This is a genomic window from Bacillus sp. IBL03825 (assembly GCF_024712505.1).
Lineage (GTDB): Bacteria > Bacillota > Bacilli > Bacillales > Bacillaceae_G > Bacillus_A > Bacillus_A wiedmannii.
On sequence record NZ_JAMXKE010000002.1, the window covers coordinates 230,686 to 346,028 of the forward strand.

Sequence of the window (115,343 nt, forward strand, 5' to 3'; positions counted from 1 at the left end):
GTACACTCTATTGATATATAATTGAACCAATTAACTGAATATTTACAGAAATGAGATGATACTGTATGAAAATGGCGAGAGGTAGAGAATTGCTTACACCGGAACAGCGACAAGTCTTTATGCAAATTCCTGAAGATGAGTGGGTGCTAGGAACCTACTACACTTTTTCCAAACGAGATTTAGAAATTATAAATAAGCGAAGGAGAGAAGAAAACCGTTTAGGATTCGCCGTTCAATTAGCCATTCTTCGGTATCCCGGTTGGCCGTACACTCATATCAAAAGCATCCCAGATTCAGTCATACATTATATATCGAAACAAATCGAAACAAATCGGTTCTACTCCATCTTCGCTTAGTCTTTATCCTCAAAGAGAAAATACACTTTGGGATCATTTGAAAGAAATTCGTAATGAATACGACTATGTAACTTTTACTCTAAAAGAATATCGAATGACATTTAAGCACCTTCATCAATTAGCTTTGGAAAATGGTGATGCCATTCATCTACTACATGAATGCATAGATTTTCTAAGAAAAAACAAAATCATAATGCCTGCTATCACTACACTTGAAAGAATGGTGTGGGAGGCAAGAGCAATGGCTGAAAAGAAGCTATTTAATACGGTTAGTCAATCTCTGTCAAATACGCAAAAAGAAAAACTTGAAGAGATCATTCATCCATCCGAATCTAATAAAACTATATTGGGGTGGTTAAAGGAACCACCGGGTCATCCTTCACCCGAAACATTTCTAAAATTAATAGAACGACTTGAATATATACGGGGAATGGAATTAGAAACGGTACAAATTAGTCATTTGCATCGCAATCGCTTGTTACAGCTATCTCGCTTAGGTTCAAGATATGAGCCTTATGCATTCCGTGACTTTCAAGAAAATAAACGTTATTCGATATTAACCATCTATTTATTACATCTTACTCAGGAGTTAACGGATAAAGCTTTTGAAATTCATGATAGACAAATACTCAGTCTCCTATCAAAAGGCCGCAAGGCTCAAGAGGAGATTCAAAAACAAAACGGTAAAAAGCTGAATGAGAAAGTTATACACTTTACGAACATCGGACAAGCTTTAATCAAAGCAAAGGAGGAAAAATTAGACGTTTTTGAGGTTTTAGAATCCGTTATTGAATGGAATTCTTTCGTCTCTTCGGTGGTAGAAGCTCAGGAGCTTGCACGTCCTGTCGACTATGATTATTTAGACTTACTACAAAAACGATTTTATACACTTAGAAAATATACGCCAACGCTATTAAGGGTATTGGAATTTCATTCTACAAAGGCAAATGAACCACTTTTACAAGCTGTGGAGATTATTCGAAGAATGAATGAATCTGGGAAGCGAAAAGTACCTGATGAATCACCTGTGGACTTTATCTCGAAGTGTTGGAAAAAACACTTATATGGGGATGACGGTACAATTAATCGTCATTATTATGAAATGGCTGTTTTAACAGAACTAAGGGAACATGTTCGTGCTGGTGATGTATCCATTGTGGGCAGTAGACAATATAGAGATTTTGAGGAATATTTGTTTTCGGAAGATACATGGAATCAAACGAAAGAGAATACGAGGTTATCAGTTAGTTTATCATACGAAGACTATTTGACAGAGAGAACCAGCAGCCTTAATGAAAGACTGAAGTGGTTGTCTGCCAATTTTAATAAATTAGATGGGGTTTCTCTTGAAAAAGGAAAACTGTCAATTTCACGCTTAGAAAAGGATGCTCCAGAAGAAGCAAAGAAATTTAGTGCAAGTCTTTATCAAATGCTACCAAGAATAAAATTAACCGATTTACTTATGGATGTTGCATATATAACAGGATTTCATGAGCAATTCACTCATGCTTCTAATAATCGAAAACCAGATAAAGAAGAAACAATTATTATCATGGCTACCCTTTTAGGAATGGGAATGAATATTGGATTGAGTAAGATGGCTGAAGCCACACCAGGGCTTACATATAAGCAACTAGCCAATGTGTCTCAATGGCGCATGTATGAAGACGCAATGAATAAAGCCCAAGCCGTATTAGTAAATTTTCATCACAAATTACAATTGTCTTCCTATTGGGGAGACGGTACAACTTCTTCGTCAGACGGAATGAGAATGCAGCTAGGTGTTTCATCTCTACATGCAGATGCAAACCCACATTACGGAACTGGAAAAGGAGCCACCATCTATCGATTTACGAGTGATCAATTCTCTTCTTACTACACAAAAATTATTCATACTAATTCAAGGGATGCAATTCATGTTTTGGATGGTTTATTACACCATGAGACGGATCTAAACATCGAAGAACATTATACAGACACAGCAGGTTACACAGACCAAATTTTCGGATTAACCCATTTATTAGGATTTAAATTTGCTCCAAGGATAAGAGATCTATCGGACTCAAAATTATTTACAATAGATAAAGCAAGTGAATATCCAAAACTAGAAGCTATTTTACGTGGACAAATAAATATAAAGGTCATTGAAGAAAATTATGAAGATGTTTTGCGATTAGCCCATTCAATAAGAGAAGGAACAGTCTCAGCATCCCTTATTATGGGGAAATTAGGTTCTTATTCAAGACAAAACAGCTTAGCTACAGCCTTACGTGAAATGGGGCGAATAGAAAAAACAATCTTTATTCTTAATTACATTTCGGATGAATCTCTAAGAAGAAAAATACAAAGAGGATTGAATAAAGGAGAAGCCATGAATGGACTGGCAAGAGCTATTTGCTTTGGAAAACAAGGAGAGCTTAGGGAACGAACCATACAGCATCAATTGCAAAGAGCCAGTGCTTTAAACATAATTATCAATGCCATCAGTATTTGGAATACCTTACATCTAACAAAAGCAGTTGAATATCAAAAACAGTCAGATAGTTTTAATGAAGAATTATTGCACCATATGTCACCTCTAGGTTGGGAACATATTAATTTACTTGGAGAATACCATTTTAATTCAGAAAAAATGGTCTCGTTAGATTCTTTAAGACCATTGAAACTTTCTTAACGTTGTTAAAAATGGGGGAATCGGCTTGAAAATGGGCTTAGCGTTGTAAATCCGCATTTTCCTGACGGGACCCCATACAGAGAATTTAAAGAAATAATTTGCAGATTAAATAACATACATAAAAACCTCGCCATTTTGATAAGGTGGTGAGGCTTTTTAATGCATAAAGAAAAGACACCCAAAGGTGCCTTTCTTATATATACATGTAATTGTTTAGATTGAAAAAGCAAAATGATAAACGCTTTGTAAATTATTTGACTTAATAGAGTTTGTTCTTCCTGGTTCATTGTAGTAGTAAAGATCTACAATGTCGTATCTGTGTGTAAATCTTCCTACACTAGCAATTTTATCTCCATATGCTGGTGGTAATGAAGCAGTACCTGTGAATTTACCGTTTTCTCCAACTACACATTTAATATCCATTTTCCCTGGTTTGATATGAGCATCAAAAAAGATATAGAAAGTAGTTCCAGCAGGAGCTTTATTACCTTGTGCATCATAAGCAGTACCTGTAAACGTTGTAAGACCGCCATTCCCTTGACTGTATACGCGATATCTATAACCATCACCGTAATTGATATACTCATTTTTACCTACGTTTGTTACTTCAACTTTTTCTACACGAGCATCATTTTCTTCTGTAGCAGCAGATGCATCTTTCGGCATTACAAAACCAGTTAAAACTAAAGAAAATAGCATGATTGACATTAATAACTTTTTCATAATTCACCCTTCTTTTTCTATTATTTGTAAAAAGATTTCATGTACAATAATATAACTTAATATCTAGTTTATCAAATGTTTTTTGGGAATAATTATCCAATATGCATAATTGCATTAAAGGTGTTTTAAGTACTTTATCTTGTTTACAAAAAAAGACACCCAAAGGTGCCTTCCTCCGACTTGAACCACTTTAATTTTAATAATATAGTTCTAAGTTTAAAACTATAGGGATTTGTAAGTAGTTTTTACGAAATTATGAGTGTTTTTTATTTTGTATTTCAATAAGTTCATCTGGTATCATTTTTGTATAATATTCTTTTTCGGTTAGTTCGAATATAAATAATGCCTTTTTCCAGTTATAAACAACATCTTCTACATTGTGTTGTTTAATCTTTAATAAACACTGACCTTTTAAATAGAATAGTTCACCTAATAGGTATAAAGTATTTAGATTAATTGCTAATTTGATGCCCTTATCAATGTATTTTATTGCCTCTTCATGTTGATATGTGGAGGTCAAAGTTTTTGCTAAATTGAAAATGATTTTTAATTTAATTTCTTTATCTCTAGGAAAATCTAACTTATTAAAATTAGTTAAACATCTTTTTGATATAGTAATACTTTTTTCATATTCTTTATTTTCCCCATGAAATATAGCCATTGTCTGCATAATATCTATTTCTCTTTCTGATAAAAAATCAACATTGGTTAAAGTTAGTTTTAATGCATTATTTAAAAGATTTAAAGCAGTTTTTATGGATCTGTTCACCTCAAATACAGCAATTGCTTCATGCCATAGGAGAAATTGTTTATCTTCTTTTGCCTGGGAATTTTTTTCATCTTTCTCTTTTTTCACAATTTCATAAAGTTCTTTATATTGTTTTTGCTTTAAGCAATCTTTTATTACGTATTTTACATTTTCTATATATTTTAATTTTTTGTTTTTAGTTAATGCAAATATATTATTTGGATCAACACCAAGTCTTTCTGATAATTGATATAGCAATATGCTAGATGGATAGATTACACCTTTTTCGATTTTGCTAATTTGACTTTGTGAACATATTCCATGACATAATTTGGATTGAGATATATTTTTTTTAATTCTAAGTTCTTTAATGGTAATACCCAAATCATTAAATTCCATTTTCGACACCTACTATTTAGCACTTTATTAGTATAATAATATTCCCTAACCTTAATGTGAAGTAAAATTAATATAGTTTCAAGTATTGTTTGTTGAAAGGTCTTACCGTGTTATAAGATAGCAAGGCTTTTTTAGTATGTACAAAAAGAAAAGACATAATTAATTTTATGTTCTTTTCTTGAGTTAGGATCATTAAGGTCCTCCTATATGTATGAGATTTGTTGTGCCTATCAATATATATGCTGTAGATAATTATAACATCAAAATTAATTGTAATAGAATACTGCATCGAAAAGAACACGTATTAAATTAAACAAAAGCGTTATTTTATAGCAATGTGAAAAGAGCATACAGCAAATGTGTACTCATAACAATCTAGATTATTTTAAGGACCATGATATATCATCAAGGGCTTTATAAATATAACTATACATGCGGTAAAAGAGATACCTTGGATTGTATTTTTGTTTCCATTTCATAAAACTCACCTCTCATACAAATAGTTTAATTATATTATACAGTCATTAATTTTAATATTAAGAAAACTAGGTATGAATTAAGGTAAATTTAAACAAAATAGTTATTTGAAAAAAAGACCTCTTATGGAAAGATAAGAGGTCATCAAAAAGATGTTGTATTTGAAACACGTGATGTTTCACAAAGGAATTATAACATACATCCATATATTACGTATATATAATATTTAAGGCGAAATGAATAAAAGTATACAAAATCCTTATTTAAAAACAAAAAGCCCTAGAGTTAGGGCTCTAGGGCTTTTTGTTTTGGTATTCTCACATGGTTCTTCAAAAAGAATAGAACATACTGAAGATAACATGTGAATGTTTCATAAATGTATCGAAAAAGTGAACAAAATTGCTATTGCAGAAGATGCAGAAATGAAGTTTCTAATACGTAAGTACGTGAAAGGTATTATTTCCAATGGATAAAATGCGCATGGGACACCTAATCATTATTTTATAGGAGGAAAAGAATATGTTATGAACTCGGTTGAATGAAAAAATGACAATTTTACTTTTAGAGTCATTTTGAACAAAAACGCTATTTTAATCGAAAGGGGAATGGACATGAACAACGACTACTACATTACTCCAGAAGATTTCAAACGAGCAGAAGTGAACGGCATCAGTAATGACACTTTGCGTCAGCGCGTATATTCATACGGCTGGCCAAAGGAAATAGCGATTACTAAGGCAGTTTCAAAAGGGACGGGTTGGAAAGAATACAAGGACATAGCCGAGGAACACGGGATTTGCTATAGAACATTTGCAGATCGTAGGAAAAGAGGCTGGGATCCGCACGAGGCAGCAACAAAATCGGTAATAGGTAATAAAGAAGCGATTAAGATTGCTAGAGCAAGCAAAGCAGATACGGTATTCACTGATGAACAGGTACAGCGAGCAAAGCGTAATGGTATTTCACGAGAATTGCTATGGTGCAGAGTAAGGCGCTGGAAATGGGATGTAGAAACAGCTATCAATACACCAACACTAACACCATCGGAAGCGGAGTCACGGGGATATCAAGCGAGTTCTTTCAATTATAGAGGAACAAGCGCATTTTGGAATAAGAAACGAGCATAAAGGGAAATGGGGAAATGATTGAACAAGTGGATATTGCAGAGAGGCAGTTATCAATATTTGAAATGGATGAAACAAAAATTAAGCTGTATGAAGTCTTGGAAGCTAATGGCTACCATCACGAGATTAGGAGTTATTACCTACACAATGATTACATGGGCGAGGTTAAATACTTCTTCATTAGAACAACTGACGACATGATTATCGACATGTGCTTGAGTCAGTTTCCAGAAGTATTTACGGTGTACGAGGGATTCAGTGAAGTGGAGATCCAGAAGATATACAAAGGGAGATTACAATAAAAATTTCATTTTGTAGAGAAATTAGGTGAAAAACAATCATGTTAACTTGGATAACAATTGGTGTACTTATTTATTTGGTAATTGGAATAGGGTTATTAGTTTGGTCAGTAACTACTTCTTCTTGGGGAGGATTAATACTACATTTCGCAATCCCGATTATACTATTTTGGCCTTACTTTATTATTAGAAGTTTATTCGATAGATAAAAGAGCAGCTAGCAAAAGCTAACTACTCACCCAAGAAAAACAGAGGAAAGATAACCATGTGCCTACAGTATTGATGGAATATTTAGTTTTATTCAGGGGGGTAGAAGGAAATGAAGAAATTCGGGATGACGTTTTTCATAGTAAATGCTCTCATAGCGTATTTGTTCGCTGTGTTGGTTTATATAGAGGTTCTTCCTGTTACAAGAGAAATAGTAACCATGTTATTAGTTGTTGTTGGATCATGCTTCCTTAGCTTTAGTGCGAATATAGGTGAAGATAAATGAAAATGGTTCGTAGGCGTGCGGTTATTCGATTAGAAAAGCAAAGGAAAAGTGAAGATAGATTTAGTGCGGTTAAATGGGAAGTACACATAAATTTAGGTAAACGCAACTATACGACTAGGGTGATGTTGGGTGCATATCAAGACATGCAATCTATAAAAAATAAAGTAAATGAGATTACAACAAAATAATCCTTTTAATAGAAAGTGAGGTTAAAAGAGTGGAAGGCAATGTAAATCTATTGGGCGCAGACGGAATGTGTGGAATGGAGTTCACAGGAAATAAGGTTAAGGTTTATAACGGTGAAGGGCATGTAATAGAGAGTATGACTACAAGGGAGCATGTTCAGGAAGTTATTGATTTTCTTGAAGAGTGTAAGAAAGAAATGGAGGAATAAAAATGGGACTAGGAAACCACGGAATGGCATTTGAAAAACTTATTAATCTAGCGAATGAAATGTATCAAAGAGTTGGAGTGGCGCTTATAAACAAGCGTCCGACTCCTGTGAGGGTATTAAAAAGTAAAGGTGGCCGTGTGCTAAGTGGATTCTATGAAGCTAAGAGTACAGTAGACTATGACGGTGTGTATAAGGGCCGAGCTATCGCATTTGAAGCGAAATCTACAGAGAATTCTGGGCGATTTGATTTAAAGAACATCGCGCAGCACCAATTAGATTACCTGGAGAAAGCAGAGAAGATGGGAGCAATTTGCTTCTTCCTTATTGAATTTAGCAAGGACAAGTCAGTGTTCATAGTACCACTAGTAGTGATTCAATCTTACGTGAGGATGTCACAACAGCCAAAAGGTAAGAAGTCGATACCAAGAGCAGACTTTGATATTTACGGGTACTTAGTAGAACAGACAGAACGAGCGCCAGTTGATTACCTGCAATATGTAGATGAAGCAGTAGCGCCAGCTATGTTTGATGGAATGATTCAATTTGATCAGGACCATCAAAAGGTATCGAATAACATTGAAGCAGCAAAAGAGAAGATGATCAGTAAGACACGCAAGTTATTAAAGGCTTAATGGATAACGGAACCATGCAGGGTGGATGGTGGGGGCTACTCGCTATGCATGTTTCCCTTATTCAACAAAGAGATATTAAAATTTCACGTACCTGATGTGAATGTAAAAACCAAAATTCGAAATAGGGGGATTACAGATGGAGCAATTAGCATTCTTACCAGTAATGGACAAAGAAATGGAGAAGAAGATGCAAAAGGAAGTTGTCAGCATTCTAAAAGAGTATCGCGCCTTAAAAGCACGTTTTGAGAATGAAGTGGAGCAGCAGGAGGGAATTAGTCTATTTCCTGAGATAAGGAATACAAGACATGTTAGTAATATCAAATTCAAACAGATTGATAAGGCTTTACAATACGTTTTAGATTATGACGAGGCGGAGATTATCAAGATGAAGTATTTGAATGGTGAGAAGTTAAAGGATAGTTTTATCTACACTGAGTTATCAATGAAGAAAGATCATTTCTATTATAAGAAGAAAAATGCTATTCGATTAATCGCAACTTCATTGGGTATGATTTGAAGATATAGAAAAATAGTGCATTATGTAATATTTGTATGTTAATATATTATAGTTATTTATTTCTAATATATTAATAGGGAGATTAAAGTATGTTTAAGAAAATGAATCTATTATCAGTTTTATTTGTAAGTATATTGATTTTACTTACAGGGTGTGGGGGCTCTTCGGTAGCTTTTAAAAAGGGAGACAAGTACAAGGAAAGTGATGGACGTAGATTTATAGAAGTAGTAGAAGATAATGAATGGAAAATGCACGAAAAGAAAAATCGTACTAATGAATATGCTTTATATAAAGTTGAGGAAACTGAATATAAGGCTGGGGAGTATGCTGTTGTATCATTATCTTTGAAAAAGCAATTTGGTAAAAGTGATCCTTTGCGTCTGTCATCTGGCCCTGAGAAATATTTAGTAGCACTTACTGATAACGGAATGTCTATTGGAAGGGTAGATTTTGATATGAATAATCATTGGGGAAAATTCCAAAAGAATTTTAAAGAAGCTGAAGATAAGGAAGCTTTTTTAAAGGAAGTTGCTGAAAAGCTTAATTATAAATATGAGAAAACAAACTAAATAGTACATATAGAGTAGAGTCATTATATTGATTCTGCTCTTTTTATATTTAAAAACGTCGACAAAACGCCGATAAAAAAGGGGGAATTTTAGAAATGAAAATAACGTTAAATTATATGTACAAGCCCTTTGACAACAGCATAACGAAGAGGATTAGTACACCTATAAGTGAAATGTTCTTATGCGAGAATGTCACGGTAACGTATACCGCATAGTAGGGCGGGCAAGGTGGTAAGAACCCGCGTTAAGACGAAAAGACCAATGAATGTATTACGATGACATATTCCAGTGTGGCGGGTGTGAAATAACTCGCATTCGTCATGCTGTTTCTAATTTATGTTTATCAATCAGCTCGGAACGCGTCCTCTGGGTTGATAATAAATATAAGTCTATTACTCTCTAATATGTCGGTTCTTGAAAATGGAATGGGGGTGGTTGCTCATGATTGAGTGACACTTGCATTCTAAAAATCTAAAAAGTATACGTGATCTCGTACATTAGTAATTACTCACGATTCTTATTAATGACCAAAACGAGGGCAAAGAGTTCCACTCTTTGTTTGAGCCAATACAGCGGAAACATTCCCCTTCCGTCCCTCTAGTGTATTGGTTCAAACAAGGCGTCGGAAGAAACACATACGTCTTGATATAAATCCTTTATAATTCGATCTCGGCTTGCAAAGGCAGTAGCAGAAGTATAAGCCAACAAATAACAGAAGGTAGGCACCGGGTTCACGATACACGAACATAAAAGACAGGGTTCGACTCCCTAATGCTGTTATTGCTCTACGGAGTACAAACGAGAAGAGAAAGAAACATATGAGTGCTGAAAGAGATACAGGAAGCTCTTGCTCTTCTCCCAGTCACCGAACGTAAAGCGCGTAGCTAAAAGAGCTAGAAAATTACATGATGCGGTGGCTTGGAGAAGGTTGAGAGTACTCAGCCTTAATCTAAGAGAAACTTTGCCATTTGTTTTCTCTCTTCCATCCCCTTGAAAGAAAGCTGTCACTTCGGTGGTGGTTTTTTTGTTTATTCGAATGAAAGGATTATGATGATTCTTGTCGAATAATAGGTATAGAAAAGAAAGGGGAGAGGAATAATGCAACTAACAAAAAAAGAAAGATTAGCATTAGTGAATCAATATTTAATTTTGGAGAAACTTTATCCGAATGAAGAAGAGTATTATAAAACAATGCGAATAGCTTTAGAAAAAGGATATACTAAACATTACTCAGAAAACATTAGATTTATTGAAGATGAATTATCAGAGCATCAGTGTGAAGAAGTTATCGAAGTGCTCAAGATGCACAGGGCACTTAACTGGTCCTATGATAATTTAGAGGATAAAGAAGATGTGGAAAAAGATGACCTTAAATTCGACGGATTCGATTTGAATGATGAACACGAGGCTAAATATGCTGATTATGCAAAATACTATATGCACGATTTGAATTTTTACGTTGATGTAAGAGCAGAAAACGATTATGAAACGTATAATAGTCATCGTTCTATGCTTAGTAAGTACAGAAGAATGTTATCAGTTTGGAGAGGGATTGAAAACCCAAACGAACTAACAATACAAGAAATTAAAGATATATTAAATGCGTAATTAAGGAAAGCATCCATAACGGGTGCTTTTTTCTTTGTTGTATAGAAATTACACATTAAACCAGTGAAATTTTGAATGAGACAAGCATATACTAATAACTGAACACGACATATTCATTCTTTATAATCGTATCGGACGAGCACCTTATAGGGCTTTTTTTTTATTGCACATAAGGAATTCCCAAACATACAATATCGAGTCAATGCCAACCAACTTATTCCTTTTCCGAGAGTTATATATATTCCGCTATAAAGCTCTTTTATGTTGCGCCATTAGAACGGGCAGGGCATTGTCGTATATTTAATACTCAGAGGCTTAGGGCACTTTATAGTGTTCTTTTTTTATTGAACAAAATGGACATTTGGATTAAAGGATATCTATATAAATAGGTAGAATCTAATTAGTTGGTTCACATTTTAATCCAAGGGGTACAAATTCGATGCGGCGTGAAAAGGATTTGTTGAAACAATGGAAGGCGGATCTGCAAGCTATTCAAGAAGAGAAAAGGCTGAAGAAGAAGGCTAAGAAAAAGAATAAGAAATATAGCGTTCCTGGTAATACAGCTGACTTCATGGATGGTAAAAATACTTATCGTAAAGAGAATGGGGTATGGAAGCAAAGAAATAAATAATATGAGGATAAATAAGTTGATAGCAATTATTGTGGGCGCTACCGTGATCTAGGTGGCGTCTTGTTTGTTGTTAAAGAAAGATAAGGGAGGAGGAACTTCTTCCATTTGTTTTTATTTCTCCCTATTAGATAAGTTAACTATGGATAAATTTATAAAACATATTTTTTGAATTATTTAATACAAATATATATAATTATACCGATGTTAATATATTAACTAGTTAAAAATGGGGAAAGAAAAATGAAAATTAAATTTGATGTGGTTAAAGATGAAAATTTTGATTTTACTTTATTAGAAACAAAATTGCTGAAAACTTTTAAAGAAGTGGATAATGTAGCAATAGTTGAAAAGATTGAAGATAAAATTTTTGAAAAAGATGATGTTCCAACCCATTTGGCGGAGATTACTATTAATGTTACAGGAAAGAATATCGGATATAGATCAGTTTCAGCTAGTATATTTATTGTTCTAGAAAGTCTATCAATGAAGCTATTCAATATTAATATTAGTATACATTAAGCATCCGACAAGGGTGCTTTTTTCTTTGCTATATAGAAATTACACATTAAACGTGAATTTATACGAAATGATTGTTGTTAAGGAAAGATAAGGGGGAAATAAAAAAAGAGAGCTAATGCCCTCTTTTTTAGCGGTACGGTAATTAATCGCAGATTGGTATTCCGAGCAATCTTAGAGCTAATGCTACTTGAAGAGAAATCTCTAATCTAGCAATTTCAATACCAGCTACTGAGAGAACTAAAAAAGGTTGTCCGTTTACAAACACAACGCAACTATCCATGGTTACGCCTCCTTTCTAGTAATCTACTATAGTATATGTATAAATCATTAATGTGTAATAGTTTGATTAATTGATTTAATGTAATTGATAGATTAGCCCATTTAAAAAAAACAAATGGACATAACGGTTGAAAATTGAGAGATGAGATAGACTTGCAAATTGAAATATAATTACTCTAAAACATAGACTAGTAAACAAGCTGTTTTCACCTTTTATTCATAGAATATGATGAATTCTATTTTTAGAGGAGGGAATCATATCTATGGGATGGAATAATAATTTTGGACATTCTCGAGATTGTAATAGATTTTGGGATGATTTAGTATTTTGCGGATGCGGTCGTAGACGCAGAAGAAACGATTTTAACGACTGTCATTGTAGACGCGATTGCGATTGTGATGAGTGTCGTCGTAGACGTGATCATGAACGCGATCGTGATCATGATCATGGTGAACATCGAGATTGGTAAAATCTTTTGAAAGAGTGCATATCTTAATCGCACTCTTTTTTATTATGTTTTTATTAGTACTTATTAACTCGAAGGATACCGTTTCAATTTGATTGAACATCTAACAAAACAAACGAACACAAGGAATAAAATAACGTCCTAATTAGGTCTACTCTTTTAGGATTTGTTTTGTTTACATTTTAGACATAATTTAAATTCTTGTTTTATAAGTTCTTCAATGTCCTGTTTACATGTACGGAAAAGTAATGGTATTATTGGCTTATAGTTAATTTCCGGACACTTATACGGACAAAGGGGAGACATTAGATGATTCTTGGGTATGCTCGTGTATCTACACAGGAACAAAACTTAGCAAGACAACTCAAACAGTTAAATGATTATGGATGTGATTATGTATTTGAGGAGAAAACAAGTGGGGCAACAACTGATAGGCCAGAATTATTACGCATGTTGGACAATTTACGTGAGAGTGATGTAGTTGTTGTTACTGATCTAACTCGAATTAGTAGGAGTACTCAAGATTTATTCAAGCTTATAGAAACAATTAAAGGAAAAGGTGCATCGATTAAATCGATAAAAGATACTTGGTTAGATACAACAAGTGAAAATCCATACAGCACTTTCCTACTTACCGTCATGGCTGGTGTTAATCAGTTAGAGCGTGACCTAATTCGAATGCGACAAAGAGAGGGTATTGAACTAGCCAAAGAACGTGGTGTTTATAAGGGGCGCCCCAAGAAATATGACGATGATAATCCTAATATGGAACATGCTTTAGATTTACTTGCGAACCGAGAGACGAATAAGTTTACAGTAAAAAAGATATGTGAAGTTACTGGTGTAAGTCGCACGGTTCTTTATGAAAGAGCGAAAGAAAAGGGAGTTATGTAGATTTTAAAGTAGCCAATCCGCTTCTTTTTTATTTTTCATTTAAAAAGGAACCATAATAGGCTCCTTAATTCGATTCAGAAGTTGTGTAGTTTTTCTTAATGATATCTTTTATGTTGATAATTAAGGATATAAGGAATCCAGCAGCTAGGATACCGTTTACCCAGTAATATGTATTCCCTGATGAAAATTTGTTATAAAAGGAATCAACATTATAATATACTAATCCTGCTGAAATGACGGTTGAGATTACTAACGTACTAAAACTTTTCATATTTTCCACTCCATTTCTGAAAAACAAGATTCTTACAAAAATTATACAGCGAAATTTATAGATTTAAAATGAAATATAAAGGAATTACCGTGAATTGGGGGAATATGCCAGGCAGCGAATTCGCTGCTTTTTAATTTGCATATAAAAAAGGAAACCACAAAGGCTCCCTTTTATATTACGCTGTCTTATAATTTTTATTTTTAATCCTATTTTTAGTATCCATAAATGCGGCGAATGTAGCTATAGCACCACCTAAATAATAGACTTGGAATTTGTGGTCAAAAGCTAATCCTGTAATGAAATTGTAGCCGTATATAAAACATGTAATACCGAATAACCATAACATGAATTTCAAATCTTTTAAGCTCAATCTATAATTCTTAATTTTTTTCCACATATGTATCAACTCCTATTGTTATGAGGTTCTGTAGTTTTTCTTTTTGAAATCTCGCATGTTGAGGATAAAGAATAGAAGGAAGATAACAGCTCCGATGCCATAAATCCAGTAGTATGTGCGCCCTGTTGTGAATCCGTTATAGAAGGAATAGGCATTCCAAATTACAAGAAGTACTGAACAGACAGTAGAGACCATTAATGAGCCAAAACTTCTCATGATTTTCACCTCGATTCAAAATGTTAGAACTTATTTATAATTTTACATTTAAATAAATAGATTTACAAGAAGAGGAATAAAAGAAAGATACCGTTGGAGTTCGGGTCCTTTTCAAAAGTGATGATGTCTTCTCGGATTAGGAAAGAGAAAAACACAAAAATATAATACAATGAGTTTCAGAGAATTTCAATACTAAATTAGGGATTACCGCGAGGTGGTGAATATGGCTAGGCAACGAAGCCCAGATCGTGACAAAGCATTTAAAATATATAAAGCAAGTAAAGGTGAGAAGCCACTTATTGATATTGCAGCTGAGTTAAACCTCAAGCCTTCGCAAATCAGGAAGTGGAAATCACAAGATAAATGGGATGAGCAAATGAATGGTAACGTTACTATTGCGAAAAGGAGCGTTACTAATGTTAAAAATCCCAAAACGAAGGAAAAACTAAAAGAGATTTTAGAAGATGAAGAGCTGACCGAAAAGGAACGGCTCTTTTGTTTGTATTACGTGAAATACTTCAATGGTACGCAAGCTGCATTAAAGGCTGGTTATTCCAAAGATGGCGCTCACGTACAGGCTAGTCGATTGTTAAGGCGTGAACGAGTTTCTTCCTATATAAAAGAGCTTAAAGGTGAGTTGATTGAAAATGTATTTGTTGAAGCAATAGATGTCCTGAAAGAGTACATTAAGATCGCTTTTGCTGACATTACTAACTATGTGACTTTTGGGCAAAGAGAAGTTGAGTTTCAAGATGACGAGGGAAATCCATTCACTAGAATGATGAACTTCGTTGATTTACAAGAGGCTGACATGGTTGATGGTTCTATAATTACTGAGGTAAAGCTAGGAAAAGATGGTGTGTCAGTTAAGCTTGCTGACAAGATGAAAGCCCTAGATAAATTGGCACAGTACTTTGATTTAGTTCCTGACAACTTTAAACGCCAAATTGAAGAGGAACTAAAGCTCATCCAGTTTTACCAGAATGATTTAAACTCTGCCAAACTATTAATCAATGTTACTCACGACAAAGTAGTAACAGATTTTTCATCAGCGACAAGTGTACAAATTGCATTTTTAAAGCCTGATTGTAAGCGAGTATTCCAAGATGTACAGAATGTAAATCAAATGCAGGGTAAGTACTATGTTGTTTTAAGTACACAAACTCTGATTGCCTATGGTAATGTCATTGCACAATTGAGATTTACTTTCCCGAATAACAAAGTAATTGAAACTTGTAAATTCGCATTTACAGTAGATGAATCAATAATGTCTGATGATGCGATGAAATCTACAAATGAATTTCCAGTAATCCAAAAAGCTATTGAAGCAGGTAAGAAGCTTGAAGGTGTAGATATTGATGGCATTATTGCAGCTGGCGAATTAGCAAAGGGAGCAGTTAAAAAATCAGGCGACACTATGACAGGTCCCCTTAAGATGACTGTACCCGCCGCGGGATCTGTAGGTTACGGGTTCCAAGACACCGCAGGAAATGAAACTTCAAGGGTTGTCTCAGTAGCAAACGGAAATGTTGTGTGGCAGGACAGAAAAAACTTGATAGATGTGCTTACGTATAACCCTACAAATAAGACGCTTACTATGCAAGCCAACACCAACCTCATGAAGAAAACAGGGGACACTATGAGCGGTGACTTCACTATCGATCGTCCTAATGATACTACTCATAGAAATATCCGATTCCATACGAATAATGTTGTTGATGTCTAAACACATCAGGAAAATTTCTAGCATACGACCAAGTAGGAGGAAACGGTATATGGGAATACGATAAGAATACTAAAGCGTTCAACGTAACAGCTCCGAACACTAATCTCCTAAAGAAAACAGGAGATACTATGAATGGAAACATAGGTATCGAAAGAGGTGAAGGAGAAAGGTCTATCATATGGTACAAAAATGGTGTAGAAAGAACTAAACTAGCTGACAATAATACTAGGACGATGTTATTTAATAGTGAAAACAACGAAATAGTTTGGACGTACGAGAAAGCCTCTAAAACTTTTGAGGTTAGGGCTACTAATACTAACTTGGTAACTAAGGTTAAAGACGGACGAGCTGTTTTAACCTTGACAGCTGATGGTATCGCTTGGGATGGAGCTACACCTAATGTAGCCGACAGACGAGGAAATACTGTAACTCTAAGGTTAGCTATCAACAGAAAAGTGGGCTCGACAGGAGATATCACATCAGTATTACCTGCTGATATGAGACCGACATTAAATGTTATACAGTCTTTTATTGCTAATGACGGAACCGCTGTAAGGGTAACGATAGAGAATAGCACAGGCAATGTGAGAATCGGAACAGAAGGTAAAAACATGTACGCTACATTAACCTACGTAGTCGACCAAGGGGGAATCTATATGGCAAAATACTACGGTTATTGTTACAACAATGAAGGGAAATACACTGAAATGATTCCCTTGGAAGAGAAACCAATCTATGAAAAGCAAACATTCTACCGAGAAGAAACCAAAGAGGTTACCACAGAAGAGAAACTTTGTGAGCTTCATCAATCAATTCAAGACGGTACTTACGTGCCAGATCAAGAGAATGAAGAAGTGCCAATTAGTAAATACGATTGTTCTGATTGTGTAATGGAACATGTAGAGTATGAAACTATTAAAGTACCATACGAGGAAGATGTTGTTATAGGCTATGAGCCTGACATTCCTGCAAATTGCTCTTTAGAGATTTGTCCAGATTTAATTTATGCTCCAGTATTTAAAGATGGTAAGTGGGTTAAAACGATTGAACCGAAACCTGAGGAACCAAAGCCTCAAGAACCTTCAGAACTAGAAAAAATAAAACAACAATTAACTGATATTCAGAAAGAACTCGAAGATATCAAAAATCAGAAACCGCCAACTCTTGATGAACCAGAAACGCCAATAGCATTTGCAGCACCTATACAAGATACACCAGATTATGAACACGAAATTAATAAAATAAAGCAAGTCATTCCGAATTTAGGAGAGCAAATTGTTGATTTGCATAGTAGAATAGCGGATTTAGAGAACAAAGAGCAGGTGTAATTAACTGGTCTTTTTTATTTTTAAAAAAGGAGCTGAACTAATGCAAGAAATTCAAGATTTAAAGCAAGAAATCCAACAAATTAAGTCAGATCAAAAGGATATGCAGCGTGATATTCGCAATCTAGAAACACGTACTACTGTCAACGAAAAGGACATTGTAAATATTAATAAGCTTCTCGATAAGATTAGCGCCAATACTACATGGATTCTCCGGATTATTATAGGAGCAATTGTAACAGCATTAATCGGATTGCTATTGAAGGGAGGTATATAAGATTTGCCGCTTACAAAAGAAAATATTTTAAAACGATTGCGCAACTGGAAAACATGGGTTGCGCTTTTTTCATGCCTTGGATTAATCTTGTCAGTCTTTGGAGTAACCGGATTCGAGGGGAACTTGGATAAGGTCGAAGAAGCTGTGTACTTATTTGGGATTGCTATGGGGGTTTGGACTGATCACGAAGAAAAAGGAGAAGATGCTTAATGAAAAAAACTTTTAAAATGGCTTCCTCTGCATTTATGACTTTATTACTTCTATTAAGCTTTACAACAGGGGCTTTTGCTGATAGAACGCTTATTATTGATGATTTACCTAAGATGCCATATCGTTATGGCGTAGGAGCATATGAGGGCGTTGTGGCACATAGTGTGGTTTATCTGTAGAAAAAGGATTGTGGACGCATAGCGATGTAACGCATCATCTTGGCGGTACAGATCATGAAGACCCAATTGATTACTTAAAATCTCATGGTGTATCAGAAGCTCAGTTTAGAGCAGATGTAAAACGAGCATACAATAATTCTAGTGTGGATGTTTCTGTACCTGAGAATCCATCTAAACCAGCGGAGGTTCCAACAGCTGTAACAGATAGAATCGCGTATATTGAAGGTTATAACGTGAACTTACGTAAAGGACCTGGTACAAGCTATTCTAAGGTTCGTCAGTTAAACAAACCAGAAGCTTATGTTGTATGGGAAGAAAAGGATGGTTGGTTAAATATTGGCGGTAAGCAATGGATTAAGAACGATCCATCTTATGTGAAATTTAGCAATAAAAGTACATTAGATTCTTCTATTGTAGGTAAGCGCGTTGTTTCCAAAGTTAATAACCTACGATTCTATAATACCCCATCTTGGCATGATAAATATGTTGCTGGTTCTGTAGATGCAGGATTAGGATTTATAATTGATGCGAAGATAAGTGTAAATGATTCGTATCAATATAAAGTGCATAATAGTCATGGGAAAGTTTTCTATATTACGGCTAGTGATACGTATGTGAATGTGCGTTAATTTAACAAAAAAGGCCACCTACCACAGGCGGCCTTTTTCGTGCTGTATGTAACATTATTTACTTGTTATTTTTTTCGTTTTTCAATTTTGTATGTTCATTTAACCAAATATCTATTAGATTTCTTAATGTAATAGTTTCTATTTCAAGAGGGATTTCGATTTCATCTTCATCATACTTATTAAATATAACAGTTTTATCTCTTCGAACATCTGCCCCAAAAATATTTGCACTTATTTTTTCATAATCACTTTTTTCATTTAAAACTTTATCTACAGTTTCTGCTATCCAATCACCGAATTCAGATACCTCTACATTTAAAAAAGCTTCTAAAATATCGAATTCCTTTGGTAGTCTAATAACTAAACTACCTGTACTAAGTAACTCAAATTTGTAATCCATATTATTTTCTCCCTTAAAAATTAAATTATCGACCTTGTCTTGGAAATGCAGAAATAATTTTACCATTACCATCTAAAAACAAACGAATAGGTAGGCCGTCTATCCCTACTCCATCATAGATATTAGTATTACCACCCATGTGAATTTTATTGCTGTATGCCTCGTTTATATTATCTACGATTTGTTGTGGATGCCAATCTTTAGGAAAAAAGGTAGAATAACCACCATTCGCCGCCTTAGGAATCCCATCCACTTCCACTTGGGCTTTGTATGCCCCATAATCATTAATTCTACGATCTGTTCCAGGGATTATTTTTCCGTGAGTATTCTCTAAAAACTCTGAGTGGTATCCAGTTGCTTCGCCTCTCCGGTTTATCTCCCCTTCAAGGATATGTTTAAGTGAGTTTGACCGGAAATTCTCAGTTTCTTGTAAACTAGATATGATTTCGCTAGTAGTGAGTGATGAAGTATGACTTTCATTAACAGGATTACTTCCGCTAGAACCAGCCTCGTCTTTAGCAAACTGATGAGTCGATAGTTTTTCTTCAGCTTTTCTAAAATCAGGTGTATCAAATACAGAGCGTATATTATTTCCACCAGCTAAAGCAAACTCATTGTGATTGCGATTGAATAAGGATGCAGCGTCTTGCAAGCTTTGATTAGCAGTTCGTGAAATCTCAGCTAATTTTGTGCCAGGGTTCAACATTGCAATTTTATCCACGCCTTTTGTTCCTAAGAATAGTTGTCCAACAGCCAATATAGTATGACCAGCCGCGCTTCCATACCATGCTGCACCACTATACGAGTCACCATTGGTAACGTCACGATTCCAAGAATCAGAAATTGTTTGTTTTATCGCATTAAACGTCTCGATTGGGTGAGAAACGGCTTCAATCGTGTTATTAAATGTGTCAATTGGATGGATAACTGCATCTGCAATCACCTATAGCGTCGCCCACGCCCTTTTTAAAGTGATAGGGGACACCTAATCCAGCTTTTTCAAAAGCAGATTCGATTTCATCATCTATAGTGTCTTTTATTTTATTCACATCTTTATAAGCTGCATCGATACCATGTTTAAATTTATCATATAAAGACTCATCGGAATTTTTTACTTTACTAAGATCCTCATAAGTTTCTTTGAGATCATGCCAAACTTTATCACGTAAAGATCCATCATTTTTCTCACTATTTAACGGACCACACATTGCTCCTTCTTCAAGATTTTTGTCATATGAAGCATCTGCGGTACGGAATTTTTCGGCAATTCGTTTCAAATCCTCTTCCACTTTTATAATAGAATTGATAGATGTAAAAGCTTTTGGTCTCGCATCGTTGAACATTCGAACGAATTGTTGATTAGAGGCACCAATCCATTGAAAACATAAACGATCTATTTCATTACATAGATTATTATGTATAGATTCTAATGCGATTCTGGTATTATTTGCATGATTAGCGACGTCTTCTAGCATTTCAGGTGTTACTTTGATTTGAACCATTTTTTTCCTCCCTTTCCCCAATTAAAATTATGAGATAAAAAGAAAAAAATGTAAATATAGAAACTTTAGATTAGTATAATAATAATTATGCGAAATAAAGAAAATCCGCCCTATTAGATGATTTTTTTGTTTTACACTAATAATATCGATAAATTTCAACGTCATATTATTATAAAATGCATCCGTTGTAGCGTTATGCGGTGGCTTGTTTATTATGGTTGGTAGCCAAGAACGAGGATTCTCGCTAATTAGTCGTGCGGGAATCGGTTATATAGTTGTTCAAATGGTTCCGTTGTTTATGAGATTGCTTGTCGAAATAGCAAAAGCTATTTAATTCTATTAACGGGTTTATTATTGGAATAAAAATCAAAAAAATTCCTTCTTTTACTAATTTGAAAATAGTTATATAATGATTGTTGGAATTGTATTATTGACGTTTAAAATAAAGGGGAGAGAATAGTAATGAAAAAATTAATAATTTCAGGTGTATGTGCAGCAGTATTCGGTACAACTTTTTTTGCGAATAATTCTATGGCTGAGACATCGGGTAATATCACAAATCAGGGAATACAAGCAGCGAGCACTCAAACTAGTAAGTTTATAGATGTACCCGAATGGCATTGGGCATTTAATGAAATTAACTACATGGTTGACCACAATATAATGTTGGGATACCACAATGGTTATTTTGGAGCTGTAGAAAAAATAACGCGTGAAGAATTAGCGGCATTCTTATATAGAACGGTGGAAATTCCTGATTATGATATGTCACAGCCGCTTCCTTTCAATGATATAAATGATTCAATGTTTAAAAAGGAAATTGCAGCAGGATATAAAAGTGGAATTTTCTCTTACGAATTTAATGGTCATTTTAACCCAAAAAGAATCGTAACCCGAGCAGAACTTGCTCAAACTTTCGTAAACGCTTTTTGGTTAAACAAGCAGTTTAATCATCAATTTAATGATATGCAAGGACACTGGGCTAATGAAGCCGTAGAAATTTTATATAGTAATGGTATTACTGGTGGTGTAGGTAATAATAACTTTAATCCAGACGGTACAATTACGCGTGAACAATTAGCAGTATTTCTATATAGAACTATTCCAATGTCTATCAAAGATCTACGAGATAATGCTAAGTAAAAAATAATTAAAAGACTGACTCTTATGAGTCGGTTTTTTATTTGCCGGAATTTCTTAACTGCTGATTCTATCATATCCGTTGTAGCGCTATGCGGCGGTTTGTTTATTATGGTAGGTAGCCAGGAACGGGGATTCTCCCTTATTTCAAGGGCAGGGATCGGCTATATTGTAGTCCAAATGATTCCGTTGTTTATGAGGTTGCTTGTTGAAATTGCTAAAGCAATATAAAATGATATAGGAAATAATGTGAAAAATCGTATATTAAGAGAAAAGAAAGAGGTGAAAATATGAATGTGTGGATAGTCTTAGGTGCTGATAATTGATTCAAGGTTAAAGAGAAGAGAGTCGTTTTATTTTATAGCATTCTTAGCTGTTAGAAGAATGCTAATATTTTAAGCGGTGAGACATGTTCCAACGCTTTTATTTTTATCCTTTTAACTAATTTTAAAAAGCTATATCTTTTTATTGACTCAAGTTAACTATAGGTGAAAAATAAAGATACCACAAGGATGTGATACCTTTATTTGGCTAGCTATTGTAGCCGTCCTCGGCGCTCTTAATCTGATTAAAAACACCTTAGATATATATTTCAAGGTTAAACAAGAAATACATAAGAGTCGCACCCACCAAGATAACAACTCAGAATAACCACAAGGGGAGGAAAACCTCTCCTATTACCTAAGATTATAACATATTCGTAATTATTATGAAAAAATTTATGTGGAAGAATATACCGTTTGCTTTATTTCTAATTTTTGTTTTAACAACCCTTGATTATAACAATCTAGGTACTGGGAGCTATATCTACATTATTTTTACAGGGATAACTTTATTCTTAATGTTCCTTAATATAATAACCCTTTATATAAAGGAGAAGCATAATCTTTAATTTTGAAATAAAAGAACAACTAACAAAGTTCATACAAGATGAAATTTAAAGCAGTGTCATATCCCATTGTTTATGCGATTGCTTATAGAAATTTCTAAAGTAATATGAAACGATATAAAAATCATTATAAAAACTGTATAATAAGAGAATAAAAGGGAGGTGCGATGAGTGATTCGTGCTTTTAAAAAAGTATTTTCTGAGAGTTATAAATCGCTAATAATTATTTTGATACCTGCATTTCTATTGATTGATTATAATAATATAATATTCATTGATTATATTTATTTTACGGCAGTTATAGTAGCGTATGTAGCTTTTTTATTCTCCGTAGTAATGACTTGTGTAACATTAAGGTATGAAGAACAAAAGAAAGCACATTTAGAACGAATAAGAAAGAGTGCTTTCAGAATGAAAAAAAGAACGAGCACTTCTTGAGGGAAGATAAATATATACGGAACAAAAGAATATTTATTTTGTTACTGGTGAAGTTATAAAAAAATCCTGTGTGTATAGGGCTTTTTTATTTGCAGGAATTTCTAAACCATCATTGAATACTGTCAATAGGATATGTAAATATGCATATTGTATTTATTTGGGTTTTTTTGTATGTTAAAATCAAATATAGAGATTTCTGTATATACTGAACCGAAATCAGGAATATCCAATGAATTTTGAGAGGTGCTACATGTTTACAAATAAGAAATTTATTCGATTTGGTCTAACATTATTTGTATGTTTATCTTTAATTAATTTTACAATCAGTTATTTTCAAACGTATCTTGAAAGAGCAGCAGATATTATATGGGTAATACCGGAAATTTGGCAAACTATTTTGATAGATGTTCCTCAAGGTATACTTGTCCTTTTAGGTGCAATTGCTTTATATGATTTCACAAAAGAAACATCGCAAAAAGACGCATCAATCTAGATGCGTCTTTTTTAGTTTTCTTCAATTAACAATTTCATAGATAGTCCTGTAAGAATCCCTAATCGGAGCTTTTTTACTTGCAGGAATTTCTTTACCATCATGGAATACTGTCATTAGGAGGTGTTGTGACGTTATGACGGACGAAATTGTTTATTCCGCAAACGAAGTATATAAACGATTAGGAATATCCGATAGCACCCTTAGAAAGTACATGGAAGTATTATCACGTGAAGGATTCGCAGTAAAGAAAGATAATCGTGGCAGACGCCAATATACAGACAGTGACATTATGGTGATTGAGAAATTAATTGAACTCAGCAAGCATGACGGTATGACGCTAGAGAAGGCTGCGAAGATGATTGCGCAGCAAATAGAAAAGGTTAATCCTGATCTGATTAAAGAAGAACCTGGGGAAACGAGTTTAATACCATTCCACATTCAAGAACAACTCTAGCAGCAGTATGGCGTTATGGCGCAAGAAATGAAACAGGGTATGTTAGCGATGGAGAAGCGATTAAGTGACCAGGCGAAGCGAAGCAATGAGGAAATCAAAGCAAGCTTAGAAGCGCACAATGAACGAGTGGAAAAACGATTGGAAGCGCGAGACGAGACACTAATGAAGACACTTCGTGAGATGCAGGAGACGAAGAGAATGATGCAGGAGTTTCGAAATGAGGTTGCTGCATCAAAAGAGAAGAAGGCATGGTGGAAGTTCTGGTAAGAGATTGTACCTGAGGTATAGAAGAATCGATGGAATGATTCTTCTATACCTTTTAATATGTTAAAATTGTATTATATACATAATTAATGTCGGAGGTAACTATGAATAAAACGCTTAAAATAACACTTACAGGATTATTGGCAACAACGTTCCTTGTTGGTTGCGGTTCAAAAGAAGAACCTAAAAAGGAGCACTTGAAGCAAGAAGCTAAACAGGAATCTAAGAAAGATAATAAGAAAGACACTAAGTCTGACGCGGAGAAAGCTGCCATTGCTGAAAAATTTCATCCTGCTGTATATCCTCGTAAGAAAGATGGAACAATTGAATTATCTGTGTGGATGACTAGAAAAGAAAAGGTTGAGTTATATAATTATGTGGAGAAGAAAGCTAAAGCGGAAGGAATGACCCCAGAGGAATATAGTAAAGTTAAAGGCGAGGAGAATGACCAGAGAGCTAGAGAACAAACTCAAGCTCAACAGGAACAAAAAGCTCAAGAAACACAGACTAAGACACAAACTAAGACTAATCTCATCCAAGATCAGTGCGATACTGTAAAATCAGAAAATGAAATGATGAAAAAGGCAATTAATCAAGGGATCAGTAATAGTACGAGCGCAAGTGAATACACAAAGAATCAACAAAAATTAGAATTATGTAAGAAGCAGGGGATGGTTGAGTAAAGAACGTTCCTATGCGTTTACATGTTAGCAAGCGCGGGATGAAACCCTTATGAAGACACTACGTGAGATGCAGGGAACGAAGAGAATGATGTAGGAATTTCGGGATGAGGTTGCTGAATCGAAAGAGAAGAAAAAGCCGTGGTGGCGGTTCTGGTAATGGATTTAGAATAAACTACGCAAAAGTATATATTTCTACTTTTCTACTTTGTTGGAAGATGTGTTTATTATTATATTTTTAACATAAATGGGTATCGCCAGCATTTCGGAAAAAACCCACGCTAAGCAAAAAAATAAAATAAGCTGTCCTTATGGACAGCTTATTTACATAATTTTCGAAAGCGGAAGTTGCATAGGATTTATGTTGTCCCGTTTATGACAAGGTCTGCTTTTTCATCAGGTCTATGTTTTCTTACATAAATATCCTCTGAAATCATCCAATTATGTTCCCATATATCACGAGCTGCTTCTCCATCTCTTTCAATACCTCTCGCAAGTCGAATTTCGCGAGGACAATCCACCCAAATTTTGAAATCATATGTATGTTCAAGTTCTTTACGAAGGGCGTAAACACCCTCAATTATAACAATCCCACCAGTAGGAACTAAGTGCCATTCTGCCAATTTATCTATATTCCAATCGTAACGTTGATAATAACCATCTTGGTTTTGACTAAGAGGGTGAATGACTTGTTTTAATAAGCGATTCCAATCAAAATCAGCCCCGATGGGTTTAGAATCAGGACTTCCTTTTAAGATTTGGGGAGAAGGAAAATAAAAATCATCCATATGAACAATTGTTACAGTGGGTTTTATGGTCTGTAATGTATTAGCAAATGTACTCTTTCCTGAACCTCCGCATCCATCAATTCCAACAAGAATCGTCTCTTGCTTTTTAGGCAACTTTTCAAGTGTGTCCAATAGGTCACTAAAGGTGCACACCTGATTATTATTTGAAGAAAAATTCATATCTCTCCTCCTATTGTTTATTACAGCAAACCTCTCTTGTTTTTGAAAGGAGTTATTTGGTTCGTTTGAAGATAATCTCCAAAGAACTCGTGTATCCTGCCATTGTTAGAGTAAGGACTTGAACAAATTCCCAACCATCTTCAGCATGTTCGGTAATAATACGTTTATAATCTTCTTTAGGTTGCCCTTTCCATCCACCAATTTCGACTTTCACGAATTTGTAATCGTACATATTCTTTCCCCCTTTTCCTAATTGTACCATTTAGAAGAAGCGATGTATTGTACCTTTTTGACTGTATACTCTATACATGTGAGGTTGACATAACGCCCTATTATCGGTATCAAGGAAAAAGGCAGCCCCTTACTTTCAAAGGGAATCCGCCTTTTTTGTTCTGTGAATCTATACAATTTTTTATACATTCCTATCATGGTGCGGTATTCGGGTTCTCGTTTGTTACTGGATTACTCGAAAAATTGTATAAATTTATGTATACTCTTAGCGTTGTTTTTTTCTGAAATACTGGAGGTACCTCTAATTTAGGAAATAGATTGGCCTGACTTACGTCTGGGATATGTTATCTTATCCTTTTTCGAATTGGCTTGTTTTTAATTTAATTACAAGTTTCGCATAAATAAGCTTCTCCTTAACACAAATAATGAAGTGTTGGGGAGAAGCTTTATTTTTGTTAGTGTACTTATAAAGTTTGCTGTTGTTTAGTTTTATGATTTAGTAGTAATTTATCTAAGGAAATAGATTGGATGTTAGTTAGTACAAAAATAAAGATACAGCTAATAATAACTCAAATTCAAACCCTCCTATAAATCCTTTATTGAATTTTATGGTAATAATCGGTCCAGCCAAAAGTATAGAAAATAAGGTTGAAATGCATTGGTTTTTATTTTCCAACTTTTGGTTTAATGAAATAAGGTTCGACTTCTCCATTTTGTATTTGAATATCCTGAATTGCTGTATTATTAATAGAACCTTTAATGGATCCAAATGTTTTATTTAGGATGTGACCAGCGCTTTTGAATCCAACATAATGCCCACGGACCATCCGTGGAAAACATGCACCAAACATACCGTGTACCGATATAATTGATTGAAAATGTAGAATTTCTGTAATTAATGTGCCGATTGTTGTTATCTTCATCTTACTATTTGGAGGTACTTTAATAGAACGCTCAATGGAAGGAGAGGTAATGATTGATTTTGAATTACTTTCTCCCACAAAAGTTGAAATATTAAATTTGTTACCGGATTGAAATTCACCTGACATGATAAAATCTGATGTTAAAGTTAAACCTGTAGTAGATACCGAAGTCCAAGATTGAATATTGGCCCATTGCTCTTTTATTGAGACTACAATTTCTGCTTCTTCATTATTAGGATTAAATACAAATTGTTCCCCTAGGCTTACTTCATTCTTTGAAGGCTCTTCAATATTGCGAAATATAAAAGGGCCAAGCATTTTATAACAAGCGTGACCATAACGTTCAGTAATTGCAGGCTTATTATGAATTGGAAACGTCTCATTATTTACTGCGATTTCATCAGGAAGTATTCCATAAAAATCTTTAAACGCGTCCATTATGGAATCTGTAGTTGAATCTAATGAATCTAGATCTGAAAAAGATAATTTTTCTTGTATAATCATACTAATACTCCTTACTTATCCGTGATTTTATTTGTTTGATCGTGGTGGAAAAGCAATTGAAATATGAGGAGAAGATAAACTAATAGTTTGACAGATACAATAAATAATCACTCTTGAGAATAAATTCCATTTTTTACTGCAGGATTCCTATCAATAAATACTCGTTAGAAATTTATAAATATTTAATTGAATTTTAGGAAAATAGAAGGCTATAATTAATAAATCTAACTAATAAATATTAGAGTTAATTCAGACTTTCTAGGGGATATTAGTAGAATAAAGAATACCATTAACTAGTTTACTCTATATCTCTGTTTAAATTTTAACTATGATGATTCAAAATCAAATAATCTTTATGCTTTAGATACACAACATGGTAGATTTGAAATACTTAATAAAAAAGGAAAACGGGAGAAGTAGACTTCAATTTAAACTCAACAAAACCTGCGGACAAATCTGGGGACATGGTTTGAAAATGGGTTAAGAAAGGATTCATTTATGAATGAATTAGTAAAAAAAGCAATACAATATTTTACCACAAAAGAAATGGAATAGGGTCAAAACCCATTTGTAAAAATGAATGGATCCACTTTAATTGGCGGAAAACCAATCGTTGGTTGGTATCATAAGTGAAATGTAGATTTGAAATAAAATTGTACCACTTATAAAAAATATGATGTTTTGAATAAAGTTGTCATGTTTATATAAAAAATTTTATAGATAAGTTTAAAAAAAGAGTGAAACTCGTCTCAGAATGAAAAGAATACTTATCTTATTGAGAAAAGAGGAAAATTTTGTAGCTATATTTTAAAATCTGCATTTGAATGAAACTAAACTGAATGTTTACCTAAAGAAAGTACAATAAAAAAACCTTGGATGCAAAAGAACTAAAGGAAACACTCTCTATCGACATCACGCACTATTAAGTTTTGAGTACAACACAAGCTATTTAGTCTTAAGGGGTTAAAGTTAACTGTTTTTATTAAAGTGTATTTACATGATAGCTATAGCCTATAAGCAACCATGTAATCAATATAATATGTATAGGTGAATGTATCTGAAACTAAAAGATATTCATACTGATAAAAGGGAATGATGCATTTTATTGAATTAACATAAGAGTATTATAAAAAAAGTAAAAAAGTAAAGACTTTATAACTTCGCACGAAATACCAATTTTACGAACAATAAGATAGGTAAATAAAAATCTAATACAGTATTTAAGGATTTCGAGCTCAATTGCATGAATCTCAGTATATTGGTATGTGTATATATAATTCATATTTTATATAGGAATCATTAAATGCTGAACTATTCATTGAAAATATTCATAGTAAATTACCTTTTAATATATATGATTTTTTCTTATGTTGATCTAATTTTCTCCTCATTATCATGATTAAATTAACCAAGTCATGTTAGATAACGAATTTTAAACTGTCTTCATATATTGATTTTTTGTATGATTTTATATAAAAAAATTGTTTTATTTTACATACATTTATATGTAATTTTTGCACTGGTTTTTATGGTGTTATACAAGTTTATCACTTAGCTAGCTGTAATTTTCATTTGACCAACTACACTATACCATTCAGTTTTGAGCATATTTTAGTATTTCATAATTTAATTATGTAAATAAGTTCGTGTAAAAATTGAATTTAATGCGAACTTGTGTTCGTGTTATTTTTCTGTTATATTATATATGAGGTGATTTTTATGGACTATAGTAAGCAACGCCAAAAATCCGTACATCGTAAAAAATTATACGAAAATTTAAATGAAATGCCCTTTTACATAGAAGAATTTGTGGAGTACAAAGAATTGCATGATGCCTCTCCCTCCACCCTATTGAATTATGTATATGATTTTAGAGTCTTCTTTAATTGGTTATTATCTGAACAAATTATTGAATCAAAACCCATTAAAGCAATATCCTTCTCTGATCTGGAAAATTTAAAGAAAAAAGATGTTGAGAACTTTATGAGGTTTCTAAAACTACTACAAAACATGCAGAATTCCTCTGTTAACAGAAAAATTTCGGCCTTAAAGTCTTTATTTAAGTACCTTACCGCCCTATCAGAGAATGAAGATGGAGAATGCTATTTTTATAGAAATGTAATGGCTAAAATTGAAATACATAAAGATAAAGAAACATTAAATGCCCGTGCAAAACGTATGAGATCTAAAATATTCCATAATGATGACGATCAAGAATTTATGAATTACGTTAAGTACGAACATGAAAAATCTTTAACAAAACATCAGTTGTTCTATTTTCTAAGAGATAAAGATCGTGATGTAGCTATCCTTTCCCTTTTTCTTGGTAGTGGTATTCGTGTAAGTGAATTGGCCGATCTTCGTATGGAAGATATAAACTTAAAAGAAAGATTAATTGATGTAATCCGAAAAGGAAACAAAGAAGATTCTGTATGGATTACACCAATTGCACTGAACGACCTTGAAAAGTATATGGAAATTAGAGATAACAAATACGCTCCAGGAAAAGAAATGAAAAATGTTTTTTTATCGAAGTATAAACATACTGCACAGCCTCTTTCGGTTAGGGCTATCCAAGATATAGTAGAAAAATATACTAAGGCCTATGGCAAAAGAATGTCTCCTCATAAATTAAGACACACATTGGCAAATAAATTATATATGGAAGAAAAAGACTCGTTACAAGTCATGCAGCAACTTGGGCATACTAGTCAAGATACAGCTTTGTTATACACTCAACTTGGGGAAACAACTATTAAGGATAGTTTAGGCAGATTAGGGAAAAATAAACAATAAAAGGTTCAGCAATATGAATATGTATTGCTGAACCTTTTATTATTTGATGTAATTTTTAATTTTATTATGTAAAAAATATATAGTTTATCTTTCACTTTGATTGGTATATGAATGATGAAAGTATTAATAAAAAATTTGATAGAAATATACATTTGAAAAACAATCCTCTATTTGTATGTAGATATATAAATCTGCTCATTACATTAGTAGTATACGTTAGCTTGTGTACGTTTGCGAATTTCTATTGGATAACCATGGTTATCTGTACACCCTGGCATATTCCATTCTCTCTTGAGAAATATTCTGGTTCATCTCCATTTCCTTGCTTCATATGAAAGTTTTGCATGCCATTTGTTAGTTTAAAATGAAAAAAAATAGTCTTTTTTCATTTTAAACTTCGATTCGTAAATGTATGCTTGTCCTTATCAAAAAGTGCAAAGCAAAAAGGCACCTAAGTAAGGTGGCTTTTTGCAAAAAACGTCTCTTCAATCTTAGATTAAATAATTTCAGATTTTGTGATACCAACATTACTAAATGCTTTTTTAACAACTTGTTCTGTGTTTTGGGGCATTTCCCCTTCGGTTATTAGTATTTTCGCGGCTTTTAGAATTTCTTCAAAAGCATCCTGGAAACTAGAATTTGGACGAAGATGCGGCCATGCATTATACCATAAGATAGCAGCATTATTTGTTCCTATTTCCATAGACACTAGAAAGAATGCTTTGTTTGGAATACCACTGTTCGTATGCACAATATAACTTTGTCTTTTTTTCTCATTCTTAAAAATACGATTACTACCATCATCATATTTATCCATGTGATTCGGTTGAGAATCATGATCATTTGCGGTTCCTGGTTCTTTCATTGAGCGAAGGGCTTTTCCAGGAAATTTTGGACCAATAATTTTGTCACCAATTAACCAATCGGCACTCTGAGCATTTTGACCCAAATGATATTGTTTTACTGCACTACCAATACAATCAGAAAAGCTTTCGTTAAGGGAACCAGGTTGATCATGATATTCGAGTTGAGATGTATACTGTGTTACACCATGACTCATCTCATGGGCTATAACATCAATTCCTGCTGTAAAATCCACGAAGATTTCACCATCACCATCCCCGAAGATCATTTGTTCTCCATCCCAGAATGCATTCATAAACTGCTTACTATAGTGAACGTTAAAAATAAGATCCAACCCTAGATTATCAATAGAATTACGATGTAATACCTTTTTATAATATTCTAAAATGATTTTTCCAGCATCATATGCTTGATTTACGTCCTCATCCTCAGTAGGTGAATCTCCCTCATCTCGAACTAATTTATGCTGAGGTTGTTCCATATGTTGACAATCATAAACATGCCTAGTGGCTTTATGTTCTCTATTTTTCTCTAGTGAAGATTCCATTGTTTCTTGATTTTTGGTTATACTCTTTCTTTTTTCATGAATTTTTCTAGTATGTTCTAAGCTTTTTTGGGCTTTTTCGCTCCCTTTTTCTGCAAACTTTTCCAATAAGTATTCTGGAACAATACTTTCAATTTTTCTCATAGTAATCTTTCCTTTTCTATAATAATTGGTATTTTATATCCAAAAGAACTCATTATTTGTTAATCTCTTCCCCATATTCTTATCCGTATGGAATTAAAAACATATCTATGGATTGATTAATAGGAAAATAACTACACTAATAATAAATATTACTTCCTATATTTCTCTACAAATTTTTATTCGTAATGTACACCATTATAATTTACAAAACCTACTGGGTGGTGCGTGAAATGTATGACTGGATCTCCTGGATTACCTATTCCTACTTTTACATGTGTTTTATCAACATATTCCCCTTGCAGTTCGATTTCTGCTCCTTCTCTTAAGTCTGGAATTGGATTTTTTAATCCTAATTTATCTCCAAAACGAATTGCACAGAAGGCTTCATCTTCTACTAAAGATTTTGGTACACCTTTTATATCAATAACTTGAATATTATTAATTAAAAAATGCTGATGTGTTCCGCCTTCTGAATTAGAATCATCTTCTTCAACTAATTTTATTGTTGCTTTTACATGGACAATTGGACCGTGAAATGAAAGTGGATTTCGATGATGATCCATAAAATAATCTGCTAACGTATTACCAAAGTGCGGATGTCGTTGTAAATGCTCACTCAAAGTTGTTCTCTCCATCTCTTTGTTATACTTACATCTGTTTAATAATTGGAAAGTGTAACGGTATTTAAAATAACACTAATCTTTTTGTGGATTTTAAACAAATAACTTTCTCTTTTAATCAGATGGATGTTCACTTGCCCAGCTTATAAATTGATTTAAACTTATTAAACCAACAAATTCATATCCTAATCCCGAGCCTTTTGGCTTTAAAATAACTGTATCTAAAAAATCAAGCGATCGTATAGATTCATCAAAAGAATAATCATGAGCGATGAATATCCTATTTACTTGCGAGTTAGGTTCTGTTTCAAATATTCTAATTAGTTTTTCTTTTACTAGTCTCTGTTGCTCATTTGGATTTTCAATATTTAAGTTGTTAATCTCAGCTAATTCATCCAGCACTTCTATATTTTGTTCTCCAAAAGCCAGTTTGCCTGTGTCTTTAGTTCGACAATAAGGGCTTGTAAATACGGGGTATTGAACGGGTACTTTTTGTGTTCTAAAGATCTCTCCTAGTTTTTCTGATTGTTTTTTTCCATTATCGGTTAAGTTGCTTTGTGTTTTGCAATCTTTCAGATCTAGTACTCCTCCTGGTTCTCTTTCCTTTTCTCCATGCCTTAGGTATAAATTATATCCGCCAGCTTTAATGGCTTTTAACAATGAAAAATCTAATGTCTCTGTGTTTTTCAATTCTGTATTATCTATTTTCCTCATCCTTCTTTCTTATTTAGTAAGTTGCTTCAACTATATTCGTTTTATATCAATCGAACGTCTATAAGAAGTATATTTATATTTTGCACAAAAATCATCTGTTTACTGAGTACTAGTGTAAACACCCTTCCGTTTAAGCTCATTTATAAATATTTAGTATGAATAATGATTATTTACATGGATTCAAAACCCATTCTGTTTTTAGTATGTCTTGCTCTAATAACCATTTTTTCTCGCTAAGATATTGTTTTAATTGTTGATGTTGTTGACTTGCACTATCCTTATCGTTGAATTTTTTTAAAGATATTTCCACAATTACTTCTGAACATTTATCTCTTGACCATACTTCTATTTTCACTTTATGCCCTTGCCATTCTCCTGTATATTTCCTTTCATATACAGGGCCATATTCAATTGCTTTAATTATTTTATCTTCGGTCCAATCATCCTGCTTCCAATTCCGAAATTCTTCGGGAGCATTTTGAAGGAATTTTTCACGTAACTCTTGAATTGGCATTGGATTTGAAGAATCAGGTGTTGTGTCGATAACATCACAAGATAGGCTTAATGTCCTTTTTGTAAATCCCCAATCAATTTCCACTTCAAATTTTGTATTATTTAAATCAAACCCTTCTTCTTTTGCTTGTCCTAGAATTGTGTCTATATCATCATTGGTAATCGGGTATCTTTTTTTATATGTTAATTCTTGACCGTCTTCAACTTTTCGGTTTCGTAAAATCCAACCCACTTGATACATTTCTTTATTTACAGTATCTATAAATTGAATATACCGTTGCTCAGCTTTTGTAATTTTAAGTTCACTTTTTATATTTTCTTGTAATTCATACTTTTCATTTAAAATTTGATTACTTTGAAGAAAAAATTTAACTTCATACTTAAATTGAATTAAATTTTCTGACATTATATCATCCTTCTTATATTATGTTTATTAAAGGTATTATTAAACCGTAACAGGGATATGAGCTGTTGATATTAAAGTGTAATGAGCTAAAGAATACTTAATAAATTTTTGTATAGTTGATTTTATTTAAAAATCTGTATTATTTTTAGATATAAATGTATTACTTTTAAACGAATACTTTAAGCTTAAAAAGAAACTAGTTCTAGAATTTGTTTATAATTAACAGCCGAAAAATCCACATGAGTTTCTATGAATTTTTCGGTTAAAAGGAACTGCTCTAGTTATTCTATTTTATATTATTTGAATTTAACATTATGATGTAACGATTGTTAGTCCCGATATAAACCCTCATATATTTATCGTATTTGTAATACGCCATATCTTCAAATGTACATGAAACCAAATACTTAATAAAATTTCAAACTAATCTTTTAGGAATTTTGCTGGAATAATACTGTACACTGATGTTAATACTAGTAACCCTATAACTTCTATTTTATTCTTTTGACAAATCTAACAATCCATTACCTACTAAACGCTTAGAATCAGCAAGAGCTGTTGTTCTTTTAATCAATTGAGCATAAATTTCATCCTCAGATAACGTTCTATCGAATTCCTTTTTACTTTCACAAAGTTTAATAATTAATGCTGCACCACCTGAAATATGCGGAGTTGCCATTGAAGTTCCACTTAATGTTGCATAGCCTCCACCTTTGTAAGTTGATAAAATTCCTACTCCAGGCCCAACTAAATCTACATTTTTGTTTGATTCACTAAAAATGGCTATTTTTTTATTTAAATCAACAGCACCAACTTCTACAACCTCCTGATACGCCCCAGGGTAGCCAAGCAAATCAGTATGATGCCCCCTATTACCTGCTGCACAAACAACTAATACATTGTTATTCACTGCATTTCTTACAGCTTGATGTAAATCTGGATTATCCTCTGGTCCTGACAAAGACATAGAAATTACTCTTACTTTTTCTCCATTAGGACCTCTCCAGTTTACCGCGTAATTAATCCCATTTATTATCCATTCATAGGCGCCCGATCCATTAGGTCCACCTAATACTTTTACGATAAGTAGCTTAGCTTGTGGCGCTACTCCTAAAACACCTTGGTTATTTTCTGTAGCAGCAATCGTTCCTGCCACATGTGTTCCATGACCATTCATATCAGAATAATTATTAGGATCACTATTATTATCAGTAGTAAAATTTTCTCCTCCAATAATACGATCTTTTAAATCTACATGGTCAAGTTGGCATCCTGTATCTAGGACTGCAACCACAATATCTTTTCCTTTTTCACTTTTCCCCCATGCTGCCGGAGCATTTATAAGTTGTACACCTTCAGGTATTTCATGAACCTCATTAACAACTTCCAACACTTCAAAAGGAATTAATCCCACTTCGTTTTTCTTTACATCATTTGAATTATTTTGACTCATATCTTCACCTCATGTAATAAATTTTGATTGTTTTTAAACAATCAAAATTTATTCTCTCTATAGACCCCATTAAATATACAACTTATATTTAATGGGGTCTAAAGATCTTCAAATTGATAGTGTTTAAAACCTAAGATTATGCTACTTTTTTGACCAAAATCTTTAAACACCTAAATTTAAAACTCACTGATAAACCACTGTGAAATCAGTCATTATAGGGAGCCCACTATATATTTTATCGAAGAGAGATAGTAAAATTACAAGAACAAAATCTTGAACCCCAACACCCTAAGTAATTTGTTTAATATCCAAAATAGACATTAGATGCACCGCACATTACTAAAACATGTTAATATAACAAACAGAGATTCCTTTTCACTATTATTCTAATGTGTTCAGTTGTCTTAAAGCGTTATACTCACACTTTAGGAAGTAATCTAAATTAGAAATATCACATATTCTAATTACAAACTAATTCTCCTGTTTTTGAAGCGTAATCTTTTTTCAGCATGGTATGTATACAATACTTATACCATTTCACCATTACCTCCCCCTATTTCACTTTATCTCACTTTTCACCTCACCCGTATACATGATATATCTCCTTAAATTGACTTTTATTAATTATAAACAGAAAAACCATAGAAATTAATTACTCCTACGGTTTTTAAATATCTATAGGTTTAAAATAAATTAGAATCCATGTTTCATTTCTTTTTAATCATCTTAAAACTCCCCAAAAATTAACCCACATATATAACAATTACTTTTTTTACTAAACTACAAAAAATAAATTTGGGCAAATGGATAATAGCTCTTTAAAATACTTACATAATCCCTACCTTGATCAGCGAGATATTTACTGCCCCATCTACAGAAGTATTCATTTGAATAATTTCTTATGCCACTACAGTATAAGATTAACATTGGTTCAACACTATTTGGTTTTGCAATGTATTGATTAAACACCTCATCAACTACATCATCAATTTCTGAAAAAGTATTTCTACCATAATTAAAAGATTGATCAAACAGCGAAGAACTACTGATTGTAAACCCTCTTTCAAAATAATGTTCTTTATATATACGATTCAATACAAACGAAGTTATACAAATAATATTAGCCTTTAAAGCTTCTTTCGGCCAATTTGGGTATAATTCCGAAGCACTAACATTTTTTATATATTCTTTAAAATCCACTTTGTATCTTAAAGCATTTTCATAAGGATTCCCATCATGAACTATAATATATTGCGGTATTTGTAGATTATGTGCATGTAAAGGAATATCTGAAGAATACATAGAGTACTGCTGAAGTTGTCTTTCTAAATGCTGTTTAGTTAATGTATGCTGAGGTACATCAATAATTTCAATTGATTGCAGCTCTCTTGTTCGATTTATAGGCAGCATTTCTACTCTTTGTTTTGCTGTAGTTCCCGCAAAGATTTGTACACCTCTAACTATTTTCACACCATAGTTAGATGCTTCAATTGTAAGGATATATTCTGAATAAGGTTTAGGACCCGAAGGATCTGAAGCATATTCTTTAGGGGGAGCTGATAAAGAAATGACACTTGTTAAACCAATATCATTTGTTTGAAGTGTGGTAATAACTTGACTACCCTCATCTTGCTTACGAATGAATACTTTTGCACCCTTGATTGGTTTATCTGTATTCATTTCATAAACAGACACAATTAACTTACCAGTTGATGCGCGATAAGTATCCCGTGTATCATAAAAAAGTTGTTGATCATTCAAAAATATATTTGGTTGATAGCATAACTGCTTTCCCGTATCCCATGGATAAGAATGATATTCAATCAAAACTATTCGCCCTCCATCTATAACAAATCATTGCAATCACTCCTTTATATTTTTATTACTTTCAATGATTAATAATTAGGATAGTATCCATTTTGATAATAGAATGATTGTGGGTAATGAGATGTGGATGAATTTGTCATAGAAGGTATAGAGGAAGGATAAATAAACAGTTGGTTTGTATTTTGAGAAGGTGTGTATGTTTTAATATTTGCACCTGTATTTGTCTGTACTGGCATAGGATTATATTCCAAATCCCTTGTGGTACCTGCAGTATATTGTAATTCTTCAAGTAATCTCCATAGTTCTTTACGCACTACTCCTGTTACAGTAAAACTTTTAATTTTTTGAAATTCCTTTACTGATTTTTCAGTTCCAAGTCCAAAAAATCCATCTATTTGCCCTGTGTAAAAACCATACCGTTTCAATAAACTCTGTATCATTTTAACACTTTCTCCTTGGCTACCATTCTGCAAAATCGGGTAAAATCCAGGAAGATTTGTAACATTCACATATATATCATTTAGCTTATTCCAAGTTAGCTCATCTACAATTCCATTATCAGGAATTTGAAAATTCCTTTGGAAAATTTTGACTGCATTTACTGTATTTAAATCAAACGTGCCGCTTATTATTATTTCAGGGATATTTGAATATTTTTTTCTTATTTGAAATAAGTATTTCTGAATAGTCCGAACAGTTCCTTTTTGATCTCCTTCCTTTACATTATAACCTGGGAATGATTTGGTTACTTGTATAAAGTCAGCTAAACGGATTTCTACATTTTTATAATAATATTTTAAAATATCCATATAATTCATCCCTCGTTCTGCAAGGCATGCTGTCCCCCATTGATAAAGCATCCCTGGTCGACTTGCGAATGGACATGGTTGCTTTTTACCAGCACGATATTGCGCAAAAAGCGGTGCGTTTTCACCAGGTTTTGCAATATATTGTTTAAATACTTCTTCTACCACATCATCAGTTTCTTCAAAAGTATTTCTGCCATGAGTATATTTATGATCAAACTGTGTAATACCTGTGATTGTAAATCCTTTATCTTTATAGTAGTTTGTATAAATCCGGTTTAATGTATAGGAAATAACACAAAGTGCATTGGCTATCAATGCATCTTTCTTCCATGTTGGATATACTTCAGAAGCAAGCACATTTTTAATATAATCTTTAAACCTTAGCTTGTATCTTGGAGCAGGCGTATTCGGATGACCATCATGAACGATAACAAATTCCGGTAATACAACATCCACATCTAGGCTTTGTCTTGACTCTTGTTGTTCCTTATGTTCTTGTTGCAGTTCATGTTGTGATTCTTGCTGAGGGTATTGTCCGATTAATGTATGTTCCGGAATATCAATTATTTCAACAGAATCCCGTCCTTCTGTTCCACTAACAGGTATAAGCTCCATTTTTTGAACAGCTGTAGCATCAGCGAAAATTTGTGTCCCCCGCAGTATTAAAGGTGCATAACCTGCAGCCTCGATAGATATAGCATATTCAGAATATGGTTTAGAGCCTAAAGGATCTAAAGTGTTCTCTTTAGATGGGGTAGGTAAAGCAACTATATCAGTTTCACCGAATTCATTCGTATACAAAGTAATAACATCACTTTGGCGGGAAGATAAAATACGTCCTTCCTCTGTCATTTTATAAATAGATACTTTGACACCCTTAATCGGACTTTCCGTATCTTTTTCATATATTTTCGCGAATATTTTGCCACTTGGTTGCCGGTAAAAAGGTTCATGTTCTTCATCATATGCTCCAGCTGTAGAAAATTGTGGTTTAGAACTCCCTAAAAAATATTGATGAGAATTATACACATTCATCTCTCCTCTCCTTTAAACCCTATTTATATTGAACCTGCATATATATTCAAATCAAAAAAAGGCCCTTTATCCAAGATATTATGCTAAACTCTATTTTTTGGAAATCATATAATTGCCTATTTTCACTAAAAATTCTCTAGAATTTTAAAAAGTAAATATGGACAGCTCTATTAATATTTCACCTTCTTCTGCTAAACTATCCGGAATGTTCTTTCAATCCAAAAGGTTAATATAGTTACATTTTTGCTACATAATATAAAAGTTAAATAACCTTATTTACAAAGATAATTTTATGTAATTCTAATCTATATATGTTCATTACAAAGAAGGTTATGAATAAAAATTTAAGTTGATATAAAAGACTATTGAATTACTCCTTTAAAATCTATATTTAAGAAATAGAAAAAACTACTTAAATAAAGTAACTTACATTTTTCGTGAAGATAATCAAAAAACTCCAATTTTACAAATATTATATTTTAAAAGAAAATGTTGACCGCTATTTCTTGTAAAGACCAATTATTAATTGTACTATTAATAAAATTGACTTTATTCTTTTTCGCTTATTACCTGTCATATTAACAATCAATTCAACTATAATAAATAACAGTATTCTAAAATCAAGGGGTGAAATATGGAGAGTTTACCCACTCTTAAATTAGGCTCTACAGGCTATTATGTAACAGTTCTCCAATTAAATTTAAGCGGTTTGGGAGTAAACTACGAGAAACTTGCTATTACCGGATTTTTTGATGAAAAAACAAATAAATACACAAAAATTTTCCAAGAAAAAACTAAATTAAATCCTAATGGAATAGTAGAAGTTAACACTTGGAAATCATTGTTTGAGAACGTATTATTAATACAAAAGCAGCTGCAATCTATAGGGATTTATTTTGGAGCACTTAATGGGATATTCGATGCGTCAACTACCCAAGCCACACAAGAATACCAAAAAGTGCAAAATTTATACCCTTCCGGAGATATTACACCGAGAACACGCCACAAATTATTTAATCTCAATTCTCAATCTGAATTTTATACTAGCTCCAATCATTTACACTCCTTACACCCATATGTGGAGATGTTGGCTAAAGAGTTTCTTCAATTAACAAAAGCTAATGGCTTAGATGTTCGAATATATTCAGTGTTTAGGAGCTGGAGTGAACAAGACCAGTTATTTTCTTTAGGAAGATGGAAACCGGGTAAAAAGGTTACAAACGCTCGAGGCGGGGAATCATATCACAATTGGGGATTAGCCTTTGATGCTGCACCTTACGAAAATAACTCTATACCTTGGGATAACATCAAAAAATTCAAGAAAATGGGGTATATAGGAGAGAAACTTGGTTTAAATTGGGGCGGGCGCTTTACTAGCATAATGGATCATCCACATTTCGAATATTCTTTTGGTTTAAGTACTTGGGATCTCCTTAACGGTATTAAACCTCCTATTTTAGATATATAACTTTCATATAATTTAATTCACATCAAGAAGTTTTTCCTTGTTCATTCTAAAAGGAGAACAACCAATTACATACTTATTATCAGTAAATCCAACTATAGTATCCCTTGTCCGAAACTAATTTTTCTCCCATCTACTCCGAGGGCACTAGGAAATGACTCTTTACGCTCCCTGAGAAAGGGATCTTCTTGGCTAAAATGATAAATGTTATATAAATTACAACAAAAAAAGAGATGCTACCTAATCATCTCTTTTTTTAATCATGAAGTGGAAAATGGTGTAATTTACCCTTGCTTTAACATATGTAAAATATATTAAAAAGTGTTGGCGATAATAAAATAAATACAAATGAAAAAAGATAACTAATAAGCCCCATTACTGGGGCTTTGTTTAACATTGGGATTCTAAAATTTCATCTAAATCAAGCCCTACTTGTTTCCACCCTGAACCTTGTATCCATACCGATCCCGCTACAGACTTAGAATCGATATGGGTAACATACATATTTATAACCCTTCCATCTTTCAAACGGAATCGTGCCCACTTCTTCATGCAGCCTTGACCAGTTGGAGGTACAGGAGGCCAAGATGGGGTAGGCCAAGACGGCCCTGGCTGCGGTTGTATAGCACCTGGACCTATGTGTGGTTGTATAGCGCCTGGACCTATAAATGGAGCAACATGTGGTGCAGGTCTCGGATACTCTTCATTATAAATAGGATAATCATAAGAAAAAGGGTAAGGATGATAATACATTTTCCTACGTCCTTTTATATATTAAGTTTCTAGATATTTCTATGAGGAGTGGGTATATATGTATCCGCACATGACTATGTTATATAAGCCTATTTTTCCAAAAGAAAAGCCCTATATTTATTGGACCACTAATCTCAACAAGTAGTCTCATAAATATAGGGCTTATTTTAACTACTATATAACCATTTCCAGAGCAAGATATTTGTGAGAATCACCGATCCTGGCTACCAATCATAATGAACAAGTCCACTGCATTACGCTACAACTGATGTTATCGGATAGGGCACGGCCTTAATCAGAAAGATAATCGGTTCAAAAGCATTTATAATACGAGTGTAAAGTTCTCCTACTATGTAATTCTTGAACTTTTCATCATCTAATTGCACAACTTTAAATACAACATTCACATCTGGTTCAGACCCTGATACAAAACATGAGGAATATCTATAAAATTATTGAATATAATTATACTGCCAATCATAATTCCTACTCGCACCGCCACGGGTGCGTATTTTTTTGCTTTCTTTTTGAACAATATCCCCTATATTTGCTTTCCATTATTTATAACTATTGTGAAGTAAAGTTTGTATCAAATTTATCTAATGTTTTGGGATTTACTTTTTCTCCATCTATTGTCATCTTTATTTTTTGCTTCGAATTTGCTGTTACCATCCAAGCATTCGGTAAATAACGATCTTCATGGGATAATGTAGAAGGTGAATTTATAACCTTTCCTCCTAAATATAGCGTAGCAGAAGAACCTCCATCCATAGCCATTGCATTTATTGCTCCTTTTTCATATAGAATATCTTGACACTCTTTTAACGTAGCTCCTATGCTATGTGTCTGCCTACCGTCAATCACTAGAAACATTATTGTGCCATCTTCTTTTTGTGCCATAATACTTCGCGGAGCAGAGCCCCAACCACCGTCTCCTTCTGTAATCATTTTTTCTCCATTAACAATTAACTGTGGCATAAATCCTGCTGCTGAAACGACTTGTTTATCCAAAAGTTGTTGGGTAGAATAATTCCCTGTTATCATTTGTCCAAACTTTGTTAAGCCCGTAATAATTGTAGGGGTATTTTTATCTATATTTGTATCAATTGCTTTCCCATTTTCTATTACTATTCCAGTTGCAATATTTCCTCCACCCCTTCCTGTTTCATCAGCAAATCCACTTGCATTCACAGCAACAAGTGCATTATTACGTTTTGCCATTACACTAATTTTTTCTCCCCTGTTAGCTCCTTGTGTTCCTTGATGGCTAACAAGTTTAACATTGAAGGGATTGCTAATGGTAACTAACTTTCCTTCGAAAAGAAAACGACTATCTTTATTACTTTTAATTGTTTCTACATCAATTTCTAATGGCTGACTTTTTAATTCTTCTAATCTTTTTCCTACTATTTTTTTATAAATATGCTCATCACTGTTTGACCATTTCGGATGATTAATTCTATCTTGCAGTTTATCTAGTTCCTTTTGGGATAGGAGTGTATATTTCGCATATTGTGGATGCTGAGAAGTTAGTATACTCCCAGCGATTGTTATACGAAGCTCTCGGCCATAGCTAGTACCAAATAATATTCCTATGCCAATAATCATTAAAATAGAAAATAGAAGCAAAATTCGTTTGAAGATTTTTCTTAGATGTTTCATAGTTTTATCCTCCGGCATTAATTACATTCAATGAATCCTTTAAAATATTATTTATCTAAAGATAAAAGTGTTTGTTTCCCTTATTCCCGAGTTCCCCACTGTGTCTTAGCAAGCAAGGCAAAATACTTATTCTATATTTCTTATTTATTTCAGTTTATATTTACAAATTTAATAACGTTTTTGCAACCAAGAAATATATTACTAATCCTGTTCCGTCAACAAATGTTGTAATAAATGGACCAGAAACGACTGCAGGATCTAATTTAAATTTTCTCAAAATCAAAGGTAAAACTGCTGCGACAAGCGAAGCCCAAATAACAATAAATAATAAAGTGATTGATACAACTTGTGCAACTTCTGTTCCAACTCCTAACATATAAGCACGAGTGAGCCCAGCTACCCCAAGTGCAAGTCCAAGAAGCATGCCAATTGCAAATTCCTTTTTCATTACACGGAAAATGTCTTTAAATTTCACCTCTCCAATACCGATTGCACGAGTAATTGTTGCTACAACCTGTGTTCCTGTATTTCCTCCAGTACCTACTAATAACGGTACAAAGAAAGCTAAGGCAACTACTGTTTCAATTTCGTCTTCAAAATACTTTAGTACTGTACCTGTATATGCTTCAGCAACAAAAAGAAGCAATAACCATGGTAGACGTTTGAAGAAAATGCTCCAAATACTAGATTCAAAGTAAGATTGATTTAACGGTTCACTTCCGCCTAACTTTTGGGTATCTTCTGTAGCTTCTGCTTCCATAACATTCATTACGTCATCAAATGTTATAATACCAATCATTTCATTATTTGCTGTTATTACGGGTAATGCTGCTAAATTATAATTCAGTAGCTTTTTTACAACTTCTTGCTGATCAACTTCAGCGTGTACTGAAATTACCTCTTGAATCATGATAGTAGATAATATCTCTTCATCTGCTGCTAGTAATAACTCATGTATGGAAACGATTCCCTTAAGATAACCATGACTATCAAGAACATAGATATAAGATATTGATTCTACATTTTCAGAATGCTCCCTAATGTACTTCAATGTCATTTTTACTGACCAATTCCCTCTAACTGCAACAAAATCACTTGTGACAAGACTTCCTGCCGTTTCAGGTTTGAAAGCCATTAATTTTTTTACATTATGTTTTGTAATTTTATTTAAATACGCCATTAATTTAGCTTGTTTTTCCGGATGAACCGCTAGAAGTAGATCTACTGTTTCATCAATCGGTTGTAAATCTAGTAACTTTTTAGCTTTGTTTTCAGATAAGTGAATTAAGATATTATATTTTTCTTCTGTACTCAAATGTTGAAGAATTTTTGAGCTTTTTAATACAGGAATCTTATCTAGTAATATGACTTGATCTTCAATTGAAAACCGTTTTACTTCTTGCGCAACATCATACGACGGATGACGTAAAACTTTCTCTGCATCCAAGTTATTTTTGGTTATAAGTAATTCCTTTAATAATTTCTTCATGTTAACTCCTCCTCATATTGCTAAGGGAGACTCTAGAGTTTCATGAGTGGTTTTGTTTTATTTTATCTGTCTTAAATTTTTTATTAAAGCAATAATAGTTACATTGCAATCAATTCATTAGTTAGAATTACCTCCTTTTTGAATATAGACAAGATAAAAACAAATAAAATTAAACAGAAAAACCTTTACTCAAAAAGGAGTAAAGGTTTTTTCACAATACAAATAAATGATTATTAAGACCGCCCTGCCAAAATCACAGAGGTGCCTTTCTATCAAATCGTATACCACTCCCTCGTTGAGTTTTAGCACTGTATAGCATAGGTTTTTATAACCAGCTACATTAAGAAGGGCCTTAATCCGACCGTTCCTGTTGACCCATTGGCGTCTCTCGACATTTTTGGGCAGCAGCGTTTCTCTATACAGGAGCCTCACCTAACAAAGATTATTGAATTACTTCAAAATTTAAACCAGAATTTAATATTTGTCAACTCACTTTCAATTCTATTCTTAAAAACTTTTTTATAGAAAATGAAAATATATCTATCACAAATTTAAAATTGCACTAAAAAACATAGAATTCATTCGAAGAAACGTTAAAAAACATATGAAATTTCGTATATGATACTTATTGTTTATAATCAATCTTTAACTTTATAGCAAAAGATAAATGATTAGTCATTCTGTACTTTAAAAGAACATTCTTAAAAAAATCTTCTTTTATGATTAAAATCTTCTTTACTGTTTATCAAATTTATATGGTTAAACTACTTAATCAAACTATATACTACAAGTCGAAAATATGTACTTATACGGAATGATTACATACATTTTCTCACATCATTTCTCAAAGGATTATAAAGCAATAAAACATATAAAATTAGCAATACGGTTACTTGACAAGAAAAAAATATATATTTATGCTTGCTACACGAAACAAATACATAAAATTTATATTGCTTAACCTGTTAGGTGAGCCTCCTATGCAAACACAGGCTATTGCCCAAAAATGTCGAAAGACGCCAATGGGTAGAACAGGAATTGTCGGATTAAGGCTCTTCTTAAGATAGCTAAGTGATGAATTTTCATTACTTTACGTTGTATAGTGCCAAAGCTCTACTAGGGGGAAAAAGCCTTATTTAGTCATGCCATTTTGAATCCCCCTAGTTATATACTAGGGGGATTTTTGCGTAAGAAAACAGGGTGTAAGCGATAGAATCTGCCTAAACAAAAATCCTGTTAAGTAATTGACGAGAAAAAGATTTAATGGATTAGCAAATGTAATATTATGTTTTGTTTTAAATTAGGAGGATATTAAAATGAAAAAAATATTAAAACTCGATTATCTATTGCTCCTCCCTCTACTCATAACATGTACCTTAGGTATTATCATGATGTATAGTGCGAGTTCCATTGTCGCTGTCCAGCATTACGATTATAACAGTAGACGCTTTATTGATTCTCAATTAACAAAGCTAATTTTAGGAACAATAGGGTTAATAGTTTGTGCCATACTCCCATATGAAATATGGAAAAAACGAATAGTCTCTATTTGTATTATGGTTGGGGGGATTTTTTTATTAATTATGGTTTTATGGAAAGGAAAAGTGGTAAATAATGCTCAATCATGGATCTTTGGAATACAGCCAGCTGAATTTCTTAAATTAGGAACAATACTCGTAACAGCCCGTTTTTTTGCATTACGACAAGAACAAGCTAAAAATTGCTGGAGTGGTAGTGGAAAACTTTTATTGTTTTTAGCTACAATTTTTTTTCTTATCTTTAAACAACCAAATTTAGGATCAGCACTTTTAATAATAGGTATAGGTTTTAGCATATTTTTTTGCTCAGGAATAAATATAAATCTACTAATCAAAAGAACTACCATCGGTTCTATTTTGGGATTACCTATTTCATATTTTTTAATTCAATATAGTTTGTCAGAAGTTCAAAAGACACGTATTACTACGATTTTCAATCCCTTTGTTGATGCACAAGGAAATGGATACCAGCTTGTAAATTCTTTTATTGCCATTGGCTCTGGAGGAATTATTGGTCGTGGATTTGGAAATAGCATACAAAAAACAGGTTATCTTCCAGAACCACATACTGATTTTATAATGGCAATAGTTTCTGAAGAACTAGGATTTATTGGTGTATTTATTCTATTGGCTGGTGTTTTGACTATAGTACTTCGCTCTTTAAAAATAGCACAATTATGTGTAGATCCATTCGGCAGTTTTATAGCAATTGGTATAGGGTGTATGATTGGTATGCAATCCGTTGTAAATTTAGGTGGTATTACAGGACTATTTCCTCTTACGGGTACTCCATTTCCGTTTATAAGTTTTGGTGGAAGTTCTTTAATGGTCAATTTAATAGCAATAGGAATATTGCTTAATATTTCAATTTTCAATAAAATTAAGTTTGATAATTAGAATATTTAGTTTTAAAATTATAAAATTCCACCCTATTAATTAATCTATATTCAAAGAATTTCTAATTAATTTTTTACTGTATGAATGCTAATATTTATATTTATTTCAATACCTAAAAAGGCAAGCATAAATTTATGCTTGCCTTCCGTTCTCAAAATTGATTACACCTAAAACAACGTGGGATAAAGCAAATTTAAATACTGACTTCTACCCTCTATTTTTTACTTTTCTAAAACAATTTCTGCTATTTCATTAGCATATTTTTTAGAATCAAATCCATCATAGTTACTTAGGACTATAACAGACAAATATTCTTGTGGAAACCGCATGAAGTGTGAACGATAACCCGCCCAACTTCCTGAATGTTCCAAGTACCGACAGTTAAAACCTTCAGCAAGCCTTAGTCCAAAAGCATAATCTTCATTGTCAATAATCGTCTGCCCAGTTGGGGAAATTTTTGGACCTATTTCGCTCATTCTTTTAACAAGTTCTTTTCCACCAACGGTACCTGTAGTTAAATTTTCTCCCCACTTTATCAGGTCTTCAACTGTTGCATGAACTGCCCCATCCCCTGTATGTTCCCAAGGACTTTCATAGACCATATATGCTCCTTGTTCATTCTTTGAATACCCTCTAGCAATTGATATAGTAGTTGGGTAGCAATCCACAATTGTTGTGTCTTTCATATGTAAAGGATCAAAAATACGATCCTTTGTAAACTGACGTAGAGACTTGCCGCTTACCTTCTCTACCACTTGTGATAATAAAAAATATCCTGTATTGCTATACTCAAATTTTGTACCAGCTGCGAACCTTGCAATTTGATGACCATTAAGGTGGTTTAGCGATTCTTCCACAGTTAATGTATCAGTAAATTTAATAGTTGCTGTTTCAGCCAATTCCATATAATCAACTAGTCCACCAGTATGATGAATTAGATGTCTTAATGTTACATGTTCAGCATATGTTCCAATAAAAGGGATGAACCTCACAATTGAATCATCTAAACTCAATCTTCTCTCTTGTTCTAAGAGTAATATAGAAAATGCTGTGAATTGTTTAGAAACTGAGGCAATGTTAAAAATATTCTTTGTGGTTATAGGTAAATTTCCCTCTATAGAAGCTAAGCCAACCGCACCTTTATAAGTTACCCCGCTATCAAAACTAGCAATATATGCACAGCCAGGAGCTTTTGGTGAAAACTTGTTAAATAATTGTTTAATCAATGTATGTGTCTTTTCATTATATGAATTAACCATCTCAATCTCGTACCCCTTCCATTAAATAATTAAAAATAGATTACCCTATTATCTTTCTCATATTGAATCCAATTAACCTTCGTATCGAATGTTTGATATAGGGAATATCTCAAATTACCCCCACTTTAGTTTCCAGAGAAACTAAAGTGGGGTATAATTATATCTGTACAATAGATATCGTTTACAAATCCATTGTGCAAAATCTTGTCTTAGCTCTTAATTACGTAAAAAAATGGAAGGCATGACATGGAAATTTATTATGATGTAGCGGTAGTTGGCGGTGGTCCGGTTGGACTTATGACAGCATGTGAATTAGCTATTCAAGATGTAAAAGTTGTGGTTTTAGTGAGAAGATTAAATCGGATAAGAAATTCTAGAGCACTCATACTTCATCCCCGCTCCTTAGAATTAATGGCTATGAGAGGTATTGAAAATCGCTTTTTATCCAGAGGGAAGAAATTAGATACAAGCCATTTTGCTGCCCTAGATACAAGATTAAACTTTAAAAATTTAGATACCGATTTTCCATATACGCTTTTTATTCCCTAATCTATTATAGAAGAAATATTAGAAGAGCGTGCGTTAGAATTAGGTGTAGACATTAAACATGGTCATACTTTAAAAGATTTAAAACAGTATGAAACATTCGTACAATTAGAAATAGAACAAGGAAAAACAATATATATAATAGAAGTTCCATATGTAGTAAGCGCTGATGGCGCAAGAATATATTAATAAATATTTATATATAAACATAAGGATTCATATATTATATTAATTAAAAACTTATATTTAAAAGACATTTACTTACTCTAATTCATAAGTAAATGTCTTTTGATTAAAAAATAGTTATTTCTATTAATAACTCCGAGTGGGAAATCCAACAATATAATTAACTATTTAAATTTAACTGTTAACCAGACTTAAAAATTGCCCTATTTTAATAGCAATTTTTTATTTTTCTTACATTATATTTGATTGCTCTTTGTCTTGCTTCTCGATAGTAAATTTTGAAACTAATTCTGACAATGCTTCTACTTTTTCTTTTATTTTGTTCGATTGATTCGATATCTCCTCGATTGATGCTGCTTGTGATTGGATAGACTGTACAGTTTGAGTTGTTTCCTTAGCTACTTGCGTGGCAGTTTCAGAAAAACTAGACATAGAGGCATTGACTTCTTCTGTACCCGCAGACATTTCTTCTGTCGCTGCAGATACTTCTTGAATTTGACTAGTGATTTTATTAATATCCGACATAATAGATGAGAATGCTTGATCTGCTTTATTAGCTGTTTCTTTTCCTTCTGAAGCTTTTTGTTGGCCTTTTTGCATTGCAGCAACTGTATCTTTGGTATCTTGTTGAATGGCTTGTATTAAATGATTGATTTCATATGCAGATGTTTTAGACTGCTCAGCTAAATTTCCTACTTCCGTAGCCACTACTGCAAATCCTTTTCCGTTTTCTCCAGCACGTGCAGCTTCAATTGAGGCGTTCAAGGCAAGAAGATTTGTTTGTTCTGCAATATTAGTGATTGCATCCAGAGCTTTATCAATTTGCTGCGTACGTGTAACAAGTCTCTCTATTACTTTGGATGTTTCTTCAACAACCTCATGAATACTATTCATTTGAAGTATAGATTGTTTTATTACTTCACTACCAGAATTGACTTGTTCTGTTGTTGTGACAGCCACTTCTGTAACCGTTGCTGAAGATTCAGCTACTGTTTGAACGCCAGTCGCCATTTCTTCCATTGATGAGGAACTTTCTTGAATACTAGTAACTTGTCCTTCTATTTTTTTATCGACCTCAGATATAGTTTGGACAACCTCTCTTGATATATGAGATGCTCGTTTAGTATCTTGCAACATCCCATTGGTAGAAGAAATAACCTCTTGTGTTGTGTTTTTTACTTCTCCAATTAATTGTTGCAAGTTATCCAGCATACTATTAAAAGACTTCACAATGCTCCCCAATTCATTATTTGATTTATAAGAAGTACGTATCGTTAAGTCACCTTCAGATACTCGCTCCATATCCCTTTGTAATAATACAATTGGTTGTTTAATCGCACTTTTAATGATATAGCCAATAAAAATAACGATTGCGATTGCTATAATGGAGATACTAACAAACAGCATCATGGTATTTGTTGCACTGTCAGTATTATTTTTTTGTAATTGATCTGCATTATTATTATTAAATTGGATAAGTTCACGAATTGACTGAATTGACTTTTTCATATTGGGATCAACCTCTTTTAGGTAATAAGCATATGCTTCTTCATTATTAGATTGTCCCAAATCTTGCACTTTTTTCAGTTGTGTTCTTAAGTCTTTAAATATTGTATAAAATGTGTTATACAATTCCTTTTCTCTATTAGAACTAACTCTTGTCTCAAACTTCTTTAATAACTGATCAGTTTCTGTACGAGCTACATCTATTTCTGTTAAAAGTTCTTTTATTCGTTTTTCATCTTTTGATAGGATTGTTTCTTTTACATTCATATTGATAAGATAAAAATTAGACTCTATAGCTCCTATCCACTGAATTGGTAATAAACTATCTTCATACATAGTAGTAGAAGCATGTTCCCCTTTTTTAAGGCCCCAAAATCCTAGTATAGATAATATTATACAAGAGACACTTGCTATAACTACCATTACGTTTAGTGTTGTTCCAATTTTACTGTTTTTTAAAAACGACAATTAAATCCACCTCATTGTTATATATTGATTAAATAATTAGATGTATAAAAATAAAATACACTTAATTACTTGTATACATTGAAAATACTATAATTTAACTTAAATAATAAATATAAATGGTTAAAAGAGCGTGTTGTTATATATTTAGGTCAACGCGCTCTTACATATATTTAAACCCTATATCATTTTCTTATTCTATTCATTTAACTCATAAAGCCTTTTTATATTTGGTTATCATGCCAGAAGTTTATTGAAAAATGATTATTCTCATCATAAGCTTCAAATTCATAACCTTTTTCTTTTAATCCCTTTATAATTGCTGGAACTGCCGAGACAGATTGTGGATGAATATCATGCATTAAAATAATTTCTTTTGAAGACGTCGCACCTGCTAAGACATTTTGAACAATTTTTGCGGCTGCTACATCAACGGGTAATTTATTGTATTTCCAATCTAAAGAATCAATTGTCCAATCCCATACTTTTAAATTATTTCCGACCACTTCATTTCGAAGTGATTCATTTAACCCGGGCATTGATCCATATGGTGGGCGTGTTAATTTCGGTGAGTTTCCAATAATATTTCTAATTAAAGATTGATCCTCTTTCATTTCCTTAACATATTGCTGATTGGTGTATAGCTTTTTAAAATCATGTGTCATACTATGCATGCCCACATAATGGTTCTCTACATGCTCTCGTTTCACTAAATCTGGGAGCCTTTTCACATTGTCGCCAATTAAAAAGAATGTTGCTTTCACATTATTTCTTTTTAATATATCTAATAGGTTAGCTGTATATTTTCCTGGTCCATCATCAAATGTTAAATATGCAACTTTTCTTTCTTTACCATCAAAACGAGTAGGTATCAATTTTTTCAATTCATTTTTAGGTAGACTGCTCACTTGTTGAACACTGTTTACTTCTTCTGAATTTACCAGCTTAGGATTTGTAATAGATTGAAACATGTAATACCCTATTGCTACTAATGTAATAGCCAACAATACACTTATAATTCTTTTTTTCTTAAGTTTAATTTTCATATTATAATCTTCTTTCTATCCTATTATTTCACTTTATGTTGTTTAGTTATATTATCCTATTAGCTTATAAAGTTCTTTAACTTAACCAATCTCAATTTTGGACTAATCATTTTAATAATCTATACAAGTAAAAATTAGTACCCTGCACTAGAGTTCATGGCATTTCCTATAATAGTTAGAACTACCGGAAATAATACTGGTCCTAAGGTAAGGAAAATGTTTAAAAGTATAATAAAATTATAAAGCAAGCTATAATTTTTACTATTACGGTTTTCGAATACTAGGATGACTAATGTTATTATAGTAATTAAATGTAGTAATAAAATTATCAACCAATAATACATCATTATAGTAAGATTCCACTTTCCTAATAGTTGATATGTTACCCCTATTATTATCCCTAATATAGTAGCATTAAAGGAAATAAACAAAGTTCTTTTTAGTATTTTAGGAAATGTTTTGTGATCCACAGTTTTATTATATAAACCTATTAAAATGCCCAAAGATAGATATGCCAGTAATAGCCCTACCCAATTCCAGATCCAATCTCGATTCCCCATTAAATTGAACAAAAGCGAAATGACCCCTCCTACCGCAAGAATCAAGGAGATCATAATGTTAGTTAAAGCTGATTTCATAATGTTTTCACTTCCTAAAAAATTTTATAATATTGCATTCGTTTTTTACTCTTAACTTGTCCTTTACTTATTAAACTTTTTTTAATTAACTGAGACCCTGTTTTGATAGTGTTCTTCCATTACTTCTTTTGGAACCATACTCCCTCCTGTTCCCCATACAATATGTGTACTTTGAGTCAAAATTTGTTTTAAATCATTTATTGTATATAATCTTTTTCTACTTATTAGTCCAATCACTGCTGCTAATGCTGGTGGTTCTAACTTGAGATCCTCTTTACCTATTACTTTTCTTAATAATTTATATAAATGTTGTATATGCACCACTTAAAAATAGTCCCGTTGTTTTACCTACAAATTTAGATGCTCTTCCCAGTGCCAGGCCATTAGCTATTGTATAATTGTTAATCCCAAAATCTTATACAGAAATTCCATCATATAATCAGGTCATCATACTTAAAAGTTCACATGGTGCATAAGTATCAATCATTTCTCGTCTTATTTACTATTCTCACAACTATGCAGGTGCTTGAAAATTAATCATACTTTATTATAATTAAGTATATATTAACAATATGTTTAGTATAAGTGAATAAAATTAATTTTAATTTTATTCACTTATTTAAAGGGGATTACGTATATGAACAATATTAATATTGGTGAAAAAATTATGGTATTTAGAAAAAGTGCCGGATTAACTAGTAAACGGTTAGCTGAATTATCCGATATAACACCTTCCATGTTAAGTCAGATTGAGAAAGGAATCACGAATCCATCCTTACAAACACTAAAACTAATTTCTATAGCATTAAATATTCCTTTATTTAATTTTTTCTTAGAAGATACCAATACAGAAGAATTAGTTGTAAGAGCTAATCAAAGAAAAAAAATAACTTTCCCTGAAAGCGGCAATGTTTCGTATGAGTTATTATCACCTAATTTAGATGGATCACTGGAATTAGCTTTAATGAATCTGTTACCTCAAACCGCTTCTTCTATGGAGCCTATGGCACATAAAGGTGAAGAAATAGCATTTGTTATGGAAGGACAAGTAAAACTATATCTAAATGATGAGGTTTTACTTCTTAATCCAGGTGATAGTGTTAAAATCCCACCATACGCAAAACATAAATGGGAAAACACTTCTTTACACAAAGTCACTGTTATATTTGGAGTAACCCCACCATCTTTTTAATTTCAAGTAATAGCACATAAAAGTTAGAGAAAATAATTCTCTAACTTTTTTGTATACATAACTATATTTAAAAAAGTAAAAAACTTGTCTTATAATTATATGTCATTTAATTATAAACGATTATGAGTAGTGAAAGAGACCTTTCTAATTACATACTTAATTTACTTTTTAATGTCCAGTATTTTTCTCCAGTAGCTTCAAAAGAGAATTCTACCCATCCATTTGGATCTTCACGATATATAAAGATGTTTGTTCCAGGAGTTACTGTACCGACTTTATTTTCCTCGACTGCAACATCTGATTTACTTTTAATTTTTAAATGAAAAGGATAAGGTACTTGGTAATAAGCAGTTGAAGATACCACATTTGCTGTTTTCGCATCTGCATACATGTTATACGGAATGTTATTAGATAACGCTTCAACATCTAATGTTTCAGGACTTTTGGGTAATTTTTTTGCAGATTTATAGTCTTCCACACGGAACGGTTTAATACGTTCCATAATATTTGCGATTTTTCCAGCCCAGCCTTTGTCTGAAGCATATTTTACGTTCATACCAGCTAATGTTGGTCCATTATAATGCATGCCATCTTCTTCTAAATATCTTTCTCGTACATAATTGGCATTATAAGCAATACTGTCACCGTAGGTTGGTAAATATTTTGCATATTTAAACGGATCCTTATCATACGCGCGTAACCCAAATAAATTGTGTTTTTGATATGCGATTTCTGATTTTCCATATCCAGACTCTAAAATTGCATGTGCTGCTAAATACTGTGCATTAACACCGTATTGATTTTGCGCATTAATAAAATCTTGCCCATGGCCAACTAACGGACTATCTGAATGGTATTTTGCAATAAAACTATCAATCTCTTGGGCTGTAATTTTTGAAGCCACTGTTAAATTTAAATCTTCATATGACGTAGCAGTAATAATCTCTTTTTCTTCTAAAACATTCTTTGGAGTTAGTTGCATCATATCAGTTTTAGCAGTAAGTTGAGCGGCTTCGGCGCGTGTTATGAATCTATTTGGTTGCCAACCATTATCAGTACCAACGGAAATTTTTAAATCAATTAAAATATTGGCGAATCTTTCTCCCCAGTGTCCTTTTAAATCTTCAAATTTACTTTGGCCATTATCATGTGCTGGACTTTTTAGTTTATAAGCATTTACTAGCATGGTAGCCATAGCAGCACGTGTAACTTTTCCGGATGGATTGAAGATTCCATTTCCTTCGCCTTTAATGATGCCAGCTTTTTCAGCTGCAGCAATATAGGGAGTAGCCCAATGGTTTTGGGAATCTGTAAAGGATGGTTTTGCATCGAAGTCAATTTGTATACCTAATACTTTTGTCATAATTTTCGTGGCGGAAGCTCTGTCTAATGAATCATGTGAACCAAAATTCCCATCTGGATAACCAATTAAAACTTGTTTATCCACTAAGTAATTAACGGATTGCTCTGCCCACTTTGGAACATCAGGGAATTTCTTGGTATCTGCAAATATATTAGATGAGTAGGATAGTAGACTTCCTGCAATAATTCCTGTAGCAATTAACTTGGATTTCATAAAATATTCTCCTTCTAAATCTTAATTTCTGGCCATTTTCATGCAATTAATTTATAACATTCCTTTATTAAGAAATAATAATAAAAAATTGCAATGAATGTTGGTAAGCTTATTGAATAATTAACTATATTGTTAATGGACAATATATATACTCTGTTGGATAAATAAAGGTCCTTTATCCAACAGAGTATATAGAGAAAAGGTTTTCTATCAATATGTATCTTTTAAAAATTTTTAAGCATAACATACATTTGGTTCAACGATTTTAGTTACCTGTATATAAGTGTCAATGAACAAATATAAGTTTATATTCAACTTTTTTAATTAAATTCAAGTTAGTTTTTGTATACTTGTTAAACTAGTAAACAAACTTGAAAATCAATCTCAATTAATATTGATTAATTATAGTTAAGTATACATTAATACGTCAACACCTTATTAATTTTTAGTAAATAAAATTAATTTATATTAATTTTTTTATGTAAATATAAAACATTTTTGTTAAAATTATTCATTGACACTTATGTATATAAGTAACTATAATCGTTACACCAAATTGAATAGATGTCAGCATCATCACAAACATATAAATATAAAAATAAAAAATCTCAATTTGGTAATACAATAGATTGGTAGAGGTGTATATTTTTATGAAGCGCAAATTAATCACAACAGGTCTTCTTGCGGGGGCTATATTATCCTATTCTTCTAGTATTTTTGCGGATACTCAAAAGTTTTCTGATGTTCCAAAGTGGGCAGAGCAATCTGTTAATTATTTATTAGAAAAACAAGCTATATCAGGTTTACCAGATGGTACCTTTGGCTCAAACGCTATGTTAGATCGAGCTTACGCCGCAACAATTATAACAAAAGCCTTAGGGATAAAAATTGATACAAAAGCCAAACCTTCTTTTACAGATACCCAAGACCACTGGGCTACTCCCTATATTGCTGCAGCTGAAAAAGCTGGTATTGTTAAAGGCGAAGGAAATGGAATCTTCAATCCATCCGGAAAAGTTACACGTGCTGCTATGGCGACCATGCTAGTAAATGCTTATAAACTGCAAAGTACAGCACATGATAATGGCCAAAGTAAATTTGAGGATTTAAAAGGACATTGGGGAGAAAAATATGCCAATATTTTAATTGACTTAAAAATTTCCGCGGGTACTGATAATGGTTGGCAACCAAATAGAGTGATAACACGTGTTGAAGCTGTTCAACTTACTGCTAAAACTGATATGCTTTCTAAAGAAATAAAAGGTGTATTGAGAGAAAAAGTCAGCAGTAAAGATATGGATGTCAATAGTAAAGAGGTTGAGTTAATTTCAATAGAAAATCGATCTTTAACTACTGAGACAGCTGTTTCAACACAAAATAATAAAGAACAAACTCTACTAAATCAACACAAAAAACGTTCTGGTAAAGTAACTGCTAAAACAGAAAAGTCTTTAATTATTTCCGATGGAGATTCAAGTTTAGATGCTATGGTTACTTCCCCTGAAATCCTTAAAGATATTCAAATTGGAGATACCGTTACTATTTATGCACCTATTTTTATAGATGGTCTTGTATTTGGTCAACCCGATACAGCTAAATATGCAATTGTTCAAAAAGAAAATGAAGACAACGTGCTAAAAAAACAATATAAAATGCACACTGGAAATGTAATCAATAAATCAAATGACGCTATTGAAATTTCTAATGAAGATTCGACTGTTAGTGCTATCGTTTCATCTGAAATCTTACAAGATATAAATATTGGAGATACTATTACTATTTATGGGGCATCTTTTATAAGTAATATGGCAACTGGTGAATTATCCGCTAAAGCTCCTATCATTGAAAAGTTGGCCAGTAAGACAGTTACTCCTAATACAAGTATGGATAAATCGAATTCTATATTAGAAGTCAATAAAAAAGAACAAAATGCTTTAAATCAGCACAAAAAGCGTTCAGGAAAAGTAACTGCTAAAACAGAAAAGTCTTTAATCATTTCAAATGGAAATTCAAGTTTAAGTGCTATGGTTACTTCCCCCGAAATCCTTAAAGATATTCAAATTGGAGATACCGTTGCTATTTATGCACCTATTTTTATAGATGGTCTTGTATTTGGTCAACCCGATACAGCTAAATATGCAATTGTTCAAAAAGAAAATGAAGACAACGTGCTAAAAAAACAATATAAAATGCACACTGGAAATGTAATCAATAAATCAAATGACGCTATTGAAATTTCTAGTGGAGATTCGACTGTTAGTGCTATCGTTTCTCCTGAAGTCGTACAAGATATAAATATTGGAGATACCGTTACTATTTATGGGGCATATTTTATGAATAATATGGCAACTGGTGAATTATCTGCTAAAGCTCCTATCATCGAAAAGGTGGTAAAATAAGCAATAATTTTCCAATGGGAAAATCCCCATACCAAATAAGTATATAGATGCTATTTCTCTAATATCTATGGTTGTGTTAGTTATTTAAAATTGATATGAATTTGCTTTGTCTAAAGCTAAAAACAAGAGGCTTCTTACAATTAAGAAGCTTCTTGTTTTTTGTATAAGTGAATTTGTTTATAATTATTTAAATGAAACATTTTATCCCCTATAAATCTATTTAGAATACTTTCATGGATATTTTATTATAAGCTAAGTAGTTTAAAGTTTCTTGTCCCTAGTTCAAAAAGTTTAGACTTTCATGTCCCGTTATTGAGACATGAAAGTACCTACAAAATTTATGATAATGGCTATTTATTAACGATTGTTCATGAGATTTTAGTTAAGACTTTTATGTCTTTCTACAATTGTTGTACTGTAGAAAGACATGAAAATGGATACTTTTTTATAAAGGAATTGCTTTAGTTACATATATCTACGTGCATCTTTACCATGATTTTCAATAGCAAATCTATTAATTAAAAGAGAACTTTATTTCTGTACAGCTGCGTATAACGATCCTTTCTAAAATAAAAATACATCACCATTTAATAGTGATGTGTTTTTATTAATGATAAGAAGTTATTGTGTTGTAATTCGCTTCTGCTGGTAAATATTAGTTCAAAGCCTTCCCCTTTTAAGTTTTTAGAAGCAGGTTAGTCTATTATTAGGGAGCACTAACAAAACACGCATTTCGTACGCTAATCGAAAAGATACAATTCTTGATAATCTATATATGTTTCATGTGTATAAACGGTTAAATCTCTCCCTTTACGCACAAATGATTTCCCAAATCTTTTGTCTATAACTTCTTGCATTTCTAACCCTTTGCTACTTCCCTTTGGTCCAAAACGTAAAATTAGACATTGACGATTTGCACATAACTTACCAAATCCAGCTCGCCTATTTTTTCGTTTATATGCAATTCCTCTCTTGGTTTGTGGTGGTTCAAAAACATCTTGGAAGGTATTTCATATATATGAGTCAATTCCTTGTGCAATCTCCCTTGATAATAAGGGTAATTTCATAAAATGGTGTTGATGTGTTATGCCACCTATTCCGTTTATATCACAAAACTCATCAAACTGTTTAATCAGAAAATATGTTTTAGAATCTGGGTTATATTGTTTAATAACATCATTAAAACGCTTACATTTAAACTTACTTATGATATTGCAAAGGTTTTAGAAGCGCCTATCGAGACTCTATTTTGGTTTGAGGAATAGAATAATTCTAGTAAAAGTAAGTCAATTTTTGTAATTGATATGTTCATGAGTTTTGATCAATCTTTTTTATAAAATCTACAATCAGACTTTAAACATGGGAACCCGTTTTGATTAATTTTTCCAAAATAGATTCTTTTTAATGTTAATTCAGTAAGGATTTTCAAAGCATTTAGGGGTCACGCCACATCACCATCAAGCTAAGAAAAGCAAATACCCCAAAATACAAAAAACGCACTAAATATCAATAAATAACTGTTGTAGTGATATGATTTTTCGTTTTTTGATCATGGGACAGCAGTCTAATATGCTTGAATTATAATCATTGCAAGCAGCTAAAAAAGTCATTACTGGAATAGAAGTTAAGCATATAATCAAAAAAGGACAAACTCTCCAAGATGAGGAGTTTGTCCAAAACCATAATCTATTTGATTTAACAATGTAAAATTCAATTCCGCTAGGAATCTTTCTTTTTTCATATCCTACGATTTTTGCATGATAACCAACAATAGTGAATTAGAATAATGACTTAATACTTGCTAGTACAGTAAGGATACCTATAATAATGACAAATACATTGCTCATCTTCCCTCTATATTTAGCTAGTACAGGCACTTTACGAATTGCATACATTGGTAATAGACATAAGATAGCAGCAACTAACGGACCGCTAAGAGCATCAATGATTCCAAGAATACTTGGATTTGTATAAGCAACATACCAGCATGTTAATATGACAAAAGTAAGAATCATTGTCTTAACTGTTTTCTCTCCTATATCTTTCCCACGTTTTTTACCGGACTTGATAATCATGTCACGCATTACCTCATACGCTCCTATATAATGGCCAAGGAAAGACTTTGTAATTGCCACAAATGCAATGATCGGAGCCGCAATAGTGATTACTGGTGAATTAAGCTCATTCGCAAGATATGATAGGATTGACAAGTTCTGTTCTTTTGCCACCTTAAGATCATCTGGAGTTAAACTTAAAGTACTGCTCCACACAAAGAACATAACAACAACGAATGTCATGATATAACAAACTTTTTGTATTTGAGCACACTTGGCATCAGTAGCATCTATTCCATACGTAGCTCTCTGTTTCATAACAAATGACGAAATCATAGGAGAATGATTAAACGAGAATACTATAATTGGTAGTATCATCCAAATCATTCCAAAATATCCTGTTCCAGTTGAAGCAGTAGAAACACTTGAAAAACTTAGCATTGAAGTATTCCATTGTGGAATTAAAGATATTGCAATAAAAAGTAGAGAAGCAATGAAAGGATATACTAACATACTCATTATCTTTACAGTAATATCTTGACCAAAATTCAGTATAGTGATAAGACCGAGTACTAATACAAGTGATAAAATGGCCCTTGGAGGCTCTGGCATGTGTAATTGATGCACAATAAAACTACTTGCAGTATTTGTAAGTGCAACCGAATACATCAGCACGATCGTATAAATTGAGACGAAATATACGATGTTAAAAATGATACTTGCTTTATTACCGAAATACTCTCTTATTGTTCCTGTAATCCCCTCGTCGGCAGAATTCGAAGCGTATATCATTTTAGCAAGCGCCCTATGTGAGTAATACATAACAGGATATGCAAGTATGGTAATTATCAGCAATGATAATAAACCACCTGAACCTGCATTAATAGGTAAGAAGAGTACTCCTGCTCCAATTGCTGTTCCAAATAGACTCAATGCCCAGGTAGTATCCTGTTTATGCCACTTTTTAGGGTCTAGATATTTCTCATTTTTTACTGCAGTATTATCAACTTGAAATTCTATGTTTTTTGCAGTATTCCCATTCATATAATAATTCCTCCTAGTGTCCTATTCTTACTTCTCTATTTAAGGCATCGGAATATAGACAGTTCTTGAAAAATGAATTGTTTATAAAGTGCGCCACATCGTATATCCTTCTTTTAAGTTGATCAAAATTAAAAAATTTACGAAGCATCAACCTGACGATTTTATTACCACTTATAAAATGTTTCAATTATATAGCAGGATATATTATTGATAATTCCCCCAATATCCAGAAATCCTTAAGCGAACAATAGAGAATAGATTGTTAATTATTTCACAATATAGACGTTAACTGTTCATTGATTTGATTGTTTCTCCCCAAATATTTTATTTTTAATGGCAATCCCTGTAGGTGTAGCTGCAATTCCACCTAAACCTGTCTCTCTTAATTCGCGAGGCATCTGTCTTCCAACTCTATACATCGCTTCAATAACTTCGTCAGCATTGATGATATTGTTTACACCGGCTAATGCGATGTCCGCTGCCGCTAAAGCATTTGCCGTCCCAATGGCGTTTCTCTTTACACAAGGAATTTCTACCAAACCAGCGACTGGATCACAAACTAAACCGAGTAAATTTTGTAATGCAATTGAAAAAGCTTCAGAAGATTGCTGTGGCGTTCCACCCGCAGCTTCTACTGCAGCTGCAGCCGCCATCGCTGAGGCACTTCCTATTTCAGCTTGACATCCTCCATACGCTCCTGATATACAAGCATTATTTGCGACTACCGTTCCAAATAACGCTGAAGTGAATAGAAAATGAATCATATCTTCATGACTTAAATCTAACGTATCTTTAATACTAAATAGAACTCCCGGAATCGTTCCACTCGCACCTGCTGTTGGAGTTGCACAAATAGCTCCTAATGCAGCATTTACTTCATTAACACCGATAGCACTTTGGATCCCTAACACCATCAAATCTCCAGAAAGAGTTTTCCTATTTTCTCGATATTTTTTAATTTTAACTGCATCCCCTCCAGTTAAACCAGTTGGAGAAAATACCCCGTCGCCCTCAATACTTTTATTTATAGCATTTTTCATAGTCGCTAAATTTCGTTCCATTTTACTCCAAACTTCTTCATAAGTAGATTTAGTTTGTTTTATTTCCTGTTCAATTGCTAATTCATAAATTAGCTTTTGGCTTTTATTAGCTGCATCCACAATTCCTTTTATGGACATATACATATTTTTTCACTCCTTAATGTAACTAAAGAATAATGAGATTAGCTATATTGCTTAAATTTCTTAACTCCTCCTGGATATTACCAGGCAATATTGAATCTAATGCGAATGCAAATAAAAATTTTCTATTTTCTTCTAATCTATGAAAATTATTAATTTCCACATCATATTGTTTAAAAATCCTGCGTAAAACAAATTCAAAGTCAGTTCTTTCGGAAAGTGCAATAATAACTGGCAATGGCCCCTGCAGATCCAAACTAAATCCGTCAATTTCAACATGTTTGATTTCAATTAATCCACCGCCAACAGAAATACCCATTGTTCTAATACTTCGACTTCCATCCTCTAAATATATATCTGCCGTATTTGGATGATTAGCAGGACTATCACCCGCTTTTTCAATAAAGGTAATGTCGATTCCTTTAGATTCTGCTATTTTAATTGCATCTGGCACTTTGCTGTCATTGGCTGCAAATCCTAATACCCCAGCAATAATCGCAAAATCAGTTCCATGTCCTTTATGTGTTTCAGCAAATGACTCATAATACCTTACCACGACTTTTTTTGGAAGACCTTGAAATAATTTATTGGCAACTTTTCCAATAGCCAAAGCCCCTGCAGTATGTGAGCTCGAAGGCCCTATCATTACCGGCCCAATTACATCAAAACAACTTTTGTATTTAACAACCTTTTTTTCTTCAATAGATGCTACATTTATGTTCATATAAGCACCTCCATAATTTATGATTTTAATTACAGTTGAAACTAAGTTATTAGAATAATTAATTCAAAATAAAACCTCGTTGTTAGCGCTTTCTTTTGATGTTAAATAAATTTCCTTTCTGATTACACATCCTTTGTAGAGTAATCATATCAGTATGTCCAATTTAAGAAAGTTACTTGTAAGGTCTTTAGAATTTTCGCACCAAAACTAGATTTGATATTTTATCTAGAGGTAACGAACTATCTCTCGACGCCCTCATTATAACTTGTATATTTATGAGTTTAATGATTTTTTATTTTTAGAAAGATTGAATAAACAGAATCTTGAATGGATAATAAATTACACTTAGCATGTAGCAATTATGTCCTTTGTTTGAAGCTGTATTAGTTAATAGAAAAGCAAAAATAACACAGAGTTCCTTACATTAACACATTGATTATATTGGAAAATCATTATAAAGATACTTGTATTGTCCTTTGTTTGAACATCTTATTTTGGACGTGAAAGCTGTTACAATAAATGATTCATGTAGATGGAAAGGAATACATGAATCAAACATAAAACATTTCACGTATATTAATTATAAATTACGCATCAATATTTATTATCAGAAAAGAGGAACTTCTTTTATGGATCTTAAGATAAAGTAATACTTTATCAGTATTCATTACTTTAAATTTAATTTATTCTTCTTATAACTGTACAGCATTGTGACGATTTTGGTGCAAATAAAAGATAAGTTCCAAAAAACACTAGGGATCCCTAGTGGACTCCGTTTTATATTGTTTTCATTTAAAAAATCCTCTTCAAAAAGCAAATAAAAAAGAACAATTCCAGCCCTTGTTTATTTATAAATCCCCTATATAATATTCGGTATATCCCTCATAATAGTAACTAATATCAATGCCTCTCATGAATACTTCACGGCTATTAATTTTATCTACTAGTGCATTTTGGAGTAAATGCTTAATTTCAATATCTTTAATTGGGCTGCGTTCCATTGCCAGTAAATAATCTTCTTTACCAATTCCATTCCAGTCAACCACCTGTTGAATTTCATTCTTAAAGATTAAATCTAACCATATTCTAGTCGCCCTACCATTTCCTTCTCTAAAAGGGTGGGCAATATTCATTTCAACATACTTCTCAACGATTTCATCAAAGGTTGTTTGTGGCATAGTGTTTATATGTTCTAGTGAATGACTTAGATACATAACAGAAGCAAATCGAAAATTCCCCTTCGCTAGGTTAACCTTTCGAACCTTTCCAGCAAAGAAATAAATATACTCAAATAGATAATTATGAATGTCGGAAAGACCCTTAAATGTGCCAACTTCTATGTTGTTTATTTCTCCTGAATCATATAAATCTTTGGCTTTTATTTTTGATAGTCGTTCTTCCACCCGATTCAATTCCAACTGATTTTTGATACCTAATTCATTTTCTAGCACGATCATTCTCCTCTATTTCTGCCACTAATTCTTTTAACATATCTAAATCTTCTTGTGTGGCTAAATTCTTGATGAAACTTCTAGCCAATTATGTTCTTGTTGTGGATATCAAAATAAAAACGTTAAAAATCTAAACCTATGTGAATGGGACTGTCCTTCTTGTCATACACACCATGATAGGGATATTAACGCAAGTATCAATCTAAAGAATGAAGCGATAAGGCTTATAACCGCAAGGACTGCGGGGTTAGCCTAATCAATTAGGGTTCGATAGAACTCTTTAATTAGGAATCCCTCACTTCTAAACGAAGTGAAAGTGGGAGTAGTTCAATATTTCACAATATCTATCTACTTAGAATAAGATAATAATCATCTTCAGAACATGTTCTTCTCAAGATGCTCTACACATTTATCGTTAAATATGGATTTTTTTAAAAACATATTTCTCAAAGAACTCATAAACCCTTATAGGTGTTGTAAGCGTTAAGGAGCGCTCTGGTCAAGCCCTCCTTAACGCTTACTAAATAACGATTTTACATGTAATGGAACTTCCAAAAATAAAAAATATGAATTCTACTCATAAAACATTTACGTATAGCAAATTCTAAATGGTAAGTAAAAATTCTTATTTATATTTTATTTCTTCACTTTGAAATAATCTAATCCTTTGGAATACCATAATATCCCGAAGCACTCTTCTTACCTAATTTGATGATATCTTTAATTAATACCCAGTTAATCTTTTATAATATTAGAAATACTTTCTTCTAACAATTCAAATCCATTACTTAAGCCTTCTATATCAATTGTTAAAGAAGGTAACAACTTAATTACTTCATCATTAGGCCCAGACGTTTCAATAATTAAACCATTTTCAAATGCAACTGAGCAGATCTTTTTAGCTATTCCAAAATTATTACACGCTATTCCTTGCATAAAGCCTCTCCCTCGTACTTCTCCTTGAAGTTGGGGATATTTCAAACAAATCCCATTAAGAAAACTAGTTATTTTTTCACTTTTCCATTTTAAAGCATTAATAAACTCTATATCTTGCCAATAACTCAATGCTTCTGTAGCCGCTAAAAATGCTAGATTATTCCCGCGAAACGTTCCATTATGTTCTCCTGGTTCCCACTTATCATATTCTGGTCTAATTAGTGTAATAGCCATCGGAAGGCCAATACCACTTATAGATTTTGACAAACAAATTATGTCAGGTGTAATGTTCGCAGGCTCAAAGCTAAAAAATGTACCCGTACGTCCGCACCCTGCTTGAATATCATCAACAATCAATAATATATTATACTTTTTACACAGTCTTTCAATTCCCTTTAACCATTGGGAGCTAGCAGTATTTAAACCACCCTCACCTTGAACTGTTTCTAGAATAATTGCAGCAGGTAAATCCACTCCACTTCCACTATCACTTAATACTTTTTCTAAATACGTTAAAGAATTAAAAGAATCTAAATAATTTTCATACGGCATGATAATACTATTATTTAGTGGTACTCCAGCACCCTTTCTCTTAAAATGATTACTCGTTATCGAAAGTGATCCTAAACTCATTCCATGAAAAGCATTAGAAAAACTTATGATATTTGTTCTTCCAGTCACTTTTCGAGCAATTTTCAGTGCACTTTCAACAGAATTTGTACCAGTTGGACCAGGAAACATAATTTTATAGTCTAAATCACGTGGTTCCAAAATAATTTTGTTAAATTGCTTTAAAAAATTCACTTTAGCACTTGTTCCCATATCAAGACTATGAATAATACCATCTTCTAAAAGATACTCTATTAATACCTGTTTCATTTTTTCATCATTATGTCCATAATTAAGAGCCCCAGCACCTGAGAAAAAGTCAATATACTCTTTTCCATCTACATCCCATAATTTATATCCTTTAGACTTAGTAAAGATTGTTGGAAAACTTCTACTATAACTTCGAACTTGGGATTCCAGTTCATTAAATATATCCATTTTTGAACTAACTACCATATAAGAGCTCCTCCTAATTTTTCGTTTTTACTATGCTCACAAAGAATAACGAAAAGTTATATAATCACTATTGTGAATTTATACTGAATGCGTATCTTTATAACGATGAGCTGCTATCGCTGCTTGGCCAAGAGAGATTCCACCATCATTAGTAGGTACTTGTTTATGCATGTAAACCTCGAATTTACAAGCCTTAAGTGACTTATAGGTTTCTACAAGTAAAAACGTATTTAAAAATACTCCCCCACTAAGAACTAGTTTATTAATCCCTGTTTCTTGACGAATTTGTTTACAGGTTTCAGTAATCATTTGAACCATTGTATAATGAAAACGATAGCTCAATTCACCCTTGGTATACTTATCTTTAAGTATCAAAGATACCAACTCTTTGAACATAGGTTTTATATCGATTTTTCTAATTCCATTCGAAGCAACTATTTCATATGATAATAAAGAATTGGAAGAATCATTGATATCAATCGCTTGCTCCAACTCAATAGCAGCCTGTCCTTCATATTGGATTGTTTCACGGACACCCAATAGTGCTGAAACAGCATCAAAAAGCCTTCCCATACTTGAAGTAAGAGGAGAATTAATTCCTTTTTGAATCATTTTTATAAGTACATCTAGTTCAAAACTATTTCGCTCTGAAATGATCTTTATTGGTAATTCTTTGACTTGTTCACCATATATTTGCGTCAATATTCCTAAAGCGATTCTATACGGTTCTTTAACGGCTTTATCACCGCCTGGTAGCTGAAAATAATCGATATATGCCGCTCTTTGATAATTAAGAAAATCACCGATTAAAAACTCTCCGCCCCAAATATTCCCATCATCACCATAACCCGTACCATCTAAAATAACTCCTAAAACAGGACCATCTAATTGATTATCAACCATACAAGAAGCCATATGGGCATGATGATGCTGAACCTGTACAACTGGTAAAGCTTTTTGATCAAATGCGTATTTTGTACTATAAAAATCAGGATGAAGATCACTTGCTATTACGGAAGGTCTGATTTCAAAGATTTTTTGTAAATGAGCTATAGTATTTTTAAATGATTCATAAATTTTATAGTTTTTTAAATCGCCAATATGATGACTAATAAAAGCTTTTTCACCTTTAGTTAAGCAAATCGTATTCTTTAATTCTGCTCCTAAAGCAAGTACATTAGTTGATCCTTCTTTAAAATCAATTGGGTTTGGTACATATCCTCTAGCGCGACGAATTATGTGTAGTTTTGTTATTTCATCATCTAAATCAATAGCCCTAACAATAGAGTCATCTACTCTAGTGAATATCTCCCTATTGTGTACTAAATAATAATCTGCAATTCCTTTTAGCTGCTCAATTGCATCTACATCTTTATATACAATAGGTTCATCAGAAACATTGGCGCTCGTAGCTATTAATGCAATAAAATTCCCTCTTAATATGAGATGATGAAGTGGGGTATAGGCTAACATTACCCCATAAGTATTATTATTAGGTGCAACATCTAAAGAAATAAACTCATTATCCTTTTTGTTTAATAACACAATTGGCCGTTCTTTAGAAACTAATAAAGCTTCTTCATTTTTTGTTATTTTAGCAAAATTTTTCACATCATCTAATTGAGATGACATTAAAGCAAAAGGTTTTTCATCCCGTTTTTTTCTTTTTCTTAATTCTTTTACAGCTTCATGATTCATTGGATCTACAACTAAGTGATATCCACCTAAACCTTTAATAGCTAGGATCTTCCCCTGTTTCAACAAATCAATGGTTTTTTCTATTGGATTGTCAGTGGGGACATTTGTACCATCTGCTGTTCTCAATTGAACTTGTGGTCCACATTTCCAACAAGCATTTGGTTGTGCATGGAATCTCCGATCTAATATGTCTTTGTATTCCTTATCACACTCTTTGCACATAGGAAATTTAGCCATTGTAGTATACGGTCTATCATAAGGAATATCTTTTATTATTGAATATCTAGGTCCACAATTTGTACAATTAATAAATGGATAGCGATACCTTCTATTCGTTGGATCAAATAATTCTTCTAAACATTCATTACATACATAAGTATCAGGAGATATTAAAGTTTGCCTACTACTATGTTTTTTGCTACTCAAAATATCAAAAGAGCTATAACGATTATCGGATTCTTGTTCCTCTACCAATTTAACTTCTTGCACATAAGCCAATTCTGGGGAATTAAATTCTATATCATGAATAAAATGCTTAATATTATTTTGTTCCCCTTCTACTTCTATCAGCACTCCATTTGAATCATTTAACACCCATCCGTTTAGATCATATTTTTTTGCTATTCTATATACAAAAGGTCTAAAACCAACACCTTGCACAATGCCTTTAACTTGATACTTTTTTATAAACATATTTATTACTTTTTTCATGAATTGTCTCCTAACATAATCGAGGTAATTCTGCCCCATATAATAACTCAATGATTTTCAATTCACCTGATTTTGCTTCCATTAGTACTTGTCTATCTTGTGTTTGAGTAATTTTACCAATTACTGCAGCTTCTTTACCATATTTAGTATCTTTCAATACTCTCACGACTTCCTCGCTTACCTCTGGAGACACAAACATACAAACATTACCCTCATTAGCTAGATACATTGGATTAACACCTAACATATCGGCAGCCATAATGGTTTCTGCTAACATAGGAATCTCTTTTTCTTCTATTTTTATTCCGGTATTAATTGTTTCTGAGACTTCATTTAAAACTGTACCTAACCCGCCTCTTGTAATATCTCGCATACAATGTATAGAATCACCAAAATGGTTTTGCAACTCTGATATCATATGATTTAATGGTGCACAATCACTATTTATTCTCTGTTCAAACCCTAATCCTTCTCTTATAGAAAGGATATGTATACTATGGTTTCCTAGTTGTCCTGTTATAATGATATCGTCACCTTCTTGAATAGAGTTTACCGAAAATGGTGATACATCTCCTTCAAAAACTCCTATTCCAGTTGTATTAATAAAGATTTTGTCTACTTCACCTTTTTTAACAACTTTTGTATCTCCGGCAACAATATACACTCCAGCTTCTTTCGCTGTTTCTCTTATAGAATCTAATATTTCTTCCAAATCTTTAATTGGAAAACCTTCTTCTAGTACTAACGCCAATGATAGATAAAGTGGTTTTGCACCACTAACCGCTAAATCATTAACTGTCCCACAAACTGCTACTTTCCCTATATTTCCCTCACCAAAAAAGATAGGATCAATAACAAAAGAGTCCGTTGTCATCGCCAATCTTCTACTACTTACCTCAAGAATGGCACTATCCTCCATTTTTCCAAGATGAACATCTTCTAGTTTTGCAGTAATAATTGAGCTAATTAAATCATGACTCAATAGGCCTCCTGTTCCATGGTCTAAAATTATATTTTCTAAATCTTTAGTTAATTTCATGAATTAAAACTCCTTTTAATTTTTATTTTTGAAAAATAATATCACTTGCTACATAGAACAAGTGATATTACAACGTATTTAATTACGGAATTGCAACTCCATCAAAAGAAATATCTTCATTTTTAGAAATCGAATTACAGATTTCCTCGATACTCATAATCTTTGCACAATATGAACCTAACCACTTTAAAGCTCGTTCTTTATCTTCAGCCTTCGCTGAAACAACCGCGTCTTCTGGTACGATTACATTATAACCACGGAAAAATCCATCTGCTGCAGTTGTTTGTACACAAATTTGAGTTTGCATACCCGTAATAATAATTGTATCTACTCCTAAATTTTTTAAGGTTTCATCAAGATTTGTCTCAAAAAAACCACTATCCTTATTTTTCTCCATAATAATATCTTTTTCATGAAGAAACTCAGGTAAGATTTCTGCACCTTTAGATCCCTTTGTGACTGGTAAAAAATCACCATATCGTTCAGCTTTTGGATCATCTTCTAAGTTAATTAACTGTAGGTGAACAATAGAAACATCATTTTCTCTCATAGTATCTAAGAAAGACACCATTTTAGGCGTAAACTCCTCCACAGCTGCAATTCTATCCTCATTTTTATTAACCAAATCGTACTGTAAGTCATTTGTAAGCACTGCATATTTCATAATAATCCTACCTCCAATTAACTAAGAATTTAATTTTTCTAAAATACAATGTTCATTATTCCACCAATAGTAAGAATATGTCAAATGTTATTTTTTATCTAAATTTTCTAAATAATTTTCAGAAAATTAATACCTAATAGGACTCTATTTCCCATTAGGCATTAATTTTTCGCTTTTTATTTAGAATAATCTCTCATATGTAATTAAAGTTTTTCACTCTCTGTAAAAAATGATTTATGTTCTACTGGAGAAGAAAGCACTATTAAGGTTGTAGGCTTTCCATACTCTATGCACAAATTAATATAGTCTTCGAGTGTATGTACAGATTCCGTCACTACCTTTGTTAAATAACTATACATACCGGCAATACGGTGACATTCGACTACATCTGAATGTTCCATTGCGAATTTTTTATATTTGTTGCAATCCTTTGGTTCCATCAACACAAACGCAGTAATATGTTTTTTTAATTCTTTCGAATTAACAATCGTGCGATAACTTGTAATAACCTCTTGTTCTTCTAGTCTTCTAACTCGCTCTGTAACAGAAGGGGAACTCAAACCTACCAGTTTTCCTATTTCAACCATACTTAAACGTGCATTTTCTTGAAGATGAGAAAGAATCTTTAAATCTGTTTCATCCATTGTTGGACCTCCCCTTGATTAATTAAGAAAATATTTAGTAATTCTTAAATTTTTTAAGAAAATTATAATTAATACATAAATTATAGCATGTTATCCTTTTTTAAAACTTTATATAATTAATATCAATTAATGAAAGAGAGGCTGAGTATCTTGACACAACAATCATTGAAACGCTCAATTACTTGGGTACAGGGAACCGCATTAACCATAGGAGCTGTGTTAGGTTGTGGAATCCTTATTTTACCTTCCATTACTGCAAATAGCGCTGGACCAGCTTCAATTTTATCTTGGGTTATCATGTCTATATTAGCTTTTCCTATTGTAGCAACTCTAGCGCGTCTTGCTAAAATGATTCCTAGTGCTGGAGGAATTACAGCTTATGTTCAAATGGCATTTAATGCAAATACAAGTGCCATCCTAGGCTGGATTATGTTAGGTTCTATTCCTATTGGAGTACCTATTATTGCTTTAACAGGTGCCCATTATATTGGATATGTTTTTCCAATAAGCAATCTTAGTGTTATAGGAATTGCAGCATTAATTTTAATTACCTCTTTACTCTTACATATAAAAGGGATCGAGCTATCATCAAAAGTTAGTGTGTTTGTAATTTGTATCATTTCACTTTTAATAGTTGTCGCTGTTATCGTTTCTATACCTTATGTAAAATTAAGTTCTTTTACACCATTTGTACCAAACGGGTGGTCTTCCGTTGGCGCTTCTTCTGTAATTATCTTTTTCTCATTTGTAGGATGGGAGATGATTACCCCATTAGCTGAAGAATTTAAAAGACCCGCTAAAGATATTTCCATTAGTTTATTTTTAGGAGCAATTTGTATCTCCATTATGTACATTGCTATATCTTTTGTAACAATAGGGACTCACTCATATGGTGATAAGAATCAGATAGCTTCCCTTAGTATTTTAATATCAAAAGGATTAGGACCCATAGGTACATATGTAACAACTATCTTAGCAATTTTCATTTCGTTTAGTGCTGTACATGCTAACATTGCAGGTTTTTCAAGAATGATTTACGCTCAAGCTAGAGAAGGACATTTCCCTTCCTTTTTTGCTAGATTACATTCTAAATTTCAAACTCCAACTAGGGTATTACTATTTTTAGGAGGTATTTTTAGTTGTATTTTAATCTTTTATGGTGTGGCACGACCAAATTTAGAAATGCTTCTTAAAGGTCCTAGTGTAATTTTTATTACCTCTTATATTTTTACAATGCTAGCTGCTCTAAAATTATTAAAAGTGCGTGATATTGGTTGGTGGATGGCCTTCCTTTCTCTAATTATATGTATTATTGTATACTCATTTAGTGGTTGGGCTATTTTCTATCCAGTTATCTTATCAATTATTGGTTGGATTTATATAGTTATGAATAAGAAGTATAGTACCATTAACAATCATTCAATAAATACATCAAATGAAAACTAGTCTCATATAATCTAAAAATTTACCACTCAAAATACAAATTAATATTAATACTATTAATGCTGGAATAAGGAAATCTTCCAATGACTTATACTTAACACAAATTAACCTACTAATTATGTGCATTCAAAAAAACCAGGATAACTTTTTAAAATCATCCTGGTTTTTCTATATTTAATAAAATTTATCATTTCCTATTTATAGAGACCATATCTAACAGCTCTATTTAACTCTATATATTTTATGAGTTTTTTTATATGGATAAACTTGTATATAATAGAAGGATTTTTTTAATCTTCAATTAATTACATTTGATAAACAACGAATCATGTAAATTGAAAATAAATGATAATTAACTGTATTTAATTATGTAAAAAACACATAATTAAATACAGTTATAACTATTATAAAATTCATATCAACATATCAGCGAAAGTAGATCCAACGTTATTTTTACGCTTCATATGCTTCTCTAAATATATTTTTGTGGTTTGAATATTTTCGTGACCGAGTGTTTGCATTAAATGATATAAATCCGCATTTCCTTGTTCAACTGCCATAATTGCAAAAGCATGTCGAAATGTATGTGCGGTTACTGGATTTTCACGATATTGTAAGAACTCTAAGTCTGTCTTCTTTATCATATCTGTTACCTGATTTGATAGTGTTTTAGAATTATATGCACTTCCTCTTTGATTTATAAATAACGGACTTTCATCCCCTTTTTCCAATACTGTTTGGAAACCTCTTCTTCTTCTCATCTCACAAATACATTGGTATAAATGTTCTGAAATAAAAAGTTCACGCACTTTGTTCCCTTTTCCCCTAACCTTTAACCAATACTTTCCATCATAGTGTAAATCTTTTACTCTTGCAGTACACAACTCCTGAATACGCGCACCAGTACTTGCTAATGCAAGTACTATTGTATAGTTTATTAAATGTCCTCTTTCTTTATAAAAGCCTAATATTTTCATGACTTCTTCATAGGATAAATCCCGATTCGGTCGATCTTTTTCATTTACATTCGCACGCTGTAATTCTTCATGAATTGGTTTTTCAATATACCCAAATACATGAAGATGTTTTAAAAAAGAACGTATAAGTATTGATTTTTTTGCAAGTGTTGCGACCGCGTACGTATCCCCATTTCTACCGTTCTCTACCTGCTTCAACCAAGCATTATATTTACGAATATGCCAAGGCTGTAATGTTTTCAATAACGAATCATTTTGCTGCACCTCTTCTCCATTCAATTCGAATTCCTCTGCATGCTGCACCATGCACTGACAAAATGATAAGATTTCAGATACATAACTCTTTTTCGTATCCTCTTTTCTATTCTTTTTCTCATCCATATCTTTTTGTAAATGTACGAAATGATAAATGACTTCCAAATCACTTAAATACGTATATTTACTCTTTCCCTCTTTTTCTGCAACCTCCATCTTCTCTTCCAACTTATCTACATAACGACTATCATGCAGGAATGGAACCATATCTCTTATACTTTCTACATATGTATCTATATCTTCACTTTGATTCTTTGTTATAGGTAAGTTCTCTTTTTTATTTTGTTTATCCATATTTCGAATTAACCCCTCCTATTGAAGATTATGAATATAATTCGCTTTATTACCTTTACTTATTATTTTATTTTACTTCTATACATTATACAAATGATTATTCATTTTCTTTCTGTAAGAATCCTACATTCTTCTTCATTAACCTTTACTTGTATTTTTTTATAATTTATTAGTAAATAGATATCAATTAATAGATAATACCTTAAATTTTAAATCTATTTTATAAAGAAATTAAATTTAAAATTATATTAACAGATAAATTGAATATAAAATTCTTTCGAACCACAAAAATTTGTAAGAACTTTAATAAATTCCATTTCTAATTTTAAATATATCTCATATTCTGATATGATATATACATATCTAAAATACTAGTAAACAATAGTTATGGAGGTGTCCATTCATGACACAGGATTTATTGTTCATTACAAAACCTACTGTAACGACAAAAGAGGCAGCCGACTTATTAGGAGTAACGGTACAAACAATTTTAAAGAAAGAAAAAGATGGATTAATAGAATGTGTATATAAAGATAACTGGAAACAATTCGGTAGTAAGATTTTCTATTTAGAGGATATTGAACGTTTAAAAAATATCGAAGAGATTGAGGGGTATAGTACAAAAGAAGCAGCTGAGATTCTTAATGTAGCACCTTCTACTGTCTTTACATATATCAAATCTGGAAAACTACCTGCTTCAAAGATTGAAAAACGCGGAAAAGAAGTATATATCATTGATAAGGATGACCTTGAAACTTTTCAACTTACTTATGAAAAAACTACATCAAAAGAGAGAAAAACATTCATTGCTAAGATTCAAGACGAAGATATATATTTATATCAATTATTAACACATCAACATACCGGAAAAATAGCGAGAGTAATAGAGATCAATGGAGCAGATGGCAAGATTCTTACAGAAGATGAAGAAATTTTCCCTCTATCCACGTATAAAGAGCATGATTACTCCTTTGAACCTTTCCGTAAGCAAGCTGTAATTACAAAACGAGGGTATTTATCTTTTTCATTTAAAAAACCTCAACTATTTAATTCCATTACTTATAATCTAATAAATTTATTTTATAAAGAGCTAGGTGTCACAAATATGCGATTAAGTGTTTCATCTGATACTATTAAATTAGAAATTAAACCTTTCGTATTACAAGTTGATCCATTGCAATTTCAAGAGGAGATTAAATATTTACATTCTCATATGAAATCCGGTACGATACTTCCACATGTTGAAGGAATTTACTTTAAAAGTAATGTAGAGCCATTAACTTTTCATGCAGATCATGCATTTAAGCAGAAAATAGTTCAATTAGCAGCGAGTGCAGGTATGGGACAGGAAGAATTCTTATTACAAGCTGTAAAATCTTATATAAGAAATTTAGAACAACAATAAATATTTTTTAAGAATAAAAAACCGTAGAAATAAAATATTTCCACGGTTTTTATTTTTACCTAAGATCCTTTTAATTATTTTACAACAATATAGAACTTACCTGGCATTTCATTTTGTGCATCTTGAAATGTTTCTAGAATCAAATCTGCTTCTTCTCCTAACATATTCTGACTTTCTTTGAAAAATTCCCATTCTATTGTTAAAGGAAGAGTAACCCATGCAGTTAAGCAATCCCACAACGCATTAGCATTTTCACCATAGTAATCTGGAAGATCTAATTTGCTCTTTAATGTTTTATGCAGTGCATTTTTACTTGTAAACATCCGCCCATCTAAATATATTTTTTCCATAACTAAATTCCTTTCTACTTTACTTCAGTAAACGTTTTGTAATGATCTGAAGTCCTATACACCAATCCATCACTAGAATAAAGAATTCTATCATTACCTCGATACCCTGTTGAATAATTAATATCAGCTTCATACCAAACTCTACCTGGAGCACTTGGTAAGGGATTTCCTTTATTTTGGAATATATTACCTCCTATGCTTTTTCCAGGGGCTACTTTATGAAGGTTCCCATCCTTACTAACCCAACCAAGTGCTTGTGCTTGTTCTTTCGTGATATAATTATCCGGTAATTTTTTATGTTCTTTTACATATTTAGCAACTTCATCAAAACCAGTAGGATATTTTGTGAAATTAGTAGTTTTTGCAGCCGTTTCTAAAGCCTTACCTTTCTTCTCAAGGTCTCCAACCTTCCCTACAACTTTACCGATAACCCGTGTTGTACCACCAGATACGACAGCCAATGTACCCCATACATAATCTTCTGGATCATATTTTTGACCTGTTACTAAGTCTTCCCCTTTGATGAGTTGTCCAATTTCTTTTCCTGTACCAATTATAGGCGTCATACCCAATACGAATGATACATCTCCATCATTCTTACGATCATATACTCTAGATGGATCGCCACCTAAATCACGTAGTGCATTACTCAAGTCAATATTTCCAACATTGATGGCAGCAGCAGGTATATCAATCTTATGACTTGCTATTTTATTAGCTGAGTCCATAAATGTATTTGCAAGATCTATTCCCATATTGAAATCTGTGAAGAATCCTGGGACTTTCGCATCCAATGCTTGTAAGTCTTGTGCAATGACTGGAACATTTTTTCTTGTTACTTGTACAAGTTCCTCCATCCCAGGTTTCGCCTCATCTATGGAATGTTTCAAGCGAATGGAGCTATTTACGACTGGTCCTAAGTCTTTAATGACACCAGATAATCCTTTCGATAATTCTTGCATATCCAATGTGATTTGATGAGTAAGTGCGTTAATATCTTTTTGCAATTCAAGAACTTTACCCGCAACCACATCTAATTCTTGATAGGTTTTCTCATACGCTTGAGCCATAGATACATATTGTTGAAGTATAAAAACATATGTGTCCATACCAAAATCTAGTAATTCTTTCCCATCGGCTCCAAGCAATTTTACTAACTCTTTCCTTTGCGTAACCGTTAAGTTTCTTATGTCACCTTTCATGGCATTCACTAATTCTTCTAACTTATCATGCGCTTCTTTAATGACTTGCCTTTTATACTGAACATCCTGCTTTGCATCATTAATGTCTCTCGAAAGATTCTCTAAGTTTTCTGCATCATCTACCCAACGTCGTTCTTCTTCTTCTAAAATTTTGATCGTGTTATTTATGTATGTTTCGTCACTTTTTAAGTAATCTAATACACCTTCAAATATCTTTACTTTTCCATCAAGCAAAGTAAGTGGACTTTTAGCCTCCTGATCAAAGATAATAGCATCATGAATACGCACATATCCTTTTTCACCTTGGTAATTAACCTCATACCAAGAACCGACTTTCCCCACTACTTCTATCATTTCACCCTTATTCACACTTTTTGCACGTAATGCTTTTTTCAAGTCTGGCTCAGGATATACTTTTTTAACAAGGGATTCTAATGTAACCCACCCTTTAATCATTTCTCCGTCTTGATTAAAAGAGAATTTCTTATCTTTATATGTAAAATCTCCTGTTTGTAATGCACCTGAAGGCTGTAGTAAATACCAATTAAACTCTTGTTTCATCCAACCATTTCTTGATTCATGAGAAGCATCAAAATAATACGGTTTCCCATCAACATTTGTAAAACCTGATTGTACAGAACCTAATGGACTAAAGTAATAGATTTTGCCATCAATATGTTGGATTCCGGTTTGCACTACACCATCGGTTCCCAGATAATAATCATATCCACCTGTATGTAACCAGCCCGTTTGCATAAAACCATCGGCACCAAAATAATAGCGTTTCCCATCAATTGATTGGAAACCTGTTATTCTTTGCCCATCTTTTTTATAATACGTCCATTTTCCTTCTTCTTGTACCCACCCTTTTTGATTATCTAAATAAAATGCTTCTTTTAATTGATCAATCCATTGTAATCCATTCGCAAGAACCTCTGTATCACTATCTAATTGTTTATCAAATTTCTTTTGAATATTGGATGGAAAGTACTTTTCAGGATCTTTATGATACTCAGTTATCATAAACTGAGACAAATTCGTTGCTTCTTTTGTTACATCCCATGAACGAACTGGTGATTCACCAATTACAACAGACTCCAGTATTCGAACATATCCAACCTCTCCTTGATATTTGACCTGATACCATAAACCTTGCTTGGATATGACTTCTAAAACATCTCCATCCTTTACAGGCTTAGATGTCAATAGAAATTTTGTTTCTGGCTTTGGATAGATTCTTTTAACAGCAGAACGTAGAGTAATCCATCCCTTTTCCATATCCCCGTACTTATTAATTTCAAATGGTTTTCCTTGATAGGTAAATGTTCCTGTCACATACTTCCCATCTTTTAAATAGCTCCATGAAGTTGCAGAAAAACTCCATCCAGTCTTTAGTTTACCAGGTTCACTATAATATAAAGTATCTTTCCCTACCTGCTTTCTTCCTTGGAATAGCCTTCCATCTTTAAAAAAGGAGTACTCTATTCCATCTAACGTAATGTTATCTCTTTGCTTACTCCCATCTTTGTTGTAATAGTACCAATTCTCTTTCTCCTTCACCCAGCCAACTGATTCATCATTTTGCATATCTGTTACTTTCATAATCGTTCTATATAAGAACATAGAAAATTGCTCTCTAGTAACAATGCCATTTGGATTAAAGTTTCCGTCACCTGTACCACTTGTTATGTTGTTACCGGCTAATATTTTGACATATTCGTTGGCCCAGTGACCTTTCATATCCGTAAATTCTACATTTCCTTGCGGTTTTAAATCGAATGTTTTGACAAGCACAGTTGCCATTTCGGCACGTGTCATATTATTTTTCGGATTGAATTTTTTTTCAGCATTTACACTGAAAATACCACGTGCTGTTAGTGCCAAAATTTCCTTTTTGAAATTGCTGTCACCAATATCAACAAATGGATTATTTGTACTATCTTGCGGTTTTAAATATCGATACAAGAAAGCAGCGAGATGTTCGCGAGTAATAGGATCCGCTGCACCGAAATACCCATTTCCGTATCCTGTTATAATCTTATTCTCCACCATATACATCATTTCTTTATACGCCCAATGAGTTTTAGGAACGTCAATAAAAGATGATGAATTCACTTGACCATTTTGTTCTGCATACGCTGTTCCTACTGTACTGAATAATAAAATACATACCATAAAACTTAAAAATAATTTCTTAATTGTATTCATAATAGCTCCTATTCAATTGTTAAAAATATAATTGCAAAATCAGCACTTATTTTATCCTTCATTTACGGCGTTTTATATAATTATCAAATTTCTATTCATACTGATATTTCGCATAAGGACAACCTAAGTCATTCTGTCTAACCTATAATTGATTCATAAGATGTTTCATTTTTTAAATGGAGTAACCCATTTATGGAACCTTCTTAACATACAGTAAAACTAAGTTTTTTAATTTGAAAATCTCTTAGTGTAAAATTCGCATTATGTTGACGAAATCCATAATAATACCAATCTCCTTTCTCATTGACGTGGCCTATTTGATTTAAAACTTCGACTTCCTTTTTAAACATTGGTGCATAGGTAGAAAATAATTAAAATTATGATAATATAAGTCCTATGATCTTCTTCATACTCGCATCTCCTTATCAATTCGTAAAAAACCTTTTAATTATATATTGTATTTAATTGATAATAAAATAAAAAAATACAAATATGCATAATTGCATATTAACCTTCTCAATAGGGTGTACCCTATTGAGAAGAAATCATTTCCTTGATATTATTAGTCTCATAGACCCTCAATAACACTTATCAAAAATATGTACAAAAAGAGGGATGAAAATGGTCTATGGATACGCACGTGTAAGTGCACAAGATCAAAATTTAGATACACAAATTGAACAACTTATAAAATATGGAGTAGATGAAATCATAAAAGAGAAAATTAGTGGAGTAACAAAACAAAAGCCGGAGTTAGATACGTTACTTTCAAAATTAACTACTGGGGATACCTTAGTCGTAACTAGAATGGATCGTTTAGGTAGAAATACCATTCAACTGTTATAGTTAGTAGAACAATTTTGGGAAAAGGATGTTCACTTTGCAATTTTAAATTTAGGAATTGATACAAGAACTCAAACGGGTAATTTCTTCTTAACTGTCATGGCTGCCTTTAGTGAATTAGATCGTGAAATGATTAAAGAAAAACAACATGCGGGAATAAAGCTAGCAAAACAAAAAGGAGTGTATAGAGGAAGAGTAAAGAAATATACGGATAAGCACCCAGTTATGAATCATGCGATTGAATTGCGCAAGCATACCAATAAAACTGTTAAAGAAATATACCAAATTACTGGTGTGAGTCCGGCCGCTCTGTATCGTAGATTAAAAGAACTTGAATAAAGTTCTTTTTTGATTTGTAATTAAATCCCAGAGTGGCCCCTCATACCGAGAATCGTTTCCGTACCCCTGGGAGAGAAACACATGCCTATCAGGGTAAAATTAGCTAAGTGCAAACTCATCCAAACTTTTTTGTTCTTGTACAAGGGCATAAAACTCTCAACTATTCCGAGAAAAATCTCTATTCAGTTAAATTTCATATCTTTAATTGAGCAAAAATCACAAAAATTATCCAACTTTTGTATAAAAGAATGAGTCAATTGAACTTAGAAAAAGCGTGTTTTAATAAAAAAATTTTTCCGAATGCACTTTTTCTTTTTGTTCTTCTATCAGGGATCATAACGTTAAATTAATCAAACATTTTTCGAAAACAACAACAGTTATTTACGAGAATACAACCTCAACTTAAAAAAGACCACCCCTTTCAATAAAGGAAGTGGTCTTCCTAAATTATCTATTTTCTTAAAATAAACCTATAATAACTTTGATATCTCTTTACTCAGTCATCCGATTATAGGAATAAAATCCATTAATACATGTAATTCTATCCCTATTAAAGCAGAAATAAAAATGATTTTTAAGAAAATACTCTATTTATAAGTAAACAATATTATTAATCTAAGTATTATAAAATTAGTAACTCACTTAAGAAGTTTTAAAAGACAAGCTTGTTAATGATGTTCCAACACTTAATTCGTCATTTAATACGAGGGATAAACAAGCTACTAATGGTAATTGAGCCATCAGAATTAATCACTATACTAGGACTAGATCCACACTCTTCTCCACCACTTACAATTGATTCTACCCCACCACTCGGAGTAAACGTAACTAAAAGACACACATCGATACAAATATCATTTAAAGTATATGCCATTACTTATACCCCTCCCTAAAACAATTTATAATAAGCTATGTGGGGTCACCATATCATTGCGGGAAAATTGTACGTTTAGACACATTTTAGACACAAAAAAACGAGTGTGTAAATTTAGATGATAGTTATAATTTCAAAAGTGGATCAGATTTTTTATTATAACTAAAAAATCTGATCCACTTATTTGTGTCCTTAAAAATAATCATATTTAAAAAAAGTAATAAATGAACTTTCATTCATCGTTTAATAGGTTTTAACTTTTTCTATTCTATATAGAAATATTTGTTTACTTTTCTGTAATATTCACAAAATTAACAGCTCTCTCGTCCTCAGTACCTAAAGCCGTATTCACTTTATCTATTTCCTTTCTTAATTCTGGTGCTTTCCCTTGATTGACTAAGTTAAGATTCCCAAAAGATTTATTAAAAGATAGAAATTGTCTTGTTTGTTCTTTCCCATTTATTTCTTTAAATAATATATCATCTACAATTAATAGGATTACGTTGGATCCACCACGATATGGAGATAGCCATACATCCCCTTTATATTGAACATTCATTTTTTTCTCATCAAATGTTAGTTCTTTCAAGTCTTTATATTCTTTATTTGCAAATATGATAGTTTCATCTTTTTCTATTTTTGGTAACGAATCAAGAGGGACTGAAGATAGGAGCCCCTCGTTATTATCCCTTTCACGAATAAATCCCTTTGTATTCATTTTTTCAGCAGTTGTTCTACTAATAAATAGTAAATTACTAGTAGCAGTATCCATAGAATCCCCAAATTTAGTTGGTAACTTTATGTCAAGCTTATTATTATCTATAGTCCCTTCTTTTAATTGATATAGGTCTTGTGAGGTTGTTATATCTTTGTATGAGTCAATTATAGAGTTTCTTGTTTGTTCGTTTATCGTTCCTACTTCTATTGAAATTCCATTTGCTGGAGAGTCTTTTGTACCAAATAATGAACATGCTCCTAACATGGTAATCGAAATACTAGCTACTATTAATAATCCAATTCTTTTTTTCATCCTATATTCTCCTTCTTTTTAAATTAAAAGATTGTTTTATACATTTTTTTCAAATATTGAGCACGAACAAAGTAAAAGTATATAATTTGCATAACTAAGAAACAAATCAATACCACAACGGAACTACCCAAGACTGAAAAATTGGCTAACTTTTGTAAGGCCATAAAAGCAACTGTACTATGTGTAATCGCTATTGCAATTGGTAAAAAGAATAACAATGCAAGTTGACGTGACACAATTTTCTTTAATTCAGGTTTACTTAAACCAACTTTTGCTATCATTTTATATTGCTGCTGATTTCGTTCTAAGTCTGTATATAATCGGAAATATAAAAAGCTTGCAGCAAAAGTAAAGAAAACGATACCTATTAATACACTCATGATAGATGCAAGTCCAAAACCTTGTTTCATCACTATCCATGTAAAAATTAAAGACGAAAATGTATATTGTTCGTTGTATACTTCAAGTTCACTAATACCCTGATTATCTTTCTTTAAAGTAGTCACGATTTTTTCAGCAACCTTTTTTGTTTGATCCCAATTTTTCACAATAAAACCATTGATAGTGAATTGACCGTAGTGACTCTCTGGATCCACAATCATTTGATTATATACAGTATCCGGAATAATAATTGTCGTTATGTTTGTATCTTGTAGTTCTTTTGACGTTAGTATTTTATTTACATGCATAGCTCTTTTTATATTTCCATGCAACAATTGAAAGTCATTTTGATTAGATTTTGCATTAGCGACTTTTTTTGAAGGAATGACAAAACTACTATTTTGATCTTTTAAGCTTTCTTTTTCAAAATCAAATGACTCTGCTAACCTATTGTAATCACTTATTTTTATAACGCTTAATAATACATTACTGTTATAAAGGGTATCTGGAATTTGTTTTATTGAATAAGCGACTTGTTTGAATTTAAACCCACCATTATTGAGTTCGCTTTCTATTTTTTTTAGATGCTCTTTTTCTAAAGGATTATTATTATAAGACTTATAAGAAAATGCAAAGGGACTATTTGATTCAGCCATGGATGAGTTACCTAATCCCATACAAGTTCCCACTGCAGTGAAGGCAACAGCAGAAATAATAGTTACCATAAAAAACATTTTTGCATTATCTTTTAATTGATACACTAAATCTGAAATGGTGAGTATGTTTGTTTTCTTAAAGAAAATATTTTCCCTTTTCTTTAATACACGTAACACATACACACTGAGCTGTGTAAATAAGAAGTACGTTCCAAGTACAACAAAGCTCACCCCTGTCGCCATCATGAATAATACATATTTCATATCCATGTAATGAATTGCGTGAACACTATGGAAAACAGCCGTATATCCTAATCCAATACAAATAAGTGCGAATAAAGATAGCCCAAAGGATGCTTTTGGTTCAGGCTTTGGCTTTTCTTCTGCTTTTATTAATTCTACTAATTGCTCTACATTTACTAGTCGAGAAGTGAAAAGTGAAATAAATAAAAACAATAAGAAGAACGCTCCAAATGTTATCCCAATTGCTTTAAAGGGCATGTAAAATGGGAGTCCTTTATCAATCATTAACAAATTGTTGCTCATAATTAAGATAAACTTAGAGAACGCCATTCCAATTGTAATTCCTGTTAAAGTGGAAGCGATACCAATTATTATATTTTCAATAAATACTAATTTGTTCAATTGTGGGCGTGACATCCCATGTAGCATTAGAATTCCAAAATCTTTTTTTCTTGTTTTTAAAAATGCACTTACAGAATATAGGATAAAAAAGAATGAGAAGAAAAATATTAACCCCTGCGATATCTGTAATCCTGACTTTGCAAATGTATTGATTGTTACACTGGCAGCAAGATCGCCTTGTAAATTTGGATGAAATGCAAGTAATGCATACGTAAAGAAAATCATAATGGCAAACGTACTACTTAAAAAATGAGCCAAATATGTTCGTTTACTTCGAATGACGTTATTAAATGCGAATTGTCGAAAAGTCATGTGCATTTCCTCCTAATAATGCTAAAACCTCTAGAATTTTTTGATAGAATACTTTGCGATTATCTCCACAATAAATCTCATTGTATAACTGTCCATCTTTGATAAACACAATTCGATCACAATAACTTGCAGCCATTGCATCATGTGTCACTAACATCATCGTTGTGCTATTTTCTTTATTAAGCGTTGTCAATAATTCCATCACATCACTAGCAGATTTTGAATCCAGATTTCCTGTAGGCTCATCCGCAAGTAATAATTTCGGATTATGAATAGTAGCACGTGCGATTGCCGTTCTTTGTGCTTGTCCACCAGAAATTTCATACGTACGTTTATCTAATATTTTAGTTATCCCAAGTTTTTCAGCAATAGCCTCAACTTTCTCTTCCATTTCTCGAGGACTTACACCATCAAGCGTAAGTGGAAGAACAATGTTTTCTTTCACTGTCAATGTATTAAGGAGATTAAATGATTGAAAAACAAATCCTAATTCACGTCTTCGAAATAAAGACAACTGATCTGGAGATAACAGATATGGATTTTCTCCATGAATTAATACTTCTCCTGATGTTGGAGCATCTATAGTAGACACCATATTTAATAGCGTTGTTTTACCACTCCCAGATGGTCCCATAATTCCTACAAATTCACCTTTGTTTATTTTTAAATCAATATGGGATAATGCTGTATAAGAAATTTTCCCAGGATAAACTTTCCCTAAATCTGAAACATGTAGTATCTTCACAATTATTTCACCTTCCATTTCTCTTTTCGATACATGAAGTGTAACCTATATATAGTATGTCTCATATCGATTCCCCTAACATTTATCTAACAAGTTTGTAAGATTCAAAAGAAAAAACCGATGAGTAATCTTACTTTCATCGGTTAACGAGATGCATACGGGAATATCTTATGATTTAGTTTTCCACATACTTCTTTAACAGGTTTTGTTTTCTTTAAAGTTAGAAACTTTCGCAAATGAACCGACGATTCTAACTTTCTTCCAATATATCCCCATACGCCATATCCATTCTAAAGGTCCCATTCTGAAGTACTTTAACCATATATTACTATAAATAATTTGTATAACAATAATGGATAGACCGATACCTAAATAGGTTAAGAATGAGAATTTTCCATTTTCTAAATAGTCAAAAACAATCGATGTATGCACAATATAGTTTGACATAGACATTCGGCCAAATGCGATTAAACATGAGAACATACTTCTTACCATGGGAATCATACTTAAAATGGTTAAGCCAACAATATAAAATAGGGGCAGTACGAAAGAACTAAAATTATTCATCCAGCCATAAGAATAGTATGTTAAAAAGAATAGGAGGACTAAACCTGTTACAAGTAATACCTTACATCTTTGTAGGTGATTGAAAAAAGATACCTGTCCTAAAAATATCCCTAAAATAACCATTGAAAGCCCGCTTAACATGCTTACTAAAGATACAATTTGATTATTAGTTGATTCACCTTCAATTAAAACCATGTCACGTGTGAACCAAATCAATATTGCAATAGCGATAAAAACGACAATGTTAATCACCGGTGGTATATACTGAAATACAAATCCTATTAGCCCATAAATTGCATACATAATAAATAATCCACCGGCAGGGACCCCTACAAATGTACATGTAACACCAATTAATAACAGGATACTAAAACGCCGGATATATATTAAATTTGCCCTTTCACCCCTCTTCTTTAAATTTGACATTAATAATGCAGAAGATAAGCCTAGAAGGAACATAAATATATAAATAAATTTGGATACCATGAAAGTGTAAATGAAAGAGCTAAAATAAGGATTGGCATCAGTGCTCACCATACTCGTGTTTTGAAATATATTTGTAAAAGTAATGCCTATAAGCGCAAATCCCCGTAAATAATCAACTATTTCAATACGTTGCTTTTGTATCATAATTCCTTTCTCCTTTCAGTTTTGATTCTACATACAATGTACATATTGCATAGGATTTTTCCTATCGATTTCCCTAACATTTATCTAACAAGTTTGTAAGATTCAAAAGAAAAAACCGATGAATAATCTTTCTTTCATCGGTTAACGAGAGGCATACGGGAATACGATTCTAACTTTCGTTCCCTTACCTACCTCAGATTCTAGCTCAATCTTATGATTTAATTTTTCACATACTTCTTTAACAAGATATAATCCCATTCCCGTAGACTCTTTAAATTCCCTACCATTTTCTCCAGTATAAAATGGATTGAAAACACGTGGTAAATCAGCAGTAGGAATGCCCACTCCATAATCTCTTACTTCCAAAATAATTGCTCGTCCTTTTGAATATGCCGATATTATTACTTTCCCTTTCTTACTTGATGAATATTTAATTGCATTTGACAGTACTTGATTGAGTATAAATCGAAACCATTTCTTATCTGTTTCTACAATAAGACTCGGATCTACTTTTACTTCTGGATACACATAACTACGTATAAACAGACGTTTGTTTTCATGAATAACAGAATCAATCATTCCCAATAATTGCAATCTTTCTACATGAAAATCCTGTTCAAATGTTTCTAAACGAGCAACATATAAGACCATTTCTAATCCTTTTTTGATTCTTTCCGTTTCTTCATTAATACTGTCAAATCGAGAGTCATCGGCATCTTGTGTAATTAACTCAATAACAGAAAGAGGTGTTTTCATTTGATGAACCCATTGATTCATAAAAGTCATTTGTTCTTGTTGTTTTCGTTCCCATTTTTTTAATTGGTTTTGATAATATTGATATTGAGTTTGTAGTAATTTATCTAATGCCATTGATAATGGAGTCAAATCACTATCTTTTATTGAATCATTTAAAGTTTCTATTGGTGTTGATAGACGCTTGTAGAATGAACGATGACTATAATAACGATATATTAAATAACCCATTAATAAAAAAACACCCAAAAATACAGAATATAATGCTGTCAAAATATGTGGATAACCATCAAACCAATATATAAATAGGATGATAAGTAATTGGGCAAATGTATAACAAATAAGTGGAATATGTTCTTGTAAAAATAATTTCATTATTCCTTTCCTTCCTCCTCCCAAGTAGCATGCAGACGATATCCAGCACCACGAACTGTCTCCAGTGCGTTTTCGATACCTAAATCTTGCAATTTCCTTCTAATTCTACCTATATTTACACTCAATGTATTCTCGTCTACATACGAACTATCCCATAGTTGTTCTAAAATCACTTCACGTTTTACAAGGAGCGGAGACTTTGTTATCAATATTTCCAATAAAGTTGTTTCTTTTCTAGTAAGTAAAATTGCCTTATCATCTAGTTGAAGTTCCATTCTTTCTGGGAACAGGAATAACCCTGATTGCTCAACTATCCGTTCTTTTACTTTGGGAGCATATTCACCGTATGCTCTTCTGAGTTGACTACGGATTTTAGACATTACAACTTCATAATAAAAAGGTTTCGTAATGTAGTCATCACCACCATTTTCTAAAGCCATAACTTGATCCATCTCTCCACTCCTTGCAGATAGAAATACAATTGGACAAGTAGAAATAGCTCGTATTTGGCGACACCAATAATAACCGTCAAAACTAGGTAAATTTACATCTAATAGGACTAGATCTGGTTTAATCTTTTGAAATATATCTAAAATATTTTCAAAGTCCTCTATCATAACACTTTGGTATCCGTATTTTTTAATATGAGTTCCCAGTAATTCAGCGATTTTTATATCATCTTCTACAATCATGATTGTATTCATATCGTACTCTCCTCTAATTTAAGTGTGATTTTTAAAGTTTGTTTGGCTTTTTATATTTAATTTTTAAGTTAATTTATTTAAAAGAAATAATATCTTACATACGCCCTAAAATGCAATTAATATCAAATAAAGCTTATATCTTTTGTTTTTTTATTAATAAAAATTTAAAGAGTAAATGGATTGGTTTTTTTCAGAATATAGATGATTTTCATTAAAAAAATGAATTGATATTAGTAAGGGTATTTGAATAGGTAATAACTCAATATATCCATTAATATTTTTTATCCAATTTACTTTAATTAACATATATTACTGTACTATGTGTACAGAAAATTGTATGTTTCTGGACACGTTAATATGGAACAAAAAATTATAGGATTTCTCCTTTTTTCATGTTCAAAAACCCTGTAAACTTATCTATGTTCAGATAAATATATAGAATTAAGTTATTGAACAAAAGGAGAAAAAAGGAATGAAGGTTGGATATGTTCGAGTATCTACAATTGATCAAAATTTAGACTTACAGTTTGATGCTTTGAAATCTTATGGATGCGATAAAATATTTCAAGATAAATTAAGTGGGGTTAAAGATAAAAGGCCAGGCTTAGAGGAAGCGTTTCAATATGTACGTCCTGGTGATTCCTTGGTAGTTTGGCGATTAGATCGCTTAGGTCGTACTATGCGACATCTTATTCAGATTGTTAATGAATTGAATGAACGAGGGATCAGTTTTTATAGTGTTCATGAAAATATTACAATGGATCGTTCAAGTGCTACTGGTCAACTTATGTTGCACTTATTTGCATCTTTTGCGGAATTTGAACGTAACTTGATTCGTGAACGAACGGAAGCTGGTAGAATTGCTGCACGAGCAAGAGGGCGCTTTGGTGGTAGACCAGAGAAACTAAAAGACAAGGAAATTGATATGATACAAACCCTTGTTGCCAATAAAACTCCTATTAAAGATGTAGCTCAAATGCTTGGAGTCTCTCGTACTACGGTTTATCGATATTTAAATAAATAGGAGGAAATAATATGGTAACAAGGGAGCTTCTCACTTCATCACAAAGGGCGTATTTTTATGAAATTCCTGAATACATGGATCAACGGGAGATACTGTGCTATTACACAATATCTGATGAAGAATTACAGATTATAAATAAACAGCGTGGAGCCGCTAATAGATTAGGGTTTGCCATCCAAATTGCATACTTACGTTTTCCTGGAAGACCATTATCTGTAAATGAAAAAATTCCGGATTTTATTGTACATACGATTGCTAAACAATTAGGAATTTCACCTTCAGCTATACAAAATTACGCACGTGAGCGTGATACAACTCGTCGTGAACATCTCATTAAAATTAGAGGTACATTTGGATTTCGAACGTTTACTATAAAAGAATATCGAGAGTTAGCAAGTTGGCTTCTTCCTATGGCAATGAAACCAGATCAAGGACATCTTTTAGTAGAGGCTCTTGTTATAGAAATGAGAAAAAGAAAAATCATTCTACCAGCTATATATGCAATTGAACATTTAGCATGGGCTGTACGTGAACGATCACATAGAAGGATCTTTAAACAATTAACAAGAAGTCTCACTTCTTCTCAATGTAAGCAACTAGATAAGTTATTAAGCATAGGAAAAGGATACAAGTATTCGTATTTATCATGGCTTTGACAACCTCCAGGTGTTGTTTTTGTTAAAAAATTCCATAAGGTTATGGAGAGAATAGAGTTTATTCAAAAATTAAATTTACCATTAGATAATGGTCGAGAAGTGCATCAGAATCGATTGTTACAGATGGCACGTGAAGGATCACGTTATTCCAATCAACATTTATCTAGGTTTCATGAGCTCAAACGCCACGCAATCCTTATGGCTTTTCTTATTCATATTTATGCTTTTTTAACAGATCAAGGGATAGAAATGCTTGAGAAGCTAATGGGTAGAATGTTTAATCGAGGAGAGAAGAAACATAAGGACCACTTTCAAAAAGACGGAAAAGCGATTAATGAAAAGGTTCGTTTATACGCCAAAATTGGAAAAGCATTAATTGAAGCAAAAGAATTAGAACAAGATCCTTTTGAATCCTTACAATCTATCATTTCATGGGAACAGTTTGTACAATCAGTAGAACAGGCAGAAGAATTAGCTAGACCAGCAGAATTTGATTATTTAGAACTACTAGATAATCACTATGGTCATTTTCGAAAGTTTGCCCCCAGATTATTAAGAACTTATTTATTTAAAGCATCTAAAGCAAGTAATACTTTATTTCAGGCTTTAGAGACATTAAAAGAAATAAATCAAACAGGAAAACGAAAAATTCCTGAAACAGCTCCGATGGATTTTTTTAAGTCAAAATGGTTCAAACATGTAATCAAAGATAATGGTATTAATCGTCATTACTATGAATTCGGTGTCTTTTCAGAATTATGTAATCACCTCCGTTCTGGGGATATGTGGGTTATAGGAAGTAAACAATATAAGGATTTTGAAGAGTATCTATTACCACAAGAAAAATGGTCTGAATTGAAGAATAAAAAACAAGTTCCTTTAACAATTCCAACAAATATCGATCAGTATTTACAGAAGCGATTTCAGTTAATGGAAGAGCAACTTTCTAAGGTAAATCATTTAATTCAAAATCAACTATTGCCAGACGTTTCAATCTATGCAGGAAAAATCCAAATTTCACCTTTAAAGAAAATGATTCCAGATGAAGTTGAAGATTTAACTAGGCTTATTTACAGTGTATTGCCACGTGTTAAATTAACAGAATTATTGGTAGAAGTAGATAGCTGAACACAAAATAGCCCCTTCTCACCAGTAGCGGCTATTTTATATGAAAATACTTCATTAGTTTATATATCCTAAAACACTTACAATCTTACTCGCTTTTAAATTATGAATATGATAATAAATTTCTAAACCTTTTCGCTCAGCTCGTAACACTTTGCCCTTCATTTTTGATAAATGTTGTGAAACCGTCGATTGTGGAATATTCAGTAATTCTGTTAATTGTGTTACATTACACGTTTTTCTCGCACTTAATTCATTTACAATTTGTAAGCGGATTGGATGCGCCATAATTTTCAAAATATCTACATCTTCTTCTGAAACTAAACTTTTTCTCATTTCACTTGTATATGTTGTCATAGGACATTCCCCTTTTATATGAACTCCTTTTATTTTGATCTATTTCCAAAATATTTAAAACTCCGATGTAAAACCTTTATATAAAAATAAGGGAATTTTAAATTTTTAAAAACAGAACGAAATACAATTCACTTTATTTATTCTTTCATTACATATAAATAATAAAATATTAATATGTGCTCTATGTGAAGTTATCCTAAATTTATAATGAAGATTTTTCAAATCATTCACATGTAACTACCTATTTTTCTGCTTTGTGTTTCCCTTCTATCTTTGTTGTTTTCTTTCCTTGAGCTTTTCATTGTTTTCACTAGGTACAGGAGTGTTGGTCATATAAAGATCGATACTACTAAGTCGTTTACTACGAGGAGAATATTTCCTTCCTTTCTATTTTCTTGTACAACTTAATCCTGTAATCGTTTTTTTTGTTGTTCTTTGGTCAATAGATGAACGCTCACACGAGATGAGACTTTATTGATTATTAAAGTTGGTCCGCATCAGGATCTAACAAATGAGTCCAAGTAATTAATGCTGTCAACATAACAAAAAGAGTCCTGATTGATACGGACTCTTTTGTGAGTTTTTACAAAAGTAAAATTTTAAACACATAATTACATTTCTATTATTTATTTCAGCACTTGAACAGATGCTGGTTTCCACCCCTGATTCTCTACCCAATCAATATCAACCTTATATTTTTTATTACTTTGCTTATCTCGTACACTACCGTAGGCTTTATTATCACCATTATTCCCAATAAAATCGAAAATCAATTGGCTCTCTGGAACATCAACAGCATAAGAAATTGCTTGTTTCATCTCACTCCAATCTACTGTCCCTTCTTTAAATTTCATTTCAGGTTTTGCTCCTTGCACTGTACCAATTGGCTTCCAAGAAGGATTAGTTTGAGAACCCTTTTCTTGAGATGCCGTTTTTTCTCCCTCTTTATTTTCATTTCCGTTCATTTTTACCGATTTTTCTGCTTTTTGTTTCTCTTCTAACAGTGCTGCTTCTTTCTCCTCACGTTCCTTCTCTTCTAACTGCGCTGCTTCTTTCTCCTCACGTTCCTTCTCTTCTAACTGCGCTGCTTCCTTCTCCTCACGTTCCTTCTCTTCTAACTGTACTGCTTCTTTCTCTTTACGTTTCTTCTCTTCTAACTGCGCTGCTTCTTTCTCTTTACGTTTCTTCTCTTCTAACTTTGTTGCTTTCTTTTCTTGAGCAATTGCTTTCTTTGATGTATCAGAAGGGGAAAACAACTGGTATGTCACTATACCAACTGTCACTAATACCAAAGTAAATGCAATATTAAAAACCACCTTTTTACGACGATTTTGTTGTTTTTCTTGAAACCTGCTTACTTGTCCCATTTTTTAAACCCCCGAGTTTATTTTCTCTTCTAATCTTTATGCATTATTCTTATAATTCTTAATATTTTTATTAAACGATGGAAATAAATCACAATTCCCATACAAGATTTCATATCATAATAAAATTTGTGTTGTTTCAAGCATCTGACATATGTTATTCAAAATATTTTAATACATTAAAAATTGATAAACTCCTGTTCGTAAGAAACCTTCAATTTTATTCAAAGATGATTCCAATTACGTCCACATTAGATCTCCTGTAGAAATCTTTTTAACAATTAAGCCCCTTCTTCCCTTATTTATAATTTTTAAATTAAACTGCCCTCTATGGTACAATAAAGATGTGTTGTTTTCTACTGGGGTATGTCGTAAAATCAGAAGGGATTTTATCTCTTTTACCTTTTTTTCAGAGTAACTTTCACCACTAGGAAACTCTATTATTCCTAATGTAATCTTTAATTCGCTTTCATCAAAAGTCCAATCCTTATTAAGTTCCCTTATCTTTTGTATAAAGCTTCTTTTGGTTTTTCCTATATAGATCAATGTTTCATTTTTAGCATATACTCTAGAGATTGCAAATATTCCCTTCTTAAAAGCTTCTTCTCTACTATAAAAATCATTTAAACTATACAATCCATACCATTTAATATGTACTTTTTCTATTAATCTCACCTCATTTTTAGATAATATTATAATTTCTGAATGTTCGAATTATTGTGGATAAATAGCCTTGATTACTTGAATTATAAATAGTGCTTTTCAATAATACATTTTATTATTACTAATTTCAATAATGCAGAAAAAATACAATATTATAGTTTAATTACAAAACTATCTAAAAACAAAGTGATGTCGTACCAAATATTTTATTTTTTTCAATATCAGACTATCGTGAACAAAAGTTAGAGAGTTATGGAATAAAATATAATGTGCATTTACATGCATTTCTTTTTAAAAAATGTTTTGTAATTGCAACTGAATTAAAAAAATATAGATTTTTATGACTCCTTTCGGGGGATATTGTAAAGTGGGATCTTATATATGCACATTACTATACCGAACTAGGTTTTCGGTATAGTAATTTTTTGTAACTCATTGATTTTTTACCAAACACGTATAAAAATTAATAGTATGAAAATAAAAAAGAACCTGCAAATCTGCAGATTCCCCTGATAATAATTTATATAAGTAAGACTCGAAAATATAATACAATGATTCAAAAATAAGTTCAAGTAAATCAAAAGAACCCGCTGGAGTTAGGGTTCTTTCAGAAGTGATGATGTTTTCTCAGCTTCGCAAAGTGAGAAAATACAAGAATATAATACATCGAGATTTAGAGAATTTCAATAATTAATAGATAAGGAATATTTTATTTATTTATTATGCAATGCTTGTGTTTTTTATTCAAAATATATTATAATCTATTTATTTAGATATTATTCAGAAAGTATAAAACTGTTAACTAAATATCGGAGTATTTTTACATATTCTATTAATACTATTAATTCTTTCTTCAAAAATTCCCCTAAAATGAAAAGATACGATATTCTTTCTGTAGAATCATAGGAAAGGATGGCGTTTCTTTTAATTTTATGGAGTACTAATTATTTCTTTTTTTATAATAAGAAAGGAAATTTATTATCATAAAGTATACCTGAGTCTATTGGTTTCCTAGCCCGAAAGAGATAAATAGCTTTGTTCCCATTCATGAAATAGTACAATGTATGCACAATTACATATCTAATTAATTGCTTTTAGTGTTATATTTTAATAGCGATGAATGCTATTATTTCATAAGTTGTCAACAAGCGTTATGTATGAGAAAAAGGAAGGGGCCAAATAGACCCTTCCTTTTTCTACTAATTAACTAAATTACTCTCTGGTAAAAATTTAAAAAGTGTTGCAAATAAGTTGCATCACTTTTTTAGATAAATACGGGAAGTAACTCTTACGATTCAATGAGTCTTTTTTCCTACCTTTGAAAAGTTCGTTTAGGCTTCAATGCCCTTATTCAGTGATATTTCAGCAGTTCCTTTATTTTTCATATTTAATATTTTGTTCCTAAGCCATGAATATACTTAGAAAACCTCTAAAAACTATTTGATAATCTTTTAAAATCTAACTTTCTTATAATACTCTTTGCTATTTCTTCAATATTTTCATTTAGAAAGAAATGATTACCTTCAAAAGAATGAAGAGTACACGTTTTACTTGTATATTGCTCCCATTTTATTACTTGATCATATGTAGTAAATTCATCATTTTCCCCATTAAATATAAGAAAATCAATATCACACGGTTGTATATTATTGTCATGAATATATGTCTCGACAATTTTAAAATCTGCTCTTAGAATTGGGAGAAAAATCTCCATTAATTCTTCTGATTGAAGTACCCCGGACGGTGTACCTCCCATTGCAATAACTTCTCTTTTAAATTGCTCATTAGAAAGATTATGTCGGATATTTTTTATTTTACTATTTGGATGATTTCTACCGGACAAAACAAGAAATTCAGGCGATACGTTTTTAGAATCTTTTATTTTTCTGGCTACTTCATAGGCGATCAAACTTCCCATGCTATGCCCGAATAGAATGTAGGGCGAATCATCTATCTGCATAACTATTTTATTATAGACATCATTCACAGCCTCTTCCATACTTTGGTACAAGTTTTCTTCAATTCTATATCCTCTACCAGCTAACTCTATCGGGACTACCTCAATATATGGATTAAAGTGATTTTTCCATTTTGCGTAACTAAACGCAGATCCCCCAGCATGTGGAAAGCAAAAAAGTTTAGTCTTCTGCATTGATTTTCTCCTTACTTTCAAATTTGTATATATTTTGGCAAATTGCATAAATGTCTTTAATTATTATCTCTTGCGGAAATTCATCCCTTGTTGCACAAGCAGATATCTTATAATTTGGCTCAATGTTATATTGTCTAAAGTAAAAGTTTTGAGGTATATACTTATATGAAATTAAAGTTGGTGACTCTTTTTTTATAGAGAATGAATTTAACGGGATATAAAGCCCTTTTCCAATCGTTTTTATATAACTTTCTTTTAATGTCCATAAATCATAAAAATAATTAATTTGTTCATCAGAATTTATATTAGATATATCATAAAATTCTTCCTCTGAAAAAAATTCATTTGCTAATTTAAGAGCCTCTATCTCTGAAACCTTTTCTATATCAATACCCACATTAAAATTAGCAGTAGTACAAACCACCCATTCTCCTGAATGTGACAGATTAAAATGAAAGTCAGAAAAATTTTCAACAAAAGGTTTTCCATACTCATTATATATAAATCTAATTTCTTCATTATTAATTTTATACTTTTGGCAGATTAGAGATCGGATTAGTAAATCCCCTATCAGGGTCCTATTAACGTCGCATGAGTTTAATAAACGCTTCATTCGTTCTTTCTTCTCATTTGAAACCAAGTTACTAAGTTGCTTAAACAAATGACTTTCAATATTCTTTGGTATTTTCACAGCTTGAATGTGTATGATAAATCACTTCCTTTTTTAAAGGATGGCTTCATATATGTGCGTTACATAAATTCAAATTAACTTTATTAAATTGCAAATACAATAGAAAAGGTGCATATTTACATATCAATGAAAATATACACCTTTCCTCAGTAATATCATCAAAGCATTAGCTTCTATTACAAAAAATGGAGAGCATTTACATCATTCTATGAGCAGCTCATATAGGTTTCTATGTCTCTATCAAGTAAATTTTCCATTATCCTCTTAAAAAGTAATACTCTTGATATATTCATTATTGCCTACACTTTATTTGCAGTTATTGGGCTGCCCTTTTCGTTCATAGCGTTGCATCTTTTGCACTCTCTACTTTTCAGTAAATGAAAGGGATGTTTCTTTTATCCCTTCAAATTCATTTAATAGGTACTTAGCTATCTTTTCAACTGCGGGGAAGTCTACTATTTCCTCATGTGATCCAGGGACAGAATACTTATTTACTCTTCCTTTTAATAAAGGTCCCCAATTTGTAAACAACTCTTTTCCTTCCTCAGCACTAAAGTAGATAACTTCTCCAAAGTATGGTATCAAATCATTCTCTGCCATTAAGTTCAGGCATTTCCTATGAGCATTGATAACTTGCTTCAAATTCATAAGATTTGCATCAGGCGGGAGTACTCCTTCCATAATTAATCGCTCCACAAGCATATCTTGCTTATGGACGAGGCCTTCTTCCTGCTCAGTAAGATCTCTAGGAATGAAATGTTCAGATATATATGAGAGCATATCCTCCCTTGTTTTACGATCTTGCTCTGAAGGTACTTTAGTATCCATTAGTACCAAAAACTCAACTTCCTCTCCTTGATTCCTTAATACAGTTGCAATTTTATAAGCAATTGCACCGCCTAAAGACCATCCTCCAAGACGATATGGGCCTTCTGGCTGAACACGTTTTATTTCTTCAATGTAAAGTTGAATTACTTCCGGCAAGGTCAAATCATCAATTTCTCTCTTTTCTATGAGAGGATTCTGTAAACCATAAAATGAACAGTGGTTCTTAAGCAATCTTGCTAGTTGAATGTAACAGAATACATTCCCCATAAACGGATGAACGCAGAAGAAAGATCTTTTTTCTGATTCTTGCAGTGGAACCAGCGCTGATACTGATTTCGTCATATCATGCTTATCACGAATAAGGCATGCGATTCCTTCCACTGTTGGATTCTTAACCAATGTAGACACCTTAATCTCTTTTCCAAACTTCTCCCTAATTTTTGAAACTAATTTAATTACAAGGAGAGAGTGTCCCCCTCTATTAAAGAAATCATCATTTACATAGACATCTTCTATCTGTAACAAATCCTGCCAGATTTTAATCAACTGATATTCAATTTCATCCCTTGGAATGATTGGTGTAGAGAAGTTATTTTCTCTTTGAATAGTTAAATTGTTCAATGCCTTTCGATCAACTTTTCCATTCGTTGTAAGAGGAATCTCGTCTATCTTAATAAAGTGTGCAGGAACCATATAATTCGGTACTTGTCTCTTGAGATATTCACGCCAATCATGCATACTTCCATCTCCAACTACATAAGCAACCAATCTCTGCTCTCCTAATTTATCCTCTGTTACCAAAACTACTGCTTCTTTTACCAATGGATGCCTCTCTAGATTCGCTTCAATCTCTTCAAGTTCAATACGAAAGCCCCTAATTTTCACTTGATTATCAATTCTTCTCAAGTAATCTAAATTACCATCAGGTAAATAACGAACCAAATCTCCCGTACGATATAAACGCTCTTCTTCATTAAATGGATGACGGATAAATCGCTCTGCTGTTAATTCTGGACGATTCAAGTATCCTCTCGCTATACCTGCACCACCGATATATAGCTCACCTGTTACACCAACTGGAACAGGTAACAAATTTTTATCCAATACATAAGTTTGAACGTTCGGCAACGGACGTCCAATTGTAACTTTCTTACTATCTGTTTGAATATGATAACACGTTGCATCAACCGTACATTCTGTAGGACCGTATACGTTATAAAAATCAATTTTTTCGGTCTCTACTAGCTGTTCCCATAATGACGGCATGATTGCTTCACCACCGACTAATATCTTACTTGGTACATGAACATCAGCACTTATTTCTAGCAATCCCCCATCTATAAGTAATTGAAGTAATGAAGGTGTCATATCAAACATTTCCAATTTATTCTCCCTAATATAGGACACAAATTGTTCCGGATTAGTGCGAACTTCACTTGGGATAATATATAAACTTGAACCATAAAGCAACATTTGTAATTGCTGAATAGATACATCAAAGGCAATTGACGCATTCAAACCGACGCGAATATTACTAGGTATCTCATGTGAGAAAACTTCTTTTTGTAAACCATAGGATAGGTTTATTACAGAATGGTGCTGTACTAAAGCCCCCTTTGGATTCCCTGTCGAACCAGAAGTATAGATAACATACGCTAAGTTTTCCCCTGTTACCTCACATATTGGTGAAAGTTTGCTTTCTTGAGAAAGCATTGCTTGGTCCCTATCTAGGCAAACTGTCTTGATGTCTTTAGGTATCCATCCTAGTAATACCTCATTTGTAACTAACACTTTAATTCCCGTGTCTTCTAAAATATATTGCAGGCGGCTTTCCGGATTAGATGGATCCAATGGAACATAGGCTGCTCCAGCCTTCCAAATTCCCATGAGACCAACAACCATCTCAACTGATCGATCAAAGCAGAGGCCAACTAATGACTCTGTCCCAATTCCACATTTCTGTAAATGATGGGCTAATTGATTAGCTCTTTCATTCATCTCTCGATACGTTAGTTGCTGTTTATCATCTACCAATGCCACCGCGTCAGGTGTACGATTTACTTGCTCTTCGAATAGTTGATGAATTACATTCTCACGTGGATAGGATATAGCATTATTATTCCATTCTTCCAATAGCCTTCTTTGTTCAGCCTCCGTAATATATACTAGTTCCGATAGATTTTGATCAATGTTTTTGAGCATTTGCATTAACACTTTGTGTAAATGACCCAACGTTCGTTCAATGGTTACTCTATTAAACTTACTACGGTCATACATTAACTTTAACGATAACTGGATTCCTGGAACTATAGCCAATCCTAGTGGGTAGTGGGTTTGTTCTACCCCTTTCAATTCACCAATTTCCAAATTTCCTGAAGATCCTTCTTTCACTGGATAATTTTCAAACACATATAAACAATTGAACAGCGGTGTACCTCTAGGAACCTCACTCCACCCCTGAATCTCTGTCAAAGAAGCATACTCATATTGTCTTCTTTCTATCTCTTCCTCTTGTATCTTCTGCAACCAATCTATTACTTTTATATCATCCATCAATTGAATTCGCGTCGGTGACGTTGTAATGAAAGGACCTACGATGTTTTCAACATCAATAATCTCCGTAGGACGCCCTGAGCTTGTTACACCAAAGACAATGTCATTTTCTCCACTATATCGGCTCATGAGATATGCCCATGCACCTTGAATTACTGTACTCAAAGTAAGTTTATTTCGTTTCGCCCATCCTTGTAACGCTTGAGTCTGCTCTTCTGATAAATAGGTAACCTTTTCTGTATAACCTTTTTCTTCCTCTTTACTTTCTAAGCCCAGCAAAGTTGGTGCAGTAAAACCTTTAAGCTTTTCTCTCCAGAATTGTTCCGCCTGCTCCTTATCTTGTTCCCTGAGCCATTGGATATATTTCTTATATGGTGAGGGTTTAGGTAACTTTACAGCTTTTCCATTCATTCTCTTCTGATAGACTGTAAGTAATTCATTAAAGACCAATGGTAAACTCCATCCATCCAGTAAAATATGGTGATGTGTCCAAACAATCCGATATTCTTCCTCACCTTCTTGAATGACCGTTACCCGCATCAATGGCGCTTCATCAAATTGGAAGGCTTGTTTTCGATCTAATGCCAAAAAGACTTTTCTTTTTTCCTCTATCTCTTTAGTTGTCATTGTACGCCAGTCTTCTTTGTTCACTTTAAATGGGATATTTTCATACACCACTTGTAATGGTTCTTCAATTTCGTCCCAAACAAATGCTGTACGAAAAATTTCATGCCGCTGAATTACAGATTTCCATGCCTGCTCAAAAGTAGGAATATCCATTTTTCCTTTAATCATAAAACTTAATTGCACTATATATGGTGCAACATGTTCATTCCCTTGGTCATGCAATGTGTGGAAAATCATACCTTCTTGCAAAGGTGATAGTGGATATAAATCAGTAATCTGATTGTTCTTTCCACGATTCATTTTGTTTAGTACATTTGTCAAACCTACTTGGTTAAGATTAGCCATTGCAAAATCCGAAATGGTCAGTGCAGATTCTCTATCTGAAGGTTGAATCAATCTGCTCAGTTGATATAGCATATTCTGTGCCATACTTTGAATCTTTGATTTGGCGAATTGTTCAACATTGTATACCCAAGTGAACTGAAGTTTTCCATTCGTTACAACCCCAATTACATCAATTACATGCGATCGCTTGGAACCGGCAGCATGATCTAAACGCTTAAATTCGTTCTCCGGCATAAACATTGCATCGCTAGAAAACATTTGATCAAATTGTCCAAGATAGTTAAAACTAATAGACGGTGTATGTTGAGAGCTCAATTGCTCACACATTGTTGCGTTCATGTAACGCAACACCCCATAATCAACACCCTTATTAGGAATTTTGCGAACTTGTTCTTTAACTGCTTTTAATGCTGCAATTGGCGTATTAGCACTAGTAATATTTAAATGAACTGGGTAAATACTTGTAAACCATCCCACGGTTCTCGATAAATCAACATCTTCAATAATCTCTTCTCGACCATGTCCCTCTAAATCTACGCTTAATATCGGCTGCCCCGTACATGCTGCTGTAGCTTGTACCAATGCTGCTAATAATACTTCATTGATTTGGACACGGTGAGTGCTTAAAGTCTCTTGCAATAACATACGGGTCTCATTCTCATTTAACACCACAGTAATTTCCTCAGTTACTGCGCTTACTGGATTACTTATAGTACCATCTACTGGCAGTATAACTACGTCTTGTTCACCCTGCTGCTCCCAGTAATGTAGCACTTCTTTTGATATTCCAGTTTCAGCGTAATGTTGTAATTTCTCCGACCATTCTTTAAAAGATGTACTCTTCATAGGTAATTGAATTTTTTGCCCTTGGACTGCTTGCGTATATGCTGTTTGCAAATCTTCCAATAAAATTCGCCAAGAAACACCATCCACGGCTAAGTGATGAATTGTCCAAAATAATCGGCCAGTCTTCTCACCTTCATCAAAATACACCATTCTCATTAACGGACCATCATGTAAATTCAATCTTTCTTGTGCAACATTAATCTCTTTTTGAATAACTTCATGCCAATCCGCTTCCGGCACTTCGTCTAATGAAATGACAGTCAGCATCAATTGTTCTTCAATTCCTTCATTCCACTGTTTCCAAGCCCCATTAGGTAAACGTTCATATCTTAAACGCAGGGCATCATGATGAAGTAGAAGGTTACGCGCTGCCTTTTCCAGTGATCCTATGTCCAATTTTTCTTTCGTTCTAAAGAACATGGATTGATTCCAATGATGTGGGTTAGGATGATTTTGTGCAAAAAACCTTTGCTGAATAGGTGTAAGTATCGTCTCTCCAGTTATAATTCCTTGTTCAGCTTGTACACCTTGTTCTTCTTTGACTACTAGCGCCAACTCAGCAATCGTTTGGTGTTCAAATAGTTGTTTTGGTGTCAACTGTAAACCAGCTTGCTTCGCACGAGAGACAATCTGAATGCTAAGAATTGAATCTCCACCAATTTCAAAAAAGTTATCATAAATACCAATACGTTTTGAACCTAGCACACTTTCCCAAATGATAGAAAGCTTATGTTCACGTTCATTTCTTGGGGCCGCGTACCCTTCTTGTGTTCCTTGATAATCTGGTATAGGTAACGATTTCCGATCAACCTTTCCATTTATGGTTAGCGGTAATTCTTTCATTTCGACAAAGTAGGAAGGTATCATATGGATTGGTAGTTTTATTTTAAGATACTCACGCCATTCTTCTAAACTGCCTTCGCCCACTATATAAGCTACTAACCTCTTATCTCCCGACTGATTTTCCCTAACTATTACAACTGCCTCTTTTATCAAGTCATGCTCCTGTAAAGTCGACTCAATCTCCCCAAGTTCGATTCGAAATCCTCTAATCTTCACTTGATTATCCATTCTTCCTAAATAGTCTATATTACCATCAGAAAGATATCTCACAAGATCGCCTGTTCTATATAATCTCTCGCCTTCTTTGAATGGATGAGAAATAAATCGTTCGGATGTTAACTCTGGACGATTTAAGTATCCCCTCGCTAGACCCGCTCCTCCGATATAAAGTTCACCCATCACACCAACTGGAACTGGCAACCCATTTCTATCCAATACATAAGTTTGAACGTTAGGCAACGGACGCCCAATCGTTACTCTTTCACTATCTTTTTTGATATGATAGCATGTTGCATCAACCGTACATTCTGTAGGACCATATACATTATAAAACTCAATTTTAACAGTCTCTACTAGCTGTTCCCATAATGACGGCATAATCGCTTCGCCGCCAACCAATACCTTACTTGGAACATGAACACCATCGTACGTTTCTAACAGTCCGGCATCTATAAGTAATTGAAGCATTGAAGGTGTTATATCAAAGATTGCTAACTTGTTCTCCCTAATATAAGCTACAAACTGTTCCGGATCACTTCGTACTTCATTCGGAATAATATACAAACTTGAACCATACAACAGCATTTGTAATTGCTGAATAGATGCATCAAAGGCAATTGACGCATTTAAACCGACATGCATGTTAGATGGTATCTCATGTTCGAAAACCTCTTTTTGTAAACCATGCGACAAGTTTATTACAGAATGATGCTGTATCAAGACACCCTTTGGATTCCCCGTCGATCCAGAAGTATAGATAACATACGCTAGGTTTTCTCCTGTTACTTCACATTTTGGTGAAAGAATGCTTTCTTTTGAAATCATTGCCTGATCCCTATCTAGACAAACTGCCTTGACTTCTTTGGGTATCCAACCTCCTAATGACTCATTCGTAACTAATACTTGAATTTCAGTGTCCTCCAAAATATATCGTATGCGACTTTCTGGATATGATGGGTCCAATGGAACATATGCTGCTCCAGCCTTCCAGATCCCCATAATACCAACAATCATCTCAACTGAACGCTCAAAGCAAAGTCCAACTAATGATTCAGTCCCAATCCCACATTGCTGAAGATAGAGGGCCAATTGATTAGCTTTTTCATTAAGCTCTCGATATGTTAACTGCTGTTTTTCATCTACCACTGCTACCGCATCAGGTGTACGATTTACTTGCTCTTCAAACAGCTGATGAATCGTACTTTCCCGTAGATATGTTACAGCATTATTATTCCACTCTTCCAACTGTTTTTGCTGTAATCCTGATAATATAGGCAACTTAGCTAATGATTTATCAGGATTCTCCACGATTACATTCAACCAGTTCCCAAAATGTTCAGCCATGGATTCAATAGTTAAGCTGTCAAATAAATCAGTTCTATAAACAAAAGTAAGTAATAAACCCTCTTCCACTTCTGCAGCTGTTAAACTTAAATCAAACTTAGCGATTGGAGCATTACTTTCCATTACTTCTATATTTCTTCCATGTAGTTCTGGTAGCTTCTGTCCCGTATTTTGCAAAGTAAACATGGTTTGGAAAATCGGAGAATGGCTTGTATTTCGTTCAGGTTGGATAACCTCTACAATTTTCTCAAACGGAACATCTTGATACTCATATGCCTTCAATGCTTTTATCCGCACTTGAGACAACAACTCTTGAAATGCCGGTGCATTACTTAAATCAGCTCGATAAACCAATGTATTGACAAAGAAACCAATCAGTCCTTCAATTTCTCGATAATTTCGATTTGCAATTGGGCTGCCAACAATAATATCCGTTTGTCCCGTATAACGAGCAAGGAAACTTTGATACGATGCCAATAAGGTCATGAAAAGTGTGGCCCCTTCTTGACGACTTAGTTCGTTTAATTTATCCAGTAATGGGCGCGATAACAAAACATTATGAGTTAATCCATGGTGGGTTTGCACTGGCGGACGCGGACGATCCACTGGCAACATTAAGACTGGTAACTCACCAGATAATTCTTCCTTCCAATATGCAAGTTGTTGATATAGTACTTCATCTTTCAACCATTCTCTTTGCCACTGAGCAAAATCGGCATATTGAACTGGTAGTGGTTCCAGATCTGCTTGTTTTTCACCAATCGCATTCTCATAAAATGCCATCCATTCTTGAAGTAAGATTTCCATCGACCATCCATCTGAGATAATATGATGCATATTACACAGAAGAACCCATTCTTCTTCTGAAATTCTTATGAGTTTCCCACGGAACAATGGCCCTTGTTCTAAATCAAATGGAGATTCGACTTCAGTTTGAATCCATTGCTCCAACTTTCTTTCTCGCTCCTCTAATGAAAGCTTAGTTAAGTCCATTTGGAGAAGCGGACGGAAAACGTACGGTTGAATCTGCTGCACAGGATGGCCATCCTCTTCATAAAATACAGTCCGCAAAGATTCATGACGCTCTATCAACTGATTCCATCCCAACTCCAATCCCTCAGGTAACCAATTCCCTGTAAGGCGGCATGCCATTGGCATATTATAAAGTGCACTATTAGGTGCAAATTGATCAATAAACCATAAGCGCTGTTGGGCATAAGATAGTGGAATATTATTTCCGCGTTCCATCGGCACCAATGGTGGAATTTCTCGTTTTTCACTCCCCTTACGTAACTGATCTATTCGTTTCGATAATGCCTCGACCGTTGAATATTCGAACAGTTCACGTACCGGTAATTTGATTTGAAAGACTTCCTGTAAGCGTGAGACCACTTGTGTAGCAAGTAGAGAGTGACCACCAAGCTCAAAGAAAGAATCCTGAACACCAATTTCTTTTATTCCTAGCACTTGACTCCACACTGAAGCGATAAGTTCTTCCAGCGGAGTTCGTGGGTATACAGTATTTTCGGCGGATTGTTCACTAAGTATAGGCAATGCCTTCAAATCAAGTTTTCCATTCGGTGTAAGTGGTAAAAATTCCATCTCAATAAAGTTTGTTGGAACCATGTAATTTGGTAAATGTGTTTGTAGATGTTCTCGCCATTCATGTACACTTCCTTCACCAACTACATAAGCTACTAATCTCTTGTCACCTTGATTATCCTCTCGTACCAATACAACTGCTTCTTTCACAGAAGAATGTGCCTGCAAAACAGCTTCTATTTCTCCCAATTCAATCCGGAAACCACGAATTTTCACTTGGTCATCTATACGTCCATGGAACTGGAGATTACCATCAGAAAGATAACTTGCTTTGTCTCCTGTATAATAGAGACGTTCTCCTGACTTGAAAGGATGTGGAATAAATTTTTCCTTTGTAAGATCCGGACGATTAGCATATCCACGTGCAAGACTCTTCCCTCCAATATAGAGATCTCCAATTACACCAATTGGTACTAGCTGAAGATGAGAATCTAACACATAAACTTCTGTATTCGCAATCGGTCGACCAATCGATGGCGTACCTGTTGTCACTCCTACAGGTACATAACAATCTGTGGTAACAACGGTATTTTCCGATGGACCATACTGATTAATTACCGCAAAAGGAATATCGTTAGATGGGTACTGCGTTAATTGATCCCCACCAGTAATGATAAAACGAAGATCCGTTTTATCTGGCCAAGATAATTTCAAGAGCCTTTCCAGAATAGGCGTAGGTGCAAAGCTAGCTGTTATTCGTGAATCAATGAGCCAGTCCCTTAGTGCTTCTGGATTAATTTTCAGTTCCTCTGTTGACAAGTAGAGTGTTGCGCCAGCAGTTAGATACGGCCAAATCTCCTGGACAGCCGAATCAAAAGCAACCCCTGCAATCTGAGTCGCACGATCCTCTGCTGAAATATGATAAACTTCCTGATGCCAAGAAACCATATTCATTAATGAGCGATATTCAACCATGACACCCTTCGGTTTTCCTGTAGAACCAGAGGTATAGACAATATAGGCTAAGTTCTCTGGATTTATTTGACGTGTAGGTGCGATTACGCTTTCCACCGTTAATTCTTCTAACCTCACCATTTCGACGTGTGCGAAATGTCCTTCTTGTCCTTCCGCCGTCACTACAAATTGAATTCCTGCATCTTCAATCATGTATTCTAACCTTGATTTTGGATACAACGGATCTAAAACGACATAAGCTCCACCAGCTTTTAAAATGCCTATTAAACTTGCCATCAGCTCAGCTGACCTCGGAAGATAAACTCCTACCACTGACTCTGGGGCTACTCCCTTTCGCTGTAAAACATTTGCCAACTGATTTGCTTGTGTATCCAGTTCACCATAAGTCCACTGTTTTGTTTGATCAACTACCGCAATCGCATCAGGACGCCTTGCTACTTGCTCCTCAAATCTGTCGCAAACAAGACCCTGATGAGACATTTCCATTACAGTGTCATTCCATGTTTCTAATAACAAAGTACGCTCGGGTTCTGATAGCATGCTCAGGTCATGCAACGGATTTTGTGGGCGATGAGAAACTTCATGTAGCCATTTCTCAAAGTGTCCTGCCATCCGTTCAATAGTAGTAGCATTGAATAAATCCTTATTGTACTCAAAAGTAAAAAGTAAACCCTCTTCCGTCTCAGCTGCCATTACACTTAAATCAAACTTTGCAATTGGACTATGGCTTTCTATCATTTCAATACTTCTACTAGATAACACCGGAAACTCTTGTTTCATATTTTGCAAAATGAACATAGTCTGGAAGATTGGCGAATGACTTGTACTTCGCTCCGGTTGCACAACTTCTACAATTTTTTCAAATGGAATATCTTGATATTCATACGCCTTCAATGCCTTTTGACGAACCTGATACAGTACATCTTGAAATGTCGGTCTACCACTCAAATTAGCTCGATAAACCAGCGTGTTAACGAAGAAACCAATTAGTCCTTCAATTTCTCTATAATTCCGATTCGCAATTGGGCTTCCGACCAGAATATCTTCTTGTCCCGTATAACGAGATAGAAAACTTTGATATGCAGCTAAAAGCGTCATGAAGAGTGTAGCCCCTTCTTTTCGACTAAGTTCATTCAATTTATCATGTAGCGTGCTTGGCAGAACCAGAGTGTATATCGACCCGTGATGAGTTTGTATTGCGGGACGCGGGTGATCCATAGGAAGTTGGAGTACAGGAAGCTCCCCAGACAATTCTTCCCTCCAATATTGGAGTTGTTGATCCAGCACCTCCTCCTTTAGCCATCCTTTTTGCCACTGAGCAAAGTCGGCATATTGAACCGGTAATGGTTCAAGTTCCGCTACCTTTCCATCCGTTGCTTTCTCATAAAATGCCATCCATTCTTCAAGTAGGATTCCCATTGACCATCCATCTGAAATGATATGATGTAGAGTACAAAGGAGTATCCATTCTTCCTCTCCCACGTGCAAAATACTTGTCCTGATTAATGGACCCTCTGTTAAATCAAATGGCACTTCTGTTTCTTGTTGAATTAAACGTTTAACTTCTTCTTCTTGATCTTCAGAAGAAAGCATAGTTAAATCCGTTTTCGGAATTGATTGAAAAGCATACGGTTCAATTTGCTGTACGGGTTGACCGTTCACTTCGTGAAAGACCGTCCGCAGTGATTCATGACGTTCTATTAGTTGATTCCATCCCGTTTCCAATGCTTCAAGTAGCCAATTCCCTGTAAGGCGGCATACCATTGGCATATTGTAAAGGGCACTATTAGGTGTAAATTGATCAATAAACCATAAGCGTTGTTGGGCATAAGATAGTGGAATAGCTTCTCCTCGTTTCATTGGTATTAGCGGCGGAATCTCTCGTTTTTTATTTCCTTTACGTAACTGATCTAATCGCTTTGCCAGTGACTCCACCGTTGTATATTCAAATAGTTCACGTACTGGTAAGTCGATTTGAAAAATTCCCTGTAAACGTGACACTACTTGAGTAGCTAGTAGTGAATGACCACCGATTTCAAAAAAGGAATCCTGAACACTAATGTTTTTTATTCCTAACACTTGGCTCCAAACGGAAACGATAAGCTCCTCCACTGGTGTTCTTGATGAAGTAATATCTTCACTTATGAACTGTTCTTCTAATTCCAGTAAGGCTTTCCGATTCACCTTACCATTTGGAGTGAGTGGCATACCTTCAATTTTGAAAAAGTATGCCGGAACCATATAATGTGGCAGTTGCTTCTTGAGATATTCACGCCACTCCCCAGTATCCCCTTCACCCACTACATAAGCTACTAACTGCTTATCTCCTGGTCGATCTTCCTTCACCAACACGACTGCCTCTTTTACAGATGAGTAATCATGTAAAGCTGCTTCTATTTCTCCCAATTCAATTCGGAATCCTCTAATTTTAACTTGGTTATCTATTCTTCCGATATATTCCAAGTTACGATCATTCATATATCTCACCAAGTCACCCGTTCGATATAATCGTTCTCCGTCCTTAAAGGGATGCGGAATAAAACGTTCAGTAGTTAAATCTGGTCGATTGAAGTAGCCACGTGCCAATCCTACTCCTCCAAGGTAAAGTTCCCCTGCCACACCAATCGGGACCACTTGTTGATATTGATCTAACACATACAACTCTGTATTATCAATCGGACGACCAATCGGAATAAGCATTGCTTCTTTTTCTAAATCACAATCATAATAAGTCACATCCACAGTCGCTTCAGTAGGACCATACAAGTTAATTAACTTTGTTTGCTGAACATTGTAAAAGATCCCCTTAAACCGGCGAACCTGCTCAGTGTTTAACGCTTCTCCACTAGTAAAAACTTGAATTAAAGACGAGACATCCCTTTTCGAATTATATAGTTCCATATAATCTAAGAAAGTAGATAACATCGACGGAACAAAATGCATGGTGGACACACGATATCGCTCAATATACTCCTCAATCACCGCAGGATCTTTCTCTCCTCCAGGTGGAAGTAAACAAACACGTGCTCCTACAAATGACCACCAAAATAATTCCCAGACAGAAACATCGAACGAAAACGGTGTCTTTTGTAGGATTGTATCCTCCTCGGCCAATGGATATTTTTTCTGCATCCACTGTAGGCGATTGATAACGGAATGATGTTCAATCATTACCCCCTTTGGATTTCCCGTCGAACCCGAAGTGTATATAATATAGGCTAAGTTATTTGCTGTTACTCCACTTACCGGGGCTAAATTACTCTCTTTAGAAATCATCGCTTGATCCCGGTCTAAACAAATTGCTTGGATATCTTTAGGTAACCAGTCCTGTAGTGTTTCTTTTGTTAACAGCACTTGAATTTGTGAATTCTCCAAAATATATCTCAGGCGGTTTTCGGGATAACTTGGGTCCAGTGGGACATAAGCCCCACCTGCCTTCAAAATCCCAAAGAGACCGATAATCATATCAGGAGAACGTTCAATACATATACCGACCAATGATTCAGGTCCGATACCTCGTTTTTGTAAAAAATGCGCCAATTGATTCGATTTTTCATTAAGTTCTTGATACGTTAGCTTTCCACCCTCATAAACTACCGCCACTGCATCAGGTGTCCGTGCAACTTGCTGCTCAAATAGCTCATGAATCATACAATCATGACCATAAACTACGTCCGTATCATTCCATTCTTCTAGGAGTTGTTTTTGCTCAGTATCCGATAACATTGACAGCTTTGTATATGATTCATCTGGATGATACGTGATTTCATTTAGCCAGTTCTCAAAATGTCCTGCCATACGTGCAATGGTACTACTATCAAATAAATCCGTGTTGTATTCAAATGAGACAAATAGACCTTCTTCCACTTCATAGGCAGTTAAGCTCAAATCAAATTTAGCAATAGACATATTACTTTCTACCATTTCAATACTTCTATCAGTCAAATCTAGTCGTTCTTGTTTTATATTCTGTAGCGTAAACATGGTCTGAAATATAGGGGAATGACTCATGCTTCGTTCAGGTTGCACAGCTTCTACCACTTTTTCAAATGGTATATCTTGATATTCGTAAGCTTTTAACGCCTTTTTCTTTGTTTTGTTCAAAATCTCTCGAAAAGTAGGGGTGCCACTCAAATCTGATCGATAAACCAACGTATTAACAAAGAAACCAATTAATCCTTCTACTCCCTTATGGTTCCGATTTGCAATCGGACTACCAACTAGAATATCTTTTTGTCCCGTATAACGAGCAAGAAAGCTCTGGTATGCGGCCATTAAAGTCATAAATAAAGTAGATCCTTCTTGTCGACTTATATCCTTCAATTGACTGAGCAATTTATTAGGAAAAATCACATGATACGCAGCCCCAGAGTAAGTCTGCTTAACCGGTCGAGGTCGATCCACTGGCAGTTGTAAGATAGGAAGCTCACCAGACAATTCGTCCTGCCAATACGTAAGCTGACGATTTAGCACATCACCTTGCAACCACTCCTTTTGCCACTTCGCAAAGTCTGCATATTGAATGGATAATGAACTTAATTTAGCAGGATTTCCGCCCGTTTCTTCTTCATAGAAAGCAAGTAATTCATTCATGAATATACCAATGGACCAAGCATCAGAAATAATATGATGCATCGTACACAGTAATAACCATTCATCCTTCTCTAATTGAACAAGCTGATTACGAATTAAAGGACCATTCATTAAATCAAATGGTTCTTGCGCTTCTCTCGCAATTAAACTATCTACCTCTTTTTCTTTTACTTCTAGAGGAAGTTGAGAGTAATCTCTTACAGGTAATGCTCTAGGAAGGAATTCGACAATTTGTTGCACAGGCTGTTCTCCTATTTCTTTAAAAACAGTTCGTAATGATTCATGACGTTCAATGAGTCGATTGAATCCCTTCTCTAATGCTTCAGGTATCCAATTTCCTTTTAGATGCCATACTGTTGGAATATTATATAAAGAACTGTTTGGGTTAAATCTGTCCATAAACCACAAACGTTTTTGTGCATAAGACAACGGGAGTGCTTCTTTATTCTCCTTTTTTTGCATTTGCTTCTGAAGCCATGCTCTCTTCTCAGGAGAAAGTGAACTCAGCTTTGCAAGTAAATCACTTTTCATTTTTTTACCCCTTCCTGAATCAAATTACTCTCGAATATCCCTTGTGCTTCTTCCTCTGATAGCTCTTCTAATTGCTTAAGCAGTTCTAGTAATTCTTCATCATTACTGACTTCTGCTTCTTTTTGAATATAGTCTTGAAGACTTACATTCTCCTTACTATCATTCTGAATTTCTTGATTTTTGTTATAGAGCAATTGATCAATCTGTTCTGCCAATTGCTGCACCGTATGAAACATAAATAAATCATGCAATGGTATCTCAATTCCAAAAGCCTCTTTAAGACTGGAAACAGCTTGCGTAGCAAGTAATGAGTGACCACCTATTTCAAAAAACGAATCCTGAATTCCGATGTTTTCCATACCTAAAACTTCATTCCATATTGAAACGATTGTTTTTTCCGTAGGCGTACGAGGAGCAATATAACCACTTGCTATCTCCTGTTTCTCTGGTGCTGGTAAGGCCTTCCTATCAATTTTTCCATTTGGAGTGAGTGGAAATGCATTCAATCCGACAAAATAGGCTGGAATCATATAATTTGGTAGCTGGTCCTTGAGATAATCACGCCACTTTTGAGCATCCCCATCTCCTACAACATAAGCAATCAAACGTAGATCACCAGGATAATCTTCCCTCACCGTCACAATAGCTTCGTTAACTAATGTATGCTTTTGTAATGTCGCTTCAATTTCTCCTAGTTCAATCCGGAACCCACGAATTTTTACCTGATGATCGATTCGGCCAAGATACTCCAAATTTCCATCCGGCAAATACCTTACTAGATCTCCAGTCCGGTATACTCGCTCCCCTTCTTTAAATGGATGTGGTATAAAACGATCTTCCGTTAAGTCAGGGCGGTTTAAGTATCCACGTGCTAATCCCGATCCACCAATGTACAGCTCACCAACTACACCAATTGGAACCATTTTTTGTTCAATACTTAGTACATATACTTCTGTATTGAAGATTGGTTTACCAATTGGAGGTACCCTATGGACGACACCCTTTTCTAATTCCATATAAGTGGAATAAGTAGTATCTTCGGACGGTCCATATAGGTTGTACACCTTCTCAACCGTACTTCTCTCATATAAATCTTGAACAAGTGAATATGACAATGGTTCTCCAGCCAAATTCACCACCTTTACCGAAGAAGGGAGTGTTTTTGCTCGAACCAGTTCCTTCGCTGCCGATGGCACAGTATTGACTAAAGTCACATCCTTGGTAGACAACTTGTCTAGATGTAGAGCATTTTCAGCGACAATCACCTTACCACCCATCGTTAGGGGAACAAACACTTCAAAAACAGATAGATCAAAGGATAGCGAAGTGGAGGCCAACACTCCCGCTAAATCCTTTCGGGAATATGTGTGATGCGCCCAACGAATCATTGTTACTGTACTCCTATGCTCAATCATTACTCCCTTTGGATTTCCAGTGGAACCTGAAGTATAGATAATATAGGCTAAGTTATCGCCCGTCACTTCACTCGTACACACCGTAGTTACTTCTTGTTCTATTTCTACTCGATCACGATCAATACAAATCACGTCAACGGATCTAGGTATAACCATTTTTTGTTGTAATTTTTCCTGTGTTACTAGTACCTTTATTTGAGCATCCTCTAAAATGTATTGCAGTCGACTTTCCGGATACGCTGGATCTATTGGGACATATGCTCCTCCTGCCTTCATAATTCCTAAGAGGCCTACAATCATCTCAGATGAACGTGTAACACAAATCCCAACCAATGATTCGCAACCTACACCATTTTTCTGTAAATAATGTGCCAGCTGATTCGAGCGTTCGTCCAACTCTCGATATGTTAGTTCTTCATCTTCGCATACCACTGCAATTGCTTCTGGTGTTTTTTCTACTTGTTCTTCAAACAATGTATGAATCGCGCATTCTTCTATATCTATAACAGCTGATTCATTCCATTCTTCTAGTAATTGCTTATATTCTACTTTCGATAACATATTCAATTCTGATAATAAACATTTTGGATGAGAGACAATTTGATTTAACCAATGCTCAAAATGACTTGCCAGACGTTCAATGGTTGTATCATCAAACAAATCAGTATTGTATTCAAAGGTTAGTGATAATCCTTCTTCCGTCTCAGTAACAAATAAACTCAAATCAAATTTCGCTACAGAAGCATGGCTTTCCATGAGTTCCATTTGCCTTTCAGATAGCTGAGGAAATTCTTGCTTCGTATTCTGTAAAGTAAACATGGTTTGAAATATTGGTGAATGACTTGTATTCCGTTCCGGCTTTACGGATTCTACCACTTTCTCAAATGGGATGTCCTGATACTCGTATGCTTTTAGTGCTTTTTTTCTTACCTGCGACAAAAGTTCTTGGAACGTCGGATTTTCACTGAAATCAGCTCGATAAACCAACGTATTTGCAAAGAAACCTATTAATCCCTCAATCTCTTTAACATTTCGATTAGCGATTGGGCTTCCAACCAAGATGTCATCCTGTCCTGTATAACGAGAAAGGAAGCTTTGATACGCTGCCATCAATGTCATAAATAAAGTGCATCCTTCTTGCAGACTTAAATCTTTGAGTTTTTCCTGTAGGGAATTCGCCACCATTAAGGACTGACTTGCACCACGATGGGTTTGAACCGCAGGTCGAGGACGATCCATCGGTAATTGTAAAACCGGTAACTCCCCAGCCAATTCTTCCTTCCAATATCGAAGGTGCTGATCCAAATTCTCTTCTTTTTGCCATTCCTTCTGCCACATAACAAAGTCTGCATATTGGATAGATAACTCCTTCAATTCCGCCGGTTTTCCGCTTAGTGCTCCTTCATAAAAAGCCATCCATTCTTCAAGTAAAATCCCCATTGACCATCCATCTGAAATAATATGATGCATCGTACAAATGAGAACCCATTCTTCCCTGTCCACTTTCAATATTCGTGTTCGAATCAGAGGACCTTGTCCAAAATGAAATGGTTCCTCCGCTTCGTTTTGAATGAGCCGTTTCATTTCTCTTTCCCTATCTTCAAAAGAGAGATCTGTTAGATTCGATTGAGGGATATGTCTGAATACATGAGATTGAACCTGTTGGAAAGGTTCACCCTCTTGTTCTAGAATTATCGTCCGTAATGATTCATGACGCTCCAACAACTGATTCCATCCGACCTCCAACGCTTCAATTGACCATTTACCTGTTAAGCGACACGCTGCATGAATATTGTACATAGCACTATTTGACATTAATTGATCAATAAACCATAGACGTTTCTGCGCATAGGAAAGCGGAATAGCTTCTTCTCGTTTCATAGGTACAAGGGGGGCAGCCTCTCGTTTTTTATCTTCTTTTCGTAACTGATCTACTCGTTTCGCCAATGCCTCCACTGTATCGTGCTTGAAAAGTTCACGTAATGGGATTTTGATTTGGAACAATTCTTGTAATCGAGAAACAATTTGAGTAGCGAGTAGTGAGTGCCCACCCCGTTCAAAGAAGGAATCCTGAATACCGATATTTTCAGTTCCTAACACTTGACTCCAAACCGAGGCAATAAGCTCCTC

The 115,343-nt window shown here is 33.4% G+C and carries 81 protein-coding genes, 15 pseudogenes and 2 riboswitches (1 of these 98 running past the window's edge); of the genes and pseudogenes, 42 read left to right on the forward strand and 54 right to left on the reverse strand.

Going from position 1 to position 115,343, the window contains the following annotated elements; translation table 11 throughout:
- Positions 1-65: 65 nt before the first annotated feature.
- Positions 66-3,030 (forward strand): annotated as a pseudogene (locus NHG49_RS28760) (Tn3 family transposase).
- 213 nt (positions 3,031-3,243) lie between these two features.
- On the opposite strand, the gene NHG49_RS28765 reads toward NHG49_RS28760, so the two are convergent.
- The gene (locus NHG49_RS28765) at positions 3,244-3,753 is read right to left on the reverse strand and encodes a hypothetical protein (protein ID WP_222661538.1); all 510 of its coding nucleotides are present in this window, start codon (positions 3,751-3,753) and stop codon (positions 3,244-3,246) included.
- 253 nt (positions 3,754-4,006) lie between these two features.
- Positions 4,007-4,900 carry a helix-turn-helix domain-containing protein gene (locus tag NHG49_RS28770; RefSeq protein WP_258126982.1) on the reverse strand — a complete coding sequence of 298 codons (894 nt, stop codon included), beginning with the start codon at positions 4,898-4,900 and terminating at the stop codon, positions 4,007-4,009.
- A 1,088-nt stretch (positions 4,901-5,988) separates the two neighbouring features.
- On the opposite strand from NHG49_RS28770, the gene NHG49_RS28775 reads away from it, so the two are divergent.
- From NHG49_RS28775 to NHG49_RS28830, 12 genes are all read left to right on the forward strand, one after another.
- Positions 5,989-6,504 carry a hypothetical protein gene (locus tag NHG49_RS28775; protein WP_258126983.1) on the forward strand — a complete coding sequence of 172 codons (516 nt, stop codon included), beginning with the start codon at positions 5,989-5,991 and terminating at the stop codon, positions 6,502-6,504.
- A 14-nt stretch (positions 6,505-6,518) separates the two neighbouring features.
- Positions 6,519-6,803, forward strand: a complete 285-nt coding sequence (locus NHG49_RS28780) for a hypothetical protein (RefSeq protein WP_222661535.1) — start codon at positions 6,519-6,521, stop codon at positions 6,801-6,803.
- 38 nt (positions 6,804-6,841) lie between these two features.
- Positions 6,842-7,009, forward strand: a complete 168-nt coding sequence (locus NHG49_RS28785; RefSeq protein WP_179876774.1) for a hypothetical protein — start codon at positions 6,842-6,844, stop codon at positions 7,007-7,009.
- 110 nt (positions 7,010-7,119) lie between these two features.
- Entirely contained in the window at positions 7,120-7,293 is a 174-nt protein-coding gene (locus NHG49_RS28790; RefSeq protein ID WP_176548036.1) for a hypothetical protein, read from the forward strand.
- On the forward strand, positions 7,290-7,481 hold the full coding sequence (locus NHG49_RS28795; protein ID WP_258126984.1) for a hypothetical protein: 192 nt from the start codon (positions 7,290-7,292) through the stop codon (positions 7,479-7,481). Before NHG49_RS28790 ends, NHG49_RS28795 begins: the two co-directional genes overlap by 4 nt.
- A gap of 29 nt (positions 7,482-7,510) precedes the next feature.
- A complete protein-coding gene (locus NHG49_RS28800; RefSeq protein ID WP_222661534.1) occupies positions 7,511-7,687 on the forward strand; it encodes a hypothetical protein in 177 nt (58 codons plus the stop codon).
- Between the two features lie 2 nt (positions 7,688-7,689).
- Positions 7,690-8,319 (forward strand): Holliday junction resolvase RecU, encoded by a 630-nt coding sequence (locus NHG49_RS28805; protein WP_258126986.1) that lies wholly within the window; start codon positions 7,690-7,692, stop codon positions 8,317-8,319.
- Between the two features lie 136 nt (positions 8,320-8,455).
- Positions 8,456-8,836 carry an ArpU family phage packaging/lysis transcriptional regulator gene (locus tag NHG49_RS28810; protein WP_222661531.1) on the forward strand — a complete coding sequence of 127 codons (381 nt, stop codon included), beginning with the start codon at positions 8,456-8,458 and terminating at the stop codon, positions 8,834-8,836.
- An 89-nt stretch (positions 8,837-8,925) separates the two neighbouring features.
- Positions 8,926-9,405, forward strand: coding sequence for a DUF5512 family protein (locus NHG49_RS28815; protein WP_222661529.1), 480 nt, complete (start codon positions 8,926-8,928; stop codon positions 9,403-9,405).
- 1,098 nt (positions 9,406-10,503) lie between these two features.
- On the forward strand, positions 10,504-11,013 hold the full coding sequence (locus tag NHG49_RS28820) for a YfbU family protein (protein WP_258126987.1): 510 nt from the start codon (positions 10,504-10,506) through the stop codon (positions 11,011-11,013).
- A gap of 439 nt (positions 11,014-11,452) precedes the next feature.
- Positions 11,453-11,644, forward strand: a complete 192-nt coding sequence (locus NHG49_RS28825) for a hypothetical protein (RefSeq protein ID WP_222661525.1) — start codon at positions 11,453-11,455, stop codon at positions 11,642-11,644.
- Between the two features lie 240 nt (positions 11,645-11,884).
- Positions 11,885-12,163 carry a hypothetical protein gene (locus tag NHG49_RS28830; RefSeq protein WP_222661523.1) on the forward strand — a complete coding sequence of 93 codons (279 nt, stop codon included), beginning with the start codon at positions 11,885-11,887 and terminating at the stop codon, positions 12,161-12,163.
- Between the two features lie 142 nt (positions 12,164-12,305).
- Here the strand turns inward: NHG49_RS28830 and NHG49_RS28835 are convergent, their stop codons facing one another.
- A complete protein-coding gene (locus NHG49_RS28835) occupies positions 12,306-12,443 on the reverse strand; it encodes a DUF3956 domain-containing protein (protein WP_222661521.1) in 138 nt (45 codons plus the stop codon).
- A 262-nt stretch (positions 12,444-12,705) separates the two neighbouring features.
- Between NHG49_RS28835 and NHG49_RS28840 the strand changes: the two genes are divergently transcribed.
- Positions 12,706-12,912 carry a hypothetical protein gene (locus NHG49_RS28840; RefSeq protein ID WP_222661519.1) on the forward strand — a complete coding sequence of 69 codons (207 nt, stop codon included), beginning with the start codon at positions 12,706-12,708 and terminating at the stop codon, positions 12,910-12,912.
- Between the two features lie 306 nt (positions 12,913-13,218).
- Positions 13,219-13,803, forward strand: coding sequence for a recombinase family protein (locus NHG49_RS28845; protein WP_097851695.1), 585 nt, complete (start codon positions 13,219-13,221; stop codon positions 13,801-13,803).
- Positions 13,804-13,867: 64 nt separating this feature from the next.
- On the opposite strand, the gene NHG49_RS28850 is transcribed toward NHG49_RS28845, so the two are convergent.
- The 3 genes from NHG49_RS28850 to NHG49_RS28860 form a co-directional block, all read right to left on the reverse strand.
- Positions 13,868-14,074: a hypothetical protein gene (locus NHG49_RS28850; protein WP_222661516.1), complete on the reverse strand. Its 207-nt coding sequence runs from the start codon at positions 14,072-14,074 to the stop codon at positions 13,868-13,870.
- 175 nt (positions 14,075-14,249) lie between these two features.
- Complete coding sequence (locus NHG49_RS28855; RefSeq protein WP_097879987.1) at positions 14,250-14,471, reverse strand: hypothetical protein; 222 nt, start codon at positions 14,469-14,471, stop codon at positions 14,250-14,252.
- An 18-nt stretch (positions 14,472-14,489) separates the two neighbouring features.
- Positions 14,490-14,687: a hypothetical protein gene (locus tag NHG49_RS28860; RefSeq protein WP_258126989.1), complete on the reverse strand. Its 198-nt coding sequence runs from the start codon at positions 14,685-14,687 to the stop codon at positions 14,490-14,492.
- 223 nt (positions 14,688-14,910) lie between these two features.
- On the opposite strand from NHG49_RS28860, the pseudogene NHG49_RS28865 reads away from it, so the two are divergent.
- The 6 genes and pseudogenes from NHG49_RS28865 to NHG49_RS28890 form a co-directional block, all read left to right on the forward strand.
- Positions 14,911-15,652 (forward strand): annotated as a pseudogene (locus tag NHG49_RS28865) (terminase small subunit); the annotation flags it as partial.
- A gap of 56 nt (positions 15,653-15,708) precedes the next feature.
- Positions 15,709-16,413: pseudogene (locus NHG49_RS28870) on the forward strand (BppU family phage baseplate upper protein); the annotation flags it as partial.
- A gap of 656 nt (positions 16,414-17,069) precedes the next feature.
- Positions 17,070-17,741, forward strand: a complete 672-nt coding sequence (locus NHG49_RS28875) for a hypothetical protein (RefSeq protein WP_222661549.1) — start codon at positions 17,070-17,072, stop codon at positions 17,739-17,741.
- A gap of 40 nt (positions 17,742-17,781) precedes the next feature.
- A complete protein-coding gene (locus tag NHG49_RS28880) occupies positions 17,782-18,015 on the forward strand; it encodes a hemolysin XhlA family protein (protein ID WP_087955501.1) in 234 nt (77 codons plus the stop codon).
- Between the two features lie 3 nt (positions 18,016-18,018).
- Positions 18,019-18,225, forward strand: coding sequence for a hypothetical protein (locus NHG49_RS28885; RefSeq protein WP_258126990.1), 207 nt, complete (start codon positions 18,019-18,021; stop codon positions 18,223-18,225).
- Positions 18,225-19,033: pseudogene (locus NHG49_RS28890) on the forward strand (SH3 domain-containing protein). Before NHG49_RS28885 ends, NHG49_RS28890 begins: the two are co-directional and overlap by 1 nt.
- Positions 19,034-19,091: 58 nt before the next feature.
- On the opposite strand, the gene NHG49_RS28895 reads toward NHG49_RS28890, so the two are convergent.
- Both NHG49_RS28895 and NHG49_RS28900 read right to left on the reverse strand, forming a co-directional pair.
- Positions 19,092-19,433 carry a hypothetical protein gene (locus NHG49_RS28895; RefSeq protein WP_258126991.1) on the reverse strand — a complete coding sequence of 114 codons (342 nt, stop codon included), beginning with the start codon at positions 19,431-19,433 and terminating at the stop codon, positions 19,092-19,094.
- 25 nt (positions 19,434-19,458) lie between these two features.
- Positions 19,459-20,935 (reverse strand): annotated as a pseudogene (locus tag NHG49_RS28900) (WXG100 family type VII secretion target).
- A gap of 462 nt (positions 20,936-21,397) precedes the next feature.
- On the opposite strand from NHG49_RS28900, the gene NHG49_RS28905 reads away from it, so the two are divergent.
- From NHG49_RS28905 to NHG49_RS28935, 7 genes and pseudogenes are all read left to right on the forward strand, one after another.
- Positions 21,398-22,078 carry an S-layer homology domain-containing protein gene (locus tag NHG49_RS28905; RefSeq protein ID WP_222661510.1) on the forward strand — a complete coding sequence of 227 codons (681 nt, stop codon included), beginning with the start codon at positions 21,398-21,400 and terminating at the stop codon, positions 22,076-22,078.
- Between the two features lie 24 nt (positions 22,079-22,102).
- Entirely contained in the window at positions 22,103-22,306 is a 204-nt protein-coding gene (locus tag NHG49_RS28910) for a hypothetical protein (RefSeq protein WP_222661507.1), read from the forward strand.
- Between the two features lie 829 nt (positions 22,307-23,135).
- Entirely contained in the window at positions 23,136-23,402 is a 267-nt protein-coding gene (locus tag NHG49_RS28915) for a hypothetical protein (RefSeq protein WP_222661505.1), read from the forward strand.
- A 229-nt stretch (positions 23,403-23,631) separates the two neighbouring features.
- A complete protein-coding gene (locus NHG49_RS28920) occupies positions 23,632-23,895 on the forward strand; it encodes a DUF3937 family protein (protein ID WP_222661502.1) in 264 nt (87 codons plus the stop codon).
- Positions 23,896-24,028: 133 nt separating this feature from the next.
- Positions 24,029-24,616: pseudogene (locus tag NHG49_RS28925) on the forward strand (DUF3967 domain-containing protein).
- Between the two features lie 101 nt (positions 24,617-24,717).
- On the forward strand, positions 24,718-25,296 hold the full coding sequence (locus NHG49_RS28930; protein WP_258126992.1) for an ABC transporter permease: 579 nt from the start codon (positions 24,718-24,720) through the stop codon (positions 25,294-25,296).
- A gap of 28 nt (positions 25,297-25,324) precedes the next feature.
- Positions 25,325-25,453: pseudogene (locus NHG49_RS28935) on the forward strand (DUF3967 domain-containing protein); the annotation flags it as partial.
- A 199-nt stretch (positions 25,454-25,652) separates the two neighbouring features.
- Here the strand turns inward: NHG49_RS28935 and NHG49_RS28940 are convergent.
- The 3 genes from NHG49_RS28940 to NHG49_RS28950 all read right to left on the reverse strand — a co-directional run bounded on the left by NHG49_RS28940 (position 25,653) and on the right by NHG49_RS28950 (position 27,919).
- Positions 25,653-26,261 (reverse strand): uridine kinase family protein, encoded by a 609-nt coding sequence (locus tag NHG49_RS28940; RefSeq protein WP_098800704.1) that lies wholly within the window; start codon positions 26,259-26,261, stop codon positions 25,653-25,655.
- Between the two features lie 52 nt (positions 26,262-26,313).
- Positions 26,314-26,493, reverse strand: a complete 180-nt coding sequence (locus NHG49_RS28945) for a DUF4177 domain-containing protein (protein ID WP_002186527.1) — start codon at positions 26,491-26,493, stop codon at positions 26,314-26,316.
- A gap of 664 nt (positions 26,494-27,157) precedes the next feature.
- Positions 27,158-27,919 (reverse strand): hypothetical protein, encoded by a 762-nt coding sequence (locus NHG49_RS28950; protein WP_064474064.1) that lies wholly within the window; start codon positions 27,917-27,919, stop codon positions 27,158-27,160.
- Between the two features lie 528 nt (positions 27,920-28,447).
- On the opposite strand from NHG49_RS28950, the pseudogene NHG49_RS28955 reads away from it, so the two are divergent.
- Positions 28,448-28,549 (forward strand): annotated as a pseudogene (locus NHG49_RS28955) (DUF4879 domain-containing protein); the annotation flags it as partial.
- A 1,089-nt stretch (positions 28,550-29,638) separates the two neighbouring features.
- A complete protein-coding gene (xerS, locus tag NHG49_RS28960; protein WP_064474065.1) occupies positions 29,639-30,715 on the forward strand; it encodes a tyrosine recombinase XerS in 1,077 nt (358 codons plus the stop codon).
- A gap of 496 nt (positions 30,716-31,211) precedes the next feature.
- On the opposite strand, the gene NHG49_RS28965 is transcribed toward xerS, so the two are convergent.
- From NHG49_RS28965 to NHG49_RS28995, 7 genes are all read right to left on the reverse strand, one after another.
- Positions 31,212-32,267, reverse strand: a complete 1,056-nt coding sequence (locus NHG49_RS28965) for a M4 family metallopeptidase (RefSeq protein WP_222661495.1) — start codon at positions 32,265-32,267, stop codon at positions 31,212-31,214.
- Positions 32,268-32,443: 176 nt separating this feature from the next.
- Positions 32,444-32,887, reverse strand: coding sequence for a hypothetical protein (locus NHG49_RS28970; RefSeq protein WP_064474067.1), 444 nt, complete (start codon positions 32,885-32,887; stop codon positions 32,444-32,446).
- Positions 32,888-33,001: 114 nt separating this feature from the next.
- Positions 33,002-33,601 carry a histidine phosphatase family protein gene (locus NHG49_RS28975; protein WP_255299853.1) on the reverse strand — a complete coding sequence of 200 codons (600 nt, stop codon included), beginning with the start codon at positions 33,599-33,601 and terminating at the stop codon, positions 33,002-33,004.
- Between the two features lie 166 nt (positions 33,602-33,767).
- Positions 33,768-34,520 (reverse strand): hypothetical protein, encoded by a 753-nt coding sequence (locus NHG49_RS28980; RefSeq protein WP_064474068.1) that lies wholly within the window; start codon positions 34,518-34,520, stop codon positions 33,768-33,770.
- A gap of 496 nt (positions 34,521-35,016) precedes the next feature.
- Complete coding sequence (locus tag NHG49_RS28985) at positions 35,017-35,973, reverse strand: S8 family peptidase (RefSeq protein WP_222661491.1); 957 nt, start codon at positions 35,971-35,973, stop codon at positions 35,017-35,019.
- A 780-nt stretch (positions 35,974-36,753) separates the two neighbouring features.
- Positions 36,754-37,800: a SpoIID/LytB domain-containing protein gene (locus NHG49_RS28990; protein ID WP_222661489.1), complete on the reverse strand. Its 1,047-nt coding sequence runs from the start codon at positions 37,798-37,800 to the stop codon at positions 36,754-36,756.
- 68 nt (positions 37,801-37,868) lie between these two features.
- Positions 37,869-39,638 carry a peptidoglycan-binding protein gene (locus tag NHG49_RS28995; protein WP_374987935.1) on the reverse strand — a complete coding sequence of 590 codons (1,770 nt, stop codon included), beginning with the start codon at positions 39,636-39,638 and terminating at the stop codon, positions 37,869-37,871.
- A gap of 640 nt (positions 39,639-40,278) precedes the next feature.
- Between NHG49_RS28995 and NHG49_RS29000 the strand changes: the two genes are divergently transcribed.
- Positions 40,279-41,112, forward strand: a complete 834-nt coding sequence (locus tag NHG49_RS29000; RefSeq protein ID WP_064474071.1) for a peptidoglycan-binding protein — start codon at positions 40,279-40,281, stop codon at positions 41,110-41,112.
- 387 nt (positions 41,113-41,499) lie between these two features.
- On the opposite strand, the gene NHG49_RS29005 is transcribed toward NHG49_RS29000, so the two are convergent.
- The 3 genes from NHG49_RS29005 to mgtE form a co-directional block, all read right to left on the reverse strand.
- A complete protein-coding gene (locus NHG49_RS29005) occupies positions 41,500-41,862 on the reverse strand; it encodes a hypothetical protein (protein WP_258126994.1) in 363 nt (120 codons plus the stop codon).
- Between the two features lie 567 nt (positions 41,863-42,429).
- A complete protein-coding gene (locus tag NHG49_RS29010) occupies positions 42,430-43,524 on the reverse strand; it encodes a phosphodiester glycosidase family protein (RefSeq protein WP_258126995.1) in 1,095 nt (364 codons plus the stop codon).
- Positions 43,525-43,684: 160 nt separating this feature from the next.
- Entirely contained in the window at positions 43,685-45,013 is a 1,329-nt protein-coding gene (mgtE, locus tag NHG49_RS29015; RefSeq protein ID WP_258126996.1) for a magnesium transporter, read from the reverse strand.
- A 279-nt stretch (positions 45,014-45,292) separates the two neighbouring features.
- Positions 45,293-45,460, reverse strand: a riboswitch (M-box (ykoK) riboswitch).
- A 507-nt stretch (positions 45,461-45,967) separates the two neighbouring features.
- A riboswitch (M-box (ykoK) riboswitch) is annotated at positions 45,968-46,144 on the forward strand.
- A 185-nt stretch (positions 46,145-46,329) separates the two neighbouring features.
- Between mgtE and NHG49_RS29020 the strand changes: the two genes are divergently transcribed.
- Entirely contained in the window at positions 46,330-47,448 is a 1,119-nt protein-coding gene (locus NHG49_RS29020; protein WP_258126998.1) for an FtsW/RodA/SpoVE family cell cycle protein, read from the forward strand.
- Positions 47,449-47,669: 221 nt separating this feature from the next.
- On the opposite strand, the gene NHG49_RS29025 is transcribed toward NHG49_RS29020, so the two are convergent.
- A complete protein-coding gene (locus tag NHG49_RS29025) occupies positions 47,670-48,707 on the reverse strand; it encodes a serine hydrolase domain-containing protein (RefSeq protein WP_258126999.1) in 1,038 nt (345 codons plus the stop codon).
- A gap of 246 nt (positions 48,708-48,953) precedes the next feature.
- On the opposite strand from NHG49_RS29025, the pseudogene NHG49_RS29030 reads away from it, so the two are divergent.
- A pseudogene (locus NHG49_RS29030) lies at positions 48,954-49,433 on the forward strand (FAD-dependent monooxygenase); the annotation flags it as partial.
- A gap of 237 nt (positions 49,434-49,670) precedes the next feature.
- Here the strand turns inward: NHG49_RS29030 and NHG49_RS29035 are convergent.
- The 4 genes from NHG49_RS29035 to NHG49_RS29050 form a co-directional block, all read right to left on the reverse strand.
- Positions 49,671-51,413, reverse strand: coding sequence for a methyl-accepting chemotaxis protein (locus NHG49_RS29035; protein WP_258127000.1), 1,743 nt, complete (start codon positions 51,411-51,413; stop codon positions 49,671-49,673).
- A 221-nt stretch (positions 51,414-51,634) separates the two neighbouring features.
- The gene (locus NHG49_RS29040) at positions 51,635-52,456 is read right to left on the reverse strand and encodes a peptidoglycan-N-acetylglucosamine deacetylase (protein WP_258127001.1); all 822 of its coding nucleotides are present in this window, start codon (positions 52,454-52,456) and stop codon (positions 51,635-51,637) included.
- Between the two features lie 134 nt (positions 52,457-52,590).
- Entirely contained in the window at positions 52,591-53,094 is a 504-nt protein-coding gene (locus NHG49_RS29045; RefSeq protein WP_088047371.1) for a DUF3902 family protein, read from the reverse strand.
- Positions 53,095-53,175: 81 nt separating this feature from the next.
- Positions 53,176-53,418, reverse strand: a complete 243-nt coding sequence (locus NHG49_RS29050; protein ID WP_242069231.1) for a hypothetical protein — start codon at positions 53,416-53,418, stop codon at positions 53,176-53,178.
- Between the two features lie 313 nt (positions 53,419-53,731).
- Between NHG49_RS29050 and NHG49_RS29055 the strand changes: the two genes are divergently transcribed.
- Positions 53,732-54,286 carry a helix-turn-helix domain-containing protein gene (locus tag NHG49_RS29055; protein ID WP_064474082.1) on the forward strand — a complete coding sequence of 185 codons (555 nt, stop codon included), beginning with the start codon at positions 53,732-53,734 and terminating at the stop codon, positions 54,284-54,286.
- A gap of 148 nt (positions 54,287-54,434) precedes the next feature.
- Here the strand turns inward: NHG49_RS29055 and NHG49_RS29060 are convergent, their stop codons facing one another.
- Positions 54,435-55,862, reverse strand: a complete 1,428-nt coding sequence (locus NHG49_RS29060) for an S-layer homology domain-containing protein (RefSeq protein WP_258127002.1) — start codon at positions 55,860-55,862, stop codon at positions 54,435-54,437.
- 650 nt (positions 55,863-56,512) lie between these two features.
- Between NHG49_RS29060 and NHG49_RS29065 the strand changes: the two genes are divergently transcribed.
- Complete coding sequence (locus NHG49_RS29065; protein ID WP_258127003.1) at positions 56,513-58,261, forward strand: S-layer homology domain-containing protein; 1,749 nt, start codon at positions 56,513-56,515, stop codon at positions 58,259-58,261.
- Positions 58,262-59,451: 1,190 nt separating this feature from the next.
- Positions 59,452-59,526, forward strand: a pseudogene (locus NHG49_RS31555) (helix-turn-helix transcriptional regulator); the annotation flags it as partial.
- Between the two features lie 513 nt (positions 59,527-60,039).
- On the opposite strand, the gene NHG49_RS29070 reads toward NHG49_RS31555, so the two are convergent.
- From NHG49_RS29070 to fic, 4 genes are all read right to left on the reverse strand, one after another.
- The gene (locus tag NHG49_RS29070) at positions 60,040-61,359 is read right to left on the reverse strand and encodes an aromatic amino acid transport family protein (protein ID WP_064475247.1); all 1,320 of its coding nucleotides are present in this window, start codon (positions 61,357-61,359) and stop codon (positions 60,040-60,042) included.
- Positions 61,360-61,652: 293 nt separating this feature from the next.
- Positions 61,653-62,543: an L-serine ammonia-lyase, iron-sulfur-dependent, subunit alpha gene (sdaAA, locus tag NHG49_RS29075; protein WP_064475246.1), complete on the reverse strand. Its 891-nt coding sequence runs from the start codon at positions 62,541-62,543 to the stop codon at positions 61,653-61,655.
- A 22-nt stretch (positions 62,544-62,565) separates the two neighbouring features.
- Positions 62,566-63,264 (reverse strand): L-serine ammonia-lyase, iron-sulfur-dependent subunit beta, encoded by a 699-nt coding sequence (sdaAB, locus tag NHG49_RS29080; RefSeq protein WP_064475245.1) that lies wholly within the window; start codon positions 63,262-63,264, stop codon positions 62,566-62,568.
- 848 nt (positions 63,265-64,112) lie between these two features.
- A complete protein-coding gene (gene fic, locus NHG49_RS29085) occupies positions 64,113-64,721 on the reverse strand; it encodes a protein adenylyltransferase Fic (protein ID WP_446325384.1) in 609 nt (202 codons plus the stop codon).
- Positions 64,722-64,794: 73 nt separating this feature from the next.
- On the opposite strand from fic, the pseudogene NHG49_RS29090 reads away from it, so the two are divergent.
- Positions 64,795-64,971: pseudogene (locus NHG49_RS29090) on the forward strand (zinc ribbon domain-containing protein); the annotation flags it as partial.
- Positions 64,972-65,450: 479 nt separating this feature from the next.
- Here NHG49_RS29090 and ectB read toward each other — a convergent pair.
- The 5 genes from ectB to NHG49_RS29115 all read right to left on the reverse strand — a co-directional run bounded on the left by ectB (position 65,451) and on the right by NHG49_RS29115 (position 71,472).
- Positions 65,451-66,716 (reverse strand): diaminobutyrate--2-oxoglutarate transaminase, encoded by a 1,266-nt coding sequence (gene ectB / locus NHG49_RS29095; protein WP_064475244.1) that lies wholly within the window; start codon positions 66,714-66,716, stop codon positions 65,451-65,453.
- Between the two features lie 78 nt (positions 66,717-66,794).
- The gene (hypF, locus tag NHG49_RS29100) at positions 66,795-69,125 is read right to left on the reverse strand and encodes a carbamoyltransferase HypF (RefSeq protein ID WP_258127004.1); all 2,331 of its coding nucleotides are present in this window, start codon (positions 69,123-69,125) and stop codon (positions 66,795-66,797) included.
- Positions 69,126-69,135: 10 nt separating this feature from the next.
- On the reverse strand, positions 69,136-70,164 hold the full coding sequence (hypE, locus tag NHG49_RS29105) for a hydrogenase expression/formation protein HypE (RefSeq protein ID WP_064475243.1): 1,029 nt from the start codon (positions 70,162-70,164) through the stop codon (positions 69,136-69,138).
- A gap of 82 nt (positions 70,165-70,246) precedes the next feature.
- Positions 70,247-70,828 carry a cysteine hydrolase family protein gene (locus NHG49_RS29110; protein ID WP_080345000.1) on the reverse strand — a complete coding sequence of 194 codons (582 nt, stop codon included), beginning with the start codon at positions 70,826-70,828 and terminating at the stop codon, positions 70,247-70,249.
- A 203-nt stretch (positions 70,829-71,031) separates the two neighbouring features.
- Positions 71,032-71,472: an Lrp/AsnC family transcriptional regulator gene (locus tag NHG49_RS29115; RefSeq protein WP_064475241.1), complete on the reverse strand. Its 441-nt coding sequence runs from the start codon at positions 71,470-71,472 to the stop codon at positions 71,032-71,034.
- Positions 71,473-71,622: 150 nt separating this feature from the next.
- On the opposite strand from NHG49_RS29115, the gene NHG49_RS29120 reads away from it, so the two are divergent.
- On the forward strand, positions 71,623-72,918 hold the full coding sequence (locus NHG49_RS29120) for an APC family permease (protein WP_258127005.1): 1,296 nt from the start codon (positions 71,623-71,625) through the stop codon (positions 72,916-72,918).
- A gap of 410 nt (positions 72,919-73,328) precedes the next feature.
- Here NHG49_RS29120 and NHG49_RS29125 read toward each other — a convergent pair whose 3' ends face one another.
- On the reverse strand, positions 73,329-74,501 hold the full coding sequence (locus tag NHG49_RS29125) for a tyrosine-type recombinase/integrase (RefSeq protein WP_222661471.1): 1,173 nt from the start codon (positions 74,499-74,501) through the stop codon (positions 73,329-73,331).
- Between the two features lie 403 nt (positions 74,502-74,904).
- Here NHG49_RS29125 and NHG49_RS29130 point away from each other — a divergent pair, with 403 nt between their 5' ends.
- The gene (locus tag NHG49_RS29130) at positions 74,905-75,906 is read left to right on the forward strand and encodes a helix-turn-helix domain-containing protein (protein ID WP_258127006.1); all 1,002 of its coding nucleotides are present in this window, start codon (positions 74,905-74,907) and stop codon (positions 75,904-75,906) included.
- A 74-nt stretch (positions 75,907-75,980) separates the two neighbouring features.
- Here the strand turns inward: NHG49_RS29130 and NHG49_RS29135 are convergent, their stop codons facing one another.
- Positions 75,981-76,256, reverse strand: a complete 276-nt coding sequence (locus tag NHG49_RS29135; protein ID WP_097815842.1) for a barstar family protein — start codon at positions 76,254-76,256, stop codon at positions 75,981-75,983.
- Between the two features lie 14 nt (positions 76,257-76,270).
- On the reverse strand, positions 76,271-79,666 hold the full coding sequence (locus NHG49_RS29140) for an S-layer homology domain-containing protein (RefSeq protein ID WP_258127007.1): 3,396 nt from the start codon (positions 79,664-79,666) through the stop codon (positions 76,271-76,273).
- Between the two features lie 621 nt (positions 79,667-80,287).
- Between NHG49_RS29140 and NHG49_RS29145 the strand changes: the two are divergent.
- A pseudogene (locus tag NHG49_RS29145) lies at positions 80,288-80,848 on the forward strand (recombinase family protein).
- Positions 80,849-81,490: 642 nt separating this feature from the next.
- On the opposite strand, the pseudogene NHG49_RS29150 reads toward NHG49_RS29145, so the two are convergent.
- The 7 genes and pseudogenes from NHG49_RS29150 to NHG49_RS29180 all read right to left on the reverse strand — a co-directional run bounded on the left by NHG49_RS29150 (position 81,491) and on the right by NHG49_RS29180 (position 88,520).
- A pseudogene (locus NHG49_RS29150) lies at positions 81,491-81,722 on the reverse strand (hypothetical protein).
- A gap of 286 nt (positions 81,723-82,008) precedes the next feature.
- A complete protein-coding gene (locus NHG49_RS29155; RefSeq protein WP_222661465.1) occupies positions 82,009-82,752 on the reverse strand; it encodes a lipoprotein BA_5634 family protein in 744 nt (247 codons plus the stop codon).
- Between the two features lie 23 nt (positions 82,753-82,775).
- Positions 82,776-84,746 carry an FtsX-like permease family protein gene (locus tag NHG49_RS29160; protein ID WP_222661463.1) on the reverse strand — a complete coding sequence of 657 codons (1,971 nt, stop codon included), beginning with the start codon at positions 84,744-84,746 and terminating at the stop codon, positions 82,776-82,778.
- Positions 84,721-85,491: an ABC transporter ATP-binding protein gene (locus NHG49_RS29165; RefSeq protein WP_272939127.1), complete on the reverse strand. Its 771-nt coding sequence runs from the start codon at positions 85,489-85,491 to the stop codon at positions 84,721-84,723. The genes NHG49_RS29160 and NHG49_RS29165 overlap by 26 nt, the downstream gene beginning before the upstream one ends.
- A gap of 195 nt (positions 85,492-85,686) precedes the next feature.
- Positions 85,687-86,688 (reverse strand): DUF418 domain-containing protein, encoded by a 1,002-nt coding sequence (locus tag NHG49_RS29170; RefSeq protein WP_258127010.1) that lies wholly within the window; start codon positions 86,686-86,688, stop codon positions 85,687-85,689.
- Positions 86,689-86,829: 141 nt separating this feature from the next.
- Positions 86,830-87,816, reverse strand: a complete 987-nt coding sequence (locus tag NHG49_RS29175) for a sensor histidine kinase (RefSeq protein ID WP_222655521.1) — start codon at positions 87,814-87,816, stop codon at positions 86,830-86,832.
- Positions 87,816-88,520, reverse strand: a complete 705-nt coding sequence (locus tag NHG49_RS29180) for a response regulator transcription factor (protein ID WP_048517110.1) — start codon at positions 88,518-88,520, stop codon at positions 87,816-87,818. The genes NHG49_RS29175 and NHG49_RS29180 overlap by 1 nt, the downstream gene beginning before the upstream one ends.
- 472 nt (positions 88,521-88,992) lie before the next feature.
- On the opposite strand from NHG49_RS29180, the gene NHG49_RS29185 reads away from it, so the two are divergent.
- On the forward strand, positions 88,993-89,544 hold the full coding sequence (locus NHG49_RS29185) for a recombinase family protein (RefSeq protein ID WP_222655519.1): 552 nt from the start codon (positions 88,993-88,995) through the stop codon (positions 89,542-89,544).
- Between the two features lie 11 nt (positions 89,545-89,555).
- Positions 89,556-91,325, forward strand: a pseudogene (locus NHG49_RS29190) (Tn3 family transposase); the annotation flags it as partial.
- A 57-nt stretch (positions 91,326-91,382) separates the two neighbouring features.
- On the opposite strand, the gene NHG49_RS29195 reads toward NHG49_RS29190, so the two are convergent.
- The 8 genes and pseudogenes from NHG49_RS29195 to NHG49_RS29230 form a co-directional block, all read right to left on the reverse strand.
- Positions 91,383-91,682, reverse strand: a complete 300-nt coding sequence (locus tag NHG49_RS29195) for an ArsR/SmtB family transcription factor (protein ID WP_088047359.1) — start codon at positions 91,680-91,682, stop codon at positions 91,383-91,385.
- Between the two features lie 318 nt (positions 91,683-92,000).
- A pseudogene (locus NHG49_RS29200) lies at positions 92,001-92,158 on the reverse strand (IS4 family transposase); the annotation flags it as partial.
- A gap of 150 nt (positions 92,159-92,308) precedes the next feature.
- Positions 92,309-93,049, reverse strand: a complete 741-nt coding sequence (locus NHG49_RS29205; protein ID WP_222655518.1) for a YrrS family protein — start codon at positions 93,047-93,049, stop codon at positions 92,309-92,311.
- 237 nt (positions 93,050-93,286) lie between these two features.
- Positions 93,287-93,721, reverse strand: coding sequence for a hypothetical protein (locus NHG49_RS29210; RefSeq protein ID WP_002004029.1), 435 nt, complete (start codon positions 93,719-93,721; stop codon positions 93,287-93,289).
- A gap of 1,417 nt (positions 93,722-95,138) precedes the next feature.
- Complete coding sequence (locus tag NHG49_RS29215; RefSeq protein ID WP_064474287.1) at positions 95,139-95,861, reverse strand: thioesterase II family protein; 723 nt, start codon at positions 95,859-95,861, stop codon at positions 95,139-95,141.
- Positions 95,848-96,552, reverse strand: a complete 705-nt coding sequence (locus NHG49_RS29220; protein ID WP_064474288.1) for a 4'-phosphopantetheinyl transferase family protein — start codon at positions 96,550-96,552, stop codon at positions 95,848-95,850. Before NHG49_RS29220 ends, NHG49_RS29215 begins: the two co-directional genes overlap by 14 nt.
- Before the next feature lie 363 nt (positions 96,553-96,915).
- Positions 96,916-111,798, reverse strand: a complete 14,883-nt coding sequence (locus tag NHG49_RS29225) for a non-ribosomal peptide synthetase (RefSeq protein WP_258127014.1) — start codon at positions 111,796-111,798, stop codon at positions 96,916-96,918.
- Positions 111,795-115,343: the 3' portion of a non-ribosomal peptide synthetase gene (locus NHG49_RS29230; protein WP_258127015.1), read on the reverse strand. It continues 2,922 nt past the right edge of the window; only the last 3,549 of its 6,471 coding nucleotides appear in the window; its start codon lies beyond the right edge, outside the window; its stop codon occupies positions 111,795-111,797. Before NHG49_RS29230 ends, NHG49_RS29225 begins: the two co-directional genes overlap by 4 nt.

Bases quoted from the DNA above. Each gene is read 5' to 3' on its own strand.
- NHG49_RS28765 (WP_222661538.1), bottom strand. From the start codon at position 3,753: ATGAAAAAGTTATTAATGTCAATCATGCTATTTTCTTTAGTTTTAACT.
- NHG49_RS28770 (WP_258126982.1), bottom strand. From the start codon at position 4,900: ATGGAATTTAATGATTTGGGTATTACCATTAAAGAACTTAGAATTAAA.
- NHG49_RS28775 (WP_258126983.1), top strand. From the start codon at position 5,989: ATGAACAACGACTACTACATTACTCCAGAAGATTTCAAACGAGCAGAA.
- NHG49_RS28780 (WP_222661535.1), top strand. From the start codon at position 6,519: ATGATTGAACAAGTGGATATTGCAGAGAGGCAGTTATCAATATTTGAA.
- NHG49_RS28785 (WP_179876774.1), top strand. From the start codon at position 6,842: ATGTTAACTTGGATAACAATTGGTGTACTTATTTATTTGGTAATTGGA.
- NHG49_RS28790 (WP_176548036.1), top strand. From the start codon at position 7,120: ATGAAGAAATTCGGGATGACGTTTTTCATAGTAAATGCTCTCATAGCG.
- NHG49_RS28795 (WP_258126984.1), top strand. From the start codon at position 7,290: ATGAAAATGGTTCGTAGGCGTGCGGTTATTCGATTAGAAAAGCAAAGG.
- NHG49_RS28805 (WP_258126986.1), top strand. From the start codon at position 7,690: ATGGGACTAGGAAACCACGGAATGGCATTTGAAAAACTTATTAATCTA.
- NHG49_RS28810 (WP_222661531.1), top strand. From the start codon at position 8,456: ATGGAGCAATTAGCATTCTTACCAGTAATGGACAAAGAAATGGAGAAG.
- NHG49_RS28815 (WP_222661529.1), top strand. From the start codon at position 8,926: ATGTTTAAGAAAATGAATCTATTATCAGTTTTATTTGTAAGTATATTG.
- NHG49_RS28820 (WP_258126987.1), top strand. From the start codon at position 10,504: ATGCAACTAACAAAAAAAGAAAGATTAGCATTAGTGAATCAATATTTA.
- NHG49_RS28825 (WP_222661525.1), top strand. From the start codon at position 11,453: ATGCGGCGTGAAAAGGATTTGTTGAAACAATGGAAGGCGGATCTGCAA.
- NHG49_RS28830 (WP_222661523.1), top strand. From the start codon at position 11,885: ATGAAAATTAAATTTGATGTGGTTAAAGATGAAAATTTTGATTTTACT.
- NHG49_RS28835 (WP_222661521.1), bottom strand. From the start codon at position 12,443: ATGGATAGTTGCGTTGTGTTTGTAAACGGACAACCTTTTTTAGTTCTC.
- NHG49_RS28840 (WP_222661519.1), top strand. From the start codon at position 12,706: ATGGGATGGAATAATAATTTTGGACATTCTCGAGATTGTAATAGATTT.
- NHG49_RS28845 (WP_097851695.1), top strand. From the start codon at position 13,219: ATGATTCTTGGGTATGCTCGTGTATCTACACAGGAACAAAACTTAGCA.
- NHG49_RS28850 (WP_222661516.1), bottom strand. From the start codon at position 14,074: ATGAAAAGTTTTAGTACGTTAGTAATCTCAACCGTCATTTCAGCAGGA.
- NHG49_RS28855 (WP_097879987.1), bottom strand. From the start codon at position 14,471: ATGTGGAAAAAAATTAAGAATTATAGATTGAGCTTAAAAGATTTGAAA.
- NHG49_RS28860 (WP_258126989.1), bottom strand. From the start codon at position 14,687: ATGAGAAGTTTTGGCTCATTAATGGTCTCTACTGTCTGTTCAGTACTT.
- NHG49_RS28875 (WP_222661549.1), top strand. From the start codon at position 17,070: ATGGCAAAATACTACGGTTATTGTTACAACAATGAAGGGAAATACACT.
- NHG49_RS28880 (WP_087955501.1), top strand. From the start codon at position 17,782: ATGCAAGAAATTCAAGATTTAAAGCAAGAAATCCAACAAATTAAGTCA.
- NHG49_RS28895 (WP_258126991.1), bottom strand. From the start codon at position 19,433: ATGGATTACAAATTTGAGTTACTTAGTACAGGTAGTTTAGTTATTAGA.
- NHG49_RS28905 (WP_222661510.1), top strand. From the start codon at position 21,398: ATGAAAAAATTAATAATTTCAGGTGTATGTGCAGCAGTATTCGGTACA.
- NHG49_RS28910 (WP_222661507.1), top strand. From the start codon at position 22,103: ATGAGTCGGTTTTTTATTTGCCGGAATTTCTTAACTGCTGATTCTATC.
- NHG49_RS28920 (WP_222661502.1), top strand. From the start codon at position 23,632: ATGAATTTTGAGAGGTGCTACATGTTTACAAATAAGAAATTTATTCGA.
- NHG49_RS28930 (WP_258126992.1), top strand. From the start codon at position 24,718: ATGAATAAAACGCTTAAAATAACACTTACAGGATTATTGGCAACAACG.
- NHG49_RS28940 (WP_098800704.1), bottom strand. From the start codon at position 26,261: ATGAATTTTTCTTCAAATAATAATCAGGTGTGCACCTTTAGTGACCTA.
- NHG49_RS28945 (WP_002186527.1), bottom strand. From the start codon at position 26,493: ATGTACGATTACAAATTCGTGAAAGTCGAAATTGGTGGATGGAAAGGG.
- NHG49_RS28950 (WP_064474064.1), bottom strand. From the start codon at position 27,919: ATGATTATACAAGAAAAATTATCTTTTTCAGATCTAGATTCATTAGAT.
- xerS (WP_064474065.1), top strand. From the start codon at position 29,639: ATGGACTATAGTAAGCAACGCCAAAAATCCGTACATCGTAAAAAATTA.
- NHG49_RS28965 (WP_222661495.1), bottom strand. From the start codon at position 32,267: ATGAGAAAAATTGAAAGTATTGTTCCAGAATACTTATTGGAAAAGTTT.
- NHG49_RS28975 (WP_255299853.1), bottom strand. From the start codon at position 33,601: ATGAGGAAAATAGATAATACAGAATTGAAAAACACAGAGACATTAGAT.
- NHG49_RS28980 (WP_064474068.1), bottom strand. From the start codon at position 34,520: ATGTCAGAAAATTTAATTCAATTTAAGTATGAAGTTAAATTTTTTCTT.
- NHG49_RS28985 (WP_222661491.1), bottom strand. From the start codon at position 35,973: ATGAGTCAAAATAATTCAAATGATGTAAAGAAAAACGAAGTGGGATTA.
- NHG49_RS29000 (WP_064474071.1), top strand. From the start codon at position 40,279: ATGGAGAGTTTACCCACTCTTAAATTAGGCTCTACAGGCTATTATGTA.
- NHG49_RS29005 (WP_258126994.1), bottom strand. From the start codon at position 41,862: ATGTATTATCATCCTTACCCTTTTTCTTATGATTATCCTATTTATAAT.
- NHG49_RS29010 (WP_258126995.1), bottom strand. From the start codon at position 43,524: ATGAAACATCTAAGAAAAATCTTCAAACGAATTTTGCTTCTATTTTCT.
- mgtE (WP_258126996.1), bottom strand. From the start codon at position 45,013: ATGAAGAAATTATTAAAGGAATTACTTATAACCAAAAATAACTTGGAT.
- NHG49_RS29020 (WP_258126998.1), top strand. From the start codon at position 46,330: ATGAAAAAAATATTAAAACTCGATTATCTATTGCTCCTCCCTCTACTC.
- NHG49_RS29025 (WP_258126999.1), bottom strand. From the start codon at position 48,707: ATGGTTAATTCATATAATGAAAAGACACATACATTGATTAAACAATTA.
- NHG49_RS29040 (WP_258127001.1), bottom strand. From the start codon at position 52,456: ATGAAAATTAAACTTAAGAAAAAAAGAATTATAAGTGTATTGTTGGCT.
- NHG49_RS29045 (WP_088047371.1), bottom strand. From the start codon at position 53,094: ATGAAATCAGCTTTAACTAACATTATGATCTCCTTGATTCTTGCGGTA.
- NHG49_RS29055 (WP_064474082.1), top strand. From the start codon at position 53,732: ATGAACAATATTAATATTGGTGAAAAAATTATGGTATTTAGAAAAAGT.
- NHG49_RS29060 (WP_258127002.1), bottom strand. From the start codon at position 55,862: ATGAAATCCAAGTTAATTGCTACAGGAATTATTGCAGGAAGTCTACTA.
- NHG49_RS29065 (WP_258127003.1), top strand. From the start codon at position 56,513: ATGAAGCGCAAATTAATCACAACAGGTCTTCTTGCGGGGGCTATATTA.
- NHG49_RS29070 (WP_064475247.1), bottom strand. From the start codon at position 61,359: ATGAATGGGAATACTGCAAAAAACATAGAATTTCAAGTTGATAATACT.
- sdaAA (WP_064475246.1), bottom strand. From the start codon at position 62,543: ATGTATATGTCCATAAAAGGAATTGTGGATGCAGCTAATAAAAGCCAA.
- sdaAB (WP_064475245.1), bottom strand. From the start codon at position 63,264: ATGAACATAAATGTAGCATCTATTGAAGAAAAAAAGGTTGTTAAATAC.
- fic (WP_446325384.1), bottom strand. From the start codon at position 64,721: ATGATCGTGCTAGAAAATGAATTAGGTATCAAAAATCAGTTGGAATTG.
- ectB (WP_064475244.1), bottom strand. From the start codon at position 66,716: ATGGTAGTTAGTTCAAAAATGGATATATTTAATGAACTGGAATCCCAA.
- hypF (WP_258127004.1), bottom strand. From the start codon at position 69,125: ATGAAAAAAGTAATAAATATGTTTATAAAAAAGTATCAAGTTAAAGGC.
- hypE (WP_064475243.1), bottom strand. From the start codon at position 70,164: ATGAAATTAACTAAAGATTTAGAAAATATAATTTTAGACCATGGAACA.
- NHG49_RS29110 (WP_080345000.1), bottom strand. From the start codon at position 70,828: ATGAAATATGCAGTGCTTACAAATGACTTACAGTACGATTTGGTTAAT.
- NHG49_RS29115 (WP_064475241.1), bottom strand. From the start codon at position 71,472: ATGGATGAAACAGATTTAAAGATTCTTTCTCATCTTCAAGAAAATGCA.
- NHG49_RS29125 (WP_222661471.1), bottom strand. From the start codon at position 74,501: ATGGATAAACAAAATAAAAAAGAGAACTTACCTATAACAAAGAATCAA.
- NHG49_RS29130 (WP_258127006.1), top strand. From the start codon at position 74,905: ATGACACAGGATTTATTGTTCATTACAAAACCTACTGTAACGACAAAA.
- NHG49_RS29135 (WP_097815842.1), bottom strand. From the start codon at position 76,256: ATGGAAAAAATATATTTAGATGGGCGGATGTTTACAAGTAAAAATGCA.
- NHG49_RS29140 (WP_258127007.1), bottom strand. From the start codon at position 79,666: ATGAATACAATTAAGAAATTATTTTTAAGTTTTATGGTATGTATTTTA.
- NHG49_RS29155 (WP_222661465.1), bottom strand. From the start codon at position 82,752: ATGAAAAAAAGAATTGGATTATTAATAGTAGCTAGTATTTCGATTACC.
- NHG49_RS29160 (WP_222661463.1), bottom strand. From the start codon at position 84,746: ATGACTTTTCGACAATTCGCATTTAATAACGTCATTCGAAGTAAACGA.
- NHG49_RS29170 (WP_258127010.1), bottom strand. From the start codon at position 86,688: ATGATACAAAAGCAACGTATTGAAATAGTTGATTATTTACGGGGATTT.
- NHG49_RS29175 (WP_222655521.1), bottom strand. From the start codon at position 87,816: ATGAAATTATTTTTACAAGAACATATTCCACTTATTTGTTATACATTT.
- NHG49_RS29180 (WP_048517110.1), bottom strand. From the start codon at position 88,520: ATGAATACAATCATGATTGTAGAAGATGATATAAAAATCGCTGAATTA.
- NHG49_RS29185 (WP_222655519.1), top strand. From the start codon at position 88,993: ATGAAGGTTGGATATGTTCGAGTATCTACAATTGATCAAAATTTAGAC.
- NHG49_RS29195 (WP_088047359.1), bottom strand. From the start codon at position 91,682: ATGACAACATATACAAGTGAAATGAGAAAAAGTTTAGTTTCAGAAGAA.
- NHG49_RS29205 (WP_222655518.1), bottom strand. From the start codon at position 93,049: ATGGGACAAGTAAGCAGGTTTCAAGAAAAACAACAAAATCGTCGTAAA.
- NHG49_RS29215 (WP_064474287.1), bottom strand. From the start codon at position 95,861: ATGCAGAAGACTAAACTTTTTTGCTTTCCACATGCTGGGGGATCTGCG.
- NHG49_RS29225 (WP_258127014.1), bottom strand. From the start codon at position 111,798: ATGAAAAGTGATTTACTTGCAAAGCTGAGTTCACTTTCTCCTGAGAAG.